Genomic DNA, 93,956 nt, shown 5'->3' with positions numbered 1-93,956 from the left:
CGCGCTCTCCCCCGCCCGCGCGCTCTGTTCACTGCTCTGGTTCCGGCCGGCCTCGCCCGCGCTCGCGCGCGCGGCGCGCGGCGCGCGGCTCGACGCCGCGCTCGCGGCCTCGCCGCGCGCGGCGCTCGCGCCACCGCGCGCGGCCGGCCCGCGCGCCGGCGAGGCCGTCGTACACATCGATGCGACGGGGAGCGGGCGCGTGTTCACGAGCGAGGCGGCGCTGGCCGGCGCGCTGGTGGCGCGCGCCGCCGCGCTCGGCGTGCCGGCAGCGGCGGCGGTGGCCGGCTCGCGCCTGGTCGCGGAGCTGGCGGCCCGCGACGCCGCCCGGCGCGAGGGCCCGGGCGCCACGCGCGTCCTCGCGCCCGGCGCCGACGCAGCCTTCCTCGCGCCGCTGCCGCTCGATCTCCTCGACCTCGACGACGCACTCGCCGAGACGCTCACCCGCTTCGGGATCCACCGGGTCGGCACGCTGCTCGCGCTGCCGGCCGCCGCGCTCGCCACCCGTCTCGGCTCGGCGGCGGCCGAGCTGGTGTCAGCGCTGTGTGGTGTCGGCATCCCGACGGAGGCCAGCGAGCCACCGATCCCGGCTCCGCACGAGGCGCAGCTCGAGGAGGCCATCGACCTCGAGGTGCCGCTGGATCGCCTCGAGCCGCTCTCGTTCGTGCTGCGCGGCCTGCTCGGGCGCCTGCTCGGCCGGCTGGGCGCACGCCATCTGGCCTGCGCGGAGCTCGAGCTGACGCTCCAGCTCTCGGCCGGCGCCGGCCGCAGCGCGCGCGGCGCCCGCGACGTGCGCCGGCTGCGGCTGGCGGCGCCGGCGACCGAGCCACGGCCATGGCTGCGCCGGCTCCAGGCCACGCTCGAGATCGACCCTCCGGCGGCCCCGATCGAAGGCTGTGCGCTCGCCGCCGAAGGGGTTCCCGCCCGCCGCGACCAGCTCGACCTGTTCCGGCCCGCCGGCCCCGCACCTGCCGCGCTCGACGAGCTGCTGGCAGAGCTCGAGGCGCTGTGCGGCCCCGAGCGGATCGGTGCCCCCCGGGTCCCGGACGACCCCCACCCCGGCGCCTGGGGGCTCGGGCCCTTCGCCCCGCCGCCCTCCGGCCCGGTCCCGGAACGCCCCCCTCCGCACGCGCTCGCCGTGCGCGCGCTGCGCCCGCCCCTGCCCGCCGAGGTGCGCGTGCGCGCCGGCCGCCCCGCCTGGGTACGCAGCGCGCTGGCGCACGGCGAGGTCGTGCACTGCGCCGGCCCCTGGCGCGCCACGGGCGGCTGGTGGGCCGCGGACTGCTCCTTCGCCTTCGACTCCTTCGACGTCGCCACGAGCGACGGCCTGCTGGTGCGGCTTCGCTACGACCGCATCCGCCACAGCTGGGAGATCGACGCGCTGTACGACTGATCCGGTCCCAGGACCCGGCGGGCAAGGTGCTCACACCAGCCTCCCGGCCCGGTCCCGGAGGGAGTGCTGCCCGGACCCTTCCGCTCCGACCGGCCAAGGGCTATACGCCCGCCATGCCCCATCCCCGCACGATCCGCAGGACACGCCCGGCGCGCGGCGACGCGCCCGTGCTCTTCTTCAAGAGCTTCCTCGAGAGACCGAAGGAGGTCGGCTCGGTGATCCCGAGCTCTCGCTTCCTCGAGCGCCGCGTCGCGCGCGCCGCCCGGCTCGGAAGCGCGAAGGTCGTCGTGGAGCTCGGCCCCGGCACCGGCGGCACGACCCGCGCCCTGCTGCGCCACATGGCGCCGGACGCGAAGCTCGTGGCGATCGAGATCAACCCGAAGCTCGCCGAACAGGTGCGCACGCGGATCCCGGATCCGCGCCTCCACGTCCACACCGGCTGCGCGGGCGACATCGACGAGGCCCTGCGCGCGGCTGGCGCCGGCGCGCCGGACGTCGTCGTCTCCGGCATCCCCTTCTCGACCATGCCGCGGGCGCTCGCGCTCGACATCCTGCGCGCGGTGCGCGAGGCCCTGCCGCCGGGCGGCCTGTTCGTCGCCTACCAGGTCCGCGACCGCGTGAAGGTGCTCGGCCGCACGGTCTTCGGCGAGCCGCGCAGCGAGCTCGAGGTGCGCAACGTCCCGCCGATGCGCGTCTACCGCTTCGAGAAGGCGAGCCAGCGAGCGTAGCGGGCGGCCCCCCCCGCGAGAGACCGGAGCCGCTGCGCAGCGGGCCCGGGGCGAGCGCAGTCCTCGGGCCGCCGGCGTGCCGGCCACCTACTCCTCGTCGCGCTCCCCCCGCTTGCGCTGGAGCGTGAGCCCGGCGCGCACCGCCTGCTCCTGGCCCGCGCGCACCACGGCCCGGGCGCCGAAGCGCTCGGTGATCGCGTCGAGCGCGCGGTTGAGCTGCCGGGCGCGGCCGCGCGCCGCCGAGGGCGCGAAGAGCGCGAGCTGCTCGTCGTCCGCCGCGACCAGGTGGGTCGCGCGGACGCCGAGCAGCCGCACCGGGACGGCCGGCGTGCGCTCGAGCAGCCTGCGGGCCGCGGCGGCCAGGACGGCGCCGTCGTCGGTCGGCTCGGGAAGCGTCGCGCGGCGCGTCACGACCGGGTAGCCGCGCGGACCCGGCGCCCGGCGGCGCGCGAGCTTCACCACGAGCACGACGGTGCGCGCGAGCCAGCCGTCGCGGCGCAGCCGCCGCGCCACCGACTCGGCGTGCTCGAGCAGCACCGCGCGCAGCTGGTCGCGGTCGGCGACGTCCCCCGCGAAGGTGTTCTCCTCGCCGTACGAGACCGGATCGCGATCGGGCTCGATCGGGCGCTCGTCGAGGCCGCGGGCAAGGGCCGCCGCGCGCGGGCCACCGGCCGCGCCGAGCAGACGCACGAGTGTGCCGGTATCGGCACGCGCGAGGTCGCCGACGGTCTCGAAGCCGGCGCGGCGCAACCTTGCCTCCGCGACCGGGCCCACACCCCACAGCCGGCCGACGGGCAGCGGGTGCAGGAAGGCGTCCACGCCCGCCGGCTCGATCTCGAGCAGCCCGTCGGGCTTGGCGGCGTCGCTCGCAAGCTTCGCGATCGTGCGGCTCGGGCCGATCCCCACCGACACGGCGAGGCCGACCTCGTCGCGGACCGCCCGGCGCAACGCCTCGCCGGCGGCGCGCGGGGGGCCGAGCAGGCGCCCGGTACCGCTGAGGTCGAGGAAGGCCTCGTCGAGCGAGAGGCCCTCCACGAGCGGCGAGAAGCGCCGGAAGACGGCGAACACCTGGCGCGACACCGAGGCATACTTGCGCATGTCGCCGGGCAGGAAGACCCCCTCCGGGCACAGGCGGCGGGCTTCGAAGCCAGGCATCGCCGAGCGCACGCCGAAGCGGCGCGCCTCGTAGCTCGCCGCCGACACGACCCCGCGCGGGCCGCTGCCGCCCACGATCACCGGGCGCCCGCGCAGCTCGGGCCGGTCGCGCTGCTCCACCGACGCGTAGAATGCGTCGAGGTCCGCGTGCAGGATGACGCGCTCGGGCGGCACCCCCGCAGGCTACCGGCGCATCCGCCCGAGCGCTGCGAGCGCCACGTCCCACGGCAGCCCGGCCGCCTCGCGCGCCAGCGCCCACAGCCAGGGCCCGGTACCGGCCGCGGCGCGCGTGCCGCGGGCCGGGGCCGCGCCCGCGCGGACGCCGAGCGCGCGCAGCACCGCGCGGCAGCGCAGTAGGTGGTAGTCGTCGCTGCAGGCGATCACCTCGGTGGCGCCGACCTCGCGCAGCACGCGCGCGCAGGCGCGCAGCGACGAAAGCGTGTCGGTGCCGGTCTCCTCGAGGACGACGCGCGCCTCCGGCACGCCGGCCGCCCCGAGCAGGCCCGCCATCACGCGCGCCTCGGAGGGCGGATGGTCGCCGACCGCACCGGTGACGAGGAAGCGCGTCGCGGGATCCGCGGCCGCCAGCGCGGCGGCGATGCGCCGGCGCAGGGCGCCGCTCGGGCGCCCCCCCGGCAGCACGCGCGCCCCCAAGACCACGATCCAGCGCCCCATCACTCCTCTCGCAGGCCTGCAGCGGTCGAGTCCGCCGCGCGGAGCCGGTATCGTCGCGCACATGAGCGAAGCCGCATCCGAAGCCGTTGCCGCCGCCGAGCGGGCCCCCGCCGCCGGCGAGGGTCCCGCCGCCGGCGTGACCTGGGACCTCTCCGATCTCTATGCCGGCCCCGACGACCCGCGCCTCGAGAGCGATCTCGCCGGCGCGCTCGCGGCGGCCCAGGCCTTTGCCGGGCGCCATCGCGGCCGGGTCGCCACGCTCGACGCGGCGGGCCTCGCCGCGGCCCTCGACGAGCTCGAGGCCTTCGAGGAGCCCGCTCACCGCGCGGGCGCCTACGCGCAGCTCCTCTTCGCCGCCGACACCGCGACCCCCCGTCACGGGGCCCTGCTCCAGCACGTCCAGGAGCGCAGCAGCGAGATCCGCAACGCACTCGTGTTCTTCGAGCTCGAGTGGGTGGCGCTCGACGACGGGGCCGCCGAGAAGCTGCTCGGCGATCCGGCGCTCGCGCGCCGCCACCACCTGCTCGCGACGATGCGCCGCCACCGCCCGCACCTCCTGAGCGAGCCCGAGGAGAAGCTCCTCGAGGAGGCAGCCAACACCGGCGCTCGCGCCTGGAGCCGGCTCTTCGACGAGACGCTGGCCTCGCTGCGCTTCTCCCTCGCCGGGCGCGAAGGAGAGAAGACCGAGGAGGAGATCCTGGCGCTCCTCTACGACCCCGACCGCGAGACGCGCCGGCTCGCCGCCGACGCCCTCACCCGGGGCCTGCGCGCGAACGCCCGCTTGCTCGGCTTCGTCTTCAACACGCTCGTCCAGGACAAGGCCGGCCGCGACCGCCTGCGCCGCTACCCCGAGCCTGCGGCCGACCGCCACCTCGCCAACGAGATCGAGCCCGCGACCGTGGCCGCCCTGCTGCGCGCCTGCGAGGAACGCTACGACCTCGTGCACCGCTACTACCGGCTCAAGCGCCGGCTCCTCGGCCTGGACGAGCTCCTCGACTACGACCGCTACGCGCCGGTCGCCGCCGCCGAAGGCCGGCGCTCCTGGGACGCCGCACGCGATCTCGTGCTCGGGGCCTACGGCGACTTTGCGCCCGAGCTCGCGGAGATCGCCGGCTCCTTCTTCACGGGGCGCTGGATCGACGCCGAGCTGCGGCCCGGCAAGCGCGGCGGCGCGTTCTCGGCCTCGACGGTCCCGTCCCTCCACCCCTACGTCCTGCTCAACTACACCGGCAACCTGCGCGACGTCGCGACGCTCGCCCACGAGCTCGGCCACGGCGTGCACCAGTACCTGTCACGCGGCCAGGGTCTCTTCCAGCAGGACACGCCGCTCACCACCGCCGAGACGGCCAGCGTGTTCGGCGAGATGCTGGTGTTCCGGCGCCTGCTGCGCGAGGAGGACGACCCGAAGGTCCGGCTCGGTCTCCTGTGCGGGAAGCTCGAGGACGCCTTCGCGACGGTCTTCCGCCAGGTCGCGATGACCCGCTTCGAGGAGGCCCTCCACGCGGCGCGGCGCCGCGAGGGCGAGCTCCCGATCGAGCGCGTGAACGCGCTCTGGATGGACGCCAACCGCCCGATGTTCGGCGACGCCGTGACGCTTCGCGACGACTACGCCTGGTGGTGGCTCTACATCCCCCACTTCGTGCACTCGCCCTTCTACTGCTACGCCTACGCCTTCGGCGAGCTGCTGGTGCTGGCGCTGGTACAGCGCTACGACGAGGAGGGACCCGCCTTCGTTCCGCGCTACCTCCAGATGCTGGCGGCCGGCGGCTCGGAGTCGCCGAGCGAGGTCGTGGCGCGCACGGGGCTCGACATCGCCGACCCGGACTTCTGGGCGCGCGGCCTCTCGCTGCTCGAGGAGCTGCTCGTGCAGGCGGAGGAAGCGGCAGCGGCGCTCCTGCCGTCCTAGCGCCTTCGCGGGGTTGCCGGGAACCCGGCTCGGAGGCGGTCCGTTCGCGCTCCTGCTAGCAACAGCTCGGGCGGCGCGCGGCGCGCTCCTCGAGTGCTCGGCGCGCCGCGGCCGCGTCGCCCGGGCTCGGGAGCGCGCCCGGCGCCGCGGCCCAGCCCAGGAAGCCGCGCAGGAAGTCGCGCAGGGCGCTCAGCGCGTTGCGGGCTCGCCTCGTCATGCTCCCATGGGCTCCGCGGCGGCCGCTGCGGGCCGCGAGCGCAGGGTCCGCCACCACACGCGCGCCGCGTCGAGCACGACGATCGTCACGAGGGCCATGAACAGCGCGGTGACGGCCGCGTCGAGCCGGTAGTTGAAGATCACGTGCTGGGTCCCGGCGATCTGCTCGGGAGCGATGCGGCCGGCGGCGATCTCACCGGCCAGGAAGTCGGCCTGGGCGAGGAAGCCGATGCGCCGGTCGGGATGGAAGATCTTCTGCCAGCCGGCCGTCATCGTGACGGCGAGCAGCCAGGCGAGCGGGAGCGCCGTCAGCACGCCGAAGCGCGCGCGGTGATACTTGACGAGGATCGTCGTCGCCGCGGCGAGCGCCGTCGCGGCGAGCAGCTGGTTCGCGATCCCGAACAGCGGCCAGAGCGCGTTGATGCCACCGAGCGGGTCGACGACGCCCTGGTACAGGAAATAGCCCCAGCCGCCCACGATCAGCCCCGAGGCCAGCAGGTTGGCCGGGAGCGACGAGGTGCGCCCGAGCGGCTCCCAGAGGTTTCCGAGCACGTCCTGGATCATGAAGCGGCCGACGCGCGTGCCGGCGTCCAGGGTGGTCAGGATGAAGAGCGCCTCGAACATGATCGCGAAGTGGTACCAGAGCGCTTTCGTCGCCTCGCCGCCGAGCGCGCGCGAGAAGATCTCGGCCATGCCGACCGCCAGGCTCGGCGCCCCGCCCGTGCGCGAGAGCAGCGTGGTCTCGCCGACCTGCCGGGTCAGCGCCTCGAAGGCCGCCGGGTCGAGCGTGAACCCCCACTGCGCGATCGTCTCGGCCGCCGACGCCGCGCTCGTGCCGATCATCGCGGCCGGCGAGTTGATCGCGAAGTAGGTGCCGGGGTCCATCACCGCCGCCGCCAGCAGCGCCATGATCGCGACGAAGCTCTCCATCAGCATCGCGCCGTAGCCGATGAAGCGCGCGTCGGTCTCCCGGTCGAGGAGCTTCGGCGTCGTGCCGCTCGAGATCAGCGCATGGAAGCCCGAGATCGCGCCACAGGCGATCGTGATGAAGGCGAAGGGAAAGAGCTTGCCCGCAAAGACGGGCCCGGTGCCGTCGACGAAGCGCGTGAGCGCCGGGAGCTGCACGTCGGGCCGGACCCAGAGGAGCCCCGCCGCGAGCAGGAGCACGGTCCCGATCTTGATGAACGCCGACAGGTAGTCGCGGGGTGCCAGCAGCAGCCAGACCGGCAGCACGCTCGCGACGAAGCCGTAGGCGATGATGGCGAGCGCGAGCGTCCTCTTGTCGAGGTCGAACCAGGCGCGCAGGGTCGGGTGATCGTGGACCCAGCCGCCACCCACCAGCGCGAGGAGGACCAGGCCGACGCCCCAGACGGTCGCCTCGGCCACCCGCCCGGGGCGGAGCCGTACCATGTAGACACCCATCGCGAATGCGATCGGGATCGTCGCCGACACCGTGAAGGTGCCCCACGGGCTTCCGAACATCGCGTTCACCACGACGAGGCCCAGGACCCCGATCAGGATCACCATGATCGCGAGCACGCCGATCGCGGCCGCGACGCCCCCGACCGGCCCGATCTCCTCGCGCACCATCTGGCCGAGCGATTTCCCGTTGCGGCGCATCGAGCCGACCAGGATCGTGAAGTCCTGCACCGCGCCGCCCAGCACCACCCCGATCAGGATGTAGAGCGTGCCCGGCAGGTAGCCGAACTGTGCGGCCAGGATCGGCCCCACCAGCGGCCCCGGCCCCGCGATCGCCGCGAAGTGGTGGCCGAACACCACCCAGCGGTGGGTGGGCACGAAGTCCTTGCCGTCGTCCAGGCGGTGCGCCGGCGTCGTCCGCGCGTCGTCGAGGGCGAGCACGCGGGCTGCCAGGTACGCCGAGTAGAAGCGGTAGCCGATCGCGTAGACCGAGGCGGCGGCGACCAGGAACCAGGTACTCGAGATCGCCTCGCCGCGCGCGGTCGCCACGACCGCCAGCGCCCCCGTGCCCGCGAGGGCAACGGCGATCCAGGCCAGCGTGGCGAGCGCCGAGGTGGGTCGGATCCGCTGCATCGGCGCGGCGCAGGGTATCAGCACGGCGCCAGCGGCGCCGCGCGGCGATGGGGAGCCGGGCGAAGCAGGCACCCCGGCTCCGCTCATGCAACCGGCCCGATCCTCGACAGCCAGGATTCCCGGCCCGCACAGGCCGACCAGATCGACTCGAGCCCCAACACGATGAAGGCGAGACTCGCCGCGATCCGGAACATCGTGTAGCCGGAGCCGAGCAGGAGTCCACCGATGCCGATGCTCGTCAGGCTGACACCCAGCGCAGCCGAGATCAGCCGGTAGACCGTCCTCGAATGGAAGGGCTCGCCCGGTTCGGGCTCGTTCACGAGCGGATCCCTCCATTTCCGTGCCTGCCGCCGGAGCGCCTGGACACGGCTCGGAGCCCCCGCCCGATCTCCGTCGCCGCGCGCATGCCCGAGGTCACTGCCATCTCGGTGTAGGGCCCGAGCAGGTAGTCGCCCGCGAAGGCGAGGCGCGGCGAGCGTTCGCGGCGGGCCTGGAACGAGGCGAGGTGGCGGAGGTAGCCGGCGTGGAACTGCGGGAGCATGGGGTCCCAGCGGTGCACCACGGAGGCGATCGGGGCGAGGCGTCCGATCGGGGTGCGCGCGAGCGCGTCGACGACGTGGCCGACGACGGCGGCGTCGGGGGCGTCCCACAGGCGCGTGGCGGCCTCGGCGGTGAGGGCTGCGTTGACGAGACCTGCGCCGGCGGGAGCGACGCCGCGCTTGTGGTGGTCGACGGCGAGGCCGTAGAGGCCGATGCCTTCGGAGCGCGGGAACGCGACGCCGTAGCCGGGGAGGCTGGCCGGGGCGCGGTCGGTCATGAGGAAGCAGATGATGCCACGGCCGTAGCGGACCTGGGCGAAGAACGCCTTCTCGGCAGGAGTGAGGGTCGCGCACGCAGCGGGGACCAGAGTGCCGGGGAGCGCCACGACGGCGGCATCGGCGAGCACGCGCTGCTCGCGGCCGTCGCGACGGCTGCGATAGGTGACGCGGGCCCCGTCGTCGGTGGTCTCGACGGCGGTGACCTCGCTTCCGACCCGCACCGGCACCTGCTCGGCGAGCGTGCGGGTGAGCAGACCCGTACCGCCCTCGAAGGCCTCGACGCGAAAGCCCGCGAGCACGAAGCGCAGGGTCAGCAGGGCGAAGGCACCGGAGAGCTGCTCGGGGTCGGCGTCGAAGGTGGAGGAGAAGGCGGGCGCGAGGAGGAACTCGCCGGCCTCGTCGCCGGCCACACGGTGCAGCCAGCTCGCCAGGTCCTCCCGGTCGAGCGGCGCCGCGCGCTCGGGGTGGTAGGGATCGAGCCTCCGACCCGCACGCACGAGCTCGAGGAGCAGCCGCGGGAGACGAAGCTTCGCGCGGGCCGAGAGCAGGCGCGAGCGCAGGAAGACGCCCGGCGAGGCGTAGTCACCGGCGTGCAGGTGGCCGCCTCTCAGGATCGCGTTGTGCGCGGGTGTGATCGCGTGGCGCCGTCCGGCGATCCCGAGCGCCGCCTCGACGAGCCGCATGTTGCGATAGCCGCTCGCGACGAACTGCGCGCCGCGGTCGACGACGAACTCGCCGCGCGCCGTGCGCACCCGCTCGCTGCGCATGCGGCCGCCCGGCTCGGCCTCGCGCTCGAGCACCTCGACGTCGTGCCCGGCGCGCCGGAGCCGCCAGGCGCAGACGAGCCCCGCAACGCCGCCCCCCACGACCGCGATCGATGCCATCGGCAGATCCTACCTGCCCCCGGCGCGTGCTTCACGACGCACCGTGGGTATCGTGGACACGTGCCGCCCTCCCCCACCGTCCTGTGGCCGGCCCCGTGCTGGCCGGCCGTCCTCGAGCCCGGCGAGCATCGCCTCGAGCTGCTGGTGGCGCACGACGGGGTCGATCGGGAAGCCCTCGCGGCGTGGGCAGCCGGGCTCGCGCTCACGGCGGCGGGCACCCGCCCGATGCCGCTGTCGGTCGAGTCGGTCGATGCGCTGGAGGCGCCGGCCGGCGACGCGCGGATCGGGCAGGCCGTGGCGGGTCTCGGCCTGCGCCGCGTCGCCTGCCTGGTTGCCGACGCAGCCGGCGCGCCGCCACCCGTCCCTCCGGCTCGCGCACGCGTCTTCGACCTCGTGCGCCAGGGAGGCCTGCTGCGGCCCCGCTGCATCGCGCGCCACGCGCGCGCCGAGCCGCTCCGCCTCGGCTTCGCGAGCGACCTGCACCACGCAGGGCTGTGGGACGAGGTGCACGCGGACCTGCGCCGCTTCGCCCCCGACCTGGCCGAGGCCGCCCTGTATCCCAACCTCCAGGTGCGTCGGCTGGTGGCGGACGCCAACGCTCGCGCCGCGCGCGGTGAGCTCGACGCGCTCGTGCTCGGCGGCGACCTGGTCGATCACGTCTATCGCGTGTCGCACGAGGGCCGACGCGGGGCCGCCGCCGACACCAACCTGCCCGGCCTGCTCGACGCACTCGCGGCGCTCGAGGTCCCCTGCTTCGCGATCCCCGGAAACCACGACCATCGGCTCCACCCCTGGCGGCCGCGCGCCTACGGGCTCGCCGAGATCGGTGTGCCCTGGCCGCGGCTGCGCGCGCTCCTGCGCGCGGCCGGCCGCTGGGATCCCTGGCCGCTGCGCCGGCGCGACCTCGATGCGCTGCGAACGCACGAGCCCGGCGGGCGCGACGGCCTCGCGCACCACCTCGCGCTGCTCGCACCCGCCCTCGACTTCACGCTGTGCTTCGGGGGCCTGCGCCTCGTCTTCCTGTCGACCGGCCGCGACGCCTTGTGTCGCTGGCGCGGCATCGAAAGGGGCCGCCGCCGCCTGCTCCTGCGCTCGCTCCGCTCGAGCTGGGAGCACCCTGACTCCGAGGGCCTGCGCGAGGAGCAGTTCGGGTCCCTCGTGCAGGCCCTGGATGCCGGTCGTGGCGGCGCCGCGGTGTTCCTGCACGCACCGCTCCTCCATCCACGCGGCCCCGTCGAGCAGGTGCTGCCCCGGCTCGACCCGGGCCCGCCCGACGGCCCCGCCGGACGCACCCGCTTCGAGCGCACGCTCTTCGCAAGCGGCCTGCGCCGGGGCGTGTTCTTCCGCAACGCGGCGCCCTTCCTGCGCGCGCTCGGTGCTGCGCGCGGGCCCCTGGCGGTGTTCTCGGGCCACGTCCACCGCGCCCACGCGTGGCGCTGGGACCCCCGGCGTGGCGACGCGCGATCGTGTCGATGGCCGGTCGTCGGGGAGCCGGGTGTCCTGTTCGCAAACGCCCCTGCCGTGGCGCTCGGGCCGTCGGGTGAGGGGGGCGAGGGGGACGAGCGGCCCGGCTACCTGGTCGCGACCTTCGCGGACGGCGCGCTGCACCGGCTCGAGCGCGCGCCGCTCACCGGCGCCGCCGACTGAGCGCCGCGCCGCCGGCGCCGGGCCAGCACCGACAGCGTCCCGAGGCTCGTGGCGCCCGCCGCGGCCGTGCCGGGCTCCGGCGCCGCGATCTCGAGATCGAGCAGGCCGAAGGCTGCGATCTGTGCAGGGATCCCTCCCGGCGGCGCGGGATCGACGCCGATCGCGATCGGCGTCACCAGCCGGACGCGCATCCATCCGCTCCCCAGGACGGCCAGCGACCCCGATTCGCTCACCTCACCGCCCTCGACCGGGACCGACGCGGTCCCGATCGTCCAGGGCGCACCCGCTAGGGTGAAGGTGAGGTGGAGGACCGGCACCTCCTCCTCGCCGCCCACCCCCACGACCGACAGCGGAATCTCGAGCGGGATCGACTCGTCGCACGCGAAGATCACGCAGACGCCGACGATCCCCGGCTCCGCGGGAGAGCCAGGGAGACGCAGCCCCATCGTGCCGCCGAGCGTGCCACTCTGGGACGTGAACAGACCCGCCTCGTTCTCGAAGCTGCCGACCAATCCGGTGATCGGCTGGAGAGCCGGATCGGTCACCGGCACCGTCACACCCGCTGCCGAGAGCAAGCCGCCCTGCAGCGTGAAGCTGCCGAGCGTGGTGGCGGTGCGATTCACGTCCACGGTGCCGGTCGCCGTGCCCTGGGCGGGTGCGATCAACGAGTACGAGGTGCCGAGCGCGTCGATCCGGATCGTCAGACGACCCGCCCGGAACGGGACCACGACGGCCGCCACGGGCTCCGCGAGTCCGGCGGCCAGCGCCACGCTGGCCAGCACCCCGAAGAGCACCCGCCGGAGCGCCGCCACCGACACGGTCGCGCGCATGCCCCCCCCTTCCAATCGGGGCAGCACTATATCAGCTCCGGGATCCCTGCCACCTGCTCCCCTCCGTGGCGGGAGCCGGAAGAGGAAAGGCCCGAACACCGCCTGGCGTCCGGGCCTCCCTGGGAAGGGGATGTATTCGTGCTGTCATCAGGGAAGTGGCGTGCTTTGGAGAAAGGTGTCAGCCGGGGCCAGTTTTTTTCGAGCGCAGCCGCTTTTTTTTGACCGAGCCACCCCCCGGGGGGGCTATTCCGCTGGGAGGCGGGGCTCGAGCGTGAGGATCAGCTTCCCGTCGTCGTAGCGGTCGACGCCGATCACCACCGGCTGGCGATCGGGGACGCGCATGTCGGAGTGCATGGTGTTCTCGATGTCGACCGCGAGCAGCACGCCTCCGGGCCCCATGTGGAGCGGCCGCACCCGCACCCGCTTGCCGGTAGGGAGGTCGAGGCCTCCGACCTCCCCCGTGCGGAGGTCGAGCCGCCGGCGCTCGATCACGCGCAGGCTCTGGTAGCGGAAGTCGTCGCGAAGGCGCTCGTGGAGCTGGGCAGCCGCCGGGTCGATCGGCCCGGGATGGAGGGATGCGTGGCTGACCGTGAGGTCCAGCGCGACCCGCCGCACCGTCTGGGCGAGCGCCGGCCCTGCGAGGAGCAGGATCGCGAACAGGAGCGCGCCGATCGGGAACGGGCCCGGCGCGGGCGCGAGCCGGCCGCGCGGCCCGCCTCGGCCGGGGTCGGACGCGCGCTCAGATCCAGACACTGCTCGCGTCCTCCGCGCTCTGGACCCCCTGGTCGTCCATCAGCCAGATGATCGTCGCATCACCCGGCGCATCGAGCACCATGACGGGACGACCGTGCGTGTTGAGCGAGCGCACCACGCTTCCGGCCTGCGAGCGGAAGACCTCGGGCGGACCCACGAGCACCAGCAGCGCGATCGCCGCCGCGACGACCCCCGCACCGAGCACCGGGAAGCCGAAGCCGGCACGGCCCGGGCGCCGCTGGCGCCGGGCCGGCGGCGCTGCGCTCGAGCCGCTGGCGGGCAACCGCCAGCGGATCTCGCTCCACACGTCCGGAGCGGGAGCGGCGTCCATCGAGTCGCGCACCCATGCTCCGACTCCGGCGAGCTCCTCCAGCTCCCTGCGACAGCCCGCGCAGCCGTCGAGGTGGCGCTGCAGCGTCCAGCGCCGCAGCCGCCCGAGCTCTCCGTCGTGATAGGCGTCCAGCAGGGGACCGATCCGCTCGCAAGCGCTCATTGCGCGCCTCCCTCGGCCGTGCCGGCCCGCCCCGGATCCACCACCCCTGCCCGGCGCAGCAGCTCCTGCACCCGGCGCCGCGCGTAGTGCAGGCGGCTCATCACCGTGCCCTTCGGAATCGCGAGCGCTTCGGCGATCTCCGCATAGCTGAGCCCTTCGACCTCGCGCAGGATCAGGGTCTCGCGCGCGGCATCGGGCAGCTCGTCGATCGCACGCGCGAGAGCCGCCCGGAGCTGGCCTCGGTCGAGCGCCGCCTCGGGGTCCTGCTCGTGCTCGCGGAAGGTCATCTCGTCGGCGGGCCGGGCGTCGGGCGCCCCGAGCCGATCGAGGTCCGCGGGCTCGGGCGTCGTCAGGATGCGCGAGGAATGGTCGCGGCGGCGCGCGTCCAGGCACAGGTTCATCACGAGCCGGTACAGCCAGGTGTAGAAGCTCGAGCGGCCCTCGAAGCGATCGAGGTTCACGTAGGCCTTCAGGAAGGCGTCCTGCACCGCGTCGCGCGCGCGCTCCTCGTCGCGCAGCACGCGCAGCGCGAGCCGGTACGCGCGCGCCTGATAGCGCTCGACCAGCACGCGGAACGCCTCGGGATCACCTCGGCGGGCCCGGTCGACCGCTTCGCGATCGTCGGGGCCCGATCCGTCGGGAGACGCCGTGATCGCCCTGCTCTCCTCTGCGCGCCCCCGGCGATCGGACCGCGAGGCCGCGCCCACCCAGCCGGACAGCCCGGACGGGGCAGGTAGCGTAGACGTCAAGACCGTCATCAGAGGCATCATCGGCAGACCCCACCTCCGGGCGCTTCGACGCTCCCTCCCGACGGCTATTCGCGGCTGACCCCCCGAGGGGTCGACCTCGCCACTCGATCGCTAGTGGGCCTCCCGCCAGTTGCGACCCGAGCCCACCTCGACGACCAGCGGGACCGCCAGCGTGAAGACGGCCTCCATGCACCCTCGGGCGAGCTGGCCGACCGGCGCGGCCGCCTCCGGGGGCGCCTCGAAGACCAGCTCGTCGTGCACCTGCAGGATCATGCGGCCGGGCAGCCGGGCCCCGGCGAGCGCGGCGTCCACCGCGACCATCGCCTTCTTGATCAGGTCCGCCGCGGTCCCCTGGATCACGGTGTTGACCGCCATCCGCTCGGCGGCGCTGCGCAACACGCGGTTGCGGGAGCCGAGGTCCGGCAGGTAGCGGCGCCGCCCGAGCAGCGTACGCACGTAGCCCTGCTCGCGCGCCCGCTCGACCGTCTCGTCGAGGAAGCGGCGCACGCCGCGATAGCGCTCGAAGTACGCGTCGATGGTCTTCTGCGCGTCGCCTGCCGCGATGCCGAGCTGGTTGGCGATGCCGAACGCGGTCGAGCCGTAGATGATCCCGAAGTTGATCGCCTTCGCGCGCGCGCGCTGCTCCGCGCTCACCGCCTCGGGCGCGATCCCGAGCACGCCGGCCGCCGTGCGCCGGTGCACGTCCTCCCCGCTGCGGAAGGCGGCGAGCAGCTCCTCGTCGCCGGAGAAGTGCGCGAGGATGCGCAGCTCCACCTGCGAGTAGTCCGCCGACACCAGGAGCCAGCCCTCGCGCGCGACGAAGGCCTCGCGGATCCGCACGCCCTCCTCGCTGCGGATCGGGATGTTCTGCACGTTGGGATCCGACGCCGAGAGCCGGCCCGTCGCGGCGCCGGTCTGGTGGAAGGTCGGGTGGATCCGGCCGGTCTTCGGGTCGACCAGCGGCGGCAGCGCGTCGACGTAGGTGCTCTTGAGCTTCGCGAGCCGCCGGTAGGCGAGGATCCGCTCCGGCAGGGGATGCTGGGTCGAGAGCTGCGCGAGCACGGCCTCGTCGGTGGAGAATCCGGTCTTGGTCTTGCGCACCACGGGGAGCTTCAGCGTCTCGAAGAGCACCGCCTGGAGCTGGCGCGGCGAGCTGATCTGGAACGGGCCGCCGGCGAGCCGGTGGATCTCGGCCTCGATCCGCGTGAGCTCCGCCTGGTACTCGCGCGAGAGCGAGGCGAGCACCGCTTCGTCGACGCGCACACCTGCACGCTCCATCCCCGCGAGCACCGCCGCGAGCGGCATCTCCACCTGCTCGTAGAGCTCGCGCAGGCCGTCGGCAGCGAGGCGCTCCTCGAGGATCGGCAGCAGCTCGGCGACGGCGCACACCTCCTCGGCCGCCCACGCGGCGAGGGCGTCGACGGCGAGATCGGCCGCCGCGGTCGCGCGGGCGCCGCGGCCCGCCAGGTCCTGCCACGAGGGCAGGCGCCGGCCGAGATGGAGCGAGGCGAGTGCCGGCGTCGAGCGCGCCGCCGCCGGATCGAGCAGGAAGGCCGCGATCTCGACGTCGCAGACCGGCGCGCGGGGCGCTTGGCCCGCCTCGCCGAGCCAGCACGCCAGCGTCTTGGTGCTGCGCCCTCCCCAGGGCCTCTCGGCGAGCAGGCGCCCGATCCGCTCCGCAGCCTGCTCGGCGCGCAGACCCGGAGCCTCGAGCACCGAGCGGTGGCCGAAGGGCACGTAGGCCGCATGGCGGGGGTCGATTGCGAAGACGATGCCGGCGAGCGGCTCGCGCAGCGCCGGGCCCCCGACCGGGACCGCGATCACGCGCGGCCCTGCGGCGAGCCGCGCGAGCAGCGCGTCGAGGGCGGCCTCGTCACGGACCACCTCGCAGGCGACCGGCACGCGCCCCTCCCCGGGCGAGGCGGCGGGCCGCGGCGCCGCCGTGGCCGCGTCGCCGGCCTCGAGCTCGGCGAGCAGGCGGCCGAACTCGAGGCGCCGGAACAACGCGTGCAGGCGCTCCCGCTCGGGCTCGCGGCGGGCGAGAGCGGCCAGCGGGACGGGCAGCACGACGTCGCGCTCGAGCGCCGCGAGCCGTTTCGAGAGCCGCGCCTGCCCGGCCTGCTCGCGCAGCGCGTTGCGGGTGCGCGCCTGGGGGATCTCGTCGGCGTGGGCGAGCAGGTTCTCGAGGCTGCCCCACTCCGCGATCAGCTTCGCCGCCCCCTTGTCGCCGATCCCCTTCACGCCGGGGATGTTGTCGCTCGCGTCCCCGACCAGCGCCCGCACGTCGAGGACCTGCTCGGGCGGTACGCCGAAGCGCTCCTCCACCTCGCTGCGGCCGTAGCGGCGGTTCTTCATCGTATCGAGGAGCTGCACGCGCTCACCCACGAGCTGCATCAGGTCCTTGTCGGTGGACAGGATGGTGGCGCGCCAGTCCGGCGGCAGCCGGGCCACGAGCGTCGCGATCACGTCGTCGGCCTCGAACCCCGTCACCTCGAGCACCGGCAGCCGGTAGGCGTCGACCAGCTCGCGCACCACGGGAAGCTGCGCCGAGAGATCCTCGGGCTGGGCGTCGCGGTTCGCCTTGTAGGCGGGGTAGATCTCGCTGCGGAACGGGGCTCCACCGGGTGCGTCGAAGACCACGACGACGTGGTCCGGCTGCTCCTCGCGCAGGGCCTTGTTGACCATGTTCACGAAGCCGTAGGCCGCGTTGGTCGGCGTGCCGTCGGCCGTCCGCAGCGGCGGGATCGCGAAGAAGGCGCGGTACAGGCAGTTGGCCGCGTCGACGATCACGAGGTGGTGGCGGGGAGCGGACACGGTCCCGTAGCGTAGCGGCGATGGAAGGCAGCCCGCGACCGCCGCCGCACCGGCCGCGCCCTGCGGCGCCGGCCTTCCGGCCCCAGTTCACGCTGCTGCTGCTCTACTTCTTCGGGCTGCTCCTGTTCTTCGCGCTGCTGCTCGCGCTCCCGGCGCTGCTCGAGGCGTTCCGCGCGCTCCCGCCGCACGAAGGGCCGCTCACCGACGCGGAGCGCGCGCTCGCCGCCGACGTCGCGCGCGAGGCGCTGCACGGACGGCTGCCCTACGCGGTGATCGCCGCCCTGCTGGCGCTCGGCCTGGGCATCTGGACGCGCTCGCTGCCCGGCCTGCGCCAGCGGCCCTAGGGCCGCGCCCGCTCCGGTACGGTGAGCCCGCGCAGGGCCAGCTCGATCGCGTCCTCGAAGACCGTCTCGAGACCCCGGCGGCGCAGGTCGCGCGCCGCCTGCGCGTGGTCGCTCGCGATCAGGCCGTTGGCCATCGTCCACAGGATGTGCGCGACCTCCCAGGAATCGTGCGGCGCGAAGACCCGCTCGCGCACGCCGCGGTCGAGCACGTCGGCGAGCAGGCGCAGGCACTGCTCCCACAGCCCGCTCACCTCGGTGACGACCGCGGGCGGCAGCTCCCCGATCACCTGCTCGTTGGCGAGCGCCCAGAAGATCTGGAAGTACTCGCGGTGCGAGGTCCAGTGCTGGAAGTAGAAGCGCGACAGGCGCCGGACCTGTTCGGCCGGGGCGAGCGCCTCGTCGATGCAGCCGCGCATCTTGCGCTCGAAGCCGTCCGCGTTCTCGGCCAGGACGGCGACGTAGAGCTCCGCCTTGTTCTCGAAATAGCGGTAGAGGGTCCCCTTGGCGACACCGGCCCGCTCCGCAACCTCGTCGAGGTTCGCCGCCATGAAGCCGTCGCGGAAGAAGACCAGCCGCGCCGACTCGAGGATCCGCTGGCGCTGGAGCGCCCGCTTCTCGGCACGGCGCGGGCGCGGCGGCGGCGCAGCCGGACGGCGGGCGGAGCCGCTCTCGCTCATCGCCCGCTCCTCGGGTAGGCGCGCGCCGTCTCGACGTACTCGAGCGCCCGTTCGCGCTGCTCGCGCAGCTCCTCCTCGCGGAGCGGGCGCACGACGCGGGCCGGCACCCCGTGCGCCAGGTGGCGCGCCGGGATCTTGGCTCCCGGTGGTACCAGGGCGCCCGCCCCGACCAGCGCCTCCTCGCCCACCTCGGCCCCGTCCAGCACCACCGCGGCAATCCCCACCAGCGCGCCGTCACGCACCGTGCAGCCGTGGACCGTCGCCCGGTGGCCGACGGTGACCCCGTCTCCGATCCAGGCCGGGAAGCGCTCCTTCGTGACGTGCACGACGCAGTGATCCTGCAGGTTGCTGCGCGCCCCGATCCGGATCTGGTGCACGTCGCCGCGCACCACGCTGCCGAACCAGACGCTGGTCTCGGGTCCGATCACGACGTCGCCCACCACGACCGCGCCGGGCGCGAGCCAGGCGCTCGGGTCGATCCGGGGGATGCGCCCCCGATGCGCCAGCACCAGCGGCCCGCCCGGCCCCGCGGTCGTGGAGCCGCTCTCAGACGTCGTCGCTCCCTTCGTAGCGGAAGGGCGCGAACAGGTCGGTGTTGAGGTAGCGCTCGCCGAAGTCCGGAACGATCACCACCACGAGCTTGCCCTCGTTCTCGGGCCGCTTCGCGTACTCGACCGCGGCATGGACGTTGGCACCCGAGGAGATCCCGCACAGGATCCCCTCCTCGGCGGCGAGCCGGCGCGCCATCACGAAGGCCGGCTCGTTGTCGACCTGGATCACGCCATCGAGCAGCTTCGTGTCGAGCACCTCGGGGACGAAGCCCGCGCCGAGGCCCTGGATCTTGTGCGGTCCGGGAGGGCCTCCCGAGAGGACGGCGCTCGTGGTGGGCTCGACGGCGATCGCCTGGAACGAGGGACGGCGCGCCTTGATCGTCTGCGCGACGCCGGTGATCGTGCCGCCCGTGCCGACGCCCGAGATCAGGGCGTCGATCTTGCCATCGGTGTCGCGCCAGAGCTCCTCGGCGGTGGTGCGGCGGTGCACGTCGGGGTTGGCCGGGTTCTCGAACTGCTGCGGCATGAACGAGTCGGGGATCCTCGCCAGCAGCTCCTTGGCCTTGTCGATCGCGCCGCGCATGCCCTTCGGCCCCTCGGTGAGCACCAGCTTCGCGCCGAGCGCGCGCAGGACGACGCGCCGCTCCGGGCTCATCGTCTCGGGCATCACCAGCACGCAGCGGTAGCCCTTCACCGCTGCCACCAGCGCCAGCGCGATGCCGGTGTTGCCGCTGGTGGGCTCGACGATCACGGTCTTGCCGGCGGCGATCCGCCCGGCGCGCTCGGCCGCCTCGATCATGGAGAGCCCGATGCGGTCCTTCACGCTGGCGGCCGGGTTCTGGCTCTCCAGCTTCGCGACGACGGTGGCGTGAGCGCCGCGGGTGACGCGGTTGAGCCTCACGAGCGGCGTGTTGCCGATCAGCTCGGTCATGTCGGCGGCGATCTTCACGTGGGGATTCCTCCGGGGGAGGGCGCGCTGCGCCGTAGCGTCCGCGCCGCCGTGCCCCGGATCGCCGGAGGCGCGGCGAGACGGCTCGGAGGGACGAGTGTACCCAGCCGCCGGGTCCCCGTCAGCGCAGCCGCGCGCGTCCTCGAAGCTGCCGAGCAGCTCCTCGAGGAGCACGGTGGCATAGCTGCCGGCGGGCAGCGTGAAGCGGAGCCGGAGCGTGCCGTCCGCGTGCTCGCTGGCCGCGTCCCCGACCGGCACGCGCAGCGGCCGGCGCGCGCCGCGCAGGCGCAGCCCGGGCGGCGGGTGCCGGAGCCACTCCGCGTCGACACCCCACACCTCGAGCGCTGCGCGCTCGCGGGCGGCGGGGGCGCCGGCGGGCGCTGGCGCACGATCCCCGGCGCCGAAGATCGGACCCGTCGCGCTGATCTCGAAACGTGCGGCGCGCGGACCCTCGCGCGCGAGATCCTCGACGAGGAAGAGCCCACCCGAGGCGACCACCTGGGCCACGTCGCCGGGCTCGACGGCAGCGAGCGACGCGGTGCGCCGCGCCAGGGCCTCGTTGAAGACGGCCGCCTGCAGAGCCGACACCAGGAAGCGCGCGACGCGCCGATCGCGCAGCCGGAGCTCGCCCGCCAGCACCGCGCGGCCTCGTTCTGCGTTGTCCGCCTGGCGTCCGAAACGCTGCGCACCGAAGCGGTTCGGCAGGCCCGTGCGCAGCAGCTCCGCGAGCCGCTCCTGCGCCCGCGCAGCGAGGCCGGCGTCGACCTCGCGCACCACGATCGCGAAGGCGTTCCCGCGCAGCTGGCCGGTGCGCAGCTTGTGCGGATGGCGGGCGGCCTCGAGGACACGGACGCCCGGCAGCTCGAGCGCGAGGGCGCGGTCGGGGTCGAGCCCCGGGACCGAGAGCCACTGGCGGGTCAGGCCATGGCGGTCCTTGCGGCCCGCGTAGCCGATGTCGCGCGGCGCGGCACCCGCCGCGCGCGCGAGCGCACGCGCCACCTCCTCGGTATCGCGGCCCCGCTTCTCGATGCGCACGAAGGTGTGCCCGCCGGTCCCGACCGGCCCGTAGAGCGGCAGCTCGTCGACGACGAAGTCCCCGGGCTCGACGCGGATCCGCGGCACGGCTCAGAGCAGGGTCGGCTGCGCGCAGGGCTGGAACGAGCGGCGATGCGCCGGGCACGGACCGAGCCGGCGCAGCGCGGCCAGGTGCTCGCGGGTGGCATAGCCCATGTGGCGGGCAAAGCCGTAGCCGGGGTGCTGGTCCTCGAGCCGGCGCATGATCGCATCGCGGTGGACCTTGGCGACGATCGACGCCGCGGCGATCGAGCCGTCCCGGGAGTCGCCCTGGACGAGCCGCGTCTGGTGACAGCCTGTGCCGGGAACGGTGCGGGCGTCCACGAGCAGGTGGTCCGCGGCAGGCGCCAGCGCGACGACGGCACGGCGCATCGCCTCGAGCCCGGCGCGATAGACGTTGAGGCGATCGAGCTCGGCCGGCTCCACCTCCCCGACCGCCAGCGCGACGGCCTGCGCGCGAATCGCCTCCGCGAGCCGCTCGCGCACGGGCCGCGGCACGCGCTTCGAGTCGTCGAGTCCGGGCAGCTCGACGCGGTCGGGCAGGATCACCGCGGCGGCCACCACCGGTCCCGCCAGGGGGCCCATCCCCACCTCGTCGACGCCGGCCACGTGCTGCGCCCCCGCGCGCCGCAGCTGCCGGCGCAGGGCGAAGAGCCGCCCCACGCGCGCGCGCTCCGCGCGCGCCTCGGCGAGCCGCCGTTCGACGCGGCGGGCGAGCGCGCCCGCACCCGCGCGCGGATCCCCCTCGAGGGCGCGCAGCAGGCGCGCAAGCTCGCGCGCACCCGTGGCCTCGCGTGCCCGGGCGATCAGCAGCGCGAGCGGCAGCTCATCGCTCATCCGCCCCCCCTTCGTCGCCGCCGCGCAGCCCGAGCCGGCGCTCGACGGCGCGCAACCGGCGCAGCATCTCGGGAAGCCGCGCGAAGGCCGCCACGCTCTTGTGCCAGCGGCGCTCCTCGAGGGCCGGCGCGCCCCACACGCGCGAGCCCGGCGGGAGGTCCCGGTGGAGTGCTGCGCGGGCGCCCAGGAACGAGGCGGCGCCGATCCGCAGGTGGCCCGCGCTCGCCGTCTGCCCCATCAGGATCGCGCCGCGGCCGACCGTGGTCGAGCCTGCGAGGCCGCTCTGCGCCGCTAGCAGCACGTCCTCTCCGACGTCGCAGTTGTGCGACACCACCACCAGGTTGTCGATCTTGGCGTTGCGGCGCACGCGCGTCTCTCCGAGCGTTGCCCGGTCGATGGTGGCGTTGGCGCCGACCTCCACGTCGTCCTCGAGCACCACCCGGCCCACCTGGGGGACCTTCACCGGGCGGCCCGTCTCGTCGAGCGCGTAGCCGAAGCCGTCGCCGCCCAGCACCACGCCCGGGTGCAGCACCACGCGGTCGCCGACCTCGACTTCCTCGCGCAGCACGCAGCCGGCGTGGAGCACGCAGTCCGAGCCGACCCGGACGTCGGGATAGAGCACCGCGTGCGGGTGTACCACGCTGCGCGGCCCCACCACCGCGCGCGCGCCCACCACCGCCAGGGCGGCCACGTGGGCGCTCGGGTCGATCCGGGCGTCGGACGCCACCACCGCCCGTGGATGGACGCCGGGCTCCGGACGCTCGACCGCCGCGAGCAGCGAGACGGCGCGGGCGAAGTCGAGGTCCGGGCGCGGCGAGCGCAGCGCCGGCCGGCCGCCGGCGTCGAGCCCGGGCGGCAGGATCACGGCGCCTGCGCCGCTCGCGGCGAGCGCGCGCGCGTAGCTTGCCGAGCGCGCGAAGCTCAGGTCCTCCGGGCCCGCGCCGGCGAGCGGTGCCACCCCGCGCACGACGAAGCGGCCGTCGCCCTCCACCTCGCGCCCGAGTGCGGCCCCGAGCTCGGCGAGCGAGACCGAGCGGACTCGCGGCACCGCGGCTCAGCGCGCCAGCAGTACCGCGATCGGCGAGCTGCGCACCACGGCAGCCGAGTTGCTGCCGAGGAAGTACTCGTGGATGCGGCTGCGGCCGAAGGCGCCCATCACGATCATGCCGGCGCCGGCCTCGCGCGCGGCGTCCACGATCTTGGCGTCGGGCCGGCCGAGCGTCGAGGCGGCCTCGCGCACCCCGACGTTGGGCGCGCCGAGCAGCCGGCGCACCTCGTCGAAGCGCGCCGCCGAGCGGCCCTTGTCCTTCGAGTCCACGAAGACGTGGATCGACTCGCCGAGCTTGCCGGCGATCTCGACCGCGAGGCGCGCCGCGATCCGCGAGCCCGGCGATCCGTCGAAGGCGAGGAGCACCGGCCCTACGAGCTCGGCGCCGGCCGGCACCACCACGGCGGGCTTCGAGGTCTTGCGCAGGACGCCGTCCACCGTCGAGCCGATCAGCGCGGTACGGAAGCCGGCGTGCTCCCCGTCGCGGCCGAGCACCAGCAGGTCGGCCTGCTTGCCGCGCTCGACGATCACGTCGTCGGCCACGCCGCGGGTCGTCTCGGTGCTGCACTCGACGCTCTTCTCGCGCGCCGCCGCGGCGACGCGCCGGCAGGCCGCCTCGGCACGGGCGGACAGGAACGCCTCGAGCGCCTCGAGCGGCGGCGGCGGCACGCCCAGGCCCTCGGCCCGCAGGCCGCGCGCCATGCGCTCCTCCACCACCGACACCGCGGCCACCCGCGCGCCGAGGCGCGCGGCCAGCGCCACGCCGTAGCGCTCGGCTCCCGCCCCCGCCTCGGACCCGTCCGTCGCGATCAGCACCGTCTCGATCATCTCGACACCCCCGCGTGTCTGCTCACGAACGATCCGCCGGACCGCCTCACGACAGCCAGCGCCCGAGCGGTGTACCCCACAAGAGTCGCATCGCCCGCCGTAGCCTGCGCGTCTTGCGGGCGTCGTAGGGGAACCAGATCGGCTCGGACTTCGAGCCGAAGCGATCGACCACGATCGACTGCACCGAGCAGTAGCCCTTGAGCCCGAGCTCGCCGTTGACCCGCCCGAGGCCGCTCTCCCGGACGCCGCCGAAGGGTGACTCCGGGATCCCGTAGGTGATCATGCAGTCGTTGACCACCGCGCAACCGGACTGGATCTGCCGGGCCAGCTCGACACCCCGCCGCTTGTCGCGCGTCCAGACGTTGGCGTTGAGCCCGTAGGCGCTGTCGTTGGCCAGGCGCAGCGCGTCTGCCTCGTCGCGCACCCGCATCACCGGCATCAGCGGCCCGAAGCTCTCCTCGCGCATCACGAGCATGTCGTGGTCGACCTCGGTGAGCACGGTCGGCTCGTAGAAGAGGCCCGGGTAGCTCGGGTTGCGGCGGCCGCCGGTGCGCACGCGCGCGCCCCGCCGGCGCGCGTCCTCGACGTGGCGCTCGACCACCTCGAGCTGCGGGGGCCAGATCATCGGGCCGACGTCGGTCTCGCCGCCGGTACCCTGGCGCAGGCGCCCGGTGAGCTCCACCACGCGCCGCACGAACTCGTCCGCCACCTCGTCGACCACGTAGACGCGTTCGGTCGATACGCACACCTGCCCCGCGTTGGCGAAGGCGCCGTACACGGCGCCGGCCGCGGCGCGCTCGAGATCGGCGTCGGCGCACACCACCATCGGGTCCTTGCCGCCGAGCTCGAGCGTGCACGGGACGAGCTGGCGGCCACAGGCCTCGGCCACCTTGCGCCCGGTTCGCACGCTGCCGGTGAAGCTGATCTTGTCGACGCCCGCTTCGACCAGCGCCGCACCGGTCGTGCCGTCCCCGGTCACGCACTGCACGAGCCCTTCGGGCAGGCCGGCGGCGCGGAACAGCTCCTCGACGAGGTGGCCCGCGTGCGGCGTCACCTCGGAGGGCTTGAGCACGACGGCGTTGCCCGCCATCAGCGCCTGCGCCGTCGGGTTGAGCGCCAGGAGGAACGGGAAGTTCCAGGGCGTGACGATCCCGACCACGCCGAGCGGCTTGTGCACGAGCCGCAGCTTCTTCGACTTCATCAGGTGCAGCGGTACGGTGCGGTCGGCGAGCACCTTGCGCGCGCGCTTGGCCCAGAACTCGAGCGCGTCGCAGCCGGCGAGGAGCTCCGCCGAGAGCGCCTCGAACTCGGGCTTGCCGGTCTCGCGCGCGATCGTCGCGACGAACTCGTCCTGTCGCTGGAGCAGGACCTGCACCGCGCGGCGCAGCACGCGGCCGCGCTCCTCGAAGCTCGCTTCGGCCCAGTGCGGCTGCGCCTTGCGCGCCGACTCGACGGCCGCGCGCACGTCGTCGGCGGTGTGGATCTCGATCTCGCCGATCTCGTCCAGCGTCGCCGGATGGCGCAGGCGCAGCCGGCGGCGCCGGCCCGGGACGTCGGGTACGGACTCGACGACGGCCATGGTCCCTCCCGCGGGGTGGATCGGTCGCGAGGGTACGAAACCCGCGGGGAAGAAGTCAATCGGAGTCACGGCCGATCCACCACTCCTTGCGCGCACCTGGTCGAAGTGCGACACGGAGGACATGGGTGCGCCCTGCTCCCGCCAGGCGGCCGCCGCAACCCCGCCCGGTGCGGGTGCGGCCACCGCGGACACCGCGAGCACCGCGGGCACCGCGGGCACCGCGGGCACCGGATGGGAGCCGGCCCTGCTCCGCCGGCACCCCGCCCTCCGCGCCCTGCCCCGCGCCCGCTTCGTGAACGCTCCGACGCCCGTCGAGCCCCTGGCGCTGCCCGGCGCCCCGGCCGGCGCCTGCTTCGTCAAGCGCGACGACCGCTCCTGCCCCCTCTACGGCGGGAACAAGCCGCGCAAGCTCGAGTTCCTGCTCGGCGCGGCGCTCGCGCGCCGGACCCGGCGGCTCGTCACGACCGGCGGCATCGGGACCAATCACGGGCTCGCGACGACGATCCTCGGCCGCTCGCTCGGCCTGGCCACGACCGTCGTGTGCGTGCCCCAGCCGCCGAGCGAACACGTCCGGCGGCAGCTCGCCGACCTGCTCGCCTTCGGCGCCGAGATCCGCTTCGCCCGGAGCGTTCCCGGAGCGGCGGCCCGGGTGTCGTGGGCGCTCGCGCGCTCGAGGGCGGCGGGTGAACGCCCGCTCCTGATCCCGGCCGGCGGCTCCTCGGCCCTCGGCGACGTCGGCTACGTGTCGGCAGCCTTCGAGCTGGCCGAGCAGGTCGCGGCCGGCGTGCTGCCGGCCCCCGCCGAGATCTACGCGCCGCTCGGGACCGGCGGCACGGTCTCGGGGCTGGCGCTCGGGCTCGCACTCGCCGGGTTGCCGACCCGCGTGGTCGGCGTGCTGGTGACCGACATCCTGCCGCCGGGGGCACGCCGCGTACGCGCCCTCGCCCGCGCGAGCCTCGCCCGCCTGCGCCGGCTCGACCCCTCGCTGCCCGAGGTCCGGCTCGACGCGGGTTCCTTCGAGATCACGCGCGCGCAGCTCGGTGCCGGCTACGGCTCCCCCACCGAGGCCGGTCGCGCCGCGGCTGCGATCGCCCGCGATGCCGGGCTCGCGCTCGAGACGACCTACACGGCAAAATGTCTGGCGGAGCTGATCGACCGCCTCCGCGACGGGCGGCTGCGGGCGCCAGCGCTGTTCTGGAACACCTACAACTCGGTGGACTACCGCGCGCACGCGCCCGCCGACGCCGCGCGCCACGAGCTGCCGGCCGCCCTGCGTGCCTGGCTGGCGCGCACGGAGGCGGCGGGATGAGCGGCAGCAGCGGCCTGCGCGCGACCCGCCGCGGTTTCCTGCGCCTGGCCGGCGGGACGGGTGCACTCGCCGGCCTCGCGCAGCTCCGCGCGCTGCCTGCGGACGCGGCAGGCGAGGCCCCGACCGGTGGCGCGCCCTTCTTCGCCGCCCGCGAGCGCGAGATCCTGACCCGGATCGTCGAGCGCATGGTGGACACCGGCGAGCCGGGCGCGCCCGCGGTGCGCGACACCGGCGCGATCGACACCATCGATCGGCTGTGCCGCGCGCTCGACCCGGCGCTGACGGCTCCGCTCCCGGCCCTGGTGCGCCTCGTCGAGTGGGGTCCCCTCCTCTTCGACGGCCGGCTCGCGCGCTTCAGCAGCCTCGACGAGGCCGGCCGCGACGCGCACCTCGCGGGCTGGATGCAGAGCCGCATCGGCCTGCGCCGGCTCGCCTTCCTGGCGCTGCGCAACCTCGCCCTGCTCGGCTACTGGAGCCAGGACGCGACCTGGCCGCTGATCGGCTACCGCGGGCCCCTGATCGGGCGCGGGGCGGTAGCGTCGTGATCCGCTCGGCCCGCTCGCTCGGCGCCGACCTCGCGCTGCGCGCCGAGGTCTGCGTGATCGGCTCCGGTGCCGGCGGGGCGGTAGCGGCCGCGGAGCTCTCGGCAGGCGGCCGCGACGTCGTCGTGCTCGAAGCGGGTCCGCACTGGACGAAGCAGGACTTCACCCAGCGCGAGGACGAGATGCTGCCGCGGCTCTTCGAGGAAGCCGGGATGCGCCAGACCGCGGACGGCGCGATCACGGTCCTCCAGGGCCGCTGCATCGGCGGCTCGACCGTGCACAACCTCTGCTACTGCTTCCGCACGCCGGATCCGATCCTCGCCCTCTGGCGCGACGAGCACGGGCTGCCGGAGCTCACGCCGGCCGCGCTCGAGCCCTCCTTCGGGCGCGTCGAGGCCGGCCTCCAGGTCAAGCAGATCCGCGAGGACGAGGTGAACGCGCTGAACCGGATCATCCGGCGGGGCACGCAGGCGCTCGGCTGGTCCGGCTTCGTCACGCGTCACAACCGCGAGAATTGCGTGCAGTCCGGCTACTGCATCCTCGGCTGCAGCTACGACGCGAAGCGCTCGATGCTGGTCACCTACGTCCCGCGCGCAGACGCGGCGGGCGCGCGCATCTGGTCCGACGCCCAGGTGGAACGGATCGAGGCGGCCGGCGGGCGCGTGCGCCGGGTCCACGCGCGGGCCGCCGGCGCCAGCGGGCCGGGTCCCCGGATCACCGTCGAGGCGCCGGTCGTGGTGCTCGCGGCGGGCGCGGTGGCGACGCCCGATCTGCTGCTGCGCAGCCGCCTGGCGAACCGCAGCGGCTGGGTCGGGCGCGGCCTGCACCTGCACCCCTCGGTGATGGTCGCGGGCTTCTTCGAGGAGCCGATCCACGCCTATCGCGGCATCCCCCAGAGCTGGTACGTCGACGAGTTCATCGACCTCGAGCGCGACCCCCACCAGGGCTACGTGCTGATGCCGATCACGGGCTTTCCGGCCCTCGAGGGCACGCAGCTTCCGGGCTTCGGCCGCGACCACTTCCGCTGGATGCGGCAGTTCGCGCACACCGCCGGCCTGCTGGTGATGCTCCACGACCGCAGCGAGGGCAGCGTCGAGTCGGGGCCCTCGCTCGCGCGGCCGCGCCTTCGCTACACGCTCGAGCGCGACGACGAGCGCCAGCTCGCCGAGGGCCTCGTCCACTGCTGCGAGCTGCTGCTCGCCGCCGGCGCGCGCGAGGTCCTGGTGCCCTACCTGGACGAGCCGCTGGTGGTGCGCCCGGGGGACGACCTTCGGGCGATCACGCGCCGCGGCGCCGCGGCCGGCACGATCCCGATCGCCTCGACCCATCCGCAGTCGAGCTGCCGGATGGGCGGCGATCCGCGCCGCTCGGTCGTGAACGCCTGGGGCGAGTGCCACGAGCTCCCGGGCCTCTTCGTGGCCGACATGAGCGTGTTCCCGACCTCGCTCGGCGCGCCGCCGCAGATCACGACCGCCGCGCTCGCCGACCGCACCGCACGTCACGTGCTCGAGCGCTGGCCCGCCTGGGGCCGCTGACGACCTCAGCTTCCGGCCGGGTCGGGCGACACGCCCGCGACCCAGCAGAGCACGTCGGTCTCGGTGACGAGCCCCACGAGCTCCTCGCCGTCGACGACCGGCAGGCAGCCCACCTTGTGGTCCGCCATCAGCCGCGCCGCGAGCTGGACCGAGGCATCCGGGTCGATCACGATCGGCGGGGCCGACATCACCCCCTCGATCTCGATCGCGTGCAGGAAGGCGCGCCGGGCCTCGCTGCCGTAGGAGCCGAGCTCGGAGAGCGAGGTCCGGAGCAGATCGCGCTGCGAGAGCACCCCGACCAGCCGGCCGCCGTGCACCACGGGCATGTGGCGCACCCGTCCGAGCGTCATGATATCCTCGACCGTCGACAGGCGTTCCGTCACACCGATCGTGACGATCTTCGTCTGCATGATGTCGCGGACGCGCGTCGTCGTGCTCAGGGTCGCGGGGGACGTCTCGCGAGTCATGGTTCCTCGAGCCGGCCCCGGCGATCGGAGTCCAGCGATCGGAGTCTGACGGTCGACGGCGAGGATCCTCCGGCGACCGGACCGGGATCCCATCCAGGAGGCAGTCTACTCGATGAGCGCTCCGCGAGGGAAAGGAACGGGGCGGCGCCCGAACGCACCGCGCCCGGCGGAGGACGCCGAGGCAGGCTCACCCCGCCCCGAGGCCGCGGGGCGCGTGCCCGACCTGCTGCGGCGGGTGGTCGGCCTCGGCTTCTCGGGCCTGTTCCTGACCGAGGAGGTGGTGCGCAAGGCGCTCGGCGAGACGCTTCCGCGGGACTGGGTGGACTTCGCTGCCGCCCAGAGCGAGCGGACGCGCCGCGAGCTGATCGACCGCGTGGCGGGCGAGATCGGGCGCACCCTCGACGGGATCGACCTGCCCTCCCTGGCCGAGCGGCTGCTGCGCGGCCACGCCGTCGAGGTGACGGCACGGATCCGCTTCGTCCCGCGCAAGGGCGCCGCTCCCGACGACGCCGGGGAAACGGCACGCCGGCACTCGCTGCGCATCGCGATCGCCGACGACGAGGAAGGGCCATGAGCGCGCCGGGGCGGGCGAGGCCGGCGCTGGCGCGGCGCGCGGCCGGCTTCGCCCTGCTGCTCGCCTCGCTCGGGTGGACGGCGCTCATCCACCACGGGCTCGGGCCGCGGCCGGAGCTCGGTGCCGAGTGGTACTCCCCGACCGGCTTCGTGACGCGCGCCCTGCTCGGCACGCCGCTCGAGTCGCTGGTCACCGAGCGGTGGAAGGGCTTGCTCGCGTTCGGGACACCCGCCCTGCTGCTCCTGGCGGCCTGCTGGGCCACGACGCGCTCGGCGCTGGTCCGCGCCGCCGCGACGACCTCGGCGATCGCCGCCGCCGCCTTCCTGCTCTACGCGTTCGGCTCGGAGATCGCCCGCGTGGCCTGGACGCTGTTCCACTGGCGGATGTCGGCCTCCCTGCTCGCGATCTCCGCCGTCGCCGGCGTCGCGCTGACCTCGCCGTGGCTCGCGGCGAGCTGGCTGCGGCTGTCGTGGCCGCTGCGCCTCGCCACCTTCCTGCCGATCGCGCTCGGCGTGGTCGCGATCGAGCGCGGCGTCACGGGTACGAACGAGCGGCTGCCCTTCGCGCTCTCGCCGTGGCCCGTGGTGCAGGTCTTCGGCCTCGAGGTGGTCGGCACGATCGTGGCCTCGCTGCTCGCCGGCACCGCGCTCGGGCTCGGCGGGCTCGCCCTGCTGCGGCGCGGCCGGGGCGCGCTCGGCCTCGAGGTGCCGCTCGGCATCCTGGCGCTCGCGCTCGGGCTCGCCCTGCCGGCCGCCTGGCTCGCCCTCGGCGGACAGGGTTTCCTTCCCTTCCGGTCCGGAGGACGGGGCTTCCTGGTGGCGACGGTCCTGTGCGCGCTGGCGCTGGCGACCGCTGCGCGGGCCCGGCCGGGATCCCGGGGGCTGGCGCGGCCGGGACCGGTCGCGGGCGGGTCGGATCGGCTCCTCGGGCGGGCCCGCATCCTCGGGACGGCCGCCGTCCTGCTCGGCCTCCCCCTGCTGGTCGGACAGGCCTGGGCGCGCGTCGACTACACGCGCAACCGCGAGGTCCAGGCCCAGCGCGTGATCGACGCCCTGGCCCGCTACTACGAGCGCGAGCAGATCTATCCCGAGACGCTCGAGGCGCTCGTCGCGAGCAAGGACCTCGAGGCGGTGCCGAGGCCCCGGCTCGGCTTCGGCCTGTTCGGCAACGGCACGAGCTTCACCTACCAGGCCTTCGGCACCAGCTACCTGCTCGAGTTCCCTGCTCCGCGCTGGGTGCAGTGCGCCTACAACCCGCCCTACGAAGACGAAGAGCTCGACGAGGACGCGCCGGCGCCGGGCGAGGCGGAGGACGAGGCGATGGCCGGCGCCTGGTCCTGCCCCTCCGCGCCTCCCGAGCTCTGGTAGCCTCGTCGCATGGCGAAGCCGGGCGCGGCGGCAACCCTCGGAGCGGTGGAACGCATCGAGCGGGCGCGCCGGCTCGGGGTCACGGTCGGGCGCGTGTACCTCGGCATCAAGACGAACCAGGTGCTCGCCCGGGGCCTGCCGCGCGAGCAGATGCGCCAGCGCTGGCGGCGCTTCCACCGCGACAGCGCCGAGAGCGTCTACCAGACCGCCGTGGACCTGCGCGGCCTGGTGCTGAAGGGCTGCCAGTACCTCGGCGCGCGCGCCGACCTGCTCCCGCGCGAGTGGGTCGAGGTGCTCGCGCGCCTGCAGGACCGGGTGCCGCCGCGTTCGCTGCCCGTGATCCGGCGCGTGGTCGAGCACGAGCTCGGCCACCCGCTCGAGTCCGTCTTCCGGCGCTTCTCGCCACAGCCGGTGGCGTCGGCCTCGCTCGCGCAGGTGCACGAGGCGGTGCTCCACGACGGCACGCGGGTCGCGGTGAAGGTGCAGTATCCCGAGATCGCCGACCTGGTCCGCAGCGACCTCTCGAACCTGCGCGCGCTGTTCCGGGCGATCGGCTGGCTGGAGCGCGACCTCGACCTGATGCCGATCGTCGACGAGCTGGGCCGCTACCTGCCGGCCGAGCTCGACTTCCTGACCGAGGCGCGCAACGCAGAGCGGGTGGCAGCGCTCTTCGCCGGCTGCCGCGACGTGCGTGTGCCGCGCATCCATCCCGAGTGGACCACCGGGCGCGTGCTGGTGATGGAGTACGTGGACGGCGTGAAGGTCACCGACCGGCTGGCGCTCACCGCCGCCGGGATCGACCCCGATGCGGTGGTGCGTACGCTCGTCGAGGCCTGGTGCCGGCAGGTGCTGGTGGACGGCTTCTTCCAGGCCGATCCCCACCCGGGCAACCTGCTGGTCGAACCCGACGGTGCCGGTGGCGCGCGTCTCGTGCTGCTCGACTTCGGCCTCGCCAAGGAGCTGCCGGGCTCGTTCCGCGAGGACCTGCTGGTGCTGCTGGCCGCCGTCCTGCAACGCGATCCCGACGCCATCGCCTGGTCCCTCGACGATCTGGGCTTCGTGACGCGCGACGGCTCGCTCGCCTCCCTGGCGACGCTTGCGCGCGTCGGCCTCGAGATGCTGCGCGAGCTGTCGGCGTCGGGCTCGCTCGGGCCGGAGGCCATGGAGCGGATCGGCGAGCGACTGGTCGAGCAGATGCGCGACGACCCGCTGGTCCGGGTGCCGAGCCACGTGGTGCTGTTGGCGCGCACCCTGGGGCTGCTCTCGGGCGTGGCGCGCTCCCTCGAGAGCCGCGTCGACCCGCTGTCGATCGTCTTCCCCTACATGACCGGCGCGGTGTCGCGTTAGGCCGCGGGTGCGACCTCCGCTCGCGCTCGGCCTCGCGCTCGGCGGCCCCGCCGATGCGCGCGGCTGGGCGCGAGCGTGCGCGCTCGCGGCGTGGGCCGACCGGGTGGGACTCGATTCGCTCTGGTTGCCCGAGGGCCATCTGCGCCGCGGCGCGCCGGCCTCCCCGCTGCTCGGGCTCGCGGCCTTCGCCATGCACACCGGGCGGATCCGGCTCGCCACCACCTCGCTCCTGCTCTCGATCCACGACCCGCTCCGGGTCGCTGCCGAGGTGGCAGCGCTCGACCAGCTCTCGGGGGGCCGCGTCGTGCTCGGGCTCGGCCGCGGCTTCGAGCCGGCGATGCTGCGGGCCTTCGGCGTCGAGCCGCGCACCAAGCGCGACCGCTTCGAGGACGCCCTCGACACGATCCTGCACGCCTGGCGCGACGCGGGCGACGGCGCGCCGCGCCCCCTGCAGCGCCCGCACCCGCCGCTCTTCGTCGCCGCCTTCGGCCCGAAGGGTCTCGCGCAGGCGGCCCGCCGCGGGCTTCCCTACCTGGCCTCCCCGCTCGAGAGCCTGGCCGCGCTCGAGCGCAACTACGCCCGCCACACGGAGCTGCTGCCGCCGGGAGCGCCGGTGCCGCCCGTCGCGGTGATGCGGACCGTCCACGTCGCCGCCGACGGCGCCGAGGCGCGCCGGGTGCGGGAGGCCGCCGATGCGGAGTTCGCCGCGCTCGCTGCGCGCAGCACGGGCGTCCTCGCCGGCGCGGCCTCCGGGTCCGCGGCGGAGCGCACGATCGTCGGGGAGGCCGCCGAGGTGGCCGACACCATCGCCCGCTATCGCGAGCGGCTGGGGGTCGATCTCCTCGTGGTACGCGGCGCCGCGCGCAGCGACGAGCGCGAGCGGCGCGCCTCGCTCGAGCGGCTCGCGGGCGACGTGCTGCCCCGCCTGTGAGCCGGCTCCGGCAGCGCGTCAGCCGCCGCCCTCGTCGTCTCGCGAGAAGGTGACGAAGGCCATCGCCGGCCGCTTGGAGGACTCGCGCATCGCGAAGTGGTAGCCCTCGAAGCGCCAGCCCTGGGCGGCCCACTCGTTCAGGATGCGCTCGAGCTCCTCGTCCGTGGGCGAGCTGCACTCGACGACCTTGTAGCGCAAGGCGCTGCTCCCGGCCCCGCCGCTCAGGGCGTGAGCCGCGCGGCGATCTCGCGCGCGGCGTAGGTCAGGATGAAGTCCGCGCCGGCGCGCTTGATCGCGACCAGCGTCTCCAGCATTGCGCGCGGGCCGTCGAGCCAGCCGCGGGCTGCTGCTGCCATCAGCATCGCGTACTCACCCGAGACGTGGTACGCGGCGAGCGGTACGTCGAAGCGACGGCGCGCCTCTGCCAGCACGTCGAGATAGGGCAGCGCGGGCTTCACCATCAGGACGTCGGCGCCCTCCTCGAGATCGAGCGCCATCTCGCGCAGCGCCTCGCGGCGGTTCGGTGGATCCATCTGGTAGCCGCGTCGGTCCCCGAAGGCCGGCGTGCTCTCGGCGGCCTCGCGGAACGGGCCGTAGAAGGCGCTTGCGTACTTGGCCGCGTAGGCGAGGATCGGCACGTCCGCGAAGCCGCCCGCGTCGAGGACGCGCCGGATCGCCGCCACCCGTCCGTCCATCATGTCCGAGGGCGCCACCACGTCGGCGCCGGCGCGGGCGTGCGAGAGCGCGGTCGCGGCGAGCCGTTCGAGGCTCGGGTCGTTCGCGACCTCCTCGCCCTCGAGCACGCCGCAGTGGCCGTGGTCGGTGTACTCGCACAGGCAGACGTCGGTGATCACGCACAGCTCGGGCACCGCGCGCTTGGCGGCCGCGACGGCACGCTGCACGATCCCGAGCGGGTCGTCCGCGCCCGAGCCGCGCGCGTCCTTCGCCGCCGGGATCCCGAACAGGATCACCGCCGGAATGCCGAGGTCGGCTACGCGCTTGCACTCCTCGCCCAGCAGGTCGGCGGAGAGCCGCTCGACGCCGGGCATCGAGGCGACCGGCTCGCGCACGCCCCGGCCCTCCACCGCGAAGAGCGGCAGCACGAGGTCGTCGCGGCCGAGGCGCGTCTCGCGCGCCAGCCGGCGCAGCGATTCGCTGCGGCGCAGGCGTCGCATCCGGACGGAGGGAAAGCTCATCGCCGATCTCCCGTTTCGTGCCCTCCGGCGCGCCGGCCGGCGAAGTCCTCGGCCAGCGCGTCCACGAGCGCCCGCATCTCGGCCCGCGCGGCCTCGACCTGCGGCGGCAGGCCGCACTCCCGCAGCGCTTCCGCGGTCGGCCCGCCGATCGCCCCGATCCGCAGGCCCGCCGCCGCACGGCGTGCCGGCTCGTCGAGGAGCGCGACGAAGCGGCGCGCCGTCTCGGGGCTCGTGAAGGTCAGGGCGTCGAGCTCGCCGCGCACGAGCGCTCCGCGCAGGGCCGGCGCGTCCACCTCGGCGGGCGCGGTGCGATAGATCACCGCCTCGTCCACCTGCGCGCCCGCCGCGCGGAGCCCGTCGGGCAGCAGGCTGCGGGCGGACGCGCCGCGCACGAAGAGGTAGCGGCGGCCCGCCGCCTCGCCGCGCAGCGCCGCCAGGAGCGAGACGGCGTCGAAGCGCTCGCCGGGGACCTCCGCTCGGGGGAAGCCCACGCGGCGCGCCGCTCCGGCGGTGGCGGTGCCCACGCAGATCGCGCGCGGCGCGCGCGCCGGCTCACGGCCTGCCGCGACGAGCCGCGCCGCGAAGAGGCGAGCCGCGTTCGCGCTCGTGAACAGGAGCGCGTCGTAGCGGGCGAGCGCGGCCAGCGCGTCGGCCACGCCCTCCCCGTCCGGCGTCGCGAGCACGCGCAGCATCGGGACGCACACCGGCTCGGCGCCCGCCGCGCGCAGGAGGGCGGCCAGGCCGCCGGCCTGCCCGGCGGGCCGCGTCACCAGCACGCGGCGGCCGAAGAGCGGCGCGTCCTCGAACCAGGCGAGCTCCTCGCGCAGCCGCACGACCTCCCCGATCACGACCACGGCCGGCGCCGACAGCCCGGCCGCGCGCACGCGCGGGGCGAGCTCGCCGAGCGGGGCGGTCACGACGCGCTGCCGCGCGGTCGCCGCCTCCATCACCACCGCGGCGGGCGTGCTCGCATCGCGTCCTTCCGTGATCAGCGTCTCCACGATCGTCTCGAGGTTGCGCATGCCCATCAGCACGACGAGGGTGTCCACCGCAGTCGCGAGCCGGTCCCAGCGGATCGCGGTCCAGGGCCGGGTGGCGTCCTTGTGGCCAGTCACCACCGCGAACGAGGACCCGTGACGCCGGTCGGTGACGGGGATGCCGGCAAAGGAGGGAGCGCACAGGGCCGAGGTCACGCCGGGGATCACCTCGAAGGGTACGCCCGCGGCCCGGCAGGCGCTCGCCTCCTCGGCGCCACGGCCGAAGACGAACGGGTCCCCGCCCTTGAGCCGCACCACCACCCGGCCCGCGCGGGCGCGCGAGACCAGCAGCGCCTGGATCTCCTCCTGGCTCCGGATCGGGTCCTCGTGCCCGCGCTTGCCGACGTCGACCCGCTCGGCGCCGGCGGGCGCCAGGGCCAGCAGCTCGCGCGCGACCAGCGTGTCGTAGACGACGACGTCGGCGCCGCGCAAGGCTTCGGCGCCGCGTACCGTGATCAGGTCCGGGGCGCCGGGGCCGGCCCCGACCAGCAGCACGCGGCCACTGCTCATCCCCCCGCTCCCGGCTCGCGGCAGGCGGCGAGGATCGCCTCCGCCCCGGCCGCGAGCAGTGCGTCCGCGACGCGGCGCCCGAGCGCCTCCGGCTCCTCGCCCTCGCCCTCCGCGCGCACGATGGGCGCACCCTCGGGCGCCGCCACCAGCGCGCGCAGCCGGAGCCGGCCGCCGGGGAGCGGCTGCGCATGGCCCGCGAGCGGAACGTTGCAGTCGCCTTCGAGCCGGGCGAGCAGCGCGCGCTCGGCCGCGAGCGCGCGCGCGCTGGCGGGATCGCTTAGCGCTGCGAGCTCGCCGGCCAGGGCGCCCCCGGCCCGCGCCTCGATCGCGAGGACACCCTGCCCGATCGCCGGCAGCAGGCGCTCGGGCGCAATGCGCTCGTCGATGCGGTCGGCGAGCCCGAGCCGCTCGAGCCCGGCGCAGGCGAGGATCACCGCGTCGAGGCGGCCGCCGGCAACCTGCTCGAGGCGGGTCGGGACGTTGCCGCGCAGCGGCACGATCTCGAGCTCCGGCCGCCAGGCCCGGAGCTGTGCCGCGCGTCGCGCGCTGCCCGTGCCGACCCGCGCGCCGGCCGGGAGCGCCGCCACGCTCGCGAAGCGCCCGCCGGCCGCGAGCGCGTCCCGCGGGTCGGCGCGCTCGGGGAAGGCCACGAGCGCGAGCCCCTCCGGCAGGCGGGCCGGCAGGTCCTTGGCGCTGTGCACCGCCAGGTCGGCGCGCCCGTCGAGGAGCGCCTCCTCGAGCTCCTTCACGAACAGGCCCTTGCCGCCGACCTTCGCGAGCGACACGCCGGCGAGCCGGTCGCCGGTGGTGCGCAGCGGCACGAGCTCGGTCGCGACGCCGAGCCGCTCCTCGATGCGGCGCGCGACCCAGCCGGTCTGCGTCAGCGCGAGCTGGCTCGCGCGCGTCGCGATGCGCAGCGGCTTCATGCCCGGCCGGGCCCGGGCTCGTCCCCCGGATCGGGCGGCGGGCCGTCGTCCAGGTCGGCCTCGGCGCCCGGCGCCGAGGGGTCGTCCAGGGCGAAGAGCACGCGCGCGGCCTGGAGGTAGGCGAGCCCCTCCTCGCGCTCGGCCTGCGCGCGCAGCCGCGAGACCGGCGCATGCAGCACCTTGTTCACGATCGCTCGCGTCAGCGCCTCGACCGCCCGGCGCGCCTCCTCGTCGGGTGCGGCACGCGCCACCCAGCGAGCAAGCTCCGCCTCGCGCACCGCCTCGGCGCGGCCGCGCAGGCGGCGGATCGTCGGCACGGCGGCCAGCGCCGTGAGCCAGCCGCCGAAGCGGTCGACCTCCTCCTGCACGATCCCCTCGGCCCGCACCGTCTCGCGTCGGCGCTCCTCGGCGTTGGCCTCCGCGACACCGCCGAGGTCGTCGAGGTCGTAGAGGTACACGTCGTCGAGGTCGTTCACGCCCGCATCGACGTTGCGTGGCACGCCGATGTCGATGACGAAGATCGGGCGGCGGCGCCGGACCCGCAGCGCCTCCTCGAAGAGCGGCACGTCGAGCAGCGGCCGGTCGGCGGCGAAGCAGGTGAGCACGACGTCGGCGCCCGCCACCAGCGCCGGCAGCTCGTCGAGACCGTGGGCGGAGGCACCGAAGCGCCCTGCCAGCTCCGCCGCGTGCGCGGGCGTGCGGTTCGCGACCGCGATGCCGGCCAGACCCGCCCCGCGCAGCGCCTCGAGCGCCATCTCGATCATGTCGCCGGCGCCCACCAGCAGCGCCCGCTTGTCCGCCAGCGTCTCGAAGATCTGGCTCGCGAGATCGACGGCGATCCGCGCCACCGAGACCGGCCGCTCGGCGATGCGGGTCTCGCTCCGCACCCGCTTCGCAGCGGCGAAGGCCGCGGCGAACAGGCGCGAGAGCACGGGCCCGCTCGCGCCGCACTCCGCGGCCACCCGGTAGGCGTCCTTCACCTGCCCGAGGATCTGCGGCTCGCCCACCACCAGCGAGTCAATCGACGCCGCCACGCGCAGCAGGTGCCGGACCGCGTCGGTGTCGACGTGCTCGTAGAGGACCGCGTGCGAGGAGAGGTGCTCGGGCAGGGGCTCGCCGCGGCCGAGATCGCGCAGGAAGAAGCTGCGCAGCCGGTGGCGCGCGGCCTCGAGCCGCCGCGTGGTGACGATCACCTCGACCCGGTTGCAGGTGGAGAGCAGCACCGCCTCCTCGATCTCCTCCCCGGCCACCAGCTTGGCGAGCCACGGCCCGGTCTCGTCCACCACGAAGCGCTCGCGCACCTCGATCGGCGCGGTGCGGTGGTTCATCCCGGCCAGCAGGATCTTCACAGGATCGCCTCCACGCCGATCACCGCGAAGAACAGGAACGCGAAGCCGGCCGTGGCGGCGACGGCCGCCTCGCGGCCACGCCAGCCCATCGCGAAACGCGCCAGCACGAGGCCCAGGTAGACCGCCCAGCCGATCGCGGTCCAGAGCGCATGAGCGCTGCCGTCCCAGGTGTGGCCGGTGAGGGCGTGGGTCCAGATCATCCCGGCGACGACGCCGAGCGTGAGGAGCGGGAAGCCGAGCGCGAGCGCCACGACGTTGACGCGGTCGAGCGCCTCGAGCGAGGGCAGCGAGCGCAGCAGCGAGCCGCCGCGCTTGGCCTTGAGCTGGCGGTTCCCGACGAGGAACAGCACCCCCGCGACGCCTGCGACACCGAGGAGGGACAGGCCGGCGCTGGCCAGGATCACGTGCAGGTGCGGCCAGCCGCCCGCGCCGGGAGGGCTCGCCGGCGTCACGCCCGGCAGGCCCGCAGCCGCGTAGAGCGTGGCCGCGAAGGCAAAGGGGGCGGTGAGGCCCGCCAGGCTCTCGAGCCGGCCACGGCGCAGCAGCACCAGCGCGAACACCACGCCGAGCCAGGCCATCCAGGAGACCGCCGCGGCGAGCGTCGTGAGCGCGGGGGGCGGGTCGAGCCAGTGCAGCCCGACGAAGCCCACGAGGTGCACGAGCGCGCCGATCGCGAGGACCCACACCGCGAGCCGTGCCAGCCGGGCGTCGGGCAGTGCGAGGCCGAGCGCGGTGCCGAGCGTCGCGACCAGGTACAGGACGGCAGCGAGCTGGTGCAGCAGGACCGCCATCAGGGCAACCCCCTTCGCACCTGCTCGGCGATCCGGAAGCCGTCCTGCACGGACTCGAACACGCGCAGCGCGGGCTCGCTCGCGAGCACGAAACGGATCTCCTCGATCGCACCCTCCCCGGCCAGGTGCGCCCGTGCCTCCTCGAGCAGCAGCTCCGCCACCCGCTGCAGGGGCAGGCCGGCACCGGCGCCCAGTGCAGGCACCACGATCGTGCGCGCGCCGCGCGCCGCCGCGCCCGCCAGCGCCTGGCGCCACGCGCCGCGCAGCGACGCTTCGAGCGCCTCGCGCCCGGCGTCGCACACGAGCGCCACCGTGGTCGCGTCCACGATCACGTCGGCGGATTCGAGCGCCGGGTCGCCGGCGCGGAAGGTGATCCGTCCCCTCATCGCCCGCCCTCGGCCCGCTCGACGAGGCCGGCGGCCAGCAGCGGCAGCAGGATCTCGTGCTGGCCGACGATCGAGATCCCACGCCCGCCGAGCCGCGTCGGGCGCTCGACCACGTTCACGGTCGGCCGATAGTGGCGCAGGAAGTCGAGGTTCACGGTGGTGAAGCGGCGCACGCGGTGGCCCAGGTTGCGCGCGAGCGCGAGCGCCTTCAGGAACACCTCGGGCAGGATCACCGCCGAGCCGACGTTCAGGTAGACGCCGCCCTCGAGCGTCGCGACGAGGCCCGCCAGGGTCTCGAAGTCGCGATGGCTGGTGGCACCGAGCGCCGCGCCGTCGGCGCTCGGGTGCATGTGATGGACGTCGGTGCCGATCGCGGCATGCACGGTGACGGGCACGCCCTGCCGCGCAGCGGCGGCGAGGATCGAGCGTTCCTTGTGGCGATAGCGGCCGGCCAGGATCGCACGCCCGACCGCCGCACCCATGCCGAGCCCCTCCGCGGCGCCACGGGCGATCGCCTCGTTCAGCTCCCGCGCCGTCTCGCGCGCCATCCCGAAGCTGCCGTCGTCGAGCGCCGGTGCCACGTCCTCGCTGGTGGCGCCCATCGCCGCCAGCTCGAGGTCGTGGACACAACCGGCGCCGTTCATGAGGATCCCGCTCACGAAGCCGCGCTCGACGAGGTCCACGACCACCGGCGCGAGCCCCACCTTGATCACGTGCGCGCCGAGGCCCCACAGGATCGTGCGGCCGCGCGCGCGAGCACGCACCGCCGCATCGATCACCTCGCGCAGGTCCGCGGCGCCGAGCAGATCGGGAAGGCCGTCGAGGAAGTCCGCGAAGGAGGCGCCCGGCCGGTGCGGCCGCGCCTCGTCGCGCCGGCGCACCTTGCTCGGGCGGCGGCGGGCCGGGATCGTGCGCACGCGCGCGCGATCGATGCGGGGCGGCTGGCGCGGCGGCACGACGCGACCCTCAGCGCACCGGGAAGAGCGCATCCTCGACCAGCTCCGCGAGCGCGTGCCCGATCGCGATGTGCGCCTCCTGGATCCGCTGCGTGTCGTCGGACGGGACGACGATCGCGAGCTCGACGCGCCCCGCGAGCTTCCCTCCGCCCTTGCCCGTCAGCGCGAGCGTGCGCAGCCCGTTGGCACGCGCCCGGTCGACGCCGGCCAGCACGTTCGGCGAGTCGCCCGAGGTCGAGAGCGCGAGCGCGACGTCGCCGGCCCGGCCGTGGGCCTCCACCAGCCGCTCGAAGACGCGCTCGAAGCCGTCGTCGTTGGCGATCGCGGTCAGCTCCGCGGGATTCGCGGCGAGCGCGAGCGCCGGCAGGCCGGGACGGACCCGGCCGAGCCGGCCGCTCCATTCCGCCGCGATGTGGAGGGCGTCGGTCGCCGAGCCGCCGTTTCCGAAGAGCAGCACCCTGCCCCCCGCGCGAAACGCTTCCTCGACGATGCTGGCGGCCTTCGCGATCGCCTCGGCCTGCCCCGCGGCGATCGCGCTCTGGATGCGCGCGCCCTCCTCGAGGAGCACGCGCACGCGGCTCGCGGGGTCCCGGTCCGAGCGGCTCTCGCGCATGAAAAACTCCGAGATTCCAAGGGGATGCGAGCGACGAGCAACATAGGGGGGGCGCGCGACAGCGTCAACGCGAGGGCGCGGGGCGCGCACGCGCGGCTGCTATCATGCCGCGTCGCGCCCCTGGAATCCGAGCCACGGCCGGCAGCCGGCCCGCTTCGGGCCCCGCGTCCGACACCGCCCGCATCCCAAGGAGACACCAGCGAATGGCCTCGATCGACGACGTCACGGACCAGAGCTTCGAAGCCGAGATCCTGCGCTCCGAGCTGCCCGCGATCGTGGACTTCTGGGCGGAGTGGTGCGCGCCGTGCCGGCAGATCGCGCCCGTCATCGCCGAGCTCGCCGCGACCTACGAGGGCCGGATCAAGGTGGTCAAGATGAACGTGGACGAGAACCAGTCCACGCCCGCGCGCTACGGCGTGCGCGCGATCCCGACGATCCTCGCCTTCCGCGGCGGCCAGGTCGTCGAGCAGATCACCGGGGCGCAGCGGAAGGCGGCGTTCGAGGAGATGGCGAAGAAGCTGATTGCGTAGGGGGCTCGAAGAAGTCGACGGGCCAGCAGCGCCGCCGCGCGGTCCGGTACAGGAAGGGGTCGGGGTTCACCGCCACCGGATGCCCGACCAGCTCCAGGAGCGGCAGGTCGGTGATCGAGTCGGTGTAGAACCAGCTCTTGGCGAGCTCGATCCCCTTCTCGTCGACGAGCTGCTGGAGCCAGTAGATCTTTCCCTCCTCGAAGCAGATCGGGTCGATCACGCGGCCGGTGAAGCGGCCGTGCTCGACCTCGAGGCGCGTGTAGAGGTAGTGGCGGATCCCGAGCTGCTCGGCGAGCGGCCGCACGACGAACTTCGTGGCGCCCGACACGATCGCGACCACGTGTCCCTGGGACTGGTGCCAGCGGATCCTCTCGATCGCCGCCGGATAGAGGGTGGGGACCACCATCTTCTCCACGAACGCGCGCGCTTCGCGCAGCAGCCGGCGCTCCGACTGGCCGCGGAACTCCACCATCGCAGCCTGCGTGAAGGCGCGGATGTCGAGGATGCCGGCCTTGTAGCGCAGGTAGGCGTAGAGGCCCTTGGCGAGGTCCCAGCCGTCGACCTCGCCCCGCTCGTAGCGGTACTTCATGTACAGCGAGCCGGAGTTCTCGGCGATCAGCGTCTTGTCCATGTCGAAGAAGGCGCCGATGCGCGGGAGGTTTCGCTTGCGCCGCGGTTCCGACATCTCAGAACATGTAGCGCCGCAAGGACACGTTGAGGAGCAGGCCCACCGCAGCCAGCGCCGCCATCATCGCCGAGCCGCCGTACGAGAAGAACGGCAGCGGCACGCCGATCACGGGGCCGAGCCCCACCACCATCGCCAGGTTCACGACCGCCGGCCAGAACAGGATCGCGACGATCCCCACCGCCAGCAGCGCCCCGAAGCGGTCCTTCGAGCCACGCGCGATGAACAAGCCCCAGATCAAGACCACGAAGTAGAGGACGAGCACCACCGCGGCCCCGAGCAGCCCCCACTCCTCGGCCAGCACCGAGAAGATGAAGTCGGTGTGCTGGGTGGGCAGGAAGCGCAGCTGCGTCTGGGAGCCGTGCAGCCAGCCCTTGCCCGCGAGCCCGCCCGAGCCGATCGCGATCCGCGACTGGTTCGCCTGGTAGCCCGAGGCCAGCGGGTCGCGTGCGGGGTCGAGCACGTCGAGGATGCGGCTCTTCTGGTAGGGCTCGAGGCCGAACATCCAGATCGCGGCCAGCACCGCGAGGCCGGTGCCTGCCACGGCCAGCCAGGCACGCGCCGGGATGCGAACGAAGAGCAGGTAGGTCGCGCCGATCAGGAGCGTCAGCACGGCCACGCCCATGTCGCGCTGGAGCACGATCAGCCCGACCGGGCCCGCGAGGATCAGCCCCGGGCGCCAGAGGTCGCGCAGGCGCCGGATCTCCGCGGGTGGGTTGCGGTGGAAGAAGCGGGCCAGCGCCACCACCAGGCCCAGCTTGGCGAACTCGGAGGGCTGCAGGCGCAACGGGCCGAAGACGAGCCAGCTCTGGTTGCCGCGGGTCACCGGCGCGAGCACGAGCGTCGACGCCAGCAGCAGCAAGGTCCCCGCGTACACGAACCAGCCCCAGCGCTCGAGGTGCCGGTAGTCGACGAGCAGGGTCGCGACCAGGAGGGCCGCGCCGAGGCCGAGCGCGACGAGCTGGCGGATCACGTTCGGCGAGAGCAGCCCCTCGCTGCCCGCGTGGGTGGCGGAGATCAGGTTGGCGAGGCCGAGGCCGAGCAGGAGGCAGACGAGGCCGAGCAGCCACCACTCGTAGTGCTGCGCCATGCGGCGCTCGATGCGGGTCATCCGGCCCCCCGGGCGGCCGTCACGGCCGGCTCCTCGGGCGCCGGCGGCGGCCGGCCGTTCTTGTCGTCCCACCAGCGCTGCAGGACCTTCTGGGCGATCGGCGCTGCGTTGGCGCCTCCTCCCCCGCCGTGCTCCACCAGTACCGCGACCACGATCTCGGGCGCCTCGGCCGGCGCGAAGGAGGCGAACCAGGCATGGTCGCGGTACGGCCGCGGGATCGCGAGCCCCGTCTTCCCGGCGGTCTTCTCGAGGCGGACGACCTGCGCGGTGCCGGTCTTGCCGGCCACCGCGAGCCCCGGGACCTGCGCGCGCCGGCCGGTGCCGCCCGGCGCGTCGACCACGGCGTGCAGCCCGTCGCGAACCAGTGCGAGGTTCTCATCCGACACAGGCACGCGACGGATCTCGTGCGGCGGCTGCGGCACGTGGACGCCGCCCGGCTCCACCACCTCGAGAACCAGCCGCGGCCGCAGGACGTGGCCGCCGTTGGCGATGGCGGCATACGACACGGCGAGCTGGAGCGGCGTCAGCAGGTTGTAGCCCTGCCCGATCGCGGCCGACACGGTCTCGCCCGGCATCCACTCCTGGCCGAAGCGCCGCTCCTTCCACGCGCTGCTCGGCACGAGACCCGGCTGCTCTCCCTCGAGCCCGATACCCGTGACCGCTCCGAGCCCGAAGGCCTTGGCGTACTCGGCCAGCCGGTCGATCCCGAGATCGAGACCCGCCCGGTAGTAGTACACGTCGCAGGACTGCATGAGCGAGCGCCGCAGGTCGACCGTCCCGTGTCCGCCGCGCTTCCAGCAGCGGTAGGTGCGGTTGCCGAAGGCGAAGCCGCCCGGACAGAAGACGGTGGTCTTCGGAAGCCGCAGCCCCTCCTCGAGCGCCGCGGCGGCAACGAACGCCTTGTAGGTGGACCCGGGCGGATACTGCCCCGAGAGCGCGCGGTTCTGGAGCGGCTTCATCGGGTCACTGGTGAGCTGCCGCCACAAGGCGGCGTCGATCCGCCCCGAGAAGGCGTTCGGGTCGTACGAAGGGAGCGACGCCATCGCCAGCACGCCGCCGTCGCGTGGATCGAGGGCGACCACGGCGCCCGAGACCGGCTCCTCCGGCGGCGCGGCCGCGGCGAGCGCCTCCTCGGCGGTGCGCTGCAGGTCGAGGTCGAGCGCCAGGACGACGCGCGCGCCCGGGCGCGCCTCCACGCGGTCCAGCACCTCGACCTCGCGGCCCGCCACGTCCACCAGGACGTTGCGGCCGCCCGCGCGCCCGCGCAGGAAGGGCTCGAGCAGGGCCTCGACGCCCGACTTCCCGACCACGTCACCCGGCCGGTAGTCCTCGAAGCGCTCGCTCTCGAGCTGGCCCGGGCTCACCTCGCCGAGCGAGCCGAGCAGGTGCGCGGCGAGCGGACCGTGCGGGTACTGCCGGTAGGGCCGCACCTCGGTCAGCACCCCGGGCAACGCATGGCGGTGCGACTCCACGCGCGCCAGCCGCTCGAAGTCGAGGTCGTCGGACAGGCGCAGCGGCTGGAAGCGCGCCCGGCCGCGCGGATCCCCGTAGCTCTCGCGCAGGCGCTCGGGCTCGTCGCCGAGCAGGCGGGCCAGGACCGCCAGCGTGCGCGGCGGGTCACGCAGCTCGCTGGGCACGACCTCGAGATGGAAGGCGGGCCGCGTCGTCGCGAGCAGGCGCCCCTTGCGATCGACGATCTCGCCGCGCGGCGCGGTGAGGCGCTCGGTGCGGATCGAGTTGCGCTGCGAGCGCTCGAGGTGCTCCTCGCCCTGCACGACCTGGAGCTGCACGAGCCGCAGCAGGAAGATCGAGAAGGCGGCCGCCATGCCCGCGGCGAGCAGGCGCAGGCCGCGCTCGAGGGTCGGGTCGCTCCCGCCGCCGGGGCCGAACTGGCTCATCGCAGGCCCGGCCCCGCCTCGATGCGGAAGGCACCGTGGACGGGATCCTCGGGATCGACCCGGCCGAGCACGGCATCGAAGAGCCGGCGCACCGCGAGGGCGGCGGCGGCGTTGGCGGTGGCGTGCGGGATCGCGATGCCGAGCGCGGCGCGCCCCGGCTCCGGCACGCCGCCGAGCAGCCACTCGCCGACGACGTGCGCCGCCGTCAGGCCGACCACGAAGGGCACGAGCACCACCGCGCGCGCGAGGTCCACGCGCCGGGCCGCGGCGCGGGTGAGCAGCCACGCGCCCATGTCGAGCAGCGCGTGCTGGCCGAGCGGGCCCGCCGAGAGCAGGTCCGCGCTCCACCCCACCACCCAGGCCGTGACCAGCCCGGGCGCTCCCGGCACGCGCAGGCCCAGCGCGACGGCGACCAGCAGCGACGGGTCCGGCAGCCAGCCGCGCGGCACCCACTCGGCCAGGCCGCCTACGATCCACAGGCCCGCGAGGGCGAGCGCCCATGCCGCCAGCATGATCCTTCTCACGAGCCCGGCCTCGGCTCCGGCGCGGCCGCTTCGTCGCGGTCCGGCAGGTCGCCCTCGCCCTCGTAGAGCAGCTCGAGCGTGGGCCCGCGCCAGAGCAGGACGAAGACCTGCTCGAGGCGCCCGAAGTCGACCGCCGGCTTCAACACCGCCCGATGCACGAACGCCGCGGGATCCGCCTGCACCTCGACCACCTCGCCCACCCGCAGCCCCTTCGGGTAGGCGCCACCGAAGCCCGAGGTGATCACGAGGTCGCCCACCTGGACGTCGTCGCCGCGCACGAAGAATTCGAACTCGAGGCCGTCACCGCCGGTGCCCTTCACGATCCCGCGCGCGCGGCTGCGCTGCACGATCCCGTCGACCGAGCTCTGCGCGTCGACCAGGAGCAGCACGCGGCCGGCGTTGCGCGAAGTCGCCGTCGCGATCCCGACCACCCCGGTCTCGGTGACGACCGGCATGCCGGCCCGCACGCCGTCGCTGCGCCCGCGGTCGATCAGCACCGAGTGGAACCAGGGCGACACGTCGGTGCCGACCACCTGCGCGGGCCGCATCGGCACCTCGATCGCGCTGCGCATCTCGGCGATCGTCCGCAGGCGCCCGCTCTCCACCAGCGCCTCCCGGAACTGGAGGTTCTCCTCCTGGAGCTGCGCCACGCGCTCGTGCAGCTCCCGGTTCTCGTCGCGCACCTCGAGCAGCGCCACGTAGTCGCCCCACGCGCCACGGACGCCGTCGACCGGCGCCGACAGCGCCTTCTGGATCGGCGCGGCCACCTCGATGAAGAAGCCCCCGAGCCAGCCCGGATCCCGCGCGCCGCGTGCCAGCGCCCGGCGGTCGGAGGCGATGGCCAGGAGCGCGAGGCCGACGAGCAGCGCCAGGAGCAGCGGGACGCGCAGGCGCTCGAGCAGGACGCGGAGCATCGGACGACCTCGGGCCTTCTGGACCGCTCTTGTCGTCGGAGGGCCTCGTCGTGGCGCCCTGCCCGCCTTCCACGGCGCCGTGCCCTCCTTCGTCGGAACCGGAGCGCAGCGCCGCGGTGCGGCCCGTCACGAACGCACTGCGACTTCGCGAAGCAGCTCGAGCTCGTCGAGACAGCGGCCGGTGCCCAGCACCACGGCCGTGAGCGGATCCTCGGCCAGCATCACGGGCAGCCCCGTGGCCTCCCGCAGCAGGAGGTCCAGGTTGGCGAGCAGCGCCCCGCCACCGGTCATCACGATGCCCTTGTCCACGATGTCGGCCGACAGCTCCGGCGGGGTCGACTCGAGGGCGATCTTGACGCTCTCGACGACGGTGTTGACGGGCTCCGCGAGCGCCTCGCAGATCTCGTCGCTCTTGAGCTCGAGGGTCTTGGGCACGCCGGCCACCAGGTCGCGACCCTTGATCTCCATGCTCTGGATCGCGTCGATCGGGAAGGCCGTGCCGATCGTCACCTTGACCAGCTCGGCCGTGCGCTCGCCGATCAGCAGGTTGTACTTGCGCTTCACGTAGTTGATGATCGCCTCGTCCATCTTGTCGCCGCCCACGCGCGTCGAGTTCGAGTAGACGATGCCCGAGAGCGACAGCACGGCCACCTCGGTGGTGCCGCCGCCGATGTCGACGATCATGTTCCCCGACGGCTCCGTGACCGGGAGCCCGGCTCCGATCGCGGCCGCCATCGGCTCCTCGATCAGGTACACCTCGCGCGCGCCTGCCGACATCGCCGACTCGCGCACCGCGCGCTTCTCCACCTCGGTGATGCCCGAGGGCACCGCCACCACGATCCGCGGCCGCACCAGCGTCGAGCGGTTGTGCACGCGCATGATGAAGTAGCGGAGCATCGCCTCGGTGATCTCGAAGTCGGCGATGACCCCGTCCTTCATCGGGCGGATCGCGACGATGTTGCCCGGCGTGCGGCCGAGCATCTCCTTCGCCTCGCGTCCCACCGCCCGCACCTTGTCGGGGCCGCGACCGTCCTTGGTGACGGCCACGACGCTCGGCTCCGAGACCACGATGCCCTTGCCCTTCGCGTAGACCAGGGTGTTCGCGGTGCCGAGATCGATCGCGAGGTCGCTCGAGAACCAGCCGAGGATGCGGTTCAGCAAGTGGGATTACTCCATGTGGCCGCCGGGAGTGGAACGCCGTTCGGCAGGGCGGGGCACTCCTGAAGCTCGACCCCTAAGTGCTGGAATTCACGGATCCTTTGGAGGGAGGGGGGGAGCCGCCGGCAATGCTAACAGCCGCGCCCCCCGAAGAGCAACCGCCCGCACGCCCGGCGCGCGCGAGGACGGGCGCGGGGGCGTCGAGGCTGCTTGCCCGCAGCGATCCGCACACCTAGGCTCCGCGGCCCGTCGAAGCCGGGGGATCGAGGCGACGAAAGGAGTCCGGGATGCTCGAGGCGCTGCGCCGCAGCCAACGCTGGCTCATGGGAGCGGTGGTCTTCCTGGTCGGCGGCGTGTTCGTGGCCTACCTCGGGCTCGGCGGGCCGATGGCGTCGGGCCCCTCCTCGGGCGCGGTCGTCGAGCTCGACGGCCGCCGCTACACGCTCCAGGACGTCCAGCGCTCGCGCGAGCAGCAGGAGGCCCGCCTGCGCGAGAGCCTCGGCGACGCCTTCGACGCCGCCGGCGCCGGCGCCTACCTCGACCAGATGGCGGCCGAGTCGCTGATCCAGCGCGCGGTCCTGGCCAGCGAGGCCGAGCAGCTCGGCCTGCGCGCCACCGACGACGAGATCCGGCACATCCTCCGCAGGATCTTCCCGACGCCCGAGGGGACGATCGACGCGGCCGCTGCCCGCGAGTTCGGCGAGCGGCGGTTCGGAAGCGAGCGGCGCTTCGCGAGCGAGATCCGCGACGACATCCTCACCACCAAGCTGCTCCAGCTGATCGACGCCGGGGTCGAGGTCTCGGACGCCGAGGTGCGCGACGCGCTCCGCTACCAGCGCGAGGCCGTGAAGCTCGCCCTGGTGGTCCTGGACCCCGCGAAGCCCTCCGCCGAGGTCGAGGTGGAGGATGCCCCGGTCGAGGCCCTGCTCGCGGGCGAGGCTCCGCGCGTGCACGCGTTCTACGACGAGCATCCCGAGCGCTACAAGCAGCCCGAGCGGGTGCGTGCGCGCCACCTGCTGCTGCGCGTCGCACCCGGCGCCAGCGAGGAGGAGGTCGCGGCCGTGCGCGCGCGCGCGGAGGCCGCGCTCGCACGGATCCGGGGCGGCGAGGATTTCGCCGCCGTCGCGAGCGAGCTCAGCGAGGACCCGGGCTCGAAGAGCCAGGGCGGCGACCTCGGCTTCTTCGCCCGCGGGCAGATGGTGCCCCCGTTCGAGGAGGTGGCCTTCTCGCTCGAGCCGGGGACGGTCAGCGAGGTCGTGAAGACCGACTTCGGCTTCCACGTGATCCGCGTCGAGGAGCGCAAGGCGGCCGAGGAGCGCAGCTTCGACGACGCGGCGCGCGAGATCGCCGAGGGACTGGTCCGCGAGGACCGCGCGCGCGAGCTCGTCGGGGAGCAGGCCACCGCGCTCGCGGAGGCGGTGCGGGGCGGCCAGACGCTCGTCGACGCCGCGCGCGAGCTCGGGATCGAGATCCAGCGCACCGACTGGATCACGCGCCACCCCGACGGCTTCGTCCCCGGGGTCGGCGCCGCCCCGGAGCTCGTGGTGGCAGCCTTCGCGCTGACCTCCGAGCAGCCGACCTCGCCGCGCGTCTTCGAGAGCGGAGACAGGAAGGTGATGGTCGAGCTGCTCGAGCGGCGCACGCCCACGCCCGAGGAGCTGGCCACCGACCTGCCCGCCGAGCGCGAGCGGCTGCGCGACGCGCTGCGCGCCGAGGCCCGCAATGCCTGGCTCGAGGCCGCCCGCAAGCGCCTCCAGGAGGAGGGCCGCCTGCGGGTCGACCTGTCGCCCCTGCTGCAGCCGGGAGCGACCGAGACCGGCTGATCGCGAGGCCGGCCGCCGCGGGTGGTTAGCGCCGGCTCGCGACCGCGAGCGCCGCCGCGAGGGCGAGCCCCGCTACCGCCCCCGCAGCGACACCGAGCCGGAACGAGCGCGGTCGGTAGCGCCACTCGACCACGCTCTCGCCCGCGGGCACCTGCACCCCACGCAGCGCGGTGTCGGCACGCAGGACCTCGGCGGTTTCGCCATCCACGGTGACCTGCCAGCCCGGAAACCAGGCGTCAGCCAGCACGAGGATCCCTGCCGCGCGACCGCGGGTGCGCACGACGACGCGCTCGGGATCGTCCCGCTCGATGCGGGCCCAGCCGCTCGGGTCCGGGCCGTCTCGCGCCGACCCCGCGGTCCCTAGCGCGGGGAAGGGATCGAGCAACACGGTGGTGCGCAGGTCGAAGTCCGGTGCGAGCAGGCGCTCGAGCGCAGCCTGCGGGTCGGGAGGCTCGGCCTCGGCCCACGCGGCGCGCCAGGCGCGCGCCAGGGCGTGGGGGTTCTCGAACAGGCGCGGTGCGCGAGTCCCCGCCGGCACCAGCCGCCAGTCCGCCTCGAGCCAGGCGGGCGGCCGGGCCAGCACCGCGAAGCGGACCGCCAGGAGATCGAGCAACGCGGCCCGTTCGGGTGTCGCCGGCAGCCGGGGGGTACCCGCGTACGGGGCACCGAAGACGGGCCGCACCACGCCGGGGTCGCCCGCCACGACGCCGGCGTCGCCGGTCCCGAGGAACTGCACGAAGCGGCTCGTCGTCGCGAGCGAGAGCGGCTCGAGGTCCTGGAGCACGCGGATCCCCGCCGCCTGGCCCAGGCGGTCGGTGCCGAAGCCGAGCCACAGGCTGCGGCTCGCGGCGTGCTCGGGCTTCTCGACCACCGCGAGCAGCGGCCCGAGGCGCTCGGGAGGGGGCGCCTCGCGGCGCGGGAAGCGACGCGTCGGAGCGGCGTAGGCGCGCAGCATCGGGGCAGCCTCGACGAGCACGGCGGCGGCGCACAGGCCGGCGGCGGCAACCCGGCGCACACGGCCGGCACGAGCGACGAGCCGCGAGATCCCGACCCCCGCGCACACCGCCAGGGCCAGACTCGTCACGAGCCGGTAGCGGAACGGGAAGCGGAAGTCGCCGAGCAGCGGCAGCCCGCGCAGGGCGTCGTACACCGGCAGGTGGCCCGGGAAGGACGCGGCGAGCCCCGCCAGTCCGGCGAGCAGGAGGACCGCCGCGCGCCCCCGGCCCGGGCCGGCCAGGACCACCGCCGCCAGCGCCAGCACCGGCGCCGCCAGACCGGGAGTGACGGCGCTGGTCCCGCTCGCGAGCAGGTGTTGCAGGACGGGCCCGGGGTCGTGCGTCGCCAGCTCCGCACCAGCGGTCGCCGGATCGAGGGTGCCGGGAGCGCGGGCGCTGTGCGCCAGGAGCTCGAGCGAGGGCGCGAGCTGCGGGGCAGCGAGCCCGGCGGCGGCGAGCGCCCCGCCCGCCAGGGCGGCCAGCGCAGACGCCGGGAGCCGCCGCTCCCGCCAGGCCCGGGCCCCCAGAACGGCGCCGGCGAGGGCCGTGCCGACCAGCGCGGTCATCGCGACGGTGTAGGGCCAACCCACCAGGACCTGCATCGCGAGGGCGAGCGCGAAGCCGGCGGCGCGCCCGGGCGAGGGCCGCTCGGCCACGCGCAGGGTGGCAGCGAGCACCACGGGCATCCACGCGGCGGTGTAGAGCGTCGGCGGCGTCCACATCGACGACCAGAGCTGGAGCGAGCCCGCGTGGAGCAGCCCCGCGCTGGCAGCGCCCCACGGTCCGGCGCCGCACGCGCGCGCCAGCACGAGCGCACCCACCGCTGCCAGCGCCAGATGCGCGGCGGCGAGCCACGTGAAGGCGCCCTGTGACGGGAGAACCAGATGGAGCGCGTTCGGCGGGTAGAGGACACCGGCCTGGAGCGTCGCGAGAAACGGGCCGCCCAGCTGCTGGTAGGGATTCCAGAGCGGCAGCTCGCCGGCCTGCAGCCGGGCGGCCGCGTAGACCGCATTCGGGCGGTAGTACGAGAAGAAGTCATAGACGAGCGGCGGCCGCTCGGCCTCGAGCTCCGGGCTCGAAGGGGTGGTGGCGCCCACGAGCCAGAGACCGGCGGCGAGCGCGCCCACCACGATCGTCGCCAGGGCGCGCCTCATGCCGCCTCGCGCTCGGCGTGCACCGTGACGACGTCGAAGAGGTTCACCGGCAGGGAGAGCCCGGCGCCGGGGAAGCGCAGCGGGCGCTGCGCCGTACGCCCGAGCAGCGACTTGCGCAGCCGCTCCACCAGGTAGCCGATCGGGTAGCGCGCGCCCTCGGCACGCATCCCGATCACGCGCAGGCCGTGGGCGGCGAGCAGCCTGCGCAGCCCGTCACGGCTGTAGAAGAAGAGGTGCTCGGGCAGCGTGTAGAGGTGCCAGCGCCGGCCGGACACCCGTGCGACGAGGCTTCCGACGTCACCGGTGGTGAGGGCGAGCCGGCCGCCCGGGCGCAGCACGCGCGCCACCTCGGCGATCGCCGCATGGGGTGCCGCGAGGTGCTCGAGTACGTCCCAGAGCGTCACCGCGTCGAAGCTGCCATCGCGAAACGGTGCGCGCTGCGCATTTCCCACCGCGATGCCGCCGGGGCCCGTCACCGGCGCGGCCCGGGCCGCCGCCGCGAGCGAGAGCTCGAGCCCCACCGCGCACCAGCCGGCGCGGCGCGCCTCCGCCACCGCGAAGCCGTAGGCCGGCCCGAGGTCGAGCAGCCGCGCGCCCGGCCGCCCGGGCGGGCCGAGCGCACCCAGCCGCCGTGCGAAGGTCGCCCGCAGGGCGCCCTCGAGCGAGGCGTAGTCGTCGTAGCCGGCGGCGTGGTCCGCTCCCTCGAAGTAGCGGGCGCCATAGAGGGCGCCCGGGTCGAAGTCGGGGCCCGGCTGCCAGAAGCCGGTGCCACACGCGGCGCAGGAGAGGATCTCGATCCCGTCCTTGCGCAGCCGTGGCGCCGCCCCCGGCGCACGGCATACCGGACAGCTCACGGCCACTCCACGCCCTCGACCCGGTCGATCACGTAGCGGGGCCGGTGCTTGACCTCCTCGTAGATGCGCCCCACGTACTCGCTCACCACACCGAGCGAGAGCAGCTGCACGCCGCCGAAGACCAGCACCAGCACCACCAGCGACGTCCAGCCGCTGGCTTCGACCCGGCCGGTGGCGTGGGCCACGAGGGCGAAGAGCCCGAAGAGCAGGCCCAGCACGGCGGTCGCGGCGCCGAGCATCCCGATCGCGCGCAGCGGCAGCACCGAGAACGAGACCAGGCCGTCGAGCGCGAGGCGCAGCATGGGCCGCAGCCGGTATTTGCTGCGGCCCGCGAAGCGAGCCTGCTCCTCGTACCAGACGCGCGCCTCGGCGAAGCCCAGCCACGGCACGAGGCCGCGCATGAACACGAAGTGCTCCTCGAGGCCGAGCAGCGCGTCCACCACACGCCGGTCGAGCAACCGGAAGTCGGCGCCGGAGGGCACGATCGGCGTGCGGCTGACCCGGTTCATGAGGCCGTAGAAGGAGCGGCTCGCCCGCTCCTTCCAGCCCGGCGGGCGCTCCTCCTGGGCCCGTCGCACCGCCTGCACCACGTCCGCCCCGGCGCGCCAGGCCTCGACCAGCGCGGGGATCCGCTCGGGTGGATGCTGGAGGTCCCCATCGAGCGTCACGACGGCGTCCCCGCGCGCGAAGCGTAGCCCGGCGCTGAGCGCGGCCTGGTGGCCGAAGGAGCGGGTGAAGCGGATCGTCTTGACGTCGGCGTCGGCTGCGCGCAGCGCCGCGAGGCGCGCGGGTGTCGCATCGCGGCTGCCGTCGTCGACGAAGAGCAGCTCGCCGCGCACGCCGGCGCTCTCCCACCCTGCCCGCACGCGGCGGGCGAGCTCGACGACGCAGTCCTCCTCGTCGAGCACGGGTACGACCACGGAGACCAGCGGCTGGGCGGGGCGGGCGGGAGCAGGCATCGCGCGGAACTCTACCCCGCATCTCCCGCCCGGCGTGCCGGGCTCACGCCGGCCCGGGCGCAGCCGGCGGGACGGAGGCGCCTGCGCCGCAGCCGGAGCCCGGATCCGAGCGCCAGCGGAGAGCGGAAGGGCGCGCCCGCGCTCTCCCGCTCTCCGGATGCCAAGCGCCGGCGACCTCGCTAGGCAGCGGCGTCGGGCGTGACGAACGAGCGCAGGCGCTCGCCCTGCTCGGACGCGCGCAGCTTGGCCAGCGCGCGTGCCTCGAGCTGGCGCACGCGCTCGCGCGACAGTCCGAGCTTGGCGCCGATCTCCTCGAGCGTGTGCTCCTTCTCGCCGCTCATGCCGAATCGCCAGCGCAGGATGTTCTGCTCGCGGGAAGAGAGCAGCGCGATCCCGTCGGCGGTCTCGCGCTCCAGGCGCACGTGGTCGAGCCCCTCCATCGGCGACACCGCGTCGGGGTCCTTCACGTAGTCCTTGACCTGCTTGGTGTCGGTCCCGCGGACCTCCGCCTCCAGGCTCACCGGCTCGCGGGTCATGCGCTGGAGCTGCTCGATCTGGTCGGCGGTGGTCTTCAGCGCCTTGGCCAGGTCGACCGGCGTCGGCTCGCGGCCGAGGCGGGTCTCGAGCTCCGCGTACGCGCGGTGGTACTTGAGCAGCGTGTCGTGCACGTGGCTCGGGATCCGGATCGTGCGCGAGTGGTTCTGGATCGCCCGGATGAAGGCCTGGCGGATCCACCACACGGCGTAGGTCGAGAACTTGTGGCCGCGGTGGTAGTCGAACTTCTCGACGGCCCGGATCAGCCCGAGGTTCCCCTCCTGGATCAGGTCCTGGAAGGTGATCCCCATGTTCCGGAAGTCCTTCGCGATCGCGACCACCAGCTTCAGGTTGTGCTGCACGAAGGTGTTCTTCACCTCCATGAGGCGATGCCAGGAGTCCTCGATCCCGCGCATGCGCTGCAGGAACGGCTCCGCCTCCACACCGACCTGGACCTCGAGCGCCGCAAGTCGCTCGCGCGCAGCCCTCACCCGCTGGGCGCGATCGGCGCCCTTGCGGGCCTCGGCCGATGCGAGGTCACGCTGCGCGCGCTGCAGCTCGCGCCGGACCTCGAGCAGGCGGAGCCGGATCCGGCCCAGGATCTGCATCGACAGGTCGGCATCGTCGAGCGCGCGGCCGAGCTTGCGGTCGAGCCGCTCCAGCGCCGCCGCGGCCTCCTTGCTGCGGCGCCCGCCGGTGCCGACGGTGGCCTGCCGCTGCCCGAGCAGCTTCTCGACGCGTGCCAGCGCCTCGTCGACCTTGGCCGTGAGGTCCTCGCCGTCCGGCGAGCCGGAGCCGAAGGACTCCGACATCTTGCCGGTCACGCGCTCCTCGGCCTTCAGCTCGCGCCAGATCCCGATCACCTCGTCCGCGACCATCGGGATCGAGCGCATGCCCTGGCGGAAGGCCAGCGTCGACGCCTCGATCTCCTTGGCGAGCAGGACCTCGTGGTCCTTGGTCAGCGTCGGGATCGACGCGATGTCGCGGAAGTACGAGACGAGCGCGCTGCGCTCGCGATCGCGCACGTCTTCCCCGGCGCGCGCCACGGTCCAACGGGCCGCGTGCGCGACCAGTTGATCGACGGTGGCGATGGCGCTGAAGTCCGTCTCGGCCCCGAGCTCATCCCGGGCCTTCGTCTGGCGGCGCTGCTTGATGGCACCACCGAGTCCTTTGCGCGGCGTCCGCTGCGCGTTCATTTCCCTTCGATTCCTCCGAGTTCGACGCTCCGGCGTCCCTCGTTCGCCGCCGGAAGCTCCGGTCCCGCCTTCGCGCCTGCGCCGGGTCTGTCCCGGACGGGGCCGAGGTGCAGGCCGATGGTGTCACCACGTGGCGTCGGTCGATGCCGCGCGGCATGGGCTCATCTGACTAGGTGGGCGGTCTCGCTCGCGCGAGGACGGATCGCATCGACGTCGATCTGCCGACCGACCCTGCCTCGAAGGCCCCCCTCGAGGACCCTCCTCTGACGCGCCGAGTCGAAAGCCGATTCGGCGATCACACCTCGTGCGTCACACCTCGCAACCGGCGCCGCCGGTCGCTCGATCCGGCCGATCTAGTCGGAAGTCCAGCGTCTCCAACCACCCTGGGCGCGGGGCGCATGATAGTTGCGATCCGATCTTTGGCAAGCACGAATTTACACCGCGCGTCAACGAATTCCCCAGTCGCGGATAGACGATTACCCCTAGGGGATCCCATTCCGGGAGGCTGCTACGCGAAGGCCTGTTTGTTGTGGCGGATCAGCTCCATGAACTCCGCGCGGGTCTTGGGATCGTCCGAGAACACTCCCCGCAGGGAGCTCGTGATGGCAAAGGCGTTCTGCTGCTCCACGCCCCGCATCATCATGCAGAGGTGGATCGCCTCGGCGACGACCGCGATCCCCTTCGGCCGCAGCACCGTCTCGAGCGCGCTCGCGATGTCGGTCGTGAGCCGCTCCTGCACCTGCAGCCGCCGCGCGAACATCCCGACCATGCGCGGCAGCTTCGAGAGCCCGACGATCCGGCCGTCCGGGATGTAGGCGACGTGCACGCGCCCGAAGAACGGCAGCAGGTGGTGCTCGCAGAGGCTGTAGAACGCGATGTCCTTGACCAGGACCATCTCGTCGTAGCCCTCCTCGAACACCGCGTTGTTGAGGATCGCGATCGGGTCCTGTTCGTAGCCGCTGGTCAGGAAGCGCCACGAGCGCGCCACGCGGCCGGGCGTCCGGAGGAGCCCCTCCCGCCCGGGGTCCTCTCCGAGCTCCCGGAGCATCGACGCCACCAACCCTTCGATCGGATCCCGCTCTGCGCTCAAGGTTCCTCTCCACATTCGAAGGCGTTCCGGCGCGTCTCCTCGAGACGGATGCGCGCGAGCCGCGCCGCCCCGCGCTCGGCCAGCGCCGCGCCGAGCTCCCGGCGCACGGCGAGCGCGATGTTCTCCGCGGTCGGTACCGCCACGGCGAACCACGGGTCTTCGTTCAGGAGCCGGTGCCCGAGCCGGTCGAGCACCCGCTCGCGCACGAGCGCGTCGAGCTCCGCCACGGGCACGATCGCGCCCGTGCGCGGGTCGAGCGGGCCGGTCACGGTGACCTCGAGCCCGTAGTCGTGCCCGTGGCCGCTCGGGTGGGCGCACTTGCCGTAGATCCGGCGGTTCTCGGCCTCCGAGAAGCGCTCGTTGCGCAGCACGTGGGCAGCGGGAAAGCGGTAGCGGCGGGTCAAGGCGATCAGGGCACAGGCTCCGGCGCCCGGACGTCGACCCACAGGTCGTCGTCCTGGCGCAGGCGCAGGCCGTGGAGGAGCCCGCCGAGCGCCGCGCGCAGCAGCTCGTGGATCACGAGGGCGAAGCGCTCCGGGGTCGGCGGCTGCTTCTCGAACCACGGTGTGTCGCGGTTCAGGTCCCGGTGGTCGAAGCGGGCGACGATCTCGCGCTCGAGCACGCCCTTCAGCTCCTTCAGGTCGATCACCATTCCCGTGGCGGGGTCGGGGGTCCCCTCGATCGTGACCTCGAGCCGGTAGTTGTGGCCGTGCTGGCGCGCGGCCGGGCCGAAGAGCGCGAGGCTCTCCTCCTCCGACAACCCCGGCAGCGCGTAGCGGAGCGACGCGGAGAAGTCGACGGCGCGGGTGAGCCGGACGCGGCGGTCCTCGGCCGGGGCTCGGGGGTCCACGGGAACCCTAGTAGCGCCGCAGCAGCGCACGCACCACGCCGCGGATCTCGACGTCGCGGGCAGGCGCCTCGATCGGCTTCATCCGGGCGTTGGCCGGGAGCAGCCGCACCGTCGCACCCCGGCGCTGGAAGCGCTTCAGGGTCGCTTCCTCCCCGCGCAGCACCGCGACCACGGTGTCGCCGTCGCGCGCCTCGGCGCGGCGCTCGACCACCACGGTGTCGCCGTCGCGGATCTGCTCGTCGATCATCGAGTCGCCGCGCACGCGCAGGGCGAAGCAGGCGTCGGGCCGCCGGACCAGCCCGGCGGGTACGGCGACGCGCTCCTCGATCTCGATCGGCTCGATCGGAGTCCCGGCGGCGACCGTCCCCAGGAGCGGCAGGGTCACCTGGGGAACCCCCTCCTCGCCGGCCGGCTCGAGCGAGCGCGCGCGGTTCCAGGACTTGCGCAGCCAGCCCTTCCCGACGAGCTGGTGGACGTGCTTGTGGACGGTCGCCACCGACGACAGCCCGAAGCGCGCCCCGATCTCCTCGAGGCTCGGCGAGTAGCCCTGCTCGTCGATGAACGCGCACACGAAGTCGTAGATCTCGCGCTGGCGGCGGGTCAGGGCCATCGCACCTCCGACGAAAACGAGGCGAAAGCTAGCGAAGCCTCCCTTGCCCCGCCGGAGGACCGCTCGTTAGACTCGGCCCGCGCTGGCACTCGCCCGGCGTGAGTGCCAGGACCCGCCGGCAACGGCGACCCCGTCCGCGACCCGTACCGGACCCCGTCCGGGACAAGGACCCCGCAGCAGCGCGGCTCCCGGGCTCTCGGGCGGGGTGCGACTTCGGACCCGAGCTGGGGCCCCCTTTCGGGTGGCCCGGGAGACAAGGAGGCCATGAAGGTCCAACCGCTGCACGACCGCATCCTCGTCAAGCGCATCGACGAGGAGCAGAAGACCAAGGGCGGCATCATCATCCCCGACACGGCCAAGGAGAAGCCGCAGGAGGGCAAGGTGGTGGCCGTCGGCAAGGGCAAGGTGCTCGACGACGGCAAGCTCCAGGAGCTCGCCGTGAAGAAGGGCGACAAGATCCTGTTCAGCAAGTACGCCGGCACCGAGATCAAGCTGGAAGGCGACGAACACATCATCATCCGCGAGGACGACGTCCTCGCCATCCTCGAGTAGGAAGGCCCCCACACCATGGCAGCCAAGGAGATCCGTTACGAGCAGGACGCGCGCGCGAAGATCCTCGCGGGCGTGAACGGGCTCGCGAACGCGGTGCGCGTGACGCTCGGCCCCAAGGGCCGCAACGTCATCATCGAGAAGAGCTTCGGCTCGCCCACGGTCACCAAGGACGGCGTCACCGTCGCCAAGGAGATCGAGTTCGAGGACAAGTTCGAGAACATGGGCGCGCAGATGGTGCGCGAGGTGGCCTCGAAGACCTCGGACGTGGCGGGCGACGGCACCACCACCGCGACGGTGCTGGCCCAGGCGATCTTCCGCGAGGGCAGCAAGCTCGTGGTCGCCGGCATGAACCCGATGGAGCTCAAGCGCGGCATCGACAAGAGCGTCGAGGCGATCAGCGCCGAGCTCAAGAAGATGTCGAAGCCGACCCGCGACCAGAGCGAGATCGCCCAGGTGGGCACGATCTCGGCCAACGGCGACGAGACGATCGGCAAGATGATCGCCGAGGCGATGGAGAAGGTCGGCAAGGAGGGCGTGATCACCGTCGAGGAGGCCAAGTCGATGGACTCGACCCTCGAGGTGGTCGAGGGCATGCAGTTCGACCGCGGCTACCTCTCGCCCTACTTCGTGACCGATCCCGAGCGCATGGAGGTGGTGCTCGAGGAGCCGCTGATCCTCCTGCACGAGAAGAAGATCTCGAGCATGAAGGACCTGCTGCCGGTGCTCGAGCAGGTGGCCCGCCAGGGCCGGCCGCTGCTGATCGTCGCCGAGGAGGTCGAGGGCGAGGCGCTCGCGACGCTCGTGGTGAACAAGATCCGCGGCACGCTGGCCGCCGCTGCCGTCAAGGCACCCGGCTTCGGCGACCGCCGCAAGGCGATGCTCCAGGACATGGCCATCCTGACGGGCGGCCAGGTGATCGCCGAGGAGCTCGGCCTCAAGCTCGAGAACGTGACCCTCAAGGACCTCGGCAAGGCCAAGAAGATCGTCATCGACAAGGACAACACGACGATCATCGACGGCGCCGGCACCCGCAAGGACATCGAGGGGCGCACCAACGAGATCCGCAAGCAGATCGAGGAGACGACCTCGGACTACGACCGGGAGAAGCTCCAGGAGCGGCTCGCGAAGCTCGTGGGTGGGGTCGCGGTGATCAAGGTCGGTGCGGCCACCGAGAGCGAGATGAAGGAGAAGAAGGCGCGCGTCGAGGATGCGCTCCACGCGACACGCGCGGCCGTCGAGGAAGGCATCGTCCCCGGCGGCGGGGTCGCGCTCCTGCGCGCCCAGGCCACGCTCGGCGACCTCGAGGGCAAGTTCGACGAGGAGCAGCGGGCGGGGCTCAACATCGTGCGCCGCGCGGTCGAGGAGCCGCTGCGCATGATCAGCCAGAACGCCGGGATCGACGGCTCGATCGTGGTGGAGAAGGTGAAGAACGCCAAGGGCGCCTTCGGCTTCAACGCCGCGACCGAGGAGTACGAGGACCTGGTGAAGGCCGGCGTGATCGACCCGACCAAGGTGGTGCGCTCGGCGCTGCAGAACGCCGCGTCGGTGGCCTCGCTGCTGCTGACCACCGAGGCGATGATCGCCGAGAAGCCGAAGGAGGAGAGCCACTCCCACGGCGGCCCCGGCGGCATGGGCGGCATGCCGCCGATGTAGCCCGGCCCGTTCCGGACGACGCCCTGGGCCCCGGTGCCAAGCATGGCACCGGGGCCCTTCTCGTCCGTGGGGGCGGCTCAAGCGGCGCCGGCGTCGGGCCGAATCGACGCCGGGAGGGACCGGGCGTGGCGCAGGCGGAAGAGCTCCGTCGCCAGCAGATCCTCCAGCGCCGCTTCCAGGCGATGGGGCTCGAGGCTGGCCTGCTCGCGGGCGGCCGCTCGCTGCTCGTCACCCTGCCCGTCGGGCCGGAGCCGTTCGAGACGCCGCAGGGAGCGCGGCGCCTGCGCGCCCTGCGTTTCTACACGGTCGGGCACGACCGGATCAAGTGCCTGGCGCCGCTCGCGCTCTTCCACGTGCCGCTCGTCCGGATCCTCGACTGCGAGAACGCCCGCCAGCTCGAGGCCCGGGTGCGCACCGCATGGCGCGAGCGCATGCACGGGCTCGCCCGCACCCGTCGCTGGCTCGACGGACTCGGCGTGACGGCCGAGGCCCCCGCCGGCGCCCCGCAGTGGAGCTTCCCGCTCGGCCTCGAGGACGCGCGCGCGCGCGGCCTCGCGATCGAGCCGCACCAGGTGGTGCTGCCTTCGCGCGGGCCGCTCTCGGGGATGGTGCTGACGGGCGCCGAGGAGCGCGTCTTCGAGCCCGACCGCGGCTGCAGCACGGCCATCGACCTGGAGCTCGCGGTGACGGCGCGGCTCGAGGCGCTGGCGCGCGAGAAGCGCCGGGACCGGCCGCGCCGGATCGATGCGGATCTGCCCGCACCGCGGCTCGTCCGGCTGGTCCCCGCGCTGGTCGTGGGGGCACGCCTCGCCGCGGACCGCGCGTTGCACGAGGCACTGCGCCGGCGCGGCTTCACGGTCGAGTCGGCGCGCGGAGCAAGCGAGGCGATGCAGGCCTTCCGCGAGCGGACCTTCGAGGTCGTGCTCGCCGAGGCGCGGCTAGACCGTGGCGACGGCAGCGAGCTGATCCCGGCGCTGCGCGAGCTGCCGGGCATCCTCGACGTCCCGGTCGCCCTCGTGGACGATCGCCCGCGCGAGGGCCGCCGCAGCGCCGCCGACGCGGCCGGCGCCGCTGCCTACTGGGCGGGCCCGCTCGAAGGTCCTGCGGCGGCGGATGCGCTGGCCGAGATCGCCGCCACCGACCGGCGGCGCTTCGCGCGCTACGAGCAGGCGCTCTCGATCTCCTGGGCCGGCTGCCCCGCGCCCGGCGTCACCGCAAGCGTCGGACGCGGCGGCGTCTTCCTGCGGACGCCCGCGCCGGCGCTGGTGCGGCAGCGCTTCGCCTTCCACCTGCCTGACCACGGCGCCACGCTCCAGGTCGATGCCGAGCCGATCTACCGGCTGCCGGCGGCGGCGCTCGGTCCGGACGGCTTCGGGCTGCGCTTCTGCGGCTTCGAGCCGGGGGCGGAGCGGACCTGGATCGACTACCTCGCAGAGGTGGCGACGCCGGCGGCCTGAGCTCCCTACGAGCGGGGCGTCTAGTAACCGGGTGACTCCAGCTTCTGGCGCGCCTTGGCGATGTCGTGGTCCATGATCGTCTTGCGCTTGTCGGCGACGGCGAGCGCCTGCGCCTCCTGGGCGAGGCGCGCGAGGTAGCCCTCGGCCGCCTCGACGGCCTTGTCGATCGCCGGCCCCGACACGCGCAGCTCACCGCCGTGCTTGGTGAGCAAGCGCTTCACGACCGCGTTGGGCAGATCCCCCATCTACCGACCTCCTGGGTTTCCTGGGTGGCTCGAGCAGCCGCTCGGGAGCGGCACGATCGTAGGAGCCACGGCTCGGCCTTGTCAACGCTGGCGGCGACGCGGCCGGCTCCCGGTGTCGGGAGCTCGCGCGGCCTCCTCGGCCGCCCGGACCACCTCGCGCAGCGGTGCGCCGGCCCGCCGGGCTGCCCGTTTGCAATCCTCGTACTCGGCCGAGGGCGTGGCCCGGCCGCCGGCGTCCCGCACCACCTTGACCCGGATCGGGCCGAAGGGCGTCACGACGCGGCGTTCCTCCCGCGCGAGGACGATCCGGTCGGATTCGCTGACGCGCACCCCCAGGGTCGTGGACTCGGCGAAGAGCACCCGGGCCAGCGCCTCCCGCTCGGCCGGCCGGGCGATCACCCGGACCGCGAAGCCGGGACGGTTCTTCTTCATCTGCAGGTGCTGGAGCGCGACGTCGAGCGCACCGGCCTCGAAGAGCCGCTCCATGAGGTACTCGAAGTGCTCGGGATTGAGATCGTCGATGTGACACTCGAGGAGGACGACCCGATCGACGCTGGCCCCCGATCCGCGGCCGAGCACGGCGCGCAGCACGTTGGGGAGCCCGCCGGCCCGGTCGTTGCCCGCGCCGAGGCCGATCCTCTCGATCGTCATCGCCGGCAGCTCGCGGAACTCGTCGACCAGCGTACGCGCGAGCGCGGCCCCGGTCGGCGTCACCGTCTCCCAGGCGAGGTGCGCCGGCGCGACCGGGATCCCGCGCAGGAGCTCGAGCGTGGCCGGCGCCGGCAGCGGCAGCCGGCCGTGCTCGGTCTCGACGGTGCCGTGCCCGAGCGGGAGCGGCGTACAGGTGACCCGCCCGACGCCGAGCCGCGTGAGGCCGATCGCGGCGCCGGTGACGTCGACGATCGCGTCCACCGCGCCGACCTCGTGGAAGTGGACCTGTTCGACAGCGATACCGTGTACCCTGGCCTCCGCCTCGGCCAGCGCGGCGAAGGCCGCGAGGGAGCGCGCGCGCACCTCCGGCGCGAGATGCGCGCGCTCGAGCAGGCGGCGGATCTCGGTGTAGCGCCGGCCTCCGCCGTGCGCCGCGGCGCGAGGACGCACGCGCACGGAGCCGGGCTCGTGAGCGCCGGCGTGCGCGGGATCAGCGCCGTGCGGATGCGGGTGCGGGCGGGAGGCGGAGCTCCGCGCGACCGCCCGGCGGCCGCCGGAGCGCGGGCGCGGCACGCGCACGTCCACCCAGCGCGCCACCAGCGCTCCGCGCCGCACGCGGCGCGAGACCATCTGGAACGGCACGCCGAGGCCGCCGAGGTCGGCGATCAGCGTGCGCTGCGGCAGCCCGAGCTCGAGCAGGGCGCCGAGCAGCATGTTGCCCGCGAGGCCCGAGAACGCGTCGAGGTGGAGCAGGCGGCCCGCAGCGGGCGCCGCGCCCGCCGGCGGGACGCGCCGCTCAGAGCCGGTTGACGAGCGTTGCGACATGCGCGGCCCCGAAGCCGTTGTCGATGTTGACCACGCACACGTTCGAGGCGCAGCTCGTGAGCATGCCGAGCAGGGCCGCGATCCCCCCGAACGACGCGCCGTAGCCGACGCTGGTCGGCACCGCGATCACCGGCTTGTCGACGAGCCCGCCCACGACCGAGGGCAGCGCCCCTTCCATGCCCGCCACCACGATCAGCACCCGGGCCTGGCGGAGCAGCGTCGAGGACGCCAGCAGGCGGTGCAGGCCGGCCACGCCGACGTCCGCAAGCAGCTCGACGCGATTGCCGTAGCGCCGGGCCACGCCGGCCGCCTCTGCCGCCACCGGCAGGTCCGAGGTGCCGGCCGACACCACCAGCACGAGCCCCTTGCCGACCACCGGCACCTGCGCGGGCCCGTACCAGAGCAGCCGGCCGGCCGCGTCGTGCTCGCCGCCCGGAAGCTGCGCGCAGACCCGTGCCGCGGTGTCGGGCTCGACGCGCGTCACCAGCACCGAGAGCCCGGCGTCGCGCTGCACCCGCACGACCTCGGTGATCTGCTCCGCGCTCTTCCCCGGCCCGTAGACGACCTCCGGCAGGCCCTGGCGGAGCGCGCGATGGGTGTCGACCCGCGCGTGCGCGGTCTCGACGAAGGGCATCTGCGCGAGGCGCTCGAGTGCCTCCTCGGCGCCCACCTCGCCACTCCGCACCTGCGCGAGCAGCGCGCGCAGCCGATCGCGGTCCAAGCCGACCTCCCGCGCCGTCCCCGCACCCGGGGAGGCGGACGGTATCAGAGGTCGGGAGGAGGCGCCTCGGACGGGAAGGGCGCGGGAACCCAGACCAGCAGCGAGCGCAGCCCTCCCGCGCCGTCGACCAGCCGCGACTCGATCCGCACCGGCTCGCCGCGCGCCTGGCGCGCGCCGAGCACGGCGCCGGCGCCCTCCTCCGCGAGCACCGGCAGCGAGGGCAGCACGCGATCGCCGATCAGGTCGGCCACCGCCGAGAGTGCGTGCGACGCGAGCATGTTGCCGACCTCGCGGAGCGCCGACTCGGCCTCCTCCGAGTGCGGGTCGGGATCGCCGAGCAGCGCCAGGAGCAGCGACTCGCGCGCGCGCTGCGGGAAGAGCACGCCGAAGGTCCCGCCGATCGCCCCCTCCACCGCGAAGAACACGCCCGAGGTGCTCGCCGCCAGCGCCCCCCCCGCCTCCTCGCCGCGGCGCACCACCCGCACGCGCGGCGGGTCCATCCACACCGTGCAGCCGAGCAGCCGCGCGAGCGCGCCGGCGGCGTGTCCCGCACCGACGTTCGCGAGCTCGCACAACCGGTCGAGCTCGCTGCGGATGCGTTCGGCCTCGGTGGCGTCCATTGCTCAGCGCACCTGGTTCAGGTCGACGAGGAAGACCGGGCGCCCGTCGCCGAGCACCGTCAGGCCGATCAGCGCGCGCAGCCCTCCGAGCAGGAGCGGCGGCGGCTTCACGTAGATGTCCTGCTGCCCGGCCAGATGATCCACGCGCAGCGCAACCCGCTCGCCGCGCACGTCGGCCAGCAGCAGCAACACGGGGGCGGCGTCGGTGGGCGCGCCGGGTGGGAGCGGATCGGCCCAGCCGAGCCGGCTCACGAGGTCGATCACCAGCACCGGCTCGCCGTCCACCAGCGTGAAGTCGTCGCTGCCGCTGCGCTCGATCGAGTGCGCCTCGACCTCGACGATGCGCTCCACCTTGGCGATCGGGAGCGCCACCATCTCGCGGCCCAGGCCGAGCAGCAGCACGCGCTGCACCGCGGCCGCGATCGGGACCCGCAGCGACACCTCGGTGCCGGCACCGCGGTGCGAGGCGAGCCGCACCTCGCCGCCCAGCGACTCGAGCGTGGCACGCACGGCGTCCATGCCGACGCCGCGGCCGGAGATGTCGGAGACCGCCGCTGCGGTCGAGAGGCCCGCGCGGAACACCAGCGGGAGGACCTCCTCGGCGGGCAGGTCCTCGGCGAGGTCGGGATGCAGCGCGCCGAGCGCGATCGCGCGCGCACGGACGGCGTCCACGTCGACGCCGGCGCCGTCGTCGCGGACCGCGATGCGGATCGCGTCCTTCTCGCGCACCGCTTCGACGAGCAGCCGCCCGACCTCCGGCTTGCCGGCGGCCCGGCGCGCCTCGGGCGCCTCGAGCCCGTGGTCGACGGCGTTGCGCACGACGTGCACGAGCGGGTCGTAGAGCCGGTCGAGGATCGAGCGGTCGAGCTCGAGCTCGGCGCCGCGCAGCTCCACCTCGACGGCCTTGCCGCCGCGCAGGGCCACCTCGCGCGCGAGCCGCGGCAGGTTCTCCATGATGCGCAGGAGCGGTGTGGTACGCAGCTCGAGCGCACGGCGCTTGAGCTCGCCGACGACGCGGTCCATGTGGTCGAAGCCGCGCGCGAGACGCGGCTCGGCGGAGCCGGGCTCGCCGTCGCCGGCGGCGGTCCGCAGCTGGGTGGTGGTGAGGATCACCTCCCCGACCGCCGACAGGAAGCGGTCGAGGCGCTCGTTGGGGACACGCACCGAGGGCGGCGGCGGCGCCGCCCTCGCCCCTTCGGCTTCCGGGCCCTCCGCGGCCCCGGCTTCGGGCGCGCGACCTGCGGAGGCTAGCGGGCGCGCGCTGGGGTTTTTTTTGGCACCAGCGCGCCGGCGGCCGGAGCCTCCCCGGCCGGGGCCGGCTCCGGCGCGTGCGCGTCGAGCGCTGCCACCAGGGCGGGGTCGGGCTGCGGTGCGCCGCCGGTCTCGCGGACGGCCGCCACCATGCCCTCGAGGCTCTCGAGGCCGCGGAACAGGAGCGGCAGCCCGGCCGGGTCGTCGATGCCGCCCCGCGCGCGCCACGCGCCGAGGCGGTCCTCCAGCCGGTGGGAGAGCTCGCTCACGGCCTCGTAGCCGAGCGAGGCGCCCATCCCCTTCAGCGAGTGGACCATGCGGAACACGAGGTCGATCGCCTCGCGTGCGCGGGGATCCTTCTCGAGCTCGAGCAGCGCCCGGCTCATCTCCGCGAGGTGCTCGGTCGCCTCCTCGAGGAACAGGGCCCGGTACTTGGCCGGATCCACTACTCGCCCTTCTCGATCACCTTGCGCAGCGTCGTCACCACCGCATCGGGCTTGAAGGGCTTCACGACGTAGTCGGCGGCGCCCGCCTGGAGCGCCTCCATCACCAGCGCCTCCTGCCCGAGCGCGCTCACCATCACGATCTTCGCGCTGGGATCGAGCGCCAGGATCTCCTTCACCGCGTCGATGCCCGAGCGCTTCGGCATCACGATGTCCATGGTCACCACGTCGGGCTGCAGCCGCGAGAACTCCTCGACGACCGCCCGGCCGTCGGCCGCTTCACCGACCACCTCGAAGCCTTCCGGCTCGATGATCTCGCGGATCAGCTGGCGCATGAAACGCGCATCGTCCGCCACCAGGACCCGGCTCGCCATCGTCACCCTCCCCTTCGAAACAGCCGCGCGCCCTCAGCGGGCGTGCGCGGGCATCGTGGACACGTCGATCAAGGTCGCCGCACGCCCGAGCAGGCGGCGGGCATCGAGCACGCTCGTCACGCGGCCACGAACCGGCAGCCGCTCCACCACCAGCCCCGGCTCCTGGTGCGGGCTGAGCGCCGCGTCCGCCAGGCCGACCACGCGGTCCACCGGCACGCCCAGCATTCCGGACTCGCCGTCGCGCTCGGCCAGGACCAGCACGTGCTGCGACGGTCCCGGAGCCGCTCCCGCGACATCGAAGAGCGCCTCGCGCGAGACCAGCGGCAACGCGTCGCCGTGATGGTTCACGACGCCCGCCAGGCGCCGCGGCAGGCCCGGGATGCCGGCCGTCGGCGCACTCTCCATCACCTCGAGCACCTCGGCGATCGGGATCGCGTAGGCGGCGCCCGCCACCTCGAAGAGCACGAGACGCGTCTCGGCGGCGGCCGGGGGCCGCGGGCTCGGCCCGCTCACGTCCCGGCCTCCGCGCGCGGCGGGGCGCCGCCGGTCTGGAAGCGGCGCAGCACGCCGCGCATCTCGTCGGCCAGCTCGGTGAGCGCGTGCGCCGACGAGGCCGTCTCCGCGATCGCTGCGAGCTGCACCTGCGCGGCCTCCGACACCTCGCGGATCGCGCCGCCGTTCGCGATCCCGACCCGCGCGATCTCGTCCATGCCGCCCACCATGCGCTCGGCGTCACGCGCCTGTGCGTCGGCTTCCTGGAAGATCTCCTCGGCACGCCCGGCGGCTTCCTGCACCGCCGACTGGATCTGCTCGAGCGAGTGGGCGATCGTGTTCACGTCGTCGCGCCCCTCGCCGATCACGACTCCCGACTGGCGCATCTCGTCGGCCACCTCGGCGGTCTCCGCCTGGATCTCGTGCATCAGCTTCGAGATCTCCTCGGCGCTGCGGCCGGAGCTCTCGGCGAGCTTGCGGATCTCGTCGGCGACGACCGAGAAGCCGCGGCCGGCCTCGCCCGCACGCGCCGCCTCGATCGAGGCGTTCAGCGACAGCAGGTTCGTGCGCTGCGCGACGCTGTGGATCATCTCGGTGATCTGGTGGACGTGGCGGGTCTTCGCCTCGAGCTGGAAGACCAGCGCGCCGGCCTGCTCGACGCGCTGGAACACGGTCTTCATCTTCTCGAGCGCGAGCCGCGAGACGTCGACGCCCGCGTGCGCCTTCTGGCTCGCCTCGGCGGAGAAGCCGAAGGCCTCGCGGGCGCGCGAGGCGTTGAGCTCGATGGTCCCGGCGATGTCGCGAATCCGGCGCATCGCGTCCTCGAGCAGCGCCTGCTGGTCCGCGACGCCCTTGGCCACGCCTTCGACGGCGGCCGAGGCCTCCTCGTGGCTGGCCTGGCTCTGGCGTGTCGAGCGCGAGAGCCCGCCCGCCGACGCCGAGACGCGCTCGCCGATGCGCTGCACCTGCTCGACCACCTCGCGCAGGCTGGCGAGCATCTCCTGCACGCTGCGCGCGATGTCGTCGGTCTCGTCCGGGAAGAGCGAGGGACGCGGCAGCGGAGCCTCACGCAGATCGCCGGCACGGATGCGCGCCGTGACCTCGCGCAGCGCGTCGAAGCGGTGGCCGAGCTCGCGGGAGAGGAAGAAGCCGAGGCCGCCGCCGACCCCGAGCGCCACGAAGGGCGCGACCCAGGCGGCCACCGTGAGCCCGGCCGCCACCACCAGGTGGGGGAAGGACACCACGGCTGCCGCCACGAGCAGCGAGCGGACGACGAGCTTGGACGAGAGCGGCACGCGCACGCGAGCCGTATCGGCCCCTCGCGGAGTTGGCTTGAAAGGCCACCGCGGGCCTGCGCATCGATGGGGGCGCCGGGCCGGGGCTAGAAGTGCGTCCAGCCCGGGAGGCCGTGCCCGGGCACACCCCGCAGCCCGCGCCGGCCTTCGATCCGGCCGATCTCGGTGACGCGGACGCCGAGCCGGCGAGCGAGAGCTCGAGCCCCCGGCGCCCCGGGCCGCACGGTGAAGCAGAGCTCGTAGTCCTCCCCGCCAGCCAGCGCGAGGCGGAGGGGATCGAGCCCGAGCGCCGCGCACTCCCGCGCGAAGCCTCGCGGCGCCGGCACCCGCGCCGGGTCGATCGTCGCCCCGACGCGGGAGGCCTCGAGGACGTGGCCGAGGTCGGCGAGCAGGCCGTCGGAGACGTCGATGCAGGCGCCGGCGCCCGGCAGCGCCGCGATTGCGCGGCCGGCGTCGAGGCGAGGCTCCGGTCCTCGCCCCCGGCGACCGGGGAGGCGCCGGCGGCCGCGCTCTGCCCGAGCGAGGGCGAGGGCCGCGCCGCCGAGGGTTCCGGTCACGAGCACGCGGTCGCCGGGCCGCGCCGCGGCGCGGCGCAGCGCGCGTCCGGCCCGCAGGGCCCCGATCGCGGTCAGGGCCACGGTCGTGTCGCGCCCGCGCGTCAGGTTGCCGCCGACCAGCGGCGCGCCGCAGCGGCGCGCCACGGCGGCGAGCCCGCGCACGAGGCCGTCGACGCGCGCCAGCTCGAGCCGGGGCGGGACGGACAGCGCGACCACGACCCCGAGCGGCCGCGCGCCCATCGCCGCCAGGTCGGAGAGCGCCGCGCTCATCGCCCGACGCCCGATCGCATCGGCCGGCTCGTGCGCCCAGCGGAAGTGCACGGACTCGACGAGCGCATCGGTCGAGACCGCCACCTGCTCGCCGGGCCGCACCCGCAGCAGCGCGGCGTCGTCACCGATGCCGAGCGCGACCGACGGGCCGCCGGCCGCGCGGGCACGGCGCAAGGCGCGCTCGATGCGCGCGATCAGGGCGAACTCGCCGACCTCCGAGATCCTGCGCACGCCGGGAGCCAACCGGCTCGCGCGGCCGGCGTCAAGCGTCGTCGCGAGCGCCGGGTACGGAGGGCGCGCCAGCGGCCGTGGCCGGCACGGCCGCCGAGGCCCGGCCGCGGCGCGGCGGAGGCACGCGGCGCAGGGCCGGCGTCTCCCCCTCGAGCGCGGCCGCCAGCACCTCCTCCATGCGCGAGACGGCGACGAGCTCGAGCCGCCGGCGCGCCTCGCGCGGGATCTCCTCGAGATCGGGCAGGTTGCGCTCGGGCACGATCACGCGGGTCACGCCGGCGCGCAGCGCGGCGAGCGCCTTCTCGCGGATCCCGCCCACCGGCAGCACCCGCCCGCGCAGGGTGACCTCGCCGGTCATCGCCACGTCGGCGCGCACCGCGCGGCCGGTCGCGAGCGACACGAGCGCCGTGGCGAGCGTGATCCCCGCCGACGGGCCGTCCTTCGGGATGGCGCCCGCCGGCACGTGCACGTGGACCTGGCGGCGCGCGATCGGCGCGTCGTCCTGGCCGCCGCGCGCGAGGTGCGCGCGCGCCCAGGTGAGCGCCGCCTGGCCGGACTCCTTCATCACCTCGCCGAGCTGGCCGGTCAGCACCAGGCCCTGGCCCGGCGTGGTCTCCACCTCGACCCGCAGCAGCTCGCCACCGTGCTCGGTCCAGGCGAGCCCGTTCGCGACCCCGACCTCACCGGCGCCGTGGCGGTCCTCGGCCAGGAAGCGCGGCGGGCCCAGGAAGGCCGGCAGCGAGCGGGGTCCGACGCGGAGCCGGCGCGTGTCGCCCTCGGCGGTGCGCCGCGCCACCTTGCGGCAGATCGCCGCCACCTGCCGCTCGAGGTTCCGCACCCCGGCCTCGGCGGTGTACTCGGCGACGAGCCGCTCGACGGAGCCCGCCGTCCACTGGATGCGGTCGGCGGGCAGCCCGTGCTCCTCCATCTGGCGCGGGATCAGGAACGAGCCGGCGATCTCGACCTTCTCCTCGGGCGTGTAGCCGGAGAGGCGGATCACCTCCATGCGGTCGCGCAGGGGGCTCGGGATCGGGTCGAGCAGATTCGCGGTCGTGATCCACAGGACCCGCGAGAGGTCGAAGGGCGTGTTCAGGTAGTGGTCGCTGAACTTCGCGTTCTGCTCGGGATCGAGCACCTCGAGCAGCGCCGAGGCGGGGTCGCCGCGGAAGTCGGCGCCGAGCTTGTCGATCTCGTCGAGCATGAAGACGGGGTTGCGGGTGCCCGCCTGGCGCAGGCCCTGGAGGATGCGGCCGGGCAACGCGCCCACGTAGGTGCGCCGATGGCCGCGGATCTCGGCCTCGTCGCGCACGCCGCCGAGCGAAACGCGCACGAACTCGCGGCCCATCGCGCGCGCGATCGAGCGCCCGAGCGAGGTCTTCCCGACCCCGGGCGGGCCCACGAAGCACAGGATCGGGCCGTGCGCCTCGGGCCGCAGCTTGCGCACCCCGAGGTGCTCGAGGATGCGGTCCTTGATGCGCTCGAGGTGGGCGTGGTCGGCGTCGAGGATCGCGCGCGCCTGGGCGAGGTCGATGCGGTCGGGCGACGCCGCCGACCAGGGCAGCTCCACCATCCAGTCGAGGAAGCCGCGCAGCACCTGCGCCTCGGGCCCGTCGGGGTGCATGCGCTCGAGCCGCTGGAGCTGGCGAGCCGCCTCGGCCTCGGCCTCGGCCGGCAGCTCGGCCGCCCGCAGCTTCTCGCGGTACTCCTCGATCTCCTCGTAGCGCGGGTCGGCGTCGCCGAGCTCGGCCTGGATCGCGCGCAGCTGCTCGCGCAGGAACTGCTCGCGGTGCCCGCGCGAGAGCTCCTCCTTCGCCTGCGACTGGATCTCCGCCTGCACGGCGGAGACCTCGAGCTCGCGGCGCAGGAGCGTGTCCACGCGGCGCAGCCGCGCCAGCGGGTCGCGCAGCGCCAGGACCTCCTGCGCATCGCCGAGCCGCAGCTTCAGGTTCGAGGCGACCAGGTCCGCGAGGCGCCCCGGCTCCTGCACGTTCTGGGCGACCGCCAGCACCTCGGGCGGCAGGCTCTTGAGGCCGAGCAGCTCCTCGACCCGTGAGCGCACGGCGCGCATCACGGCCTCGATCTCGACCGACCAGGGCGGCTCGCGATCGGCCTCCACCGGGCGCACCCGCGCGCGGATCGCGAAGCTCGCGTCGGTCTCGGAGTAGGACTCGACCTGTGCGCGCGCGAGGCCCTGGACCAACGCCTTGACGCGCCCGTCGGGCAGGCGCATCGAGCGCATCACCATCGCCACGGTGCCGAAGGGGTGCAGGTCGTCCGGGTCCGGATCCTCGAGGTCGCCGTCGCGCTGGGCGACCAGCAGCACGCAGCGGTCGCCCGCCAGGGCCTCGTCCACGGCCTGCACCGAGCGGTCGCGGGCCAGGAAGAGCGGCAGCGCCATGTAGGGGAAGACCACGAACTGGCGCAGCGGGACGACGGGCAGCTCGTCGGGAAGCTCGATCGGGTCGTCGGGATCGGACATGCCCCCGTTTCGTCCCGGGCCTGCGCGGGCTTGAGGCGGAAGGTGCGCGGCGCCGCGCCCTCGCCGAGCGGTCACGCTCGCGCAGCCGCGGTGCCGCCCGCCGCCTACTCCGAGCGGTCCTCCGCGCGGTGGACCGGGCGCAGGAGCCCCTCCTGCGCGACCGACGCCACGAGCACGCCCTCGCGCGTGAAGATGCTGCCGCGCGCGAAGCCGCGCGCGCCGACCGCCGCCGGGCTGTCCTGCACGTAGAGGAGCCAGTCGTCGACGCGCGCCGGGCGGTGGAACCAGAGCGTGTGGTCGATGCTCGCCACCATCAGCGGGCCGAGCGCCCCGCTCCGGCCGTGCGGGAGCACGGCGTTGTCGAGGAGCGTCATGTCGGACATGTAGGTGAGGAGGTGCTGGTGGCGGTCGAGGTCGTCGTCGAGCCGGCACGAGACGCGGAACCAGACCAGGTTCTGGCCCTGGCGCGGGCCGCCGCCGAAATAGGTCGGAAGCTCGGCGTGCCGCGTGTCGATGGCGCGCTTCTGCGCCACCCAGTGGCGGTCGGCCTCCGGGATCGCCTCGAAATGGCGGCGCACGAGCTCCTCGCGGGTCGGCAGCGACTCGGGCGCGGGCGCCTCGGGCATCGCCATCTGGTGCTCGTAGCCGCGCTCCGGGACCTGGAACGAGACCGAGGCGTCGAAGATCGCCTTGCCGCGCTGGAGCGCGATCACGTGGCGGGTCGCGAACGACTTTCCGTCACGCAGACGCTGCACGGTGTAGATCACCGGAATACCGGGGTCGCCGGGACGCAGGAAGTAGCCGTGCAGCGAGTGTGCGAAGCGCCCGGCCGGGAGCGTGCGGCTCGCCGCCACCAGCGCCTGCGCGGCCACCTGCCCGCCGAAGATCCGCCCCGGGCGCCCGCCCTCGTTCCGGCCCCGGTAGAGATCGGCGTCGAGCTCCTCGACGTCGAGCACGGCGAGCAGGCGGTCGATGCGGGCGCGGTCGTCTGCGTCGGTCACGCGCTACTCCAGCGAGACCAGCCCGCCGCTCGCGACGCCGAGCAGGAAGGGCCGCTTGCGGGCGTTGCCGTCGGGGTCGAAGGTGGTGGGCCCGGAGACGCCGGGATAGAGCTCCGTCGCGAGCAGCGAGCGGCGCAGCGACTCGCGGTCGCTGGCGCCGCGGGCGAGCTGGAGCGCCACCAGGTTGGCGGCGTCGAAGCCCTGCGCCGCGAAGACGGTCGGCTCCTCGCCGAAGGCGCTCGCGTAGCGGCGGTCGAACTCCTGCACGAGCGCCGCGGGGTGTGCGGCGTCGAAGGAGGAGGTGAAGAAGGCGCCTTCGAGACGCGTGCCGCCGTCGCGGAGCAGCGCGGGATGGTGCCAGGCGCTCGGCCCGAACAGGACGACCCCGTCGACCCCCTGCTCTGCGAGCTGCGGCACGAGCGCGCCCACCATGTCCGGCGCGTCGGGGACGAAGAGGGCGTCGAAGTCCACGATCGGAGGCAGCTCGTTCGCGTCGGGATCGGTCACCGCGAAGCCCGCGCCGGAGAGCGGCTGCGCACCCCGCGCGGTGGCCGGGGCGAGACCGGCGCCGGCGGCCGTCGCCGCAGCCCCGGCCGCCGGCAACGTGCCGGCGGCCGCCGCGCGCGCCAGCTCGGCGTCGCGCGCGGCGAGGCGGGCGCGCTGGTCCTCCGAGAGCAGCGACCAGCCGACCAGCGAGCGGATCGGTGCGGCCAGGTCGCGGCCGCCCGGGACGTAGCCGGCCACACCCACCACGCGGCCGCCGCGCGCCTCCACCGCCTGCCAGAGCAGCTCCTCGAACTCGCGACCGTAGTCGTCCTTCGGGTACAGGATCGCGATGCGGCGCAGGCCCCGGCTCCCGACCGCGTACTCGGCGAGCGACTCGGCCTCCATGCGCCGCGTCAGCGCCAGCCGGAACACCCCCGCCCCCGGCCGTACCACCGACTCGTGTCGGGTGAGCGCGAGCAGCGGCAGGCCGGTCTCCTGGGCGGCGTCGGCCGCCGCCTGCACCTCCTCGGTGAGGAGCGGGCCGACGACCGCGCGCACGTCGGGCTCGGCCGCCAGCGCGCGCACCGCCTCGGCCGCGCCGGCCGCCGTCCCGCCGCTGTCGCGCACGACGACGCGCAGGCCGCCCGCCGGGGCGGCCTCCTCCGCGGCCACCACATCGGCGCTGGCGCCGCGCCCGTAGACGCCCGCCGCCAGCAGCACGCCGCGCAGCGTCTGCTCGGCGACGGAGCCGAAGGGGCCCGAGAGCGGCAGCACCACCCCGATCGCTCCTGACAATTCATCCGTGTCGGCGAGCGGAAGCTCGCCGTCGACGTCGCGCAGGCGGGGCGGAGCATCGGCCAGTCCGCCCGGCGCCGCGCGCCCCTCGAGATCGGCGCCCAGCCGCTCGAGGCGCGCGCCGTCGGAAGGAGTCAGGGTGGCGCGCTCGGCGCGCGCGAAGGCGCGGATCGCGAGCGCCCGGTTGCCCTCGCGCTCGGCGCGCTCGCCGATCTCGAGCCAGACCAGCGCCGCCGACGGGCGGGCACCGAGCCCCTCGGCGACCTGGAGCAGGACCGGCGTCGGCAGCTCCGCGAGCGCCCGGCCGATCTCGGCGTCGTAGCCGGCCGCGCCCTCGGCGGGGGTCTCGTCGCGCAGCCGTGCGAGCGCCAGGGCCTCCGCCCGCCGGTCGCCGTGCGCGCGCGCCAGCTCGGCGACCAGGCGCGCCGCACGCGGGCGTTCGCTGTCGCGCACGAGCCCGAGCCGGACCCGCTGCGCCTCGACCCAGGCGGCGTCGCTCGCGCCGCGCGCGACCAGCAGGTCGGCGAGCTCGACGCGCACGGCGTCGGTGCGGTCGCCGCGCGGCTGGCGTGCGAGGGCGGCGCGCAGGGTGCTCTCCGCGCCGGCTTCGTCGCCGGCGGCACGCTCGAGCTGCGCCAGCGCGAGGGCGGCGTCGTCGAAGAGGGGACTCCCGGGATGGGTGCGCAGGAAGGCGGCGAGGCGCCCGCGCGCGATCGCCGGATCCCGCTCGGCCGCACGCAGCGCGTCGTCGACGATGCGCCGGTCCGCCCCGACGCCGCGCTCGGCGCCGGGCAGCAGCGCGCAGCCCAGCCCGAAGGCTGCCGCCAGCAGCAGGGCCAGCGCCGCTCCCGCGCGCATCAACTGAAGAAGTCGCGCAGCTTCTCGACGAAGCTCCGGGTCACCGGCGACACCTCCGTTCCGGACTCCTCGGCAAACTGCTCGAGCAGCTCGCGCTGGCGGTCGGTGAGCTTGGTCGGCACCTCGACGAAGATCTGGACCAGGACGTCGCCGCGCCCGCGGCGGCCGAGCGCGGGCAGCCCCTTGCCCGCGAGCCGCAGCACGCGGCCGGACTGGGTTCCCTCCGGCATGCGCATCGGGATCTTGCCCTCGAGCGTCGGCACCTCGATCTCGGCGCCGAGCGCCGCCTGCACGAAGGAGACCGGGACCTGGCAGTGGAGGTCGGAACCGTCGCGCGTGAAGAAGGGATGCGAGCGCACGACGACGTCGACGTAGAGGTCGCCGGAGGGGCCGCCCTCGATGCCGGCCTCGCCCTCCCCGGCCAGGCGCAGGCGGGTCCCGCTCTCGACGCCGGGGGGGATCTTCACGGACAGGGTCTGCTGGCTCTCGACCCGCCCCTGGCCGCGGCACGAGGTGCAGCGCTCGCGCACGATCTCGCCCGCGCCGCCGCACGCGTCGCACGGCCGGCTGATCCGGAAGAAGCCCTGCTGGAACATCAGCTGGCCGGTGCCCCGGCAGCGGCCGCAGCTCTCGGGGCGGGTGCCGGCACGGGCGCCCGAGCCGCTGCAGCTCCCGCACGGGCGCATCTTCGGGATCGAGATGCGGGCGTCCTTGCCCTCGAGCACCTCGACGAGGTCGAGGTCGAGCTGGTAGCGCAGGTCGGCACCGCGCCGGCCCCGGCCGCGGCGGCGCGCGCCGCTCCCGCCGCGCTGGCCGAAGAGATCGCCGAAGAGGTCGTTCAGCACGTCGCCGAAGGCGCCGAGGTCGCCGAAGTCGCCGAAGCCGGGGCCACCCGCACCCGCAACGCCCTCGTGGCCGAAGCGGTCGTAGGCGCGGCGCTTCTCGGGATCCGAGAGGACGGCGTAGGCCTCCGACGCCTCCTTGAACTTCTCCTCGGCGGCGGGGTCGTCCGGGTTGCGGTCCGGGTGGTGCTGCAGGGCCAGCTTCCGGTAGGCCTTCTTCAGCGCCTCGGCGTCGGCGGAGCGATCGACCCCGAGCACCTCGTAGTAGTCGCGCTTGGCCAACGGACGGACCCCCTCGGGGCGAAAACCGGCGGCTAGCCTAGGCACTCGCGAACGAGGCGCAACGGGGCACGCGTGGATCCGCCGCCCGCGGTCCGGGCGCGGGGGCGCGAGCGGTCAACCCCCGCCCGGGCTCTCGCCGCCGAGCGCCGAGTAGAGCTTCTCGGTCATCTTGTAGGAGAGCTGGGTGAGCGCGTCGACGGCGGCCTGGATCTCGCCGGCGTCGGCGGCGGCGAGCGCCTCGCGGGTGCGCGCGAGCGCCGCCTCGAGCGCGCTCTTCTCCTCGGCCGTCACGTGCTCGCCGTAGTCGGCGAGCGTCGACTCCGTCGAGTACACGAGGCCGTCGGCGCGGTTGCGCAGCTCGGCCAGCTCGCGGCGGCGGCGGTCGGCTTCCTTGTTGGCGTCGGCGTCACTGCACAGCGTGCGGATCTGCTCCTCGCTGAGGCCGCTGCCCGCGGTGACCGCGATCTCCTGGCTGCGCCCGGTACCGAGGTCCTTGGCGGAGACCTTGACCACGCCGTCGGTGTCGATGTCGAAGGTGACCTCGATCTGGGGCACGCCGCGCGGGGCGGGCGGGATGCCGAGCAGCTCGAAGCGCCCGAGCGTCTGGTTGTCGGCGGCCATCTCGCGCTCGCCCTGGAGCACGTGCACGCGCACCACGTTCTGGTTGTCCTCGGTGGTCGAGAACACCTGTCCCTTGCGGGTCGGAATCGTGGTGTTGCGCTCGATGATCCGGGTGAAGACGCCGCCCTGGGTCTCGACGCCGAGCGAGAGCGGGGTCACGTCGAGCAGCAGGACGTCGGAGACCTCGCCCTTCAGGACGCCGCCCTGGATCGCGGCGCCGGCCGCCACCACCTCGTCGGGGTTCACGCCCTTGTGCGGCGCCTTGCCGAAGATCTCGGCGACCTTCTCCTGGATGCGCGGCATGCGCGTCATGCCGCCGACCAGGATCACGTGGTCGAGCTCGCCCTTCGCGAGGCCCGCGTCGGACACCGCCATCTCGCAGGGCCCGACCAGGCGCTCGATCAGGTCGGCGACCAGGGCCTCGAGCCGCTCGCGGGTGAGGGTCAGGTTCAGGTGCTTCGGCCCCGAGGCGTCGGCCCCGATGAAGGGCAGGTTGATCTCGGTGGTCGGCGTCGAGGAGAGCTCGCACTTGGCGCGCTCGGCCGCCTCCTTGAGCCGCTGCAGCGCCATCTTGTCGCCGCGCAGGTCGATCGCGCTCTGCTCCTGGAAGCCCTTGATCAGCCAGTCGACGATGCGCTCGTCGAAGTCCTCGCCGCCCAGGAAGGTGTCACCGTTGGTGCTCTTCACCTCGAAGACGCCGTCGCCGAGCTCGAGGACCGAGATGTCGAAGGTGCCGCCGCCGAGGTCGAAGACCGCGATGCGCTGGTGACCCGCGTCCTTGTCGAGGCCGTAGGCCAGCGCCGCCGCGGTCGGCTCGTTGATGATGCGCAGGACGTTGAGCCCCGCGATCCGGCCGGCCTCCTTGGTGGCCTGGCGCTGCGCGTCGTTGAAGTAGGCCGGCACCGTGATCACGGCGTCGGTCACGGGCTCACCCAGGAAGTCGGAGGCGGTCTCGCGCATCTTGGCCAGCACCAGCGCGGAGATCTCCTGGGGCGGCGCCAGCTTGTCGCCGACCCGCACCCAGGCGTCGCCGTTCTCGGCGGCCTCGACGCCGAAGGGCGAGATCTGCTGGAAGCGCTCGACCTCGGACGACTGGAACTTGCGGCCGATCAGGCGCTTGACCGCGAAGACGGTGCGCTCGGGGTTGGTGACGGCCTGGCGCTTGGCGATCTGGCCGACCAGCTTCTCGCCCGAATCGGTGAAGGCGACCATCGAGGGCGTCGTGCGCGCGCCCTCGGCGTTGGCGACGATCTGCGGCGTGCCGCCGTCCATGAGGGCGACGCAGGAGTTCGTCGTCCCGAGGTCGATCCCGATCACCTTGCCCAACGCCTGCGATCCCCCGTCGCGACGGGGCCGCCCGGCGCGGGCCCCTCAGCCGTCTCTTCGGCCGTCCGCGCCGGAACCTTCAGGAGGGCGGGACACCACGACCCGCGCGGGGCGCAGGAGCCGGCCCCGGAGCTGGTAGCCCCGCTGGAAGACCTCGACGACGGTGTGGGGGGGCTTCGAGGCGTCGGGCACCTGGGCCATGGCCTCGTGGAGGGCGGGATCGAAGGCCTGCCCGAGGGCCTCGATGGGAGTCACGCCGTACCGGGCGAGCAGGGCCTCGAGCTCGCGCAGCACCAGCTCCACGCCTTCGAGCAGCCCCGAGCTCTCCCCGCCCTTGCGAGCGTGGTCGACGGCGCGCTCGAGGTTGTCGACCGTCGGCAGCAGATCCTTGACGAGGCTCTGGTGCCCGAAGTGATGCGCCTCTTCGCGGTCCTTGAGCGTCCGCTTGCGGAAGTTTTCGAAGTCCGCCGCAAGCCGCAGGTAGCGGTCCCTGAGCTCGGCGAGCTCACTGCTCTCGGCCTCGGCCGGATCCGACCCCGCGCGCTCGGCCTGGGGGGAGCCGCCCGCGCCTGGCTCTTTTCGATGCTCGTGGAGTGCCTCGACCGACTCGGCGGCCTCCCGCATCGCGTCCTCGAGCTCCGGGCTCGGGCCGAGCGTGCCCGCGGCCTCCTCCGCGAAGCCCTCCCAGCCTTCCCCGCCCCCGCCGCCCGGCGGGCGTCGCCGCACTCCTTCGCTCACGCCGACAGCTTCCTCGTCACGAGCTCCGACAGGTACCCGACCAGCGCCATGACGCGCGCGTAGTCCATCCGCCGCGGCCCGATCACGCCGAGCACGCCCGGCGCGACCCCGCTCCCGTAGGGTGCCGCGACCAGGGCGAGCTGGCGCAGCTCGGGCTCGCCGAGCTCCTCGCCGAGCGCCACCTGGACGCCGCCGGCGCCACCACCCAGCACCCGTTCCACCACCTGGAGCAGCGCCTGGCGGGTCTCGATCGTGGCGAGGAGCTCGCGCACCCGCGTTGCATCCTGGAACTCGGGCTGATCGAGCAGCGCGAGCCAGGTCGCGATCACGAGATCGTGCCGCCCGGTGCCCGTCTCGCCCCCGCCCTCGGCCTGGAGCGCGCGCCAGGCGAGCCGCAGCGCGCGACCGACCACGCCCTCGGCCCGCGAGCGCAAGGCGGCCACCTCGCGCGCGAGCGCCTCCCGCAGCTCGCTGAGCGTCCGTCCGGCAACCCGCTCGTTCAGGGCGGAGGCGAGCCGGTCGAGCTCGGGCTGCGCGCCCGACTCCTCGTCTGCGACCACCCGGCGCAGGGTCTCGCCGGTCTCCGCGACCAGCACCGCGAGCACACGGCTCGTCGAGAGCCGCACCAGGGTCAGGTGGCGCAGCCGCAGCGCCTCGATGCGCGGCACCACGACGAAGCCGAGCTGGCGGGTGCACTCCGAGAGCACGCGCGAGGCGACGCGCCCGAGCGACTCGGGGTCGGGCTCGCCCATCCCCGCCGCCAGTGCGCGGCGCTCGAACTCGTCGAGGCCGCGCGGCGCCAGCGCGTCCACGAACACCCGCAGCCCGAGTGCGGTCGGCACCCGGCCGGCGGAGGCGTGCGGCTTCTCGACGAGCCCGAGCTCGGCGAGCTCCGCCATCGTGTTGCGGATCGACGCGGCCGAGAGCGGGACCGCGAGGACGTGGCTCACGCTGCGCGAGCCGACCGGCGCCGCGTCGCCCACGTAGCGCGCCACGATCGCGCGCAGCACCTGCTGCTGGCGCTCGCCGAGCGCCGGCAGGTCGCGGGCGAGAGGGTCGGCGCCGCTGCGCGGTTGCAACGCAACTCCTTGGAATCCGAGGAGTCGGTAGCCGAACAGGGGGGATCCGTCCAGCGCGCCGTGCAAGGCGGGATCAGACGAGGCGCTCGAAGATCGAGTCGGAGAGCAGGAGGCCGGCAGGAGTCAGGCGCAGGTCGCCGGAGGCGCTCTCGAGGAGCCAGCCGCCGGCCAGCGCTTCGGCGATCACCTCGGGCCAGAACGCGCGCGGCGGCGCACCGAACTCGGCCGCGAAGGCGGCGGCGTCGAGGCCGCGCGCGGTCCGCAGCGCCAGGAAGGCGGCCTCGCCCCGTGCCGTCTCGGGCGTGAGGCGCTCGGGCGGAGCGGCCGCCGCCGGCTCACCCGCCGCCATGCGCGCGAGGTAGGTGTCGAGCTGGCGCACGTTGGCGCGGCGCGCCCCGTGCGGCGCGGCGGGGGAGGCCGGCTCGCACGACCAGGCGCCCATCCCGATCCCGAGCACCGCCTGCCGCTCCCAGTAGCGCCGGTTGTGGCGCGCCTCGCGGCCGGGACGCGCGAAGCTCGAGATCTCGTAGCGCTCGAGCCCGCCCGCCGCGAGCCGCGCCGCGAGCCGCTCGAGCATCGCCGCGCCCTCGTCCTCGTCCGCGAGCGCGAGCTGGCCGCGCGCGGCGGCGCGCGCGAAGGGCGTGCCCGGCTCGATCGTGAGCTGGTAGGCCGAGACGTGCTCGGGGCCGAAGGCGAGCACGGCGTCGAGGTCGCGCTCGAGGTCGGCCAGGCGCTGGCCCGGTGCGGCGACGATCAGGTCGAGCGAGACGTCGTCGAAGCCGGCCGCCCGCGCGGCGGCGAGCGTGGCGTGGGCCTCCCCGGCCCGATGCGCGCGCCCGAGCCGCTTCAGGGTCGCATCCGAGAACGACTGCACGCCGATCGAGAGCCGGTTCACGCCGGCCGCGCGGAAGCCGGGCAGGCGCGCGCGCTCGGTGGTGCCCGGGTTCAGCTCGAGCGTGATCTCGACGCGCCCGCCGGCCGGGAAGTGCGCGCGGGCGGCGGCGACGAGCCGCGCCACGGACTCGGGCGCCAGCAGCGATGGCGTCCCCCCGCCGAGGTAGACCGACGCGAGCGCACGCGGGCCGCCGCCCGGCCTCGCGAAGCCGGGCGCACGCTGCGCCAGCTCGGTTTCCAGCGCGTCGAGGTAGGCCGCCTCGCGAGCCGGGGTGAGAGGGCGGGCGGCCACCACCGCGAAGTCGCAGTAGGGGCAGACACGCTCGCAGAACGGGACGTGCAGGTAGACGCCGACGCAGCCGTCGTCCGCGGGAACGGCGTGCGGAGCGCGGCGGGTCCTCCGGTTCATGGGCATCGCGAGCAGCGCCTGGCCCGCTGGTTCCTGGGCATGGCGCAGCCAGGATAGAGAGCCGCGGGGCGTCGGCTATGCTCCGCCGACCGTGGCCGCCCCCGACCAGCCCTCCGCGGCCCCGCTCCGCGCGCCCCGCCGCGAGGTCCTCCCGAACGGCCTCGTGCTGCTCCTCGACGAGTCGCACCTGGCCGCGGTCGCCGAGCTCCAGATCTGGGCGAAGGTGGGCTCGGCCGACGAGGGGCCGGGCGAGGCCGGCCTCGCGCACTTCCACGAGCACATGCTCTTCAAGGGCACCGAGCGGCGCGGAGTCGCCGAGGTGGCGGGCGCCATCGAGGGCGTGGGCGGCCGTGTCAACGCCTACACCAGCTACGACACCACGGTGTATCACGCGACGGTGCCCTCCGACGGGCTCGGGATCGCGCTCGACGTGCTGGCCGACATGGTGCGCGGCTCGCTCTTCGACCCCGACGAGCTGGCGCGCGAGATCGAGGTGGTGCTCGAGGAGATCCGGCGCTCGGACGACTCGCCGCCCCACGTCTGCGCCGAGGCGCTCTTCGCGACGGCCTACCGGACGCACCCCTATCGCGCGCCGATCCTGGGCTCGCGCGAGAGCGTGGCGAGCTTCGACCGCGAGCGCGTGAGGGCCTTCTACCGGCGCTGGTACGCACCCGACAACCTGCTCGTGGTGGCGAGCGGCGACTTCGAGGCCAACGCCCTGGCCGCCTCCGTGCGCGCGCTCTTCGCGGATGCGGTGCCGGCGGGCGCCCGCCGCGCGCGGCCCGCCGAGCCGCCCCAGGAGGCGCCGCGCGCCGCCCTCCTGCGCCGGCCCTTCGAGCGGGCCTGCTTCGAGATCGCGTGGCCCGCCGTCGCGCTCGCCCACCCCGACACGCCCTATCTCGACCTGCTGGCCTTCGTGCTCGGCGAGGGCGAGAGCAGCCGCCTCGTGCGCCGCGTGAAGGAGAGCGAGGGCCTCGTCGATCGCGTGGACGCCTCCTGCTACACGCCGATGGACCGGGGGCTGTTCGGGGTGTCGGCCGATCTCGATCCGGAGCGGGTCCCCGACGCGGTCGCGGCGATCGCCCGCGAGGTGGAGACGATCCGTCGCGCAGTGGTGTCGGACGACGAGATCGAGAAGGCGCGCGCGAACTTCCTGGCCAGCGAGCACTTCGAGCGCGAGAGCGTCGCCGGGCGGGCGCGCAAGCTCGGCACCTTCGAGGCGATCGCCGGCTCGTTCCGCGGCGACGCGGCGTACCTGGAGGCCGTGCGGAACGCCACGCCAGCCGACCTGCTGCGCGTCGCCGCCACCCACCTCGATCCGCGCCGGGTGACGGTGGCCGCGGTGCTGCCCGAGGGCGCCGTGCCCGCGCTCGACGAGAAGGCACTGGTCGGGGCCGCTGGCCGCGGCGCGGAGCAGGCGGCGCGGGCCGTCGTGCCCGAGCGGATCGGCGCCGCGCCCGCGCTGGGCGCACCGGCGGCCGCCGCGGCGAGGGGCGCCACGCCCGCGCGCGCCTCCCGTCTCGCCCCCGCCATCGAGAGCTATCGGCTCGCGAGCGGCGCGGTGCTCCACGTCGAGCCGCGCCGCGAGGTGCCGGTGGTGGCCCTGCGCGGCGCCTTCCACGGCGGACTCCTGGCGGAGGACGCGACCAGCGCCGGCCTCACCCAGCTCGTGACCTCGATGTGGCTGCGCGGGACGCGCCGGCGCGGCGCCGCCGAGCTGGCCCACGCGATCGAGGCGATCGCAGCCGACGTGGACGGCTTCACGGGGCGCAGCGGCTTCGGGCTCTCGATGGAGGCCACGAGCGACCGCTTCGAGCCTGCCCTCGACCTGTTCGCCGAGGTCCTGCTCGAGCCGGCCTTCGCCGCCGACGAGCTCGAGCGCGAGCGGCGCGACACGCTGGCGGCGCTGGCGCGCCGCGAGGACCGGCTCGGCGCGCGCGTCCTCGACCTCTTCACCGCCGCGCTCTGGAGCACGCATCCCTATCGCTGGCCGGTCCTGGGCACGCCGGAGACGGTGGCGGCGTTCACGCGCGCCGACGTGCTCGCGCACCACGCGCGCTGGGTCCGTGGCCCGAATCTCGTGCTGGCGCTCGCCGGCGACGTCGACCCCGATCGGGCCGCGGAGCAGGTGGCGGCGCGGCTCGCGGCGCTCGACGCCGCGCCCTGCCCGCGCCCCGCACCGCCGGCCGAGGCGCCGCCCACGGCAGCGCGCCGGGTCGAGCTGCGCAAGGATCGCGCGCAGGCGCACCTGGCGGTGGGCTTCCGCGGGCTCACCGTCGACGACCCGGACCGCTTCGCGCTCGAGGTCATCACGCAGGTGCTGGCCGGCCAGGGCGGGCGGCTCTTCCTCGAGCTGCGCGACCGGCGTGGGCTCGCCTACTCGGTGAACGCCCTCGACGCCGAGGGGGTGGCGCCGGGCTTCTTCGCGATCACGATCGGTACCGCGCCCGACAAGCTCGACGAGGCGCGCCGCGCGATCCACGAGCAGCTCGCGGCGCTGGTGGCGGACGCGCCGCCCGCCGGCGAGCTCGAGCGCGCGCGCCGCTACCTGATCGGCAACTTCGAGATCGACCGCCAGCGCAGCGTCGTGCGCGCCGCGCACATGGCGATCGACGCCCTCTACGGACTCGGCGCCGACGCCCAGCACCGCTACGCCGCCCGCATCGCCGCCGTCACCGCCGGCGACGTGCTGCGTGTCGCGCGCCGGGTGATCGACCTCGAGACCGCGGTCGAGGCCGTGATCCGGCCCTAGAACCCGCCGACAGCCGGGCGCGGAACAGCGCGCCGCGCGAGCAGGGCGAGCGTGAGGAGGGCGAGCGTGCCGAGGGTCGCCTGCGGCGCCTCGGGCACGAAGCCCGTCACGCTGTTCACCCCCGGGACGAGCGCGGTGTCGTCGAGCCCCGCGAAGACGGCGGTCGCGGCGTAGTACGGGAAGCGCGGTACGACGACCGTGTCCGACGCGACCTCTGCGAGCAGCTCGGCGCCGCGCAGGCCGTACACGTCGCGGATCGGCGTCGCCGCGCCGTAGACGCGCGTGGCGATCGAGCCGGGTGCCGGCTGCCACGTGAGCCGGGCCTCGGCGCCGGCGGGCGCGGGCGTGAGCGCGCGGGCCTGCGCCCCTTCGACCTGGCGTCGCGCCACGTCGAAGAGCCCGAGCGCGGCGTCCATCGAGGTCTGCGACCCCGGCACGATGTGGGTGACGAGCACCGCCGAGAGGCCGCGCCGGCGGTCGATCCAGACGAAGCTCCCCCACGCGCCCGCGCCGACCAGCTCCTCGACGTGCTGCGTCGCCGGATCCTCGGCCAGCACCCAGGCGCCGAACGCGTAGTCGGGGTCCGCGCCGTAGGGGTAGAGCGGATGGGCCGGCGGGAACGGCGAGTGGTGGACGGGCAGACCGCGGGTGGCGTTCTCGAAGAGCTGCTCGATGGCCGCGTCCGAGAGCACGCGCTGGCCCGCGCACCCGCCGCCGTCGAGGATCATCTGCGCGTAGTCGATCAGCTCCTCCGCGCTGCTGCGGAGACCGCCGGGCACCGAGGGGTTCGGCGCGAACTGGCCGTAGTCCGACACCGGCATGCCGCAGGGGTCGAAGATGCGGCTGCGGGCGATCGCCTCCCAGGCCTGCCCCGTGCGCAGCTCGGCGATGCGCCCGACGGCCTGCATGCCCGCGCCGTCGTAGCCGAGCTGCGAGCCGGGTGGCGAGAACACGAGGAAGCCCGTGAGGCCGATGCGCTCGACCGACTCCGCCAACGTGAAGCGCGGGTCGCGCTCGTAGGGGACGGCCGACGAGATGCCGGCGCGCATGCCCCAGGCGTCGCGCACGGTCGGGTCGCCGAGGCCGTCGTGCTCGAAGAGCGGCAGCGCGTCGCCGAGGCGCTCGCCCGTCGCGAGGAGGCCTTCGTCCACGAGCGCGAGGACCACGCCCGCCGAGATCGTCTTCGTGACCGAGGCGAGGCCGATGCGCGTGTCGTAGCCGATGTCGCCCGTCTGGAAGCGGTAGATCTCGACGCCGCCCTGCCGGACGATGACGGCGACGTGTCCGTGGAGCTCCGGCAGCTCGTTCGTGAGCAGCGAATCGGCCTGCGAGAAGTCGTAGGGCTGCGCGCGCGCGGCGCTGGCGGCGGCGAGCGCCAGCGCGGCTGCGAGGGCCAGGGCGCACAGGCGCTTCGGAAGCATCGCGGGACCCATCCGGGGGAGGCTGCCGGCGCGGCCGGCGCGATCGGGGACCATGCTCGACTCCGCGGGCGTTGGGGGCCCGCACCGTCAACGCGCGAGGACGGCGAGCGGTTGACACGAGGTGGCCGCGCTCGGGCGCCGGCCGTTGCGGTGGGCTGCGGCGCCGGCGAGATCGAGGCCGCCGTCGGGCGGTGAACCGGCTCCAGTGTCCTGGATCTCGGGGGCGGGACACTAGCCCGCCTCCTCCGAGGCGCCGCCGAAGAGCAGGTCGAGGAGCGGGCGGCCCTCGGGCAGGACGAAGACGCAGACCTGGTCGCCGGGCAGGAGCGCGGTGCCGCCGCGCGGCACCACGACGTCGCCGCCGCGCAGGACCAGCGTGACGAGGCAGCCCTCGGGCAGCGGGAGGTCGCGCATCTCGGCGCCGGCGACCGCGGACGCGGGCGCGACGTGGTACCAGACGAAGTCTCCCGGGAGCTCGCGCAGCGAGACCAGCTCGACGCTCACGGGCGGCGGCGGCGGGCCCGGGTCGGCGATGCCGAGCCGGCGCGCCACCCAGCCGACCGTGGCGCCCGGCACGAAGCTGCTCGCGAGCACGACGAAGAAGACCAGGTGGAAGACCTCGTCGCCGTCGGCAAAGCCTGCCACCGCCGGATAGGCCCCGAGGATGATCGGCACCGCACCGCGCAGCCCCACCCAGGAGACGAAGGCGTTCTCGCGCCCGGGCACCCGCAGGAGCGCGAGGATCGGCGCCACGGCGAGCGGGCGCGCCACGCAGGCCAGGAAGAGCGCGATGCCGAGCCCGACCCCCATCGCGGGCAGGAGCTGGCGCGGGAAGACCAGGAGCCCGAGCAGCGTGAACATCATGATCTGCGCGAGCCAGGCGAGGGCGTCGTGCACGCGGCGGACCCCGGCGCCGTAGGGGAGCGAGCTCGCCGAGAGCAGGAGCCCGGTGGCGTAGACCGCGACGAAGCCGCTGCCGGCGAGCAGCGTCGCGAGCCCGAAGGAGAGGAAGGCGATCGCGAGGGTCAGCACCGGATAGAGGCCCGCGGCGGGCAGCCGGACGCTGCGCAGGAGGACGCGCGCCGCCAGCCCGGCGGCGACCCCGACCGCGCCGCCCACCCCGAACTGCTGGACGAAGAGCAGGCCCACCTCACCGGCGCCCATCGCCCGGCCGAGCGCCAGCTCGGTCGCGATCATCGTGAGCAGGATCGCCATCGGGTCGTTGAGGCCGGACTCGACCTCGAGGGTGGCGGCGGTCGACGCGCGCAGCCGCACGCCGCTGCTGCGCAGCACCGCGAAGGTCGCCGCCGCATCGGTGGACGACACCACGGCCCCCACGAGCAGCGCCGTCACCGGCGCGAGGCCGAGCGCCCAGCCGGCCAGCGCCACGAGCCCCGCGGTCGCCACCACGCCCGCGGTCGCGAGCAGGCCGGCCGGCAGCGCGGCGCGCCGGAGCGCAGCGGGGGCGGTATTGAGGCCGCCGTCGAAGAGGATCAGGACGAGCGCGATCGTGCCGAGCCGGAAGGCCAGCGCGTAATCGTCGAAGGGGATGCCGCCGAAGCCCTCGGAGCCGGCCAGCATGCCGATCCCGAGGAAGAGCACCAGCGCCGGGACGCCGAGCCGGCTCGAGAGCGGGCTCGCGAGGCCGGCCAGCATCAGCAGGATGCCGATCGCCGCGAGCAGGGCGGCGGTCGCGGCCGGCTCCGTCATGGGGCCCCTACTTGCGGTGCGCCTTCGTGATCTTCACCGGCTCGACCGGGACGTTCTGGTGCCCGCCGCGGTTGGCGGTCTTCACCGCCGCGATCTTGTCCACCACGTCCATGCCGCTCGTCACCTTCCCGATCACCGCGTAGCCGAAGTCGCGCCCGCCGTGGTTCAGGAAGTCGTTGTCCTTCAGGTTGACGAAGAACTGCGAGGTGGCGCTGTCCACCACGTTGGTGCGCGCCATCGCGACCGTGCCGCGCAGGTTCTTCAGGCCGTTGTCGGCCTCGTTCTTGATCGGCGCCCGGGTGGGCTTCTGGGCCATCGAGTCGTCGAAGCCGCCGCCCTGGATCATGAAGTCCGGGATCACGCGATGGAAGACGGTGCCGTCGTAGTGGCCGGAGTCCACGTAGGCCAGGAAGTTGGCGGTGCTGATCGGGGCCTTCTGCGCGTCGAGCTCGATCTCGATCGAGCCGAGCGTCGTCTCGAGTACGACCACGGGGTTCCCTCCCTGTTGGGGCGTCTGGGCGATCGCCCCGCCGGCTGCAACGAGCGCGGCGCAAGCGAAGGCGAGGAGCGTGCCGGCGGAGCGGAGCATCGGAGGCCTCCTGGCGAAGCGGAGCGCGCAGCGTAACCGTGGCGCTTGCCGCCTGCCAAGGCGGCCGCGCCGAACCCGGATAGAATGCGCGGCCATGTCGCTGCGCCCGACTGCCGTCCTCCTCGCCTGCGCGACGCTCGCCGCGCCCGCGCTCGGCGAGCGCCCCCGGGTCACGACCACGATCGAGGGCGAATGGGCGATCGAGGCCGGCTCGGGGCGCGCCCAGAAGCTCGAGACCCGCGTGCGCTCGCAGCTCGACCAGCGCCTGCCGGAGGGCTTCCAGCTCACCGCGATCGGCCGCCTCCACGCGGACGCCTACGATCGGCTCGCACCGGGCGGGCCGAGCCAGTCCGAGCTCTGGGCGCCGACCCGGCGCCTCGAGTTCGGCGATCGCGTGGACGCCGAGCTGCGCGAGCTCTACGTCGAGGGCCGGCTCGGGCCGGCCTGGCTGCGGATCGGCAAGCAGCAGGTGGTCTGGGGCCAGGCCGACGGGCTGAAGGTGCTCGACGTGGTCGATCCCCAGGACTTCCGCGAGTTCATCCTCGACGACTTCGACCAGTCGCGGATCCCGCTCTGGACCGCCAACGTCGAAGTGCCGGTGGGCAGCGCGACGCTGCAGCTCCTGTGGATCCCCGATCCGAGCACCCACGACGTGCCGCGCCCCGACGCCGTCTTCGCGTTCCACGCCCCGCGCCTGGTCGGGCCGCGCCCGCCGCCCGGGGTCGCCGTCCACGTGCGCGCGCCCGAGCGGCCCGACGCCTTCCGCGGCTCCGACCTCGGCGCGCGGCTGGCCGGACGCCTGCGCGACTGGGACCTCAGCGCGAACTACCTGTGGCACTACGACGACGTGCCCGTGCTGCGCCGCTCCTTGCGCGGGCCGGCGCAGGTCGAGGTCTCCCCGGAGTACGAGCGCGCCCACGTGCTCGGCGTCACCGCCAGCAACACCTTCGGCGACCTCACCGTCCGCCTCGAAGCCGCCTATACCCGGCCCCGCTGGCAGCCGACCGACGACCCCGGCGACCGCGACGGCGTCGTGCGCAGCGACGAGCTCGGCGCCGTGCTCGGCCTCGACTGGTACGGCTTCCGCGACACCGTCCTCTCGCTCCAGCTCTTCCCGAGCTTCCTGCCCGACGACGAGCCCGGCCTCCTGCGCGACCGCCTCGACACGAACGTGACCTTCCTCGCCCGCCGCAGCTTCCGCAACGAGCAGCTCGTGGCGGAGGCGATCTGGCTCCACAACCTGGACCAGGGCGATGGCACGATCCGCCCCGAGCTGCGCTACGAGCTGCGCGACGGCCTGTGGGTCTGGGCCGGGCTCGACTGGTTCTACGGCACGCGCGACGGCCTGTTCGGCCAGTTCGACGCGCGCGACCGCGCGCTGCTCGGCTTCGAGTGGGGGCTGCCGACGCTGTGACCGGCGAGGCGCTCTTCCACGACGAGGCCGGGATGCTCGTGCCGGGCGCGCTGGCGCGCGGGCCGTGGTCGCCCGATGCGCTCCACGGCGGGCCCGTCGCCGCGCTCCTCGCCCACGTGGCCGAGCAGGCCGAGACGCCCGGCCCGATGCACCCCGCGCGGCTCACGGTCGAGCTGCTGCGCCCGGTGCCGCTCGCCCCGCTGCGCCCCGTGCGGCGGGTGCTGCGGCCGGGCCGCAAGGTGCAGCTCGTCGAGTCGGCCCTCTTCGCCGGGGAGACCGAGGTGGCCCGCGCCACCCTGCTGCGGCTGCGCCGCGCGAAGCTCGCGCTCCCCGCCACCGTGCGCGGCGGCCCGAGCGATCCCCCGCCGCCGCCCTCCGCGAGCCGCGCGACCAACGCCCCCTGGCGCGGGAGCCCCGGCGACCCGGCGGGCGCCGCCGTGGCCTACCACAGCCACGCGACCGAGCACCGGCTCGTGCGCGGCGAGTGGGGCGCGCCGGGACCCTGCACCGACTGGATCCGGCTCCGGGTGCCCCTGCTGCCGGGCACCCCGCCCTCCCCGCTCGTGCGGGTGGCCGCCGTGGCGGACTTCGGCAACGGCATCGGCAGCGCCCTGCCCTACGAGGCCTTCACCTTCGTGAACGCCGATCTGACGATCCACCTGCACCGCCTGCCCGAAGCGCCCGCCGGCCCGTCGGACGGCGGGTGGGTCTGCCTCGACGCTGCCACCTGGCCCGACGAGGACGGCGTCGCGATTGCCGAGAGCACGCTCTACGACGAGCGCGGCCGGATCGGCCGCGCGCTCCAGAGCCTGCTCCTCGAGCCGCGCTGAGGCCCTCAGCGGCTCCCGGCCGGCGAGAAGCCCCGCGCGAGGCCGTCGCTGCGCGGATCGCTGCCGCCGAGATGCCAGCCGCTCTGCGGGTCGATCACGATCGCCTGCGCGCTCGACCAGTTGCGCTCGGACACGGCCACCGTGTGGCCGCGCCGGCGCAGCCCGTCGAGGACGTCGGCGGGGATCGCGCGCTCGACCAGGAGCTCGTCGGGGATCCACTGGTGGTGGAAGCGCGGTGCGGAGACGGCCTCGGAGACGTCCATCCCGTAGTCGAAGACGTTCAGGATCGTGAGCAGCGTCGTCGAGATGATGCGCGGCCCGCCCGGGCTGCCCGTCACCATGCGCACGCGGCCGTCCTCGAGCACGAGCGTCGGCGTCATGCTCGAGAGCGGGCGCTTGCCGCCCGCCACCGCGTTGCTGCCGCGCGTGTCGACGAGCCCGAAGGCGTTCGGGCGATCGAGGGCCACCGAGAAGTCGTCCATCTCGTCGTTGAGCACGATGCCGGTGCCCGGCACCGTGATGCCCGACCCGAAGAGCAGGTTCACGGTCTGGGTGAGGGCGACCGCGTTGCCGGCGGCGTCGGTGACCGAGAGGTGCGTGGTGCTGCCCGCCGCGGGGGGCCACGGCTCGAGCCCCGGGCCCGGGACGCGGATCGCCACCTCGTCGCGCGCCCAGGTCCAGGGCGGGCGCCGCCAGCGCGGCGGCAGGAGCCGCGCGCGCTGGCGCTCGGCGTACGCCTTCGAGACGAGCGGTGCGACCGGCACGGTCACGAAGTCGGGATCGCCCAGGTAGGCCGCGCGATCGGCGAAGGCGAGCTTCATCGCCTCGGCGATCCGGTGGATCGAGGCCGACGAGCCGGCGCCGAGGGGGGCCAGCTCGAAGCCCTCCAGGATGTTGAGCGCCTCGATCAGCGCGACCCCACCCGAGGACGGCGGCGGAAACGACACCACCGTGCGTCCCCGGTAGGTCCCGCGCAGCGGCGCGCGCAGCTTCGGCTCGTAGGCCGCGAGATCCCCGGCGCTGAGCAGGCCGCCGCGCTTCTGGACCTCGCCCGCGATCGCCCGCGCGATCGGCCCGTGGTAGAAGGCGTCGGGGCCCTCGCGCGCGAGGGCGCGCAGGGTGCGCGCGAGCTCGGGCTGCACGAGCCGCCAGCCCGGCGCGAGATCGGGCGCCGGCGCCTGGATCGCGGCGGTCTCGGGGAAGCGCTCGGCCATGCCCATCTGGTGCCAGAGCTTCAGGATGCGGGCATGGCGCAGGCCGATCCCGAAGCCCTCGTCGGCGAGCGCGATCGCCGGCGCCAGGACCTCGGCGAGGGGCTTCGTGCCCCAGCGCTCGAGCGCGAGGGCGAGGCCCGCGACGAGCCCGGGCGTGGCGACCGCGAGCGGGCCCGTGCGCGAAGCATCCGCCGCGACGCCGGGCGCCACGAACATGTCCGCGCGCGCCGCCGCCGGGGCCGTCTCGCGGGCGTCGAGGGCGACCGTCTCGCCGCTCGCGAGGTGCAGCAGCAGGAAGCCGCCGCCGCCGATCCCGGAGTGGTAGGGCTCGGTCACCCCGAGCGCGAAGGCGGTCGCGACGGCGGCGTCGACGGCATTGCCCCCGGCCGCGAGCATCGCGAGCCCGGCCTCCGTCGCGTGCCGCTCGGCGCTCACCACCATCCCGCTCTGCCCGATCGCAGGCGCGGGCGCGGCCGCCGCGGCAGGTCGGATCGCCACGAACGCCGCTGCGGCGATCCCCACGAGGAGCGCGCGCGCCACCCGCAGCGTCGCACGGCCCGGGCCCGCCAGGCCGCCGGGCGCGCCCCGCCCGACTCGCGCCGTCGCCGCCCTCGCTCGCATGGCGCGGCACCGTATCACAGCCCGCGCCGCGATCCCGACCGCTCGCGAGGGGCCTTCGAATGTCGCCGGGCGCTCGATCGTCCATGGGATCGATAGGGCGCCCCTTCCCGCTCCGGCGCCGAGCCCATGGCTCTTCCCCTGCTGGCCGTGGGCCGTCCGGCGACCGGAGCGCTCCGAGTCGCCCGCCCGTGAACGCCCCCTCCAGCGGGCGGCTCGGAGCGGGCGCCCTGTCCATCGCGACCGTCCATCGCGCCCGTCCATCGCGTGGGGCCGCGCCGGGCTGCGACGCCGATGAGCGACCGTCGCGGCGGCGCGCGCCGCGAGGATCAGATCGCGATCTCCCTCCAGGCGCCGCTCCGGACGCGCCAGGCGAGGGCGGACGCGAGCGCCAGGATGAAGGCGAACTCGGCGTACCAGGCCCCCACGACGCCCGCCTCCCAGTGGAAGGCGAAGAGCCAGACCAGCGGCAGGCGCAGCGCCCAGGCGAGCAGCGTCTGCGCGACGAAGGGCCAGCGCGTGTCGCCCGCGCCGCGCAGGCTGCCGCCCAGCACGATCTGGAGCGCGTCGAAGAGCTGGAAGGCGGCCCCGAGCGCCAGCAGCGGCCGGGCGAGCGCCAGCACCTCGGCGTCGTCGGTGTAGAGCCCGATCAGGGTCTCCGGGATCAGCAGGAAGGCGGCGGCCACCGCCGCCGCGAGCCCCAGCGCGAGCTTCAGCGCCGCGAGCAGGCTGCGCAGCGCCGCGTCGAGCCTGCCAGCGCCCTTGTAGCGGCCCACCAGCGTGGTGGCCGCGAGCCCGATCCCGATCGCCTGCATGAACGACATCGAGAGCAGCGAGATCATCGCCTGGGTCGCCGCCATCGAGGCCGTTCCCATCCGGGCGACCAGCGTCGTGAAGATCGCGAAGGCGCTCATGTCGAGCACCCACTGCCCGCCGATCGGCGCACCGGTGCGCAGGAAGCGGCCGATCTCGGCCGGGCGCGGCGCCACCGGCCGGGTGCCGAAGCGGCGCAGCCCGCGTCTCGCGAAGGCGAGCGCGAGCACGGCCGTGCCGACCCACTCGGCGATGGAGGTGGCGACGCCGGCACCGGCGATCCCCCAGGCCGGCAGCCCGAGCCGGCCGAGCACGAGCCCATAGGCCAGCACCGCGTTCACGAGGTTCGCGATCACCGTTGCGACCAGCGGCGTGCGCGTGTCGCCGAGGCCACGGAAGAACGACGCGAGCACGATCCAGATGGCGAACCCGGTGAAGCCGAGCGGCCGCGTGCGCAGGTACGCGAGCGCATGCTCGCGCAGGTCGGCGCTCGTGCCGAGGCGTGCGAAGAGCGGCTCGGCCAGGGCGACGAATCCGAACAGGGCCAGCGCGGTCACCGGTACCACCGCGTAGAAGCCCTGCCAGGCCCAGCGCCCGCAGCGCTCCTCCTCCCCGGCGCCGTGGCACTGCGACACGAATGTCTGTACGCCTGTCGCGCAGCCGTTGAAGAGGCTGAACACGGTCCACAGCCAGATCCCCGCGAAGCCGAGCGCGCCGAGCTGCGCCGGCCCGAGCCGGCCCACGAAGATCGAGTCGACGACGTGCATGGTCGTCTGCGAGATCTGGGTCAGCACGATCGGGAAGGCGAGCAGCACCACCTCGCGCACGCCGCCCGCGCGAGGCGCGGCGGCGAGCGGGGCGGCGGAAGCGAGGGGAGCGGACATGACGAAGCTCCAGAAGCGCCGGAGGCCGCGAACGCTCTCGCGTCCGCGGCCTCCGGAGCAGCCGCCAGGGCTTCGCTCAGGTCATTGCCGGACGCGAGGAACCGGGATGCCCAGCCGGTGCCGGGCCCACGGGCGTACGCCGGAAGGCGAGACGCGGGGCCGCACGGCGGGATCGAAGGTCGTGGGTGTCATCAGGCCGGCGGGTATACCACGGCCCCCCGCTCCCGGGCAAGCGCACGCGGCGCCGCTGCCCGTGGCGCTTGGGCCCCCCGCCCCGATCGGCTAGCTTGCGTGCCCGCGTGGCCCGGTAGCTCAGTTGGTAGAGCACCGCACTGAAAATGCGGGTGTCGCCAGTTCGATTCTGGCCTGGGCCACCATCCCGCCCGCGAGCAAGTCCGCGGAGATGCTGCTGTCTTCGTCGCAGTAGCGTTCGAAGCTCGCGGCCGCGTCGGGAATCGCCGGATCGGCAGGGGCCGTATCGGGCCGTCCGGGGCCGTCGGCGGGCTGCTTGCGGCCCCCGAAATCGGCGAAGGACCGATCGCCCTC

85 protein-coding genes, 1 tRNA gene and 1 pseudogene are annotated in these 93,956 nt (G+C 74.6%); 21 read left to right on the top strand and 66 right to left on the bottom strand.

Features of this window, described 5'->3' with window-relative positions:
- Positions 1–1,390: hypothetical protein (locus OZ948_14325; GenBank protein MEB2345903.1), on the top strand; the 1,390-nt coding region annotated here is incomplete at its 5' end.
- 113 nt (positions 1,391–1,503) lie between these two features.
- The gene (locus OZ948_14320; GenBank protein MEB2345902.1) at positions 1,504–2,118 is read left to right on the top strand and encodes an L-histidine N(alpha)-methyltransferase; all 615 of its coding nucleotides are present in this window, start codon (positions 1,504–1,506) and stop codon (positions 2,116–2,118) included.
- A gap of 87 nt (positions 2,119–2,205) precedes the next feature.
- On the opposite strand, the gene OZ948_14315 is transcribed toward OZ948_14320, so the two are convergent.
- Together OZ948_14315 and OZ948_14310 are read right to left on the bottom strand one after the other, a co-directional pair.
- On the bottom strand, positions 2,206–3,447 hold the full coding sequence (locus tag OZ948_14315; GenBank protein ID MEB2345901.1) for a DNA polymerase IV: 1,242 nt from the start codon (positions 3,445–3,447) through the stop codon (positions 2,206–2,208).
- Between the two features lie 9 nt (positions 3,448–3,456).
- Positions 3,457–3,948 carry a YdcF family protein gene (locus OZ948_14310; GenBank protein MEB2345900.1) on the bottom strand — a complete coding sequence of 164 codons (492 nt, stop codon included), beginning with the start codon at positions 3,946–3,948 and terminating at the stop codon, positions 3,457–3,459.
- A gap of 61 nt (positions 3,949–4,009) precedes the next feature.
- Between OZ948_14310 and OZ948_14305 the strand changes: the two genes are divergently transcribed.
- Positions 4,010–5,854 carry a M3 family oligoendopeptidase gene (locus tag OZ948_14305; protein MEB2345899.1) on the top strand — a complete coding sequence of 615 codons (1,845 nt, stop codon included), beginning with the start codon at positions 4,010–4,012 and terminating at the stop codon, positions 5,852–5,854.
- 55 nt (positions 5,855–5,909) lie between these two features.
- Here OZ948_14305 and OZ948_14300 read toward each other — a convergent pair whose 3' ends face one another.
- The 4 genes from OZ948_14300 to OZ948_14285 all read right to left on the bottom strand — a co-directional run bounded on the left by OZ948_14300 (position 5,910) and on the right by OZ948_14285 (position 9,824).
- Positions 5,910–6,071: a hypothetical protein gene (locus OZ948_14300; GenBank protein MEB2345898.1), complete on the bottom strand. Its 162-nt coding sequence runs from the start codon at positions 6,069–6,071 to the stop codon at positions 5,910–5,912.
- Positions 6,068–8,122: a carbon starvation protein A gene (locus OZ948_14295; GenBank protein ID MEB2345897.1), complete on the bottom strand. Its 2,055-nt coding sequence runs from the start codon at positions 8,120–8,122 to the stop codon at positions 6,068–6,070. The genes OZ948_14300 and OZ948_14295 overlap by 4 nt, the downstream gene beginning before the upstream one ends.
- An 83-nt stretch (positions 8,123–8,205) precedes the next feature.
- Complete coding sequence (locus tag OZ948_14290; protein ID MEB2345896.1) at positions 8,206–8,442, bottom strand: hypothetical protein; 237 nt, start codon at positions 8,440–8,442, stop codon at positions 8,206–8,208.
- On the bottom strand, positions 8,439–9,824 hold the full coding sequence (locus tag OZ948_14285) for an NAD(P)/FAD-dependent oxidoreductase (GenBank protein MEB2345895.1): 1,386 nt from the start codon (positions 9,822–9,824) through the stop codon (positions 8,439–8,441). The genes OZ948_14290 and OZ948_14285 overlap by 4 nt, the downstream gene beginning before the upstream one ends.
- Positions 9,825–9,884: 60 nt before the next feature.
- On the opposite strand from OZ948_14285, the gene OZ948_14280 reads away from it, so the two are divergent.
- Entirely contained in the window at positions 9,885–11,471 is a 1,587-nt protein-coding gene (locus OZ948_14280) for a metallophosphoesterase (protein ID MEB2345894.1), read from the top strand.
- Here OZ948_14280 and OZ948_14275 read toward each other — a convergent pair.
- From OZ948_14275 to polA, 5 genes are all read right to left on the bottom strand, one after another.
- The gene (locus tag OZ948_14275; GenBank protein MEB2345893.1) at positions 11,396–12,301 is read right to left on the bottom strand and encodes a hypothetical protein; all 906 of its coding nucleotides are present in this window, start codon (positions 12,299–12,301) and stop codon (positions 11,396–11,398) included. The genes OZ948_14280 and OZ948_14275 overlap by 76 nt on opposite strands.
- Before the next feature lie 243 nt (positions 12,302–12,544).
- Positions 12,545–13,054 (bottom strand): hypothetical protein, encoded by a 510-nt coding sequence (locus OZ948_14270; protein ID MEB2345892.1) that lies wholly within the window; start codon positions 13,052–13,054, stop codon positions 12,545–12,547.
- The gene (locus tag OZ948_14265; protein MEB2345891.1) at positions 13,041–13,547 is read right to left on the bottom strand and encodes an anti-sigma factor; all 507 of its coding nucleotides are present in this window, start codon (positions 13,545–13,547) and stop codon (positions 13,041–13,043) included. The genes OZ948_14270 and OZ948_14265 overlap by 14 nt, the downstream gene beginning before the upstream one ends.
- Positions 13,544–14,305: a sigma-70 family RNA polymerase sigma factor gene (locus tag OZ948_14260; protein ID MEB2345890.1), complete on the bottom strand. Its 762-nt coding sequence runs from the start codon at positions 14,303–14,305 to the stop codon at positions 13,544–13,546. Before OZ948_14260 ends, OZ948_14265 begins: the two co-directional genes overlap by 4 nt.
- A gap of 102 nt (positions 14,306–14,407) precedes the next feature.
- Positions 14,408–17,110, bottom strand: a complete 2,703-nt coding sequence (gene polA, locus OZ948_14255) for a DNA polymerase I (protein ID MEB2345889.1) — start codon at positions 17,108–17,110, stop codon at positions 14,408–14,410.
- 20 nt (positions 17,111–17,130) lie between these two features.
- On the opposite strand from polA, the gene OZ948_14250 reads away from it, so the two are divergent.
- On the top strand, positions 17,131–17,454 hold the full coding sequence (locus OZ948_14250; GenBank protein MEB2345888.1) for a hypothetical protein: 324 nt from the start codon (positions 17,131–17,133) through the stop codon (positions 17,452–17,454).
- On the opposite strand, the gene OZ948_14245 is transcribed toward OZ948_14250, so the two are convergent.
- The 8 genes and pseudogenes from OZ948_14245 to OZ948_14210 all read right to left on the bottom strand — a co-directional run bounded on the left by OZ948_14245 (position 17,451) and on the right by OZ948_14210 (position 24,997).
- A complete protein-coding gene (locus OZ948_14245; GenBank protein MEB2345887.1) occupies positions 17,451–18,131 on the bottom strand; it encodes a TetR/AcrR family transcriptional regulator in 681 nt (226 codons plus the stop codon). The genes OZ948_14250 and OZ948_14245 overlap by 4 nt on opposite strands.
- A complete protein-coding gene (locus OZ948_14240) occupies positions 18,128–18,640 on the bottom strand; it encodes a gamma carbonic anhydrase family protein (protein ID MEB2345886.1) in 513 nt (170 codons plus the stop codon). The genes OZ948_14245 and OZ948_14240 overlap by 4 nt, the downstream gene beginning before the upstream one ends.
- A gap of 37 nt (positions 18,641–18,677) precedes the next feature.
- Positions 18,678–19,631, bottom strand: coding sequence for a cysteine synthase A (gene cysK / locus OZ948_14235; protein ID MEB2345885.1), 954 nt, complete (start codon positions 19,629–19,631; stop codon positions 18,678–18,680).
- Between the two features lie 168 nt (positions 19,632–19,799).
- Positions 19,800–20,753: pseudogene (locus OZ948_14230) on the bottom strand (tRNA pseudouridine(13) synthase TruD).
- Positions 20,754–20,756: 3 nt separating this feature from the next.
- Positions 20,757–21,542, bottom strand: coding sequence for a ribonuclease HII (locus OZ948_14225; GenBank protein MEB2345884.1), 786 nt, complete (start codon positions 21,540–21,542; stop codon positions 20,757–20,759).
- The gene (lpxD, locus tag OZ948_14220) at positions 21,532–22,590 is read right to left on the bottom strand and encodes a UDP-3-O-(3-hydroxymyristoyl)glucosamine N-acyltransferase (protein ID MEB2345883.1); all 1,059 of its coding nucleotides are present in this window, start codon (positions 22,588–22,590) and stop codon (positions 21,532–21,534) included. The genes OZ948_14225 and lpxD overlap by 11 nt, the downstream gene beginning before the upstream one ends.
- A gap of 6 nt (positions 22,591–22,596) precedes the next feature.
- A complete protein-coding gene (locus OZ948_14215; GenBank protein ID MEB2345882.1) occupies positions 22,597–23,418 on the bottom strand; it encodes a universal stress protein in 822 nt (273 codons plus the stop codon).
- A 46-nt stretch (positions 23,419–23,464) separates the two neighbouring features.
- Entirely contained in the window at positions 23,465–24,997 is a 1,533-nt protein-coding gene (locus OZ948_14210; GenBank protein MEB2345881.1) for an aldehyde dehydrogenase family protein, read from the bottom strand.
- 121 nt (positions 24,998–25,118) lie between these two features.
- Between OZ948_14210 and OZ948_14205 the strand changes: the two genes are divergently transcribed.
- Genes OZ948_14205 through OZ948_14195 form a run of 3 tightly spaced genes read left to right on the top strand, consistent with a single transcriptional unit; the run spans position 25,119 to position 28,383 of the window.
- A complete protein-coding gene (locus tag OZ948_14205) occupies positions 25,119–26,306 on the top strand; it encodes a pyridoxal-phosphate dependent enzyme (protein MEB2345880.1) in 1,188 nt (395 codons plus the stop codon).
- Complete coding sequence (locus OZ948_14200; GenBank protein MEB2345879.1) at positions 26,303–26,851, top strand: hypothetical protein; 549 nt, start codon at positions 26,303–26,305, stop codon at positions 26,849–26,851. Before OZ948_14205 ends, OZ948_14200 begins: the two co-directional genes overlap by 4 nt.
- A complete protein-coding gene (locus OZ948_14195; GenBank protein ID MEB2345878.1) occupies positions 26,848–28,383 on the top strand; it encodes a GMC family oxidoreductase in 1,536 nt (511 codons plus the stop codon). The genes OZ948_14200 and OZ948_14195 overlap by 4 nt, the downstream gene beginning before the upstream one ends.
- A gap of 5 nt (positions 28,384–28,388) precedes the next feature.
- Here the strand turns inward: OZ948_14195 and OZ948_14190 are convergent, their stop codons facing one another.
- The gene (locus OZ948_14190) at positions 28,389–28,850 is read right to left on the bottom strand and encodes a CBS domain-containing protein (protein MEB2345877.1); all 462 of its coding nucleotides are present in this window, start codon (positions 28,848–28,850) and stop codon (positions 28,389–28,391) included.
- A 214-nt stretch (positions 28,851–29,064) separates the two neighbouring features.
- On the opposite strand from OZ948_14190, the gene OZ948_14185 reads away from it, so the two are divergent.
- From OZ948_14185 to OZ948_14170, 4 genes are read left to right on the top strand one after another with little or no spacing between them, the layout of a single operon-like run.
- Positions 29,065–29,424, top strand: coding sequence for a hypothetical protein (locus OZ948_14185; protein ID MEB2345876.1), 360 nt, complete (start codon positions 29,065–29,067; stop codon positions 29,422–29,424).
- The gene (locus tag OZ948_14180) at positions 29,421–30,791 is read left to right on the top strand and encodes a hypothetical protein (GenBank protein MEB2345875.1); all 1,371 of its coding nucleotides are present in this window, start codon (positions 29,421–29,423) and stop codon (positions 30,789–30,791) included. Before OZ948_14185 ends, OZ948_14180 begins: the two co-directional genes overlap by 4 nt.
- 9 nt (positions 30,792–30,800) lie before the next feature.
- A complete protein-coding gene (locus tag OZ948_14175) occupies positions 30,801–32,138 on the top strand; it encodes an AarF/UbiB family protein (protein ID MEB2345874.1) in 1,338 nt (445 codons plus the stop codon).
- A 7-nt stretch (positions 32,139–32,145) separates the two neighbouring features.
- Entirely contained in the window at positions 32,146–33,069 is a 924-nt protein-coding gene (locus tag OZ948_14170) for an LLM class flavin-dependent oxidoreductase (GenBank protein ID MEB2345873.1), read from the top strand.
- Positions 33,070–33,087: 18 nt separating this feature from the next.
- Here the strand turns inward: OZ948_14170 and OZ948_14165 are convergent, their stop codons facing one another.
- From OZ948_14165 to OZ948_14125, 9 genes are read right to left on the bottom strand one after another with little or no spacing between them, the layout of a single operon-like run.
- Positions 33,088–33,267 (bottom strand): DUF4177 domain-containing protein, encoded by a 180-nt coding sequence (locus OZ948_14165; protein MEB2345872.1) that lies wholly within the window; start codon positions 33,265–33,267, stop codon positions 33,088–33,090.
- 23 nt (positions 33,268–33,290) lie between these two features.
- Positions 33,291–34,265, bottom strand: a complete 975-nt coding sequence (gene hemB / locus OZ948_14160; GenBank protein MEB2345871.1) for a porphobilinogen synthase — start codon at positions 34,263–34,265, stop codon at positions 33,291–33,293.
- Complete coding sequence (cobA, locus tag OZ948_14155; GenBank protein ID MEB2345870.1) at positions 34,262–35,812, bottom strand: uroporphyrinogen-III C-methyltransferase; 1,551 nt, start codon at positions 35,810–35,812, stop codon at positions 34,262–34,264. The genes hemB and cobA overlap by 4 nt, the downstream gene beginning before the upstream one ends.
- Positions 35,809–36,738 carry a hydroxymethylbilane synthase gene (gene hemC, locus OZ948_14150; GenBank protein MEB2345869.1) on the bottom strand — a complete coding sequence of 310 codons (930 nt, stop codon included), beginning with the start codon at positions 36,736–36,738 and terminating at the stop codon, positions 35,809–35,811. The genes cobA and hemC overlap by 4 nt, the downstream gene beginning before the upstream one ends.
- Positions 36,735–38,087 carry a glutamyl-tRNA reductase gene (hemA, locus tag OZ948_14145; GenBank protein ID MEB2345868.1) on the bottom strand — a complete coding sequence of 451 codons (1,353 nt, stop codon included), beginning with the start codon at positions 38,085–38,087 and terminating at the stop codon, positions 36,735–36,737. The genes hemC and hemA overlap by 4 nt, the downstream gene beginning before the upstream one ends.
- A complete protein-coding gene (gene ccsA / locus OZ948_14140; protein ID MEB2345867.1) occupies positions 38,084–38,878 on the bottom strand; it encodes a cytochrome c biogenesis protein CcsA in 795 nt (264 codons plus the stop codon). Before ccsA ends, hemA begins: the two co-directional genes overlap by 4 nt.
- Entirely contained in the window at positions 38,878–39,264 is a 387-nt protein-coding gene (locus OZ948_14135) for a hypothetical protein (protein MEB2345866.1), read from the bottom strand. Before OZ948_14135 ends, ccsA begins: the two co-directional genes overlap by 1 nt.
- Positions 39,261–40,220, bottom strand: a complete 960-nt coding sequence (locus OZ948_14130; GenBank protein MEB2345865.1) for a hypothetical protein — start codon at positions 40,218–40,220, stop codon at positions 39,261–39,263. The genes OZ948_14135 and OZ948_14130 overlap by 4 nt, the downstream gene beginning before the upstream one ends.
- A gap of 10 nt (positions 40,221–40,230) precedes the next feature.
- Positions 40,231–40,833 carry an SIS domain-containing protein gene (locus tag OZ948_14125; protein ID MEB2345864.1) on the bottom strand — a complete coding sequence of 201 codons (603 nt, stop codon included), beginning with the start codon at positions 40,831–40,833 and terminating at the stop codon, positions 40,231–40,233.
- Positions 40,834–41,036: 203 nt separating this feature from the next.
- On the opposite strand from OZ948_14125, the gene trxA reads away from it, so the two are divergent.
- Positions 41,037–41,363: a thioredoxin gene (gene trxA / locus OZ948_14120; protein MEB2345863.1), complete on the top strand. Its 327-nt coding sequence runs from the start codon at positions 41,037–41,039 to the stop codon at positions 41,361–41,363.
- Here the strand turns inward: trxA and OZ948_14115 are convergent.
- From OZ948_14115 to OZ948_14090, 6 genes are all read right to left on the bottom strand, one after another.
- Positions 41,305–42,048 carry an HAD-IB family hydrolase gene (locus tag OZ948_14115; protein ID MEB2345862.1) on the bottom strand — a complete coding sequence of 248 codons (744 nt, stop codon included), beginning with the start codon at positions 42,046–42,048 and terminating at the stop codon, positions 41,305–41,307. The two genes, trxA and OZ948_14115, sit on opposite strands and share 59 nt — an antisense overlap.
- A 1-nt stretch (position 42,049) precedes the next feature.
- Positions 42,050–43,159 (bottom strand): rod shape-determining protein RodA, encoded by a 1,110-nt coding sequence (gene rodA / locus OZ948_14110; protein MEB2345861.1) that lies wholly within the window; start codon positions 43,157–43,159, stop codon positions 42,050–42,052.
- Positions 43,156–45,057, bottom strand: coding sequence for a penicillin-binding protein 2 (mrdA, locus tag OZ948_14105; GenBank protein ID MEB2345860.1), 1,902 nt, complete (start codon positions 45,055–45,057; stop codon positions 43,156–43,158). The genes rodA and mrdA overlap by 4 nt, the downstream gene beginning before the upstream one ends.
- Entirely contained in the window at positions 45,054–45,569 is a 516-nt protein-coding gene (locus OZ948_14100) for a hypothetical protein (GenBank protein MEB2345859.1), read from the bottom strand. Before OZ948_14100 ends, mrdA begins: the two co-directional genes overlap by 4 nt.
- An 8-nt stretch (positions 45,570–45,577) precedes the next feature.
- Complete coding sequence (mreC, locus tag OZ948_14095; GenBank protein MEB2345858.1) at positions 45,578–46,495, bottom strand: rod shape-determining protein MreC; 918 nt, start codon at positions 46,493–46,495, stop codon at positions 45,578–45,580.
- A 126-nt stretch (positions 46,496–46,621) separates the two neighbouring features.
- The gene (locus OZ948_14090) at positions 46,622–47,656 is read right to left on the bottom strand and encodes a rod shape-determining protein (GenBank protein MEB2345857.1); all 1,035 of its coding nucleotides are present in this window, start codon (positions 47,654–47,656) and stop codon (positions 46,622–46,624) included.
- Between the two features lie 284 nt (positions 47,657–47,940).
- Here OZ948_14090 and OZ948_14085 point away from each other — a divergent pair, with 284 nt between their 5' ends.
- Positions 47,941–49,476 carry a peptidylprolyl isomerase gene (locus tag OZ948_14085; GenBank protein ID MEB2345856.1) on the top strand — a complete coding sequence of 512 codons (1,536 nt, stop codon included), beginning with the start codon at positions 47,941–47,943 and terminating at the stop codon, positions 49,474–49,476.
- A gap of 25 nt (positions 49,477–49,501) precedes the next feature.
- Here the strand turns inward: OZ948_14085 and OZ948_14080 are convergent, their stop codons facing one another.
- From OZ948_14080 to lexA, 8 genes are all read right to left on the bottom strand, one after another.
- Positions 49,502–51,625 (bottom strand): hypothetical protein, encoded by a 2,124-nt coding sequence (locus OZ948_14080; GenBank protein ID MEB2345855.1) that lies wholly within the window; start codon positions 51,623–51,625, stop codon positions 49,502–49,504.
- Positions 51,622–52,479 carry a class I SAM-dependent methyltransferase gene (locus OZ948_14075; GenBank protein ID MEB2345854.1) on the bottom strand — a complete coding sequence of 286 codons (858 nt, stop codon included), beginning with the start codon at positions 52,477–52,479 and terminating at the stop codon, positions 51,622–51,624. Before OZ948_14075 ends, OZ948_14080 begins: the two co-directional genes overlap by 4 nt.
- Positions 52,476–53,438 (bottom strand): glycosyltransferase family 2 protein, encoded by a 963-nt coding sequence (locus OZ948_14070; GenBank protein MEB2345853.1) that lies wholly within the window; start codon positions 53,436–53,438, stop codon positions 52,476–52,478. Before OZ948_14070 ends, OZ948_14075 begins: the two co-directional genes overlap by 4 nt.
- A 179-nt stretch (positions 53,439–53,617) precedes the next feature.
- The gene (locus OZ948_14065) at positions 53,618–55,168 is read right to left on the bottom strand and encodes an RNA polymerase sigma factor RpoD/SigA (GenBank protein ID MEB2345852.1); all 1,551 of its coding nucleotides are present in this window, start codon (positions 55,166–55,168) and stop codon (positions 53,618–53,620) included.
- A 508-nt stretch (positions 55,169–55,676) separates the two neighbouring features.
- The gene (gene folE / locus OZ948_14060) at positions 55,677–56,258 is read right to left on the bottom strand and encodes a GTP cyclohydrolase I FolE (protein MEB2345851.1); all 582 of its coding nucleotides are present in this window, start codon (positions 56,256–56,258) and stop codon (positions 55,677–55,679) included.
- On the bottom strand, positions 56,255–56,662 hold the full coding sequence (locus OZ948_14055) for a 6-carboxytetrahydropterin synthase (protein ID MEB2345850.1): 408 nt from the start codon (positions 56,660–56,662) through the stop codon (positions 56,255–56,257). Before OZ948_14055 ends, folE begins: the two co-directional genes overlap by 4 nt.
- A 5-nt stretch (positions 56,663–56,667) precedes the next feature.
- Entirely contained in the window at positions 56,668–57,108 is a 441-nt protein-coding gene (locus OZ948_14050; protein MEB2345849.1) for a 6-carboxytetrahydropterin synthase, read from the bottom strand.
- Positions 57,109–57,115: 7 nt separating this feature from the next.
- Positions 57,116–57,718, bottom strand: coding sequence for a transcriptional repressor LexA (gene lexA / locus OZ948_14045; GenBank protein ID MEB2345848.1), 603 nt, complete (start codon positions 57,716–57,718; stop codon positions 57,116–57,118).
- Positions 57,719–57,982: 264 nt separating this feature from the next.
- Here lexA and groES point away from each other — a divergent pair, with 264 nt between their 5' ends.
- The 3 genes from groES (at position 57,983) to OZ948_14030 (ending at position 61,380) form a co-directional block, all read left to right on the top strand.
- Positions 57,983–58,270, top strand: coding sequence for a co-chaperone GroES (groES, locus tag OZ948_14040; protein ID MEB2345847.1), 288 nt, complete (start codon positions 57,983–57,985; stop codon positions 58,268–58,270).
- A 15-nt stretch (positions 58,271–58,285) separates the two neighbouring features.
- A complete protein-coding gene (groL, locus tag OZ948_14035; protein ID MEB2345846.1) occupies positions 58,286–59,923 on the top strand; it encodes a chaperonin GroEL in 1,638 nt (545 codons plus the stop codon).
- A gap of 125 nt (positions 59,924–60,048) precedes the next feature.
- Positions 60,049–61,380, top strand: coding sequence for a hypothetical protein (locus tag OZ948_14030; protein MEB2345845.1), 1,332 nt, complete (start codon positions 60,049–60,051; stop codon positions 61,378–61,380).
- 20 nt (positions 61,381–61,400) lie between these two features.
- Here OZ948_14030 and OZ948_14025 read toward each other — a convergent pair whose 3' ends face one another.
- From OZ948_14025 to hemW, 18 genes are all read right to left on the bottom strand, one after another.
- Entirely contained in the window at positions 61,401–61,625 is a 225-nt protein-coding gene (locus OZ948_14025) for an NFYB/HAP3 family transcription factor subunit (GenBank protein MEB2345844.1), read from the bottom strand.
- Positions 61,626–61,706: 81 nt separating this feature from the next.
- Positions 61,707–63,101 (bottom strand): nickel pincer cofactor biosynthesis protein LarC, encoded by a 1,395-nt coding sequence (gene larC / locus OZ948_14020; GenBank protein MEB2345843.1) that lies wholly within the window; start codon positions 63,099–63,101, stop codon positions 61,707–61,709.
- Positions 63,073–63,822, bottom strand: a complete 750-nt coding sequence (gene larB, locus OZ948_14015) for a nickel pincer cofactor biosynthesis protein LarB (protein ID MEB2345842.1) — start codon at positions 63,820–63,822, stop codon at positions 63,073–63,075. Before larB ends, larC begins: the two co-directional genes overlap by 29 nt.
- Positions 63,823–63,866: 44 nt before the next feature.
- Positions 63,867–64,442 carry a chemotaxis protein CheC gene (locus OZ948_14010; protein ID MEB2345841.1) on the bottom strand — a complete coding sequence of 192 codons (576 nt, stop codon included), beginning with the start codon at positions 64,440–64,442 and terminating at the stop codon, positions 63,867–63,869.
- Positions 64,443–64,445: 3 nt separating this feature from the next.
- Positions 64,446–65,606: a chemotaxis protein CheW gene (locus tag OZ948_14005; protein ID MEB2345840.1), complete on the bottom strand. Its 1,161-nt coding sequence runs from the start codon at positions 65,604–65,606 to the stop codon at positions 64,446–64,448.
- 83 nt (positions 65,607–65,689) lie between these two features.
- Positions 65,690–66,139, bottom strand: a complete 450-nt coding sequence (locus OZ948_14000) for an Hpt domain-containing protein (protein MEB2345839.1) — start codon at positions 66,137–66,139, stop codon at positions 65,690–65,692.
- Positions 66,139–66,510, bottom strand: coding sequence for a response regulator (locus OZ948_13995; GenBank protein ID MEB2345838.1), 372 nt, complete (start codon positions 66,508–66,510; stop codon positions 66,139–66,141). The genes OZ948_14000 and OZ948_13995 overlap by 1 nt, the downstream gene beginning before the upstream one ends.
- A gap of 33 nt (positions 66,511–66,543) precedes the next feature.
- Complete coding sequence (locus OZ948_13990; protein ID MEB2345837.1) at positions 66,544–67,023, bottom strand: chemotaxis protein CheW; 480 nt, start codon at positions 67,021–67,023, stop codon at positions 66,544–66,546.
- Positions 67,020–68,303 carry a methyl-accepting chemotaxis protein gene (locus tag OZ948_13985; protein ID MEB2345836.1) on the bottom strand — a complete coding sequence of 428 codons (1,284 nt, stop codon included), beginning with the start codon at positions 68,301–68,303 and terminating at the stop codon, positions 67,020–67,022. Before OZ948_13985 ends, OZ948_13990 begins: the two co-directional genes overlap by 4 nt.
- Positions 68,304–68,383: 80 nt before the next feature.
- On the bottom strand, positions 68,384–69,355 hold the full coding sequence (thiL, locus tag OZ948_13980; GenBank protein ID MEB2345835.1) for a thiamine-phosphate kinase: 972 nt from the start codon (positions 69,353–69,355) through the stop codon (positions 68,384–68,386).
- A 31-nt stretch (positions 69,356–69,386) separates the two neighbouring features.
- Complete coding sequence (lon, locus tag OZ948_13975; protein ID MEB2345834.1) at positions 69,387–71,834, bottom strand: endopeptidase La; 2,448 nt, start codon at positions 71,832–71,834, stop codon at positions 69,387–69,389.
- Positions 71,835–71,938: 104 nt separating this feature from the next.
- The gene (locus OZ948_13970) at positions 71,939–72,835 is read right to left on the bottom strand and encodes an acyl-CoA thioesterase II (GenBank protein ID MEB2345833.1); all 897 of its coding nucleotides are present in this window, start codon (positions 72,833–72,835) and stop codon (positions 71,939–71,941) included.
- 3 nt (positions 72,836–72,838) lie between these two features.
- On the bottom strand, positions 72,839–74,974 hold the full coding sequence (locus tag OZ948_13965) for a penicillin-binding protein activator (protein ID MEB2345832.1): 2,136 nt from the start codon (positions 74,972–74,974) through the stop codon (positions 72,839–72,841).
- Entirely contained in the window at positions 74,974–76,098 is a 1,125-nt protein-coding gene (gene dnaJ, locus OZ948_13960) for a molecular chaperone DnaJ (protein MEB2345831.1), read from the bottom strand. The genes OZ948_13965 and dnaJ overlap by 1 nt, the downstream gene beginning before the upstream one ends.
- A gap of 114 nt (positions 76,099–76,212) precedes the next feature.
- On the bottom strand, positions 76,213–78,045 hold the full coding sequence (dnaK, locus tag OZ948_13955; GenBank protein MEB2345830.1) for a molecular chaperone DnaK: 1,833 nt from the start codon (positions 78,043–78,045) through the stop codon (positions 76,213–76,215).
- A gap of 45 nt (positions 78,046–78,090) precedes the next feature.
- Entirely contained in the window at positions 78,091–78,783 is a 693-nt protein-coding gene (grpE, locus tag OZ948_13950) for a nucleotide exchange factor GrpE (protein ID MEB2345829.1), read from the bottom strand.
- Positions 78,780–79,862 (bottom strand): heat-inducible transcriptional repressor HrcA, encoded by a 1,083-nt coding sequence (gene hrcA, locus OZ948_13945; GenBank protein MEB2345828.1) that lies wholly within the window; start codon positions 79,860–79,862, stop codon positions 78,780–78,782. Before hrcA ends, grpE begins: the two co-directional genes overlap by 4 nt.
- Before the next feature lie 73 nt (positions 79,863–79,935).
- Entirely contained in the window at positions 79,936–81,165 is a 1,230-nt protein-coding gene (gene hemW / locus OZ948_13940) for a radical SAM family heme chaperone HemW (GenBank protein MEB2345827.1), read from the bottom strand.
- Positions 81,166–81,256: 91 nt separating this feature from the next.
- Here hemW and OZ948_13935 point away from each other — a divergent pair, with 91 nt between their 5' ends.
- The gene (locus OZ948_13935) at positions 81,257–83,917 is read left to right on the top strand and encodes a pitrilysin family protein (protein MEB2345826.1); all 2,661 of its coding nucleotides are present in this window, start codon (positions 81,257–81,259) and stop codon (positions 83,915–83,917) included.
- On the opposite strand, the gene OZ948_13930 is transcribed toward OZ948_13935, so the two are convergent.
- From OZ948_13930 to OZ948_13920, 3 genes are all read right to left on the bottom strand, one after another.
- A complete protein-coding gene (locus tag OZ948_13930; GenBank protein ID MEB2345825.1) occupies positions 83,914–85,338 on the bottom strand; it encodes a serine hydrolase in 1,425 nt (474 codons plus the stop codon). The two genes, OZ948_13935 and OZ948_13930, sit on opposite strands and share 4 nt — an antisense overlap.
- A gap of 231 nt (positions 85,339–85,569) precedes the next feature.
- Positions 85,570–87,048 carry a potassium/proton antiporter gene (locus OZ948_13925; GenBank protein MEB2345824.1) on the bottom strand — a complete coding sequence of 493 codons (1,479 nt, stop codon included), beginning with the start codon at positions 87,046–87,048 and terminating at the stop codon, positions 85,570–85,572.
- Positions 87,049–87,055: 7 nt separating this feature from the next.
- The gene (locus tag OZ948_13920) at positions 87,056–87,637 is read right to left on the bottom strand and encodes a peptidylprolyl isomerase (GenBank protein MEB2345823.1); all 582 of its coding nucleotides are present in this window, start codon (positions 87,635–87,637) and stop codon (positions 87,056–87,058) included.
- A 94-nt stretch (positions 87,638–87,731) separates the two neighbouring features.
- Here OZ948_13920 and OZ948_13915 point away from each other — a divergent pair, with 94 nt between their 5' ends.
- Positions 87,732–89,051, top strand: a complete 1,320-nt coding sequence (locus tag OZ948_13915; GenBank protein ID MEB2345822.1) for a hypothetical protein — start codon at positions 87,732–87,734, stop codon at positions 89,049–89,051.
- On the top strand, positions 89,048–89,881 hold the full coding sequence (locus OZ948_13910; GenBank protein MEB2345821.1) for a thioesterase family protein: 834 nt from the start codon (positions 89,048–89,050) through the stop codon (positions 89,879–89,881). Before OZ948_13915 ends, OZ948_13910 begins: the two co-directional genes overlap by 4 nt.
- Before the next feature lie 5 nt (positions 89,882–89,886).
- On the opposite strand, the gene ggt is transcribed toward OZ948_13910, so the two are convergent.
- Both ggt and OZ948_13900 read right to left on the bottom strand, forming a co-directional pair.
- Positions 89,887–91,716, bottom strand: a complete 1,830-nt coding sequence (ggt, locus tag OZ948_13905; GenBank protein MEB2345820.1) for a gamma-glutamyltransferase — start codon at positions 91,714–91,716, stop codon at positions 89,887–89,889.
- 326 nt (positions 91,717–92,042) lie between these two features.
- Complete coding sequence (locus OZ948_13900) at positions 92,043–93,410, bottom strand: MATE family efflux transporter (protein ID MEB2345819.1); 1,368 nt, start codon at positions 93,408–93,410, stop codon at positions 92,043–92,045.
- 301 nt (positions 93,411–93,711) lie between these two features.
- Between OZ948_13900 and OZ948_13895 the strand changes: the two genes are divergently transcribed.
- A tRNA-Phe gene (locus OZ948_13895) sits at positions 93,712–93,787 on the top strand.
- Positions 93,788–93,956 lie beyond the last annotated feature (169 nt).

It is taken from the genome of Deltaproteobacteria bacterium, assembly GCA_035063765.1.
Taxonomy (GTDB): Bacteria; Myxococcota_A; UBA9160; order UBA9160; family PR03; genus CAADGG01.
This window is presented reverse-complemented; position numbering and strand designations above follow the sequence as displayed.

What these genes read in the sequence shown, in the direction of transcription:
- OZ948_14320 (MEB2345902.1), top strand. Translation starts at nt 1,504, where the DNA reads ATGCCCCATCCCCGCACGATCCGCAGGACACGCCCGGCGCGCGGCGAC.
- OZ948_14310 (MEB2345900.1), bottom strand. Translation starts at nt 3,948, where the DNA reads ATGGGGCGCTGGATCGTGGTCTTGGGGGCGCGCGTGCTGCCGGGGGGG.
- OZ948_14305 (MEB2345899.1), top strand. Translation starts at nt 4,010, where the DNA reads ATGAGCGAAGCCGCATCCGAAGCCGTTGCCGCCGCCGAGCGGGCCCCC.
- OZ948_14300 (MEB2345898.1), bottom strand. Translation starts at nt 6,071, where the DNA reads ATGACGAGGCGAGCCCGCAACGCGCTGAGCGCCCTGCGCGACTTCCTG.
- OZ948_14295 (MEB2345897.1), bottom strand. Translation starts at nt 8,122, where the DNA reads ATGCAGCGGATCCGACCCACCTCGGCGCTCGCCACGCTGGCCTGGATC.
- OZ948_14285 (MEB2345895.1), bottom strand. Translation starts at nt 9,824, where the DNA reads ATGGCATCGATCGCGGTCGTGGGGGGCGGCGTTGCGGGGCTCGTCTGC.
- OZ948_14275 (MEB2345893.1), bottom strand. Translation starts at nt 12,301, where the DNA reads ATGCGCGCGACCGTGTCGGTGGCGGCGCTCCGGCGGGTGCTCTTCGGG.
- OZ948_14265 (MEB2345891.1), bottom strand. Translation starts at nt 13,547, where the DNA reads ATGAGCGCTTGCGAGCGGATCGGTCCCCTGCTGGACGCCTATCACGAC.
- OZ948_14260 (MEB2345890.1), bottom strand. Translation starts at nt 14,305, where the DNA reads ATGACGGTCTTGACGTCTACGCTACCTGCCCCGTCCGGGCTGTCCGGC.
- OZ948_14250 (MEB2345888.1), top strand. Translation starts at nt 17,131, where the DNA reads ATGGAAGGCAGCCCGCGACCGCCGCCGCACCGGCCGCGCCCTGCGGCG.
- OZ948_14245 (MEB2345887.1), bottom strand. Translation starts at nt 18,131, where the DNA reads ATGAGCGAGAGCGGCTCCGCCCGCCGTCCGGCTGCGCCGCCGCCGCGC.
- OZ948_14225 (MEB2345884.1), bottom strand. Translation starts at nt 21,542, where the DNA reads ATGAGCGATGAGCTGCCGCTCGCGCTGCTGATCGCCCGGGCACGCGAG.
- OZ948_14215 (MEB2345882.1), bottom strand. Translation starts at nt 23,418, where the DNA reads ATGATCGAGACGGTGCTGATCGCGACGGACGGGTCCGAGGCGGGGGCG.
- OZ948_14210 (MEB2345881.1), bottom strand. Translation starts at nt 24,997, where the DNA reads ATGGCCGTCGTCGAGTCCGTACCCGACGTCCCGGGCCGGCGCCGCCGG.
- OZ948_14205 (MEB2345880.1), top strand. Translation starts at nt 25,119, where the DNA reads ATGGGTGCGCCCTGCTCCCGCCAGGCGGCCGCCGCAACCCCGCCCGGT.
- OZ948_14200 (MEB2345879.1), top strand. Translation starts at nt 26,303, where the DNA reads ATGAGCGGCAGCAGCGGCCTGCGCGCGACCCGCCGCGGTTTCCTGCGC.
- OZ948_14190 (MEB2345877.1), bottom strand. Translation starts at nt 28,850, where the DNA reads ATGACTCGCGAGACGTCCCCCGCGACCCTGAGCACGACGACGCGCGTC.
- OZ948_14180 (MEB2345875.1), top strand. Translation starts at nt 29,421, where the DNA reads ATGAGCGCGCCGGGGCGGGCGAGGCCGGCGCTGGCGCGGCGCGCGGCC.
- OZ948_14175 (MEB2345874.1), top strand. Translation starts at nt 30,801, where the DNA reads ATGGCGAAGCCGGGCGCGGCGGCAACCCTCGGAGCGGTGGAACGCATC.
- hemB (MEB2345871.1), bottom strand. Translation starts at nt 34,265, where the DNA reads ATGAGCTTTCCCTCCGTCCGGATGCGACGCCTGCGCCGCAGCGAATCG.
- cobA (MEB2345870.1), bottom strand. Translation starts at nt 35,812, where the DNA reads ATGAGCAGTGGCCGCGTGCTGCTGGTCGGGGCCGGCCCCGGCGCCCCG.
- hemC (MEB2345869.1), bottom strand. Translation starts at nt 36,738, where the DNA reads ATGAAGCCGCTGCGCATCGCGACGCGCGCGAGCCAGCTCGCGCTGACG.
- ccsA (MEB2345867.1), bottom strand. Translation starts at nt 38,878, where the DNA reads ATGGCGGTCCTGCTGCACCAGCTCGCTGCCGTCCTGTACCTGGTCGCG.
- OZ948_14135 (MEB2345866.1), bottom strand. Translation starts at nt 39,264, where the DNA reads ATGAGGGGACGGATCACCTTCCGCGCCGGCGACCCGGCGCTCGAATCC.
- OZ948_14125 (MEB2345864.1), bottom strand. Translation starts at nt 40,833, where the DNA reads ATGCGCGAGAGCCGCTCGGACCGGGACCCCGCGAGCCGCGTGCGCGTG.
- trxA (MEB2345863.1), top strand. Translation starts at nt 41,037, where the DNA reads ATGGCCTCGATCGACGACGTCACGGACCAGAGCTTCGAAGCCGAGATC.
- OZ948_14115 (MEB2345862.1), bottom strand. Translation starts at nt 42,048, where the DNA reads ATGTCGGAACCGCGGCGCAAGCGAAACCTCCCGCGCATCGGCGCCTTC.
- rodA (MEB2345861.1), bottom strand. Translation starts at nt 43,159, where the DNA reads ATGACCCGCATCGAGCGCCGCATGGCGCAGCACTACGAGTGGTGGCTG.
- mrdA (MEB2345860.1), bottom strand. Translation starts at nt 45,057, where the DNA reads ATGAGCCAGTTCGGCCCCGGCGGCGGGAGCGACCCGACCCTCGAGCGC.
- OZ948_14100 (MEB2345859.1), bottom strand. Translation starts at nt 45,569, where the DNA reads ATGCTGGCGGCATGGGCGCTCGCCCTCGCGGGCCTGTGGATCGTAGGC.
- mreC (MEB2345858.1), bottom strand. Translation starts at nt 46,495, where the DNA reads ATGCTCCGCGTCCTGCTCGAGCGCCTGCGCGTCCCGCTGCTCCTGGCG.
- OZ948_14085 (MEB2345856.1), top strand. Translation starts at nt 47,941, where the DNA reads ATGCTCGAGGCGCTGCGCCGCAGCCAACGCTGGCTCATGGGAGCGGTG.
- OZ948_14080 (MEB2345855.1), bottom strand. Translation starts at nt 51,625, where the DNA reads ATGAGGCGCGCCCTGGCGACGATCGTGGTGGGCGCGCTCGCCGCCGGT.
- OZ948_14070 (MEB2345853.1), bottom strand. Translation starts at nt 53,438, where the DNA reads ATGCCTGCTCCCGCCCGCCCCGCCCAGCCGCTGGTCTCCGTGGTCGTA.
- OZ948_14065 (MEB2345852.1), bottom strand. Translation starts at nt 55,168, where the DNA reads ATGAACGCGCAGCGGACGCCGCGCAAAGGACTCGGTGGTGCCATCAAG.
- lexA (MEB2345848.1), bottom strand. Translation starts at nt 57,718, where the DNA reads ATGGCCCTGACCCGCCGCCAGCGCGAGATCTACGACTTCGTGTGCGCG.
- groES (MEB2345847.1), top strand. Translation starts at nt 57,983, where the DNA reads ATGAAGGTCCAACCGCTGCACGACCGCATCCTCGTCAAGCGCATCGAC.
- groL (MEB2345846.1), top strand. Translation starts at nt 58,286, where the DNA reads ATGGCAGCCAAGGAGATCCGTTACGAGCAGGACGCGCGCGCGAAGATC.
- OZ948_14025 (MEB2345844.1), bottom strand. Translation starts at nt 61,625, where the DNA reads ATGGGGGATCTGCCCAACGCGGTCGTGAAGCGCTTGCTCACCAAGCAC.
- larC (MEB2345843.1), bottom strand. Translation starts at nt 63,101, where the DNA reads ATGTCGCAACGCTCGTCAACCGGCTCTGAGCGGCGCGTCCCGCCGGCG.
- OZ948_14010 (MEB2345841.1), bottom strand. Translation starts at nt 64,442, where the DNA reads ATGGACGCCACCGAGGCCGAACGCATCCGCAGCGAGCTCGACCGGTTG.
- OZ948_13995 (MEB2345838.1), bottom strand. Translation starts at nt 66,510, where the DNA reads ATGGCGAGCCGGGTCCTGGTGGCGGACGATGCGCGTTTCATGCGCCAG.
- lon (MEB2345834.1), bottom strand. Translation starts at nt 71,834, where the DNA reads ATGTCCGATCCCGACGACCCGATCGAGCTTCCCGACGAGCTGCCCGTC.
- OZ948_13965 (MEB2345832.1), bottom strand. Translation starts at nt 74,974, where the DNA reads ATGCGCGCGGGAGCGGCGCTGGCCCTGCTGCTGGCGGCAGCCTTCGGG.
- hemW (MEB2345827.1), bottom strand. Translation starts at nt 81,165, where the DNA reads ATGAACCGGAGGACCCGCCGCGCTCCGCACGCCGTTCCCGCGGACGAC.
- OZ948_13930 (MEB2345825.1), bottom strand. Translation starts at nt 85,338, where the DNA reads ATGCTTCCGAAGCGCCTGTGCGCCCTGGCCCTCGCAGCCGCGCTGGCG.
- OZ948_13925 (MEB2345824.1), bottom strand. Translation starts at nt 87,048, where the DNA reads ATGACGGAGCCGGCCGCGACCGCCGCCCTGCTCGCGGCGATCGGCATC.
- OZ948_13920 (MEB2345823.1), bottom strand. Translation starts at nt 87,637, where the DNA reads ATGCTCCGCTCCGCCGGCACGCTCCTCGCCTTCGCTTGCGCCGCGCTC.
- OZ948_13915 (MEB2345822.1), top strand. Translation starts at nt 87,732, where the DNA reads ATGTCGCTGCGCCCGACTGCCGTCCTCCTCGCCTGCGCGACGCTCGCC.
- ggt (MEB2345820.1), bottom strand. Translation starts at nt 91,716, where the DNA reads ATGCGAGCGAGGGCGGCGACGGCGCGAGTCGGGCGGGGCGCGCCCGGC.
- OZ948_13900 (MEB2345819.1), bottom strand. Translation starts at nt 93,410, where the DNA reads ATGTCCGCTCCCCTCGCTTCCGCCGCCCCGCTCGCCGCCGCGCCTCGC.